The sequence below is a fragment of the Rhodococcus sp. ZPP genome, from assembly GCF_017656075.1.
Taxonomy (GTDB): domain Bacteria; phylum Actinomycetota; class Actinomycetes; order Mycobacteriales; family Mycobacteriaceae; genus Rhodococcus_F; species Rhodococcus_F oxybenzonivorans.
The window spans coordinates 1-115,343 of sequence record NZ_CP058638.1 but is presented as its reverse complement, the minus strand read 5'-3'; the positions used below and the strand labels follow the sequence as shown (position 1 = coordinate 115,343).

The 115,343-nt window shown below is 66.0% G+C and carries 101 protein-coding genes and 28 pseudogenes (1 of these 129 running past the window's edge); 85 read left to right on the top strand and 44 right to left on the bottom strand.

All coding sequences use genetic code 11. From position 1 onward, the window contains the following. The 14 genes from HYG77_RS00620 to HYG77_RS00550 all read left to right on the top strand — a co-directional run. A protein-coding gene (locus HYG77_RS00620) for a hypothetical protein (protein WP_244373384.1) crosses the window boundary here: on the top strand, positions 1-1,043 show its 3' portion. 145 nt of this gene lie to the left of the window's left edge; only the last 1,043 of its 1,188 coding nucleotides appear in the window; its start codon lies beyond the left edge, outside the window; it ends in the stop codon at positions 1,041-1,043. Further along, positions 1,040-1,504 carry a flavodoxin domain-containing protein gene (locus HYG77_RS00615; RefSeq protein WP_109329942.1) on the top strand — a complete coding sequence of 155 codons (465 nt, stop codon included), beginning with the start codon at positions 1,040-1,042 and terminating at the stop codon, positions 1,502-1,504. The genes HYG77_RS00620 and HYG77_RS00615 overlap by 4 nt, the downstream gene beginning before the upstream one ends. Positions 1,505-2,110: 606 nt before the next feature. Further along, complete coding sequence (locus HYG77_RS00605) at positions 2,111-2,608, top strand: hypothetical protein (protein WP_208963597.1); 498 nt, start codon at positions 2,111-2,113, stop codon at positions 2,606-2,608. Positions 2,609-2,767: 159 nt separating this feature from the next. Beyond that, positions 2,768-3,592, top strand: coding sequence for a hypothetical protein (locus HYG77_RS00600; RefSeq protein WP_208961584.1), 825 nt, complete (start codon positions 2,768-2,770; stop codon positions 3,590-3,592). A 5-nt stretch (positions 3,593-3,597) separates the two neighbouring features. Continuing rightward, positions 3,598-4,218, top strand: a complete 621-nt coding sequence (locus HYG77_RS00595; RefSeq protein WP_208961583.1) for a helix-turn-helix transcriptional regulator — start codon at positions 3,598-3,600, stop codon at positions 4,216-4,218. Positions 4,219-4,429: 211 nt separating this feature from the next. Further along, the gene (locus HYG77_RS00590) at positions 4,430-5,287 is read left to right on the top strand and encodes an LLM class flavin-dependent oxidoreductase (RefSeq protein ID WP_208961582.1); all 858 of its coding nucleotides are present in this window, start codon (positions 4,430-4,432) and stop codon (positions 5,285-5,287) included. Then, positions 5,275-5,484, top strand: coding sequence for a hypothetical protein (locus HYG77_RS00585; protein WP_208961581.1), 210 nt, complete (start codon positions 5,275-5,277; stop codon positions 5,482-5,484). The genes HYG77_RS00590 and HYG77_RS00585 overlap by 13 nt, the downstream gene beginning before the upstream one ends. A 42-nt stretch (positions 5,485-5,526) precedes the next feature. After that, positions 5,527-5,928: a nuclear transport factor 2 family protein gene (locus tag HYG77_RS00580; protein ID WP_208961580.1), complete on the top strand. Its 402-nt coding sequence runs from the start codon at positions 5,527-5,529 to the stop codon at positions 5,926-5,928. A gap of 13 nt (positions 5,929-5,941) precedes the next feature. Next, positions 5,942-6,886, top strand: coding sequence for an SDR family NAD(P)-dependent oxidoreductase (locus HYG77_RS00575; RefSeq protein WP_208961579.1), 945 nt, complete (start codon positions 5,942-5,944; stop codon positions 6,884-6,886). 299 nt (positions 6,887-7,185) lie between these two features. Beyond that, the gene (locus tag HYG77_RS00570; RefSeq protein WP_208961578.1) at positions 7,186-8,136 is read left to right on the top strand and encodes a cyclase family protein; all 951 of its coding nucleotides are present in this window, start codon (positions 7,186-7,188) and stop codon (positions 8,134-8,136) included. 79 nt (positions 8,137-8,215) lie between these two features. Further along, complete coding sequence (locus tag HYG77_RS00565; RefSeq protein WP_244373382.1) at positions 8,216-8,605, top strand: flavin reductase family protein; 390 nt, start codon at positions 8,216-8,218, stop codon at positions 8,603-8,605. Positions 8,606-8,778: 173 nt separating this feature from the next. Further along, on the top strand, positions 8,779-9,309 hold the full coding sequence (locus HYG77_RS00560; RefSeq protein ID WP_208961577.1) for a biotin/lipoyl-containing protein: 531 nt from the start codon (positions 8,779-8,781) through the stop codon (positions 9,307-9,309). A 4-nt stretch (positions 9,310-9,313) separates the two neighbouring features. After that, entirely contained in the window at positions 9,314-10,675 is a 1,362-nt protein-coding gene (locus tag HYG77_RS00555; protein WP_208961576.1) for a biotin carboxylase N-terminal domain-containing protein, read from the top strand. Beyond that, complete coding sequence (locus tag HYG77_RS00550; protein ID WP_208961575.1) at positions 10,672-12,135, top strand: carboxyltransferase; 1,464 nt, start codon at positions 10,672-10,674, stop codon at positions 12,133-12,135. Before HYG77_RS00555 ends, HYG77_RS00550 begins: the two co-directional genes overlap by 4 nt. A 77-nt stretch (positions 12,136-12,212) precedes the next feature. Here the strand turns inward: HYG77_RS00550 and HYG77_RS39340 are convergent, their stop codons facing one another. The 3 genes from HYG77_RS39340 to HYG77_RS00540 form a co-directional block, all read right to left on the bottom strand. Beyond that, entirely contained in the window at positions 12,213-12,539 is a 327-nt protein-coding gene (locus tag HYG77_RS39340) for a hypothetical protein (protein WP_244373379.1), read from the bottom strand. Then, positions 12,536-13,774, bottom strand: a complete 1,239-nt coding sequence (locus HYG77_RS39335) for a long-chain fatty acid--CoA ligase (protein WP_244373377.1) — start codon at positions 13,772-13,774, stop codon at positions 12,536-12,538. Before HYG77_RS39335 ends, HYG77_RS39340 begins: the two co-directional genes overlap by 4 nt. Positions 13,775-13,849: 75 nt before the next feature. Then, on the bottom strand, positions 13,850-14,419 hold the full coding sequence (locus tag HYG77_RS00540) for a TetR/AcrR family transcriptional regulator (protein ID WP_208961573.1): 570 nt from the start codon (positions 14,417-14,419) through the stop codon (positions 13,850-13,852). Positions 14,420-14,563: 144 nt separating this feature from the next. Here HYG77_RS00540 and HYG77_RS00535 point away from each other — a divergent pair, with 144 nt between their 5' ends. From HYG77_RS00535 to HYG77_RS00480, 11 genes and pseudogenes are all read left to right on the top strand, one after another. Further along, complete coding sequence (locus tag HYG77_RS00535) at positions 14,564-15,691, top strand: acyl-CoA dehydrogenase family protein (RefSeq protein WP_204164932.1); 1,128 nt, start codon at positions 14,564-14,566, stop codon at positions 15,689-15,691. 198 nt (positions 15,692-15,889) lie between these two features. Continuing rightward, positions 15,890-16,582, top strand: coding sequence for an acyl-CoA dehydrogenase family protein (locus HYG77_RS00530; protein ID WP_208961572.1), 693 nt, complete (start codon positions 15,890-15,892; stop codon positions 16,580-16,582). Positions 16,583-16,621: 39 nt separating this feature from the next. Continuing rightward, positions 16,622-17,647: an MFS transporter gene (locus tag HYG77_RS00525; RefSeq protein ID WP_208961571.1), complete on the top strand. Its 1,026-nt coding sequence runs from the start codon at positions 16,622-16,624 to the stop codon at positions 17,645-17,647. Beyond that, on the top strand, positions 17,631-17,930 hold the full coding sequence (locus HYG77_RS00520; protein WP_208961570.1) for a hypothetical protein: 300 nt from the start codon (positions 17,631-17,633) through the stop codon (positions 17,928-17,930). Before HYG77_RS00525 ends, HYG77_RS00520 begins: the two co-directional genes overlap by 17 nt. A 79-nt stretch (positions 17,931-18,009) precedes the next feature. Beyond that, positions 18,010-19,275 carry a 3,4-dihydroxy-2-butanone-4-phosphate synthase gene (ribB, locus tag HYG77_RS00515; RefSeq protein ID WP_208961569.1) on the top strand — a complete coding sequence of 422 codons (1,266 nt, stop codon included), beginning with the start codon at positions 18,010-18,012 and terminating at the stop codon, positions 19,273-19,275. A 121-nt stretch (positions 19,276-19,396) separates the two neighbouring features. After that, positions 19,397-20,070, top strand: a pseudogene (locus tag HYG77_RS00510) (3-oxoacid CoA-transferase subunit A). A 1-nt stretch (position 20,071) separates the two neighbouring features. Further along, positions 20,072-20,709: pseudogene (locus tag HYG77_RS00505) on the top strand (3-oxoacid CoA-transferase subunit B). Beyond that, positions 20,706-22,706 (top strand): 3-hydroxyacyl-CoA dehydrogenase NAD-binding domain-containing protein, encoded by a 2,001-nt coding sequence (locus tag HYG77_RS00500; RefSeq protein ID WP_208961568.1) that lies wholly within the window; start codon positions 20,706-20,708, stop codon positions 22,704-22,706. Before HYG77_RS00505 ends, HYG77_RS00500 begins: the two are co-directional and overlap by 4 nt. Further along, a complete protein-coding gene (locus HYG77_RS00495) occupies positions 22,703-23,566 on the top strand; it encodes a cyclase family protein (RefSeq protein WP_109329978.1) in 864 nt (287 codons plus the stop codon). Before HYG77_RS00500 ends, HYG77_RS00495 begins: the two co-directional genes overlap by 4 nt. A 304-nt stretch (positions 23,567-23,870) precedes the next feature. After that, positions 23,871-24,437: an enoyl-CoA hydratase-related protein gene (locus tag HYG77_RS00485; protein ID WP_348273593.1), complete on the top strand. Its 567-nt coding sequence runs from the start codon at positions 23,871-23,873 to the stop codon at positions 24,435-24,437. Beyond that, a complete protein-coding gene (locus tag HYG77_RS00480; RefSeq protein ID WP_208961565.1) occupies positions 24,437-25,654 on the top strand; it encodes an acetyl-CoA C-acetyltransferase in 1,218 nt (405 codons plus the stop codon). The genes HYG77_RS00485 and HYG77_RS00480 overlap by 1 nt, the downstream gene beginning before the upstream one ends. 428 nt (positions 25,655-26,082) lie before the next feature. Here the strand turns inward: HYG77_RS00480 and HYG77_RS00475 are convergent, their stop codons facing one another. After that, positions 26,083-26,268, bottom strand: a complete 186-nt coding sequence (locus HYG77_RS00475) for a hypothetical protein (protein ID WP_208963596.1) — start codon at positions 26,266-26,268, stop codon at positions 26,083-26,085. A gap of 10 nt (positions 26,269-26,278) precedes the next feature. Here HYG77_RS00475 and HYG77_RS00470 point away from each other — a divergent pair, with 10 nt between their 5' ends. After that, the gene (locus HYG77_RS00470) at positions 26,279-27,544 is read left to right on the top strand and encodes an NAD(P)/FAD-dependent oxidoreductase (protein ID WP_208961564.1); all 1,266 of its coding nucleotides are present in this window, start codon (positions 26,279-26,281) and stop codon (positions 27,542-27,544) included. 424 nt (positions 27,545-27,968) lie between these two features. Here the strand turns inward: HYG77_RS00470 and HYG77_RS00465 are convergent, their stop codons facing one another. Next, complete coding sequence (locus tag HYG77_RS00465; RefSeq protein WP_208963595.1) at positions 27,969-28,223, bottom strand: hypothetical protein; 255 nt, start codon at positions 28,221-28,223, stop codon at positions 27,969-27,971. Positions 28,224-28,378: 155 nt separating this feature from the next. Here HYG77_RS00465 and HYG77_RS40580 point away from each other — a divergent pair, with 155 nt between their 5' ends. The 3 genes and pseudogenes from HYG77_RS40580 (at position 28,379) to HYG77_RS00460 (ending at position 29,941) form a co-directional block, all read left to right on the top strand. After that, positions 28,379-28,513, top strand: a complete 135-nt coding sequence (locus tag HYG77_RS40580; protein WP_257792480.1) for a hypothetical protein — start codon at positions 28,379-28,381, stop codon at positions 28,511-28,513. Between the two features lie 177 nt (positions 28,514-28,690). Further along, positions 28,691-28,816: a hypothetical protein gene (locus tag HYG77_RS40575; protein WP_280123288.1), complete on the top strand. Its 126-nt coding sequence runs from the start codon at positions 28,691-28,693 to the stop codon at positions 28,814-28,816. Positions 28,817-29,042: 226 nt separating this feature from the next. Beyond that, positions 29,043-29,941: pseudogene (locus tag HYG77_RS00460) on the top strand (alpha/beta hydrolase). 93 nt (positions 29,942-30,034) lie between these two features. Here the strand turns inward: HYG77_RS00460 and HYG77_RS00455 are convergent. Beyond that, positions 30,035-30,340: a hypothetical protein gene (locus tag HYG77_RS00455; protein WP_244373375.1), complete on the bottom strand. Its 306-nt coding sequence runs from the start codon at positions 30,338-30,340 to the stop codon at positions 30,035-30,037. Between the two features lie 542 nt (positions 30,341-30,882). On the opposite strand from HYG77_RS00455, the gene HYG77_RS00450 reads away from it, so the two are divergent. The 5 genes and pseudogenes from HYG77_RS00450 (at position 30,883) to HYG77_RS00435 (ending at position 34,060) form a co-directional block, all read left to right on the top strand. Continuing rightward, positions 30,883-31,479 carry a hypothetical protein gene (locus tag HYG77_RS00450; RefSeq protein ID WP_208961563.1) on the top strand — a complete coding sequence of 199 codons (597 nt, stop codon included), beginning with the start codon at positions 30,883-30,885 and terminating at the stop codon, positions 31,477-31,479. A gap of 6 nt (positions 31,480-31,485) precedes the next feature. Then, positions 31,486-32,103, top strand: a complete 618-nt coding sequence (locus HYG77_RS00445; RefSeq protein ID WP_244373373.1) for an RES family NAD+ phosphorylase — start codon at positions 31,486-31,488, stop codon at positions 32,101-32,103. 476 nt (positions 32,104-32,579) lie between these two features. Further along, the gene (locus tag HYG77_RS00440) at positions 32,580-33,590 is read left to right on the top strand and encodes a hypothetical protein (protein WP_208961562.1); all 1,011 of its coding nucleotides are present in this window, start codon (positions 32,580-32,582) and stop codon (positions 33,588-33,590) included. Between the two features lie 85 nt (positions 33,591-33,675). Continuing rightward, positions 33,676-33,846: pseudogene (locus HYG77_RS39330) on the top strand (helix-turn-helix transcriptional regulator); the annotation flags it as partial. Then, positions 33,830-34,060: a hypothetical protein gene (locus HYG77_RS00435; RefSeq protein ID WP_208961561.1), complete on the top strand. Its 231-nt coding sequence runs from the start codon at positions 33,830-33,832 to the stop codon at positions 34,058-34,060. The pseudogene HYG77_RS39330 and the gene HYG77_RS00435, both read left to right, overlap by 17 nt. Before the next feature lie 432 nt (positions 34,061-34,492). Here the strand turns inward: HYG77_RS00435 and HYG77_RS39325 are convergent, their stop codons facing one another. After that, entirely contained in the window at positions 34,493-34,657 is a 165-nt protein-coding gene (locus HYG77_RS39325) for a hypothetical protein (protein WP_244373371.1), read from the bottom strand. Positions 34,658-35,230: 573 nt separating this feature from the next. Here HYG77_RS39325 and HYG77_RS00425 point away from each other — a divergent pair. Then, positions 35,231-36,111 (top strand): annotated as a pseudogene (locus HYG77_RS00425) (formate/nitrite transporter family protein). An 18-nt stretch (positions 36,112-36,129) separates the two neighbouring features. Here the strand turns inward: HYG77_RS00425 and HYG77_RS00420 are convergent. From HYG77_RS00420 to HYG77_RS00390, 7 genes and pseudogenes are all read right to left on the bottom strand, one after another. After that, entirely contained in the window at positions 36,130-37,032 is a 903-nt protein-coding gene (locus tag HYG77_RS00420; protein WP_208961560.1) for a DNA ligase, read from the bottom strand. A gap of 123 nt (positions 37,033-37,155) precedes the next feature. After that, positions 37,156-37,785: an antibiotic biosynthesis monooxygenase gene (locus HYG77_RS00415; protein ID WP_109329993.1), complete on the bottom strand. Its 630-nt coding sequence runs from the start codon at positions 37,783-37,785 to the stop codon at positions 37,156-37,158. A gap of 102 nt (positions 37,786-37,887) precedes the next feature. Beyond that, a pseudogene (locus HYG77_RS00410) lies at positions 37,888-39,116 on the bottom strand (NAD(P)/FAD-dependent oxidoreductase). Positions 39,117-39,231: 115 nt separating this feature from the next. Then, positions 39,232-39,699 carry an SRPBCC family protein gene (locus HYG77_RS00405; protein WP_109329998.1) on the bottom strand — a complete coding sequence of 156 codons (468 nt, stop codon included), beginning with the start codon at positions 39,697-39,699 and terminating at the stop codon, positions 39,232-39,234. A gap of 80 nt (positions 39,700-39,779) precedes the next feature. Beyond that, the gene (locus tag HYG77_RS39320; protein WP_230990194.1) at positions 39,780-39,950 is read right to left on the bottom strand and encodes a hypothetical protein; all 171 of its coding nucleotides are present in this window, start codon (positions 39,948-39,950) and stop codon (positions 39,780-39,782) included. 292 nt (positions 39,951-40,242) lie between these two features. Beyond that, complete coding sequence (locus tag HYG77_RS00395) at positions 40,243-42,780, bottom strand: polynucleotide kinase-phosphatase (RefSeq protein ID WP_208961559.1); 2,538 nt, start codon at positions 42,778-42,780, stop codon at positions 40,243-40,245. Positions 42,781-42,842: 62 nt separating this feature from the next. Then, positions 42,843-44,204, bottom strand: coding sequence for a 3' terminal RNA ribose 2'-O-methyltransferase Hen1 (locus HYG77_RS00390; protein WP_348273570.1), 1,362 nt, complete (start codon positions 44,202-44,204; stop codon positions 42,843-42,845). A 191-nt stretch (positions 44,205-44,395) separates the two neighbouring features. On the opposite strand from HYG77_RS00390, the gene HYG77_RS00385 reads away from it, so the two are divergent. The 5 genes from HYG77_RS00385 to HYG77_RS00365 all read left to right on the top strand — a co-directional run bounded on the left by HYG77_RS00385 (position 44,396) and on the right by HYG77_RS00365 (position 47,947). Continuing rightward, on the top strand, positions 44,396-45,583 hold the full coding sequence (locus tag HYG77_RS00385; protein ID WP_208961558.1) for a serine hydrolase domain-containing protein: 1,188 nt from the start codon (positions 44,396-44,398) through the stop codon (positions 45,581-45,583). Positions 45,584-45,657: 74 nt separating this feature from the next. After that, on the top strand, positions 45,658-46,236 hold the full coding sequence (locus HYG77_RS00380; RefSeq protein ID WP_208961557.1) for a putative immunity protein: 579 nt from the start codon (positions 45,658-45,660) through the stop codon (positions 46,234-46,236). Positions 46,237-46,374: 138 nt separating this feature from the next. Continuing rightward, positions 46,375-46,917, top strand: a complete 543-nt coding sequence (locus HYG77_RS00375; protein WP_208961556.1) for a hypothetical protein — start codon at positions 46,375-46,377, stop codon at positions 46,915-46,917. 111 nt (positions 46,918-47,028) lie between these two features. Next, positions 47,029-47,490 carry a hypothetical protein gene (locus HYG77_RS00370; protein WP_109330009.1) on the top strand — a complete coding sequence of 154 codons (462 nt, stop codon included), beginning with the start codon at positions 47,029-47,031 and terminating at the stop codon, positions 47,488-47,490. A 121-nt stretch (positions 47,491-47,611) separates the two neighbouring features. Then, a complete protein-coding gene (locus tag HYG77_RS00365; RefSeq protein WP_204164933.1) occupies positions 47,612-47,947 on the top strand; it encodes a hypothetical protein in 336 nt (111 codons plus the stop codon). 4 nt (positions 47,948-47,951) lie between these two features. On the opposite strand, the gene HYG77_RS00360 is transcribed toward HYG77_RS00365, so the two are convergent. Further along, positions 47,952-48,407 carry a hypothetical protein gene (locus HYG77_RS00360; RefSeq protein WP_208961555.1) on the bottom strand — a complete coding sequence of 152 codons (456 nt, stop codon included), beginning with the start codon at positions 48,405-48,407 and terminating at the stop codon, positions 47,952-47,954. A gap of 153 nt (positions 48,408-48,560) precedes the next feature. Between HYG77_RS00360 and HYG77_RS00355 the strand changes: the two genes are divergently transcribed. Beyond that, the gene (locus tag HYG77_RS00355) at positions 48,561-49,142 is read left to right on the top strand and encodes an AAA family ATPase (RefSeq protein ID WP_208963239.1); all 582 of its coding nucleotides are present in this window, start codon (positions 48,561-48,563) and stop codon (positions 49,140-49,142) included. A 99-nt stretch (positions 49,143-49,241) separates the two neighbouring features. On the opposite strand, the gene HYG77_RS00350 is transcribed toward HYG77_RS00355, so the two are convergent. Next, the gene (locus tag HYG77_RS00350) at positions 49,242-49,790 is read right to left on the bottom strand and encodes an amidohydrolase family protein (protein ID WP_208963238.1); all 549 of its coding nucleotides are present in this window, start codon (positions 49,788-49,790) and stop codon (positions 49,242-49,244) included. A gap of 83 nt (positions 49,791-49,873) precedes the next feature. On the opposite strand from HYG77_RS00350, the gene HYG77_RS00345 reads away from it, so the two are divergent. Both HYG77_RS00345 and HYG77_RS00340 read left to right on the top strand, forming a co-directional pair. After that, on the top strand, positions 49,874-50,500 hold the full coding sequence (locus HYG77_RS00345; protein ID WP_208961554.1) for a class I SAM-dependent methyltransferase: 627 nt from the start codon (positions 49,874-49,876) through the stop codon (positions 50,498-50,500). 145 nt (positions 50,501-50,645) lie between these two features. Beyond that, a pseudogene (locus tag HYG77_RS00340) lies at positions 50,646-51,293 on the top strand (HemK2/MTQ2 family protein methyltransferase). 26 nt (positions 51,294-51,319) lie between these two features. Here HYG77_RS00340 and HYG77_RS00335 read toward each other — a convergent pair. Further along, a complete protein-coding gene (locus HYG77_RS00335; RefSeq protein WP_208961553.1) occupies positions 51,320-51,931 on the bottom strand; it encodes an NAD(P)H-dependent oxidoreductase in 612 nt (203 codons plus the stop codon). 170 nt (positions 51,932-52,101) lie between these two features. On the opposite strand from HYG77_RS00335, the gene HYG77_RS00330 reads away from it, so the two are divergent. Both HYG77_RS00330 and HYG77_RS00325 read left to right on the top strand, forming a co-directional pair. Further along, the gene (locus HYG77_RS00330) at positions 52,102-52,533 is read left to right on the top strand and encodes an ATP-binding protein (RefSeq protein ID WP_109335102.1); all 432 of its coding nucleotides are present in this window, start codon (positions 52,102-52,104) and stop codon (positions 52,531-52,533) included. After that, positions 52,533-53,329: pseudogene (locus HYG77_RS00325) on the top strand (SigB/SigF/SigG family RNA polymerase sigma factor). The gene HYG77_RS00330 and the pseudogene HYG77_RS00325 overlap by 1 nt, the downstream one beginning before the upstream one ends. Before the next feature lie 11 nt (positions 53,330-53,340). Here the strand turns inward: HYG77_RS00325 and HYG77_RS00320 are convergent. Further along, positions 53,341-53,595 carry a hypothetical protein gene (locus HYG77_RS00320; RefSeq protein WP_109330015.1) on the bottom strand — a complete coding sequence of 85 codons (255 nt, stop codon included), beginning with the start codon at positions 53,593-53,595 and terminating at the stop codon, positions 53,341-53,343. Between the two features lie 107 nt (positions 53,596-53,702). On the opposite strand from HYG77_RS00320, the gene HYG77_RS00315 reads away from it, so the two are divergent. From HYG77_RS00315 to HYG77_RS00295, 7 genes and pseudogenes are all read left to right on the top strand, one after another. Then, a complete protein-coding gene (locus HYG77_RS00315) occupies positions 53,703-55,001 on the top strand; it encodes a hypothetical protein (protein WP_109330017.1) in 1,299 nt (432 codons plus the stop codon). Then, positions 54,883-56,517, top strand: a pseudogene (locus HYG77_RS00310) (CocE/NonD family hydrolase); the annotation flags it as partial. The gene HYG77_RS00315 and the pseudogene HYG77_RS00310, both read left to right, overlap by 119 nt. A 58-nt stretch (positions 56,518-56,575) precedes the next feature. Then, a complete protein-coding gene (locus HYG77_RS39315; RefSeq protein WP_244461415.1) occupies positions 56,576-57,067 on the top strand; it encodes a hypothetical protein in 492 nt (163 codons plus the stop codon). A gap of 69 nt (positions 57,068-57,136) precedes the next feature. Beyond that, positions 57,137-57,628: a hypothetical protein gene (locus tag HYG77_RS00305; RefSeq protein ID WP_208961552.1), complete on the top strand. Its 492-nt coding sequence runs from the start codon at positions 57,137-57,139 to the stop codon at positions 57,626-57,628. Between the two features lie 2 nt (positions 57,629-57,630). Continuing rightward, complete coding sequence (locus tag HYG77_RS00300) at positions 57,631-58,425, top strand: FUSC family protein (protein ID WP_244461402.1); 795 nt, start codon at positions 57,631-57,633, stop codon at positions 58,423-58,425. Then, on the top strand, positions 58,365-58,721 hold the full coding sequence (locus HYG77_RS39310; protein WP_244373366.1) for a hypothetical protein: 357 nt from the start codon (positions 58,365-58,367) through the stop codon (positions 58,719-58,721). The genes HYG77_RS00300 and HYG77_RS39310 overlap by 61 nt, the downstream gene beginning before the upstream one ends. Positions 58,722-58,869: 148 nt before the next feature. Beyond that, positions 58,870-59,652, top strand: coding sequence for a GAF and ANTAR domain-containing protein (locus tag HYG77_RS00295; RefSeq protein WP_208961551.1), 783 nt, complete (start codon positions 58,870-58,872; stop codon positions 59,650-59,652). A gap of 2 nt (positions 59,653-59,654) precedes the next feature. On the opposite strand, the gene HYG77_RS00290 is transcribed toward HYG77_RS00295, so the two are convergent. The 6 genes and pseudogenes from HYG77_RS00290 to HYG77_RS00265 form a co-directional block, all read right to left on the bottom strand. Next, positions 59,655-60,479, bottom strand: a complete 825-nt coding sequence (locus HYG77_RS00290; protein WP_208961550.1) for a galactosyltransferase-related protein — start codon at positions 60,477-60,479, stop codon at positions 59,655-59,657. Further along, positions 60,476-61,480: a glycosyltransferase gene (locus tag HYG77_RS00285; protein ID WP_109330024.1), complete on the bottom strand. Its 1,005-nt coding sequence runs from the start codon at positions 61,478-61,480 to the stop codon at positions 60,476-60,478. The genes HYG77_RS00290 and HYG77_RS00285 overlap by 4 nt, the downstream gene beginning before the upstream one ends. Beyond that, complete coding sequence (locus HYG77_RS00280; protein WP_208963237.1) at positions 61,477-62,604, bottom strand: glycosyltransferase; 1,128 nt, start codon at positions 62,602-62,604, stop codon at positions 61,477-61,479. The genes HYG77_RS00285 and HYG77_RS00280 overlap by 4 nt, the downstream gene beginning before the upstream one ends. Beyond that, positions 62,586-63,653, bottom strand: a complete 1,068-nt coding sequence (locus tag HYG77_RS00275) for a glycosyltransferase (protein WP_109330030.1) — start codon at positions 63,651-63,653, stop codon at positions 62,586-62,588. The genes HYG77_RS00280 and HYG77_RS00275 overlap by 19 nt, the downstream gene beginning before the upstream one ends. A 64-nt stretch (positions 63,654-63,717) precedes the next feature. Next, a pseudogene (locus HYG77_RS00270) lies at positions 63,718-65,192 on the bottom strand (trehalose-6-phosphate synthase). Then, positions 65,144-65,599, bottom strand: coding sequence for an STAS domain-containing protein (locus tag HYG77_RS00265; RefSeq protein WP_109330034.1), 456 nt, complete (start codon positions 65,597-65,599; stop codon positions 65,144-65,146). Before HYG77_RS00265 ends, HYG77_RS00270 begins: the two are co-directional and overlap by 49 nt. A gap of 325 nt (positions 65,600-65,924) precedes the next feature. Between HYG77_RS00265 and HYG77_RS00260 the strand changes: the two genes are divergently transcribed. From HYG77_RS00260 to HYG77_RS00245, 4 genes are all read left to right on the top strand, one after another. Beyond that, on the top strand, positions 65,925-67,592 hold the full coding sequence (locus tag HYG77_RS00260) for a RecQ family ATP-dependent DNA helicase (RefSeq protein WP_208961549.1): 1,668 nt from the start codon (positions 65,925-65,927) through the stop codon (positions 67,590-67,592). 68 nt (positions 67,593-67,660) lie between these two features. Further along, entirely contained in the window at positions 67,661-68,113 is a 453-nt protein-coding gene (locus HYG77_RS00255) for a glycosyltransferase family 2 protein (protein ID WP_208963594.1), read from the top strand. Positions 68,114-68,345: 232 nt separating this feature from the next. Next, a complete protein-coding gene (locus HYG77_RS00250) occupies positions 68,346-68,537 on the top strand; it encodes a hypothetical protein (RefSeq protein WP_208963593.1) in 192 nt (63 codons plus the stop codon). Next, positions 68,534-69,448: a glycosyltransferase gene (locus HYG77_RS00245; protein WP_208961548.1), complete on the top strand. Its 915-nt coding sequence runs from the start codon at positions 68,534-68,536 to the stop codon at positions 69,446-69,448. The genes HYG77_RS00250 and HYG77_RS00245 overlap by 4 nt, the downstream gene beginning before the upstream one ends. 22 nt (positions 69,449-69,470) lie before the next feature. Here the strand turns inward: HYG77_RS00245 and HYG77_RS00240 are convergent, their stop codons facing one another. Continuing rightward, positions 69,471-70,289: a GAF and ANTAR domain-containing protein gene (locus HYG77_RS00240; RefSeq protein ID WP_208961547.1), complete on the bottom strand. Its 819-nt coding sequence runs from the start codon at positions 70,287-70,289 to the stop codon at positions 69,471-69,473. A 91-nt stretch (positions 70,290-70,380) separates the two neighbouring features. After that, positions 70,381-70,871: pseudogene (locus HYG77_RS00235) on the bottom strand (thiamine pyrophosphate-dependent enzyme); the annotation flags it as partial. Positions 70,872-71,094: 223 nt separating this feature from the next. Between HYG77_RS00235 and HYG77_RS00230 the strand changes: the two are divergent. Then, positions 71,095-71,559 carry a hypothetical protein gene (locus HYG77_RS00230; RefSeq protein ID WP_109330041.1) on the top strand — a complete coding sequence of 155 codons (465 nt, stop codon included), beginning with the start codon at positions 71,095-71,097 and terminating at the stop codon, positions 71,557-71,559. A 14-nt stretch (positions 71,560-71,573) separates the two neighbouring features. On the opposite strand, the gene HYG77_RS00225 is transcribed toward HYG77_RS00230, so the two are convergent. Further along, on the bottom strand, positions 71,574-71,792 hold the full coding sequence (locus HYG77_RS00225; RefSeq protein WP_109330043.1) for a CDGSH iron-sulfur domain-containing protein: 219 nt from the start codon (positions 71,790-71,792) through the stop codon (positions 71,574-71,576). Further along, on the bottom strand, positions 71,750-72,049 hold the full coding sequence (locus HYG77_RS39305; RefSeq protein ID WP_244461414.1) for a hypothetical protein: 300 nt from the start codon (positions 72,047-72,049) through the stop codon (positions 71,750-71,752). Before HYG77_RS39305 ends, HYG77_RS00225 begins: the two co-directional genes overlap by 43 nt. Before the next feature lie 35 nt (positions 72,050-72,084). On the opposite strand from HYG77_RS39305, the gene HYG77_RS00220 reads away from it, so the two are divergent. Beyond that, the gene (locus tag HYG77_RS00220) at positions 72,085-72,873 is read left to right on the top strand and encodes an iron-containing redox enzyme family protein (protein ID WP_244373364.1); all 789 of its coding nucleotides are present in this window, start codon (positions 72,085-72,087) and stop codon (positions 72,871-72,873) included. A 15-nt stretch (positions 72,874-72,888) separates the two neighbouring features. Here HYG77_RS00220 and HYG77_RS40885 read toward each other — a convergent pair. Beyond that, positions 72,889-74,272, bottom strand: a pseudogene (locus HYG77_RS40885) (wax ester/triacylglycerol synthase family O-acyltransferase). Between the two features lie 374 nt (positions 74,273-74,646). Continuing rightward, complete coding sequence (locus HYG77_RS00210; RefSeq protein ID WP_208961546.1) at positions 74,647-75,111, bottom strand: DUF6292 family protein; 465 nt, start codon at positions 75,109-75,111, stop codon at positions 74,647-74,649. Positions 75,112-75,227: 116 nt separating this feature from the next. On the opposite strand from HYG77_RS00210, the pseudogene HYG77_RS00205 reads away from it, so the two are divergent. Continuing rightward, positions 75,228-75,937: pseudogene (locus HYG77_RS00205) on the top strand (enoyl-CoA hydratase/isomerase family protein). On the opposite strand, the gene HYG77_RS00200 reads toward HYG77_RS00205, so the two are convergent. The 6 genes from HYG77_RS00200 to HYG77_RS00175 all read right to left on the bottom strand — a co-directional run bounded on the left by HYG77_RS00200 (position 75,924) and on the right by HYG77_RS00175 (position 79,807). Next, positions 75,924-76,376 carry a hypothetical protein gene (locus HYG77_RS00200; protein ID WP_109330051.1) on the bottom strand — a complete coding sequence of 151 codons (453 nt, stop codon included), beginning with the start codon at positions 76,374-76,376 and terminating at the stop codon, positions 75,924-75,926. The pseudogene HYG77_RS00205 and the gene HYG77_RS00200 sit on opposite strands and share 14 nt — an antisense overlap. Continuing rightward, complete coding sequence (locus tag HYG77_RS00195; RefSeq protein WP_109330053.1) at positions 76,337-77,317, bottom strand: alpha/beta fold hydrolase; 981 nt, start codon at positions 77,315-77,317, stop codon at positions 76,337-76,339. The genes HYG77_RS00200 and HYG77_RS00195 overlap by 40 nt, the downstream gene beginning before the upstream one ends. Positions 77,318-77,420: 103 nt before the next feature. Then, on the bottom strand, positions 77,421-77,816 hold the full coding sequence (locus HYG77_RS00190; protein WP_109330055.1) for a VOC family protein: 396 nt from the start codon (positions 77,814-77,816) through the stop codon (positions 77,421-77,423). 59 nt (positions 77,817-77,875) lie between these two features. Continuing rightward, positions 77,876-78,304 carry a PPOX class F420-dependent oxidoreductase gene (locus HYG77_RS00185; RefSeq protein ID WP_109330057.1) on the bottom strand — a complete coding sequence of 143 codons (429 nt, stop codon included), beginning with the start codon at positions 78,302-78,304 and terminating at the stop codon, positions 77,876-77,878. Positions 78,305-78,842: 538 nt separating this feature from the next. Further along, the gene (locus HYG77_RS00180; protein ID WP_208961545.1) at positions 78,843-79,313 is read right to left on the bottom strand and encodes an SgcJ/EcaC family oxidoreductase; all 471 of its coding nucleotides are present in this window, start codon (positions 79,311-79,313) and stop codon (positions 78,843-78,845) included. Positions 79,314-79,495: 182 nt separating this feature from the next. Further along, positions 79,496-79,807, bottom strand: a complete 312-nt coding sequence (locus HYG77_RS00175) for a hypothetical protein (RefSeq protein ID WP_162603236.1) — start codon at positions 79,805-79,807, stop codon at positions 79,496-79,498. Between the two features lie 259 nt (positions 79,808-80,066). Here HYG77_RS00175 and HYG77_RS00170 point away from each other — a divergent pair, with 259 nt between their 5' ends. The 5 genes and pseudogenes from HYG77_RS00170 (at position 80,067) to HYG77_RS00150 (ending at position 84,085) form a co-directional block, all read left to right on the top strand. Then, the gene (locus HYG77_RS00170) at positions 80,067-80,273 is read left to right on the top strand and encodes a hypothetical protein (protein WP_208961544.1); all 207 of its coding nucleotides are present in this window, start codon (positions 80,067-80,069) and stop codon (positions 80,271-80,273) included. A 371-nt stretch (positions 80,274-80,644) separates the two neighbouring features. Further along, a pseudogene (locus HYG77_RS40880) lies at positions 80,645-81,468 on the top strand (hydrolase). Between the two features lie 61 nt (positions 81,469-81,529). Further along, a complete protein-coding gene (locus tag HYG77_RS00160; protein WP_109330067.1) occupies positions 81,530-82,330 on the top strand; it encodes a helix-turn-helix transcriptional regulator in 801 nt (266 codons plus the stop codon). 13 nt (positions 82,331-82,343) lie between these two features. Then, positions 82,344-82,514 (top strand): adenylate cyclase, encoded by a 171-nt coding sequence (locus HYG77_RS00155; protein WP_109330069.1) that lies wholly within the window; start codon positions 82,344-82,346, stop codon positions 82,512-82,514. A gap of 173 nt (positions 82,515-82,687) precedes the next feature. After that, the gene (locus tag HYG77_RS00150; RefSeq protein WP_109330071.1) at positions 82,688-84,085 is read left to right on the top strand and encodes an NAD(P)/FAD-dependent oxidoreductase; all 1,398 of its coding nucleotides are present in this window, start codon (positions 82,688-82,690) and stop codon (positions 84,083-84,085) included. Positions 84,086-84,592: 507 nt separating this feature from the next. Here the strand turns inward: HYG77_RS00150 and HYG77_RS40570 are convergent. Next, positions 84,593-84,949 (bottom strand): hypothetical protein, encoded by a 357-nt coding sequence (locus tag HYG77_RS40570; protein WP_280123287.1) that lies wholly within the window; start codon positions 84,947-84,949, stop codon positions 84,593-84,595. Between the two features lie 17 nt (positions 84,950-84,966). On the opposite strand from HYG77_RS40570, the gene HYG77_RS00140 reads away from it, so the two are divergent. After that, entirely contained in the window at positions 84,967-86,667 is a 1,701-nt protein-coding gene (locus HYG77_RS00140) for a PQQ-binding-like beta-propeller repeat protein (RefSeq protein ID WP_348273592.1), read from the top strand. A gap of 6 nt (positions 86,668-86,673) precedes the next feature. Here HYG77_RS00140 and HYG77_RS00135 read toward each other — a convergent pair whose 3' ends face one another. From HYG77_RS00135 to HYG77_RS00125, 3 genes and pseudogenes are all read right to left on the bottom strand, one after another. Then, positions 86,674-87,864, bottom strand: coding sequence for a sugar ABC transporter substrate-binding protein (locus HYG77_RS00135; protein WP_208961541.1), 1,191 nt, complete (start codon positions 87,862-87,864; stop codon positions 86,674-86,676). Positions 87,865-87,979: 115 nt separating this feature from the next. After that, positions 87,980-88,441, bottom strand: coding sequence for a PaaI family thioesterase (locus tag HYG77_RS00130; RefSeq protein WP_208961540.1), 462 nt, complete (start codon positions 88,439-88,441; stop codon positions 87,980-87,982). A gap of 264 nt (positions 88,442-88,705) precedes the next feature. After that, positions 88,706-89,444: pseudogene (locus HYG77_RS00125) on the bottom strand (hypothetical protein). 176 nt (positions 89,445-89,620) lie between these two features. On the opposite strand from HYG77_RS00125, the pseudogene HYG77_RS00120 reads away from it, so the two are divergent. The 3 genes and pseudogenes from HYG77_RS00120 to HYG77_RS00110 all read left to right on the top strand — a co-directional run. Then, positions 89,621-91,070: pseudogene (locus HYG77_RS00120) on the top strand (iron ABC transporter permease); the annotation flags it as partial. A 13-nt stretch (positions 91,071-91,083) separates the two neighbouring features. Further along, positions 91,084-92,191, top strand: a pseudogene (locus HYG77_RS00115) (iron chelate uptake ABC transporter family permease subunit). After that, positions 92,188-93,021, top strand: coding sequence for an ABC transporter ATP-binding protein (locus tag HYG77_RS00110; protein WP_208963236.1), 834 nt, complete (start codon positions 92,188-92,190; stop codon positions 93,019-93,021). The pseudogene HYG77_RS00115 and the gene HYG77_RS00110 overlap by 4 nt, the downstream one beginning before the upstream one ends. A 1-nt stretch (position 93,022) precedes the next feature. Here HYG77_RS00110 and HYG77_RS00105 read toward each other — a convergent pair. Next, positions 93,023-95,618, bottom strand: a pseudogene (locus HYG77_RS00105) (DUF2156 domain-containing protein). Positions 95,619-95,813: 195 nt separating this feature from the next. On the opposite strand from HYG77_RS00105, the gene HYG77_RS00100 reads away from it, so the two are divergent. The 14 genes and pseudogenes from HYG77_RS00100 (at position 95,814) to HYG77_RS00035 (ending at position 111,280) form a co-directional block, all read left to right on the top strand. Next, entirely contained in the window at positions 95,814-96,227 is a 414-nt protein-coding gene (locus tag HYG77_RS00100; RefSeq protein ID WP_109330087.1) for a BlaI/MecI/CopY family transcriptional regulator, read from the top strand. Between the two features lie 26 nt (positions 96,228-96,253). Next, positions 96,254-97,206, top strand: a pseudogene (locus HYG77_RS00095) (M56 family metallopeptidase). A 273-nt stretch (positions 97,207-97,479) separates the two neighbouring features. Then, positions 97,480-99,327 (top strand): DEAD/DEAH box helicase, encoded by a 1,848-nt coding sequence (locus HYG77_RS00090; RefSeq protein WP_244461399.1) that lies wholly within the window; start codon positions 97,480-97,482, stop codon positions 99,325-99,327. A gap of 138 nt (positions 99,328-99,465) precedes the next feature. Further along, positions 99,466-100,914 (top strand): NADP-dependent phosphogluconate dehydrogenase, encoded by a 1,449-nt coding sequence (gene gndA, locus HYG77_RS00085; RefSeq protein ID WP_109330089.1) that lies wholly within the window; start codon positions 99,466-99,468, stop codon positions 100,912-100,914. A gap of 88 nt (positions 100,915-101,002) precedes the next feature. Beyond that, positions 101,003-102,392 (top strand): annotated as a pseudogene (locus tag HYG77_RS00080) (DEAD/DEAH box helicase). 5 nt (positions 102,393-102,397) lie between these two features. Further along, positions 102,398-103,276, top strand: a complete 879-nt coding sequence (locus HYG77_RS00075) for a DMT family transporter (protein WP_208961538.1) — start codon at positions 102,398-102,400, stop codon at positions 103,274-103,276. Between the two features lie 3 nt (positions 103,277-103,279). Next, positions 103,280-104,715: pseudogene (locus HYG77_RS00070) on the top strand (GuaB1 family IMP dehydrogenase-related protein). Positions 104,716-104,997: 282 nt separating this feature from the next. Next, positions 104,998-106,354 (top strand): annotated as a pseudogene (locus HYG77_RS00065) (hemolysin family protein). Then, positions 106,347-107,433, top strand: a pseudogene (locus HYG77_RS00060) (hemolysin family protein). The pseudogenes HYG77_RS00065 and HYG77_RS00060 overlap by 8 nt, the downstream one beginning before the upstream one ends. Positions 107,434-107,468: 35 nt before the next feature. After that, positions 107,469-108,342 (top strand): annotated as a pseudogene (locus HYG77_RS00055) (3-methyladenine DNA glycosylase). Between the two features lie 77 nt (positions 108,343-108,419). Continuing rightward, positions 108,420-109,711, top strand: a pseudogene (locus HYG77_RS00050) (CoA transferase). Between the two features lie 61 nt (positions 109,712-109,772). Beyond that, positions 109,773-109,943 (top strand): hypothetical protein, encoded by a 171-nt coding sequence (locus tag HYG77_RS00045; RefSeq protein ID WP_208961537.1) that lies wholly within the window; start codon positions 109,773-109,775, stop codon positions 109,941-109,943. Next, positions 109,940-110,904: pseudogene (locus HYG77_RS00040) on the top strand (nucleoside hydrolase). The gene HYG77_RS00045 and the pseudogene HYG77_RS00040 overlap by 4 nt, the downstream one beginning before the upstream one ends. Positions 110,905-111,073: 169 nt before the next feature. Next, complete coding sequence (locus HYG77_RS00035; protein WP_109330106.1) at positions 111,074-111,280, top strand: hypothetical protein; 207 nt, start codon at positions 111,074-111,076, stop codon at positions 111,278-111,280. On the opposite strand, the pseudogene HYG77_RS00030 reads toward HYG77_RS00035, so the two are convergent. The 3 genes and pseudogenes from HYG77_RS00030 to HYG77_RS00020 form a co-directional block, all read right to left on the bottom strand. Further along, a pseudogene (locus HYG77_RS00030) lies at positions 111,246-112,135 on the bottom strand (metal ABC transporter permease). The gene HYG77_RS00035 and the pseudogene HYG77_RS00030 overlap by 35 nt on opposite strands. A 6-nt stretch (positions 112,136-112,141) precedes the next feature. Beyond that, positions 112,142-112,879 carry a metal ABC transporter ATP-binding protein gene (locus HYG77_RS00025; protein ID WP_109330108.1) on the bottom strand — a complete coding sequence of 246 codons (738 nt, stop codon included), beginning with the start codon at positions 112,877-112,879 and terminating at the stop codon, positions 112,142-112,144. After that, positions 112,876-113,739: pseudogene (locus tag HYG77_RS00020) on the bottom strand (metal ABC transporter substrate-binding protein). Before HYG77_RS00020 ends, HYG77_RS00025 begins: the two are co-directional and overlap by 4 nt. On the opposite strand from HYG77_RS00020, the gene HYG77_RS00015 reads away from it, so the two are divergent. The 3 genes from HYG77_RS00015 to HYG77_RS00005 all read left to right on the top strand — a co-directional run bounded on the left by HYG77_RS00015 (position 113,654) and on the right by HYG77_RS00005 (position 115,303). Continuing rightward, a complete protein-coding gene (locus tag HYG77_RS00015) occupies positions 113,654-113,836 on the top strand; it encodes a hypothetical protein (protein ID WP_208963592.1) in 183 nt (60 codons plus the stop codon). The pseudogene HYG77_RS00020 and the gene HYG77_RS00015 overlap by 86 nt on opposite strands. Before the next feature lie 196 nt (positions 113,837-114,032). Beyond that, a complete protein-coding gene (locus HYG77_RS00010; protein ID WP_208961536.1) occupies positions 114,033-114,389 on the top strand; it encodes a DUF6194 family protein in 357 nt (118 codons plus the stop codon). A 152-nt stretch (positions 114,390-114,541) separates the two neighbouring features. Then, the gene (locus HYG77_RS00005) at positions 114,542-115,303 is read left to right on the top strand and encodes a MerR family transcriptional regulator (RefSeq protein ID WP_208961535.1); all 762 of its coding nucleotides are present in this window, start codon (positions 114,542-114,544) and stop codon (positions 115,301-115,303) included. Positions 115,304-115,343 lie beyond the last annotated feature (40 nt).

Below are 115,343 nucleotides of genomic sequence, written 5' to 3'. Positions count from 1 at the left end.
TTGTTGCGGCGGGGCTCGGGGCGGATCGCCCCCTCCCCGGCGTCGACGGTGACGGCGTCTACGGGGCCGGGCAGATCATGAGATGGTTCAACTCACACCCCGATGAACACTCGTTCACACCACATTTCGGAGCGACCACGACGATCATCGGCAACGGCAACGTGGCCGTGGATGTCCTGCGGCTCCTGGCCAAACACCGAGATTCGTTCACCGGCAGCGATCTGGATCCGCAGCGGATCGATCAGCAACCCTCCCGAATCCATGTGGTCGGAAGATCCTCCGCCTCGGCCGCCAAATTCGACAGCCTGATGATTCGAGAGCTGGCGGACATCGACGACGCAGTCTTCGACGTCGATGCCGTCGACGACACCGGCCACACGGACAAGAAAATTAAAACCAAGATCGAGGCACTGCTAGATCTCACGACCGGACGTGCCGTGCCGCCGACGTCACGAGTCCACGTGAGCTTCCACTTCGGATGGACGCCGGAATCCATCGAGTCCAACCCAACCGGCCGCACACTGTCCCTTGTGGACACCGAGTCCCGGCAGGCGTCCAAGGTGATCGAGACCGACAGTGTCGTGACCGCCGTCGGTTTCGGGCACGGGCTGCGCCACGAGATCGACAGGACCCACCTCGAATCCAACCTGGCCGACCTCGACAGCGGCCTTCTGGACTCTGGGCTCTACTGCTCGGGATGGTTCCGCCGTGGACCCACCGGCGGCATCCCCGCCAACCGCCTGGACGCGAAGACGGTGTGCGCGCGCATCGTCGCGGACGTAGAGACCGGTGCAATCACGCCGGCGAAGATCGGTCTCCAGGCGCTCGCGGCGGACCTGCACCCCGACACAGTCGATTTCGCCGGGTGGCGAAGGATCGACGCGACAGAAGTGACACGCCCAGCACACGGCCGATGCCGCACGAAAGTGTCCGACATCGCGACGATGCTCGACCTCGCCAGAACCGTCACGGACCAACGTATAACCCCGAAACACGTCGAGAACCCGACAACCGACGCCGTCGGACACAAGGAGGAGAGATGAACGCACTGATCCTGTACGGGACCGAGACGGGAAATGCCGAAGCAACCGCGACGGCAATTTCCCAGGTACTCGCGGGAACCGTTGACTCGGAGGTTCACGACCTCGCGGACACGACGCCGGACGCAATGACACAGGCAGGCGCAGACCTCGTCGTTCTCGTGACCGCGACCCATGGTGAGGGCGACTTCGCCGGTGGCGGAGCGGACTTCTTCGAAGCACTGACCGAAACGAAACCGGACCTCACGGGCCTTCGCTTCGCCGTGTTCGGTCTCGGCGACAGCTACTACACCACCTTCAACCAGGCGGGCGAAACCGCAGCCACCATTCTGACAACCCTGGGCGCGACGCAGGTCGGCGACACCGCCCGGCACGACGCGTCCAGTGGTGACGACCCCGAGGAGATTGCAGAGGAGTGGGCACGCGAGGTCCTCGCGGCGCTGCCTGCGCCCGTGGCATCATAGACGAGATCGACAGTAGGCTGTGTCCACCCGAAGGGTGGGTTTCATGACAACGACGTCGAAGAATGCGCCCCGATCCATCACCGACCCGTGGCCGCTGATCGGCAGGGCAGCAGAGGTCGAAGACGTGCGCTCGGATCCGATCGAACCGCAGTGTGCTGCTCGCGGGTCCTGCAGGCGTAGGCAAGAGCCGTCTTGCGGGTGAGGTGCTCGACGAGCTGGCCCGGGAGGGCGTACAGACCGTGCGCATCAGCGCCACGACCGCGAGTTCGAACATCCCCTTGGGTGTGTTCGCGCCGATCCTGCCCACCACGGCGTGGGCGGGCAAGAGCGGCGCGGTCAACGACCGAGCAGATCTCCTCAGCCGATGCGCCACCACCCTGGTCGAGCAGTACCAGCCGGCACGGCTCGTGTTGCTCGTCGACGACATCCACCTGGTCGACGACATGTCCGCGACTCTGCTGTACCAATTGGCGGACACCGACCGGGTGACAATCCTGGCGACCTACCGCACCAAGGAAACCTCCCCGAACATGTCGTGGGACTCTGGAAAACGAACTCGTAGACCGCCTCGATGTGGAAGGGCTGGATACCGGCCACATCCACGAGATGATCAGACGCGCGCTCGGCGGCCCGGTCGACGATGCCACCATGGCCTACCTGGCAGGCAAGGTGCAAGGCAACATGCTGTTCCTGCGTGAGCTGGTGATCAGCCTGTATGAACGCGGCACTTTGCGCGACGACAACGGCATCTGGCGGCTACAGGGGGAGTTCGAGGCAACGGACCGGTTGGTAGAGCTGGTGACGAGCCGCATCGGTGTCCTCACCCCGGACGAGCACACCCTGATGGCCTACCTCGCATTCGGTGAACCGCTCACCCTGTCCGAGATCGAACGGCTGAGCACCCTGGAGTGCACGCACCAGCTCGAGCAGAAGGGTCTGGTGGTCACCGAGATGGGCGGCTCCGACATCCAACTGCGCACGGCGCATCCGCTCTACAGCGAGGTGCTCCGTGGCAGCCTGCCTCTACTACGGTCGCGGAGTTGGTTCGCCGGCTGGCAGACACCCTCGAGCACGGCGGGCCGCAGACCGACCAGCGACTCATGAGAACCGCGGAATGGCGTCTGCTCGGTGGGGGCGGGGACCCCCACACGATGCTGGCGGCGGCGCACGTCACGCGGTGGCACTACGACTTCGGCCTCGCCGAGCGGATGGTGTCGGCAGTGTTGAACGAGGAACCGACGAATTTCGACGCACGCATTCTTCGTGCCCAACTCGCGGGGTTGCGCGGCAATACTCGGGAGTCGGCGCGCCTGCTCGTCGCTCGCCGACTCGGCGCGCACAGCGGACGAGGTACTCCGCGTCGCGGTCGCCAGACTGGACCACCGTGCGATCTACGCAGGCACCGTAGAGGAGGGACTTGGCGTTGCGTACGAGGCCGAGCGTGCATTGGCCGGCACCCCCTACGTCAACGACATCGCAGCTCGCCGTGCGGCGCTGATCCTGGGTAAGGAAGGCCCGGCCGGCGCAGTGGCGGTCACCGAGGGCTTGCTGTCGGAGGCGACCGGGTCCGCCCTGGTGTGGGCATGTATGCCCGGGGCCTACAGCCTCGCACGCACTGGACGGATCGACGAGGCACTCGACGCCGCTGCCCTCGGTCATCGCGTTCAGCTCGAGCTGGACGAGCCGATGGATTGGTACCTGTGTATGCACCGCTTCTACGAGGCGGAAGCGCATACCCATGCCGGGCGGTTCGATCGAGCCGAGGAGATCAGCCGAACTGAATATCGAGCGGCGGTGGACCACCAGGCCATCGAAGCGCAGGCGCTGTTCTGCTGGCAACGTGCGAAGACGGTGACCGAGTGCGGTAACCCGCACCGCGCTATCCGGCTGCTCTTGACCGCGATTTCGATCTACAGGCAACTGGGACGTCCCCAGTTCGTCCAGTTCTGCAATTACTACCTGGCCGTGGCGCAGGCCATGGCAGGTGCTCCGCTGGAGGGAAGGAAATACTTAGCGGATCTGGATGGTTCCGGATTTCCGTCCACATGGTTCATGGGGTCGATCCGATTCATTCGTCGGGCTGGGTGAACGCCTTGTCCGGAGACCTTCGGCGAGCGCACGCCGACTTCGAGCGTGCAGTTGCCGAGGGGGGCAGAATCGGCGATCTGGTTGGTGCGATCGCGGCGGCGCACAGCCTCGCTCGCACCGGTGCACCGCGCCGTGCCCGCGAGTTGTGCACTTCGCTGGCTCGCGCCATCGAGGGCGAACTCGTGGTGGCGCGTGTGGCGCACATCCACGCTCTCGACTCCGCCGACCCGGAGGAACTGGGCGAGGTGAGCGAGCGCTTTGAAAGGATGGGCGCAACATTGCTCGCCGCGGAGGCGGCGTCGGATGCTGCCCCGATCTGGCAGGAACGCGGCGATCGACGACGCGCCACCGCGTGCCGCCTGCGCGCGAACGTCCTGGCCGGAAAGTGTGAGAACCCGGTCACGCTGTCGCTGAGTGGTGCCGACTGGAGCTCGAAACTCACTGCGGCGGAGAAAGAAACCGCCCTACTCGCCGCGTCTGGTCGATCCAACAAGGTCATCGCCACCCAGTTGTCCATCTCGATCCGCACCGTGGAAAACCGGCTACAGGGCGTCTACGTGAAGCTCGGTATCCACGGTCGGCACGAACTCCCGGGAGTGGTCTCGGAGTACACCGAGACCAACTGACTCCTGCACGAAGACACTTGCGGTCTCCCGAGGGCCGTGGGGCGCGACGTGGTGTGAAAAGTCGTATCACGTTGCTCGCCAGATTGATTCAACCATTCCCCATAGCGATCGACCGATCTGGGAAAATTTTCCCGGACTCTTGTCAACCGATCGTTTGGTGGTATGGTGACCATCACACCAAGAGCGTGACCATTCGCCGAAAGGTAAACCCGTGAAGTTTGCGATGTTCCAGACCCCGTTCATGCGCCCCGAGCGCACCCCTCGACAGGTGTTCGACTTTGCGGTGGACCAAGCCATCGAGTGCGACCGTCTCGGTTTCACCGAGTACTGGATCGGCGAGCACGCCACCATGTCGTGGGGAGTCGATCACCAATCCCGAGCTGATCATTGCGGCGTCGGCCCGGCAGACACAGAAGATCAAGCTGTGCCCCGGTGCCCACCTGCTGCCGTACCACAACCCGGCCTCCTCGCGGCGCAGGTTGCCTGGATGACCCACGTCACCGAGGGCCGCTACATCCTCGGAATTGGATCCGGTGGCTACCCCAGTGACGCGAAGCTCCGCGGACTGAAGGACATGTCCACAAATCACAAGCGCACCACCGAGGCGCTCGAAATCATGAAGAACGTCTGGGAGAGCAAGCCCTTCCAGTTCGACGGTGAGTTCTACAGCGCCGGCTACCCGGAGAACGACGAACATCACGAGTACCGGAGCACCGCGCCGTACGGCGGCAAGGTCGAGATCGGGCTCGCGGGCCTGAGCCCCAACTCGCCGTCGCTGTCGTTCGCGGGCCGCAATGGCTACAACGCGCTCTCCGTGTACGCCGGTGAAGCGGCTATTGCGAATCACTGGAACACCTACGAGCAGGCGGCCACCGAAGCCGGTATTTCGGTCAATCGCGAGAACTTCCGCGTTGTGCGTGACGTCATCGTCGCCGACACCGACGCCGAGGCCCGCAAGTTGGCCGTCGAAGGCGGCATCGGCAAGGCGTGGATGGAGTACCTCATCCCGGTCTACAAGCAGTTCGGGCTGCTCCAGGCGATGCTCCCGACATGGACATGGCTGACGTGACTATCGACGACATTGTCGAGAAGGTATGGATCGTCGGTTCGCCCGACACGGTCGCCGAGAAGCTGAGCGCCGTGTGCGAGGCCACCGGAGGGTGGGGCACGACATTGGTCTACGGCCATGACTACCTCGACGATGTCAAGCCGTGGAACTACTCCCTCCAGCTGCTCACCGAAGAGGTCGCGCCGAAGATGGCGTGACGGCACATCCCCACCGAAGAACCGACGAAAGGTAGTTGCACGATGACCACACAGCCATCGACCGCCCGGACGTCGGCGGCGGTCCCCGTCGTCGAGAAGTTTATCGAGGCGTACAACAGCGGAGACGTCGCCGCCATCCTCGAGGTGACCGCTCCTGACCTGACGGTCGAGCACCATAACCGGGGCGTCAAGGTCGACAGCGCGCAGGCCTTCGCCGACCTGCTCGCATCCTTTGCCGGGGCGTTCCCCGACAAGCACTTCGAGAACCGCCGCGCTCTGCACGTGGTGGACGACAACACAGTTCTGGTCGAACAGACATGGGTGGCCACTGCGATTGCAGACGTATCGGGATGGGCGCAGACCGGGGAGACGGTGCGACTGGATGTGTGCACCCGGTTCACCGTCCACGAAGGGGTTGTCACGGAGTACCACGACTATGGATAACGGGTGTACGCAGATGCGGTTCGATGGGCAGGTCGTCGTCGTCACCGGTGCCGGTCGCGGCCTGGGCCGTGAACACGCCCTGCAGTTCGCGGCGCGTGGCGCGAACGTGGTCGTCAACGATCTCGGTGTCGAATCCGGGAGTGACGGCGCAGACATCAGCGTCGCTCAGACCGTCGTCGACGAAATCGCCGCCGGCGGGACCGCGGTGGCCGATACCCACAGCGTCGCCGACGCCGAGGGTGCCGCCGCCGTGATCGCTACCGCGACAGAGGCGTTCGGTCGAGTAGATGTTCTGGTCAACAACGCCGGCATCATCTCCTACGGACTCTTCGGGGACCTGAGCGACGACCAGTGGCACCGCATGCAATCGGTCACCGTAGACGGGACCTACTTCATGTCCCGAGCAGCATGGCCGGTGTTCCGGGCGCAGGGTCGGGGAGTGATCGTCAACACCACCTCGAATGCGGGATTCGCCGGTTGTCCTCAGCTGAGTCACTACGGGACGGCCAAGCTGGCGATCGCCGGTCTGACCAAGAGTCTTGCCCTCGAGGGTGAAGAACTCGGAATTCGTGTGAACGCGATTGCGCCGATGGCCATCACCCGAATGAACAGGGATGCCTTCTTCAGCGGTGCCGAGCGTGAGTCCGAGGATTGGCAGGGAGAACTTCGTAGCGGGAAGATCCCGATGGGGCCGGCGGAGATCGTGTCACCCACCGTCCTGTGGCTGGCACACGAATCGACCACGGTGAACGGCGAGATCTTCAGCACCTCGTCGGGGAAAGTCGCCCGAGTTGCGTTCGTAGTGGGGGAGGGGTGGTTCGATCCGAACCACACACCCGAAGACCTTCGTGACAACGGACGAGTGATCGGCGAACTCGGCGACTTCATCGAGCCGAAGTCGACCAACGACGAATTGGCACTCATTCCGCCGTTGTTCGCTGGGCACGTCCACACCTGACAGGTGTCTCGATCGCCAAGCGGGAGGGCGTCTCGTCGAGACAGTCGTGCCCCGGCAGGTCGGGCTCGGGTGAGCTCGGTGCGCTCATGAACTGCGTCGGCACCGAAGATTGAAGAAGCCGATCACGGCACGAGGAAGTCCCCTTCAACGGGGCGAAAGTGCAGACCCGAAACGCTGCCTTTCACTGAATTGTTCACCCCACCGAGTTCCACTGCACAGAGGCCCGCTCTGCCAAATGCTCGCTGGCAGGGCGGGCCGACGTCGCTCCTGCGGCCTGAGACGAGAAAGAGAAAACGGAAATGGCTGATCGAAAAGAACTGCCCTACGACGAGCTCCCAGAGCTCGGGAATCTCGGAGTCCGGCATAGTTGGGAGGTGTTGCCGAAGGAATTCGGGACCCTCGACCGGCTAGACGAAGGGTCCGTCACACGCGGTGTGCGATCGGTGTCGAGTGGCAAGACATTCGGCCTGTCCCTGCCGCTGACCACGTTCGACCCGCCACTGTTCGGACGTCCGAGTGTCAAGCATGAGGTCTTCGAGGCCGGGAGGAACACCTACGAGGACAACATCGATTCGTTCAATCCGCAGTCGGCGTCGCAGTGGGACGGGTTGGGCCACGTACGTGCCCGTGAGCACGGCTACTTCGGTGGGATCACCGACGACGCCGAAGCGCACAGTGCGCTGAGCGTGCACCGCTGGGCGCAGCACGGGATTGTCGGCCGGGGTGTCCTGCTCGATGTAGCTGGGCACTTCGAGCGGACCGGCGCCGAGTGGGACCCTTTCGCCGGCTCGATCCTGCAGGTGGCCGACCTCGAAGCGGTTGCGCAGGCGCAGGATGTGACCTTCGAACGAGGAGACATCTTGTGCGTGCGCACGGGCTGGGTGGCGGAGTACCGCACTCGCAAGGGAGCGGGCGAAGACATGACCACTGCAGGCGACAGATTCTCCGGCCTGTCTGCGGCGGAACCGATGGCGCGTTTCCTGTGGGACTCCGGATTCGCGGCAGTGTGCACCGACAACCCCGCCGTCGAGAGCGCGCCCGGCAATCGTGAGGACGGGTCGCTCCACCGGCGGCTCATTCCGGCGCTCGGCTTCGTCCTGGCCGAACTGCTGGACTTCGACGCACTGGCGGCTCATTGTGCGGGTAGTGGCCGCTGGGACTTCTTGTTCACCGCTGCGCCGCTGCCCTTGGAGGGTGCGGTGAGTTCCCAGCCAACGCGGTCGCGATCACATAACCCCGTTGACTGGTGAGGTCCGGATCACATACAGTGAATCTACCAACCAATCGTTTGAATACGTTACGTCCTGTACGTTGATGAAGGGTCAAGACATGAACCAGCCGATCATTGACGCAGCCGAGTTCCGGCGCGTGCTCGGTCACCTTCCGACCGGTGTGGTGGTAGTGACATCGACTGTCGACGGTGCGCCGGTCGGCATGGCCTGCAACTCTTTCACCTCGATCTCGCTGGACCCCGCACTCGTCGGCTTCAGTGTCGCGCACACCTCGAGCACCTGGCCCCCGATCCGGACAGAAGGCAGCTTCTGCATCAACGTCCTCGCAGAAGATCACGCCGACCTCACGCGTAACTTCTCGCGCAAGGGCATCGACCGTTTCGAAGGTGTGGACTGGCAGGCGCGCTCGGGCGGCCCGGGTCTCGACGGCGCGGTCGCTTGGATCGACTGCACCTCTGGCGTGAATACGAAGCAGGCGATCACATGATCGTGCTCGGCAAGGTCCACTCCATCGAGGCGGCGCCCGACGTATCACCACTGGTGTTTTGCAGGGGCGCCTACGGTGCATTCGCGACAGCCCTCAACTGACGCGACCGGCGAACCACGAACAACGACCTCGAACACAATTCCCCGAGCGGGAAAGTCACCAGGAGAAGCACTATGAGCCTGACTCATCAGGAGATCAGAGAGATCGTCCTCGCGCTGCAAGATTCCGAATGGGATCAGGCGGCCGTGACGGTCGGCGATGTACGCATCGCCCTCGGACGCAACGGCGTCGATCTGCTGCCCGCATCGGCGCCGACCACTGGGGCCACCGCACCGCCGGTCCCGGCACCGGCCGCCCCGCCGGCGACCCCTCCCGCGCCGGTCGCCGCGGCCCCCGTGGTACCCGCAGCGCCTGTGGCGCCCCCCGCACCACCAACACCGAACGTATCGGACGTAGACGGCCACGTCGTGACCGCACCCAGCGTCGGGGTCTTCTGGAAGACACCGCAGCCGGGGCAGCCACCGTTCGTCGAGATCGGGTCCGAGGTGGAGGCCGGCGACACCCTCTGCATCATCGAGGTCATGAAGCTGATGAACAACGTCACCGCCGACGTCGCAGGCACCATCGTCGCCATCCACCAGGACAACGCCACCCAGGTGGAGTTCGGCACCGCGCTGTTCACCATCGCGCCCCGGGACGCGTGAGAACATGCGTCGAGTACTGATCGCCAACCGCGGCGAAATCGCGGTACGTATCGTTCGAGCATGCTTCGACGAGGGAATCGAGAGTGTTCTCGCCGTCTCCGACTGCGACCGCGACTCCCTGGCAGCGCAACTTGCAGACCGGATCGTGGTCATCGGCCCGAGTTCGGCATCCGACAGCTACCTCTCCGTCGACCGCATCGTCGCAGCCGCTTTGTTCGCAGACTGCGACGCCATCCACCCCGGTTACGGATTCCTCTCGGAAAGAACCGATCTCGTCGAAGCCTGCGCCGAGAACGGTGTGACCTTCATCGGTCCGCCGGCAGGGGTCATGCGCCGATCGGGCGACAAACTCACCGCACGTCGCACCGCCGACGAGCTGGGCATCCCGACAGGATCGGGCACAGCCGGTCTGCTGACGGTGGAGGACGCACTTGCCGCAGCCGACGAACTGAACGACTACCCGTTGCTGCTCAAAGCATCCGCCGGAGGCGGCCGCGGGATGACGGTGATTCGCAGCCGGGAAGACGTGCAGCAGCACTTCTCGCGGTCGAGCAACGAAGCCGAGCGAGCGTTCGGTGACGGCACCATCTACCTGGAGCGGTACGTAGAGTTCGCCCGCCACGTCGAGGTTCAGATCATGGCCGATACCCACGGCAACGTCTGCCACCTCGGCGAGCGGGACTGTTCGACACAGCGCCGATACCAGAAACTCGTCGAGGAGGCCCCCGCCGTCGGGCTCCCACAGGACCTGCTCGAGCGGGTACGGAACGCCGCCGTCGATCTCGCGAAGGGGCTCGGATACGTCGGAGCGGGGACCGTGGAGTTCCTCGTCGACACCGAACGCGACGACTTCGTCTTCCTCGAGGTCAACGCCCGCGTGCAGGTGGAGCATCCGGTTACCGAAATGGTGACTGGCATCGACATCGTTCGCGAGCAGCTGCGCGTCGCGCAAGGACTTCCGCTGTCGTTCACCCAGGACAGCGTCACCCTCGGCGGACACGCCATCGAATGCCGAATCAACGCCGAGGACGCACGGAACAATTTCCTCCCCCGACCCGGGCGCATCGACCACTGGGTCGCGCCGCAAGGCGCCGGAATCCGCGTTGACACCTATGCCTTCCCCGGTGCCGCGATCCCCCCGTACTACGACTCGATGATCGCGAAGCTGATCGTGCATGCGGACACCCGCGAAGACGCGATCGACTTGATGGCACGCGCCCTGAAGAAGCTCCGCATCGAGGGCGTTCCCACCACGGTATCTCTGCACTCGGCCCTCATGGCGGACAAGGCATTCCAGCACAGCCCTGTCACCACCAAGTGGCTCGAGAACGAATTCCTACCCACCTGGGAGGAGCAGATCTCATGACAACCATCGAGTTCGTGGACCAGACTCTGCGTGACGGCCAGCAGAGTCTGTGGGGCCTGAAGATGCGCCCCTACCAGGCAGCCGATGCCCTCGAACACCTCGACCGCGCGGGTTACCGAGTCGTCGACCTCACCGGCCCCGGCATGTTCACGGTGCTGCTGCGCACATTCAAGGACGATCCTTGGGCAGCAACAGATTTCCTGACCCAGGGTCTGAAGAGCAACGTAGTCCGCTGCGGCATGCGCACCATCAGCGTCATCGGCTTCAACCATACCCCCGACTCGATCATCGACCTGTGGATCCAGACGTTGATCAAACACGGCGTGACGAGTTTCTGGATCTACGACTGTCTCTACGACATGCCGACGATGTATCGGCTCGCAAAGGTGATTCACGACAACGGTGGTGTACGTTCCGGCGGTGATGTATGGCTTGACCGGCGCGCACGACGACGACTTCTTCGCTCAGCGGGCCAAGGAGATGGCCTCCTGGGAGGGAGTGCAAACGATCTACGTCGAGGACGCGGCCGGCGTGCTCAAACCCGAACGCGCTGCAACCTTGCTGCCGGCGATCCGCGCCGCCACCGGCACGATTCCCTCGAACTGCACTGCCACAACACCACCGGGCTCGCCCCGTTGAACTACATCGAGGGCATCAAAGCGGGATTCACGATCCTGCACACGGCGTCCCGGCCGATGGCCAACGGGCCATCGCTGCCGTCGACCGAGGCAATGACCACCATCGTCGAATCGATGGGACACTCCCACGGCCTCGACAAGTCGACATTCGCACCGGTCGCCGCCAACTTCGAATGGGCGGCGCGCGACGCCGGATTCGAGCCGTCGGTGCCAGCCGAATACGACCCGCGGATCTACGACCATCAGCTGCCCGGAGGAATGACCGGCACACTGATCAGCCAGCTGCAGCAGCATGGAATGGCCGACAGGTTCCCTGCGGTGCTCGAGGAGATCCCCCGGGTGCGTCAGGAACTGGCATCCCCGATCATGGCGACACCGTTCAGCCAATTCGTCGGCATCCAGGCGGTTCTCAACGTGGTGACCGGCGAGCGGTACAAGCTGATCCCGGACGAGGTCATCCGCTACGCGATGGGCCATTACGGCCCACTGATCCGTGACGTCGATCCGACGGTGATGGACAAAATCCTCGATTCCGCTCGCGCCAAAGAGTTCCAGGCCTGGGTCCGTCCACAGCCCAGCCTCGGTGAGATCCGTGCACAGTTCACACCGGGCATCAGCGACGAAGAGCTCCTGATGCGATTCATGACATCCGACGAAGAGGTCGACGCCATGCTCGCCGCCGGCCCGATCCGGACCGATCCCAGGCGAAGCGAGAACGAGATCGTCCGAACCATCCAAGACCTGGCTCGCGGTGCGAGCGAGGTCACCTCGCTGTCCATCGCGCAGCCCGGATGGTCCTTGAACGCCTGCAAGAATCACTGAGCACACGCCGTCGAAGGCAGAGGAAGCCCCCGAGTACTACTCGGGGGCTTCCGTCATCTCCGCGGGCAAGCCTGTTGCTACGCGTCCAAGACCAGATCGCGAACCACGTTCCGTCGAATCTTCATGCTCGTCGTCCGCGGGAGCGACTCGACGATCTCGAGTCGGGTGGGTTTCTTGTAGGACGCCAGCGTTCGCCGACAGTGGTCCTGCAATTCGTCGAGGGTCAGGTGAGCATCCGGATGCAGCGCGACGACGGCGACAACGGACTGTCCCCATCTCGGATGCGGGGCCCCGATGACCGCGCACTCGGCCACCGACGGGTGGTTTGCGATGGTCGTCTCCACCTCTGACGGATAGACATTCATTCCGCCGCTGACGATGAGATCGGTTCGCCGGTCGCTCACGTACACGAAACCAGCCGCGTCGATGCTGCCGAGGTCCCCGGTGTAGTACCAACCGCCGACGAGGGCCGCAGCGGTCGCCTCGGGCATGTTCCAGTATCCGCGCATGAGGGCTGGTGACCGGACGACGATCTCGCCGACAGAGGTACCGTCCCGTGGCAGCTCGACCCCGTTCTCGTCCACCACCTTGATCGCCGTTCCTCCACACTCCGGCCGACCGAGGCAAACGGGTCCGCCGCGGGGCTGGTCGGTTCGAAGTCTCCGGGACGTGTGGCGGTGACGAGCCCCCCGGAATTCTCGGTCATACCCAGGCCCTCGATCAGGGTGTCACCGAGGACGGCGTAGAGCGTGCGCAGCTTGTCGGGTCCGGCCTTCGAGGCGGAGTGCAGCACGGAGCACAGGCTCGCGATGCGAGCAGGTGCCGCCGCTGCCGCGGCGGCGAACTCCTCGATGAGCGGTGAGGGTATGTAGGTGAACGTGACCTGGTGGCGCTCGACGGCGTCGACGAGTTGCGGGACGGACCACCGACCGAGGATCACCACCGTCCCACCCAAGCGAAGGTGGGTGAGTACGTGGGCCGGGACCGTCGCGACGAACGACATCGAACCCGTGAGCGCGCACACGCTCCGTTCGGGCAGCCGGTACGCGCGGGTGTTCGACTCGGCGATGGCCGCGACGCTTCGGTGCGTCATGACAGCGCCTTTCGGCCTGCCGGTCGTGCCGCTGGTGTATCCGATGATGAACGGGTCGTCGCCGTTCACTGCGACCGCGACGTCGGGTAGCGTGTCGCCCTGGTGGACGAGCGTGTCGAACGCATTCGTGCCGGGTGGCGCGGCGTCCGGGACATCACCGATCACCACGGATTCTGCATCCGGAGCGGGCAGTCCGTTCACCACGGCCAGATGGTCGGCGCTCCACACGATGACGCGGGGTGTGCAGTCTGCGACGAGGACGGCAGCCTCGGTGGGCGTGAGGCGCGTGTTGATCGGGACAATGATTGCGCCGACACGAGCGGCCGCGAGATACAGCTCGACGTACTCGATACCGTCGTCGACGATAGCCGCGATGCGGTCACCGGGCTCTGCGCCCAGACGTGACAGCGATCGAGCGAGCGAACGAACGGTGCGTGACAGTTCGGCGTAGGTCCGGGTGCACCCGTCCGGTGCCACGAGGGCGATGCGATCCGGCTGGCGGGAGGCATGTTCGTCGACGCACTCGGTGATGGTGGCGCAGGTCATGGCGATCTTTCGGGAGGGAGTGCTCAGGGGCTCATGGATTTGATGGTCATCGAGGCGAACTGCCGGGTGATGGCCTTATCGGAGAGTCGCCGCTGCGCGCCTCGGCTTGTAGGTGGGCACACTGTTCAGGGCGCCCAGGATGAATCGAATGGAGAGACGGAGGTCGACGTCACCGATTGCGCCGCTCTTCTTGGCGCGCGCGAGCAATGTGTACAAGTGCTGTTCGAAGCGACGTCCGGCAGCCTCGACCTCTTCGAGGCGCTCACCTGTCAGGCGTCGCCCTTCGTTGAAGTAGATCGCGACGCGTTCGACGTTGTCGAGGTACCACTGCATGAGTTCTCGTAGAAGCTCGTCGAGTTCCTCGATCGGATCGAGGCCCTTGGCCGACACTCTCTCGAAGATTGCTTCGGACTGGATGTGCGACTCCTTCATGATGCGGAGCAGCAGGTCCTCTTTGGAATCGAAGTAGTAGTACAGGCTGCCCTTGAGGACCCCCACCTCGTTCGCCACATCTTGAAGGGATGCGCCTGCGAAGCCCTTCTCGTAAAAGATCCGGACCGCGGCTTCCATCACCTCGGCGTCGCGATTTCGACGCTCGCCCTTTGCTGGACGAGGCGTGGTGGCGGAGTTCGAACTTCTTGGCACTGGAATCCCCTCAGCTGCGGTGATGCAACCATACGTTTGGTGGGTATCTTAGGTGGCTCTTGACACAGTGTCGAATCAGGACCTAGTTTATCAAACAATCGTTTGGGAGATTAGTGTTCCCGGCCTACGAACGGAGTTCCACACGTGACGCACGAGATTTCAACAGCTTCCGGCTCCGAATTCGCGCACGAAGCAGGCAGCTGGCTTCAGGAAAACGTCCCCCGCAGATGGCGCGAACACCGCGGGACTCTGGACGAACACGAAGCGATCGACATCCGACGCCAATGGGATCGCCAGTTGTACGAGGCCGGATACTCGGGTCTATCGCTGCCCAAGGAATTCGGTGGTCAGGGACTCGGCCTCGCCGAAGAGGTGGCATTCAGCGAGCTCGCCGCACAGGCTCAAGCACCTGACGGACTGGCTCGTATCGGCAGGATCCTGACAGCCCCGACGCTGATCGCCCACGGAACGGAGCAGCAGCGGGAACGATTCCTGCCGCCGATCCTGCAAGGACGCGAGACCTGGTGCCAAGGGTTCTCCGAGCCCGGCGCGGGGTCCGACCTTGCCGGCGTGAGCTGCCGCGCGGACAAGGTAGACGGTGGCTACGAGATCACCGGCCGCAAGATCTGGACCAGTTTCGCGGCGTACTCCGATCGATGCCTGATGCTGGCCCGGACCAGCCAGGACGCACCCCGCCACAAGAACCTGTCGATGTTCCTGCTCGACATGAATCAGCCCGGTGTCGACATCGGCACCATCAAGCAAATCTCCGGCGGCACGCATTTCGCCGAAGTGCACTTCGACCGGGTCTTCGTCTCCGACGACGAGTTGATCGCCGAGGAAGGCTCCGGCTGGCGCGTCGCGATGACGACCCTCATGAACGAGCGCGGCGGTGTCGAGGCGGCCAGTCGCTACGTGGAGATGCGGGCCGACATGGACCTGCTTCTCGCGATGTGCGGTGACGATCCGCGTCGAGCCGATGTCCTCGCCGACCTCGATCGACGCACCGAACTGGTGCGATGGCAGATCTCCAAGGCCGTGCACCTCGAGGCCGACGAGACCGAGTTCGTTCGTGCCACATCGATTCTGAAAGTGCTGTGGAGCGAGCTCTGGCAGGAGATCACCACAGTCGGCCTCCGGTTCTCCAGCGCGGCCCACCGAGAGCACTGGCGATACCAGTATCTCGAAAGCCGGTCTGCATCGATCTTCTCGGGCACCTCCGAGATCCAACGAAACATCATCAGTGAACGAGTTCTGGGGCTGCCGCGATGACCACCATATCCATCACCGAAGCGACCGATATGGGCGCAGCTGCAGCCGAAGGACTCCGCGAAATCCTGGAGAAGAGCGTCGGCCGCCGTAACATCGCCACGTTCGCCGAATCGGAATCGCCTGTTCCGTGGGACTCGCTGGTTCGAGCCGGATGGGTGGAGATCGCCGACGACTCCGGTCCGGACGGACTGACTCTCCGTGACCTCGTGGAGGTCGTGCGGGTCTGGGGCGGCTACTGTGTGCCGTTGCCGCTGGTCGTCACCCTCGTCGCACGCAGGAACAGCGTCGCGGCCCGCGAGTACGACGGCCCGGTCACACTCGGTACCGACCCCGCAGACGACTGCCGGGTGGGGCCTGGTCCCGTTCGGGCAGCGCACCGACATCGGCGTTCTCGACTCGTTCGACGGCGGCGCCGTAGTACCGGTCCCGGAGTCTTCCGAGGCGAACTTCGCGCCGACGCTCGAGGCCGCCGAGATCCCGTGGACCACACCATCGACCGATACTGCTGCACGGGAGCTGGCTGTGCTCTGGGCGGCGGAAGCCGCCGGGATCGCACGCACACTCGTCACCATCAGCGTCGAATACACCCGTCAGCGCCAACAGTTCGGTAAGCCCATCGGTTCGTTCCAGGCGGTTAAACACATTCTTGCCGACGCACACATCTGCGCCGAGCAGTCCGACACCTCCGCCCTGTGGGCGGCCGCCGATCCGGCGCGGGCATTCGAGGTCTCTGTGCACGCGATCGAGCAGGCCGTCGGCGTGGCCGAGCGCGCCATCCAGGTGCACGGCGGAATGGGGTTCACCTGGGAAATGGGCCTGCATTTCTATTTACGCCATTTGCTGACATTGCGCGATCTCGTCTCCGGTCTCACTGGATCCCACCGTTCCTGACCAGGCACTGCACGCAGTTCCCTCCCCGAGGATGTCGACATGGATCAGACGACAGTTCCCACAGCGTCCACAGGCGCCGTGAACGGCCGCCGTGCCGCTTTCGCAGGTGGCGTCGGCACGATGATCGAGGGGTACGACTTCAGCATGTACGGCTACATGGCCGTCATCGTCGCCCCGTTGTTCTTCCCCTCCGACAACGCGGTCAGCTCCCTACTCCTCACGCTGTCGGTGTTCGCGGCCGCCTATGCGGCGCGCCCACTGGGCGGAATAGTGTTCGGATACGTCGGTGACCGTGTCAGCAGACGCGCCGCACTGATGACGACCCTGCTCTGCATGGGCCTGTCGAGCGCGGCGATCGGTATGCTGCCGACCGCACTCGCGATCGGCCCCGTCGCATCAGTGGCGCTCGTATGTCTGCGTCTACTGCAGGGCTTCTCCGTCGGAGGAGAGGTCGCCGGTGCCGCGACGCTGGTATCCGAAGCAGCGCCCGCGGGGCGACGCGGACGGTACGGCGCTATGAATCCGTTCGGTGCCACCCTCGGATTCGCGCTGGCGTCCGCGGTCGCCGGGTTGGTGTCGCTCCTGACGACCGACGAGCAAATGACGTCCTGGGGCTGGCGGATCCCCTTCCTTGTTGCGCTGCCGCTCGCAGGTATCTGCCTTGCACTGCGCAGATCACTGGTCCATCAGCCCGCCGCCGACCAGGTCCGCCCCACGTCCTCACCGGTGGCCGACGTGTTGAAGAACTGGAAGCGGCCCCTGCTGCAGTCCTCCGGCATCAGCCTGGCGGTCAACGGCTCAGCCTACTTCGGTCTCACGTACCTGAGTATCCACTTGATCACTGAACTCGGCTATCCCAAGACCGGTGTCTACTGGACCACCACGGTGGTAGTGGCGATCTCGGCGTGCTTGATGCTGCTGACGGGGCGACTCGGCGACCGCATCGGTCTCACGGGACTCGCGGGTATCGGACTGGGTTTTTGCGGTCACCGCAGGGGCGATGGCTGTGATGGGCTCGGGCAGCCTTCTCGTCGCCGGCATTGCGTTCATGGTGATCATGGTTAACTCGTCGTTCCTGCAGGTTGCCGGCTATTCGATGATCCCGGAACTGTTCGACCAGAAGGTCCGATACACCGGCACGGCGCTGGGCTGGAACATCGGTGTGGTGATCGCCGGCGGCACCGCGCCGGTGGTGTGCGTGTGGTTGGTCGAGCGGACCGGCAACGCCCTCTCGCCTGCGCTTTTCGTGATGGGAGTGTGCGTCGCAGGCGCACTCGCGGTGTTCTCGGTACGTCGAGCGAACGCTTACAAGGGCGTGATCCGGTCGGGATGTTGTCACTCGATGTGATGCAGGCTACAATTCAAACGACCGGTTGGTGGTTTAGGTTCGATCCGCGACCGCCGACCCTCAGAGAAAGGCGGAGGACATGGACTCGGAACGATCGGTCGAATCGGCAATAGCGGCACTCTCGAGTGGCGGAATGGTAGTGGTCGCCGACGACCATGACCGTGAGAACGAAGGCGATCTCGTCATGGGTGCCGCCTCGATGACCGACCACGCGATGGCCTTCTTCCTCCGCCACGGCAGCGGCATCGTCTGCACACCGATGACCGCGCAGCGCGCGCGCCAGCTCGAACTCCCGCTGATGGTTGCGTCGAACAAGGACCGAATGGGCACTGCATTCACGGTTACCGTCGACGCCGTCGACGCCGGAACAGGCATTTCCGCAGCCGACCGGGCCACTACGGTCCGTACCGTCGCCGATCCGAATACCGCGCCGTCCGACCTCTCCCGCCCAGGCCACATGTTCCCACTCATCGCGCAGGACGGTGGCGTCCTGGCGCGCCGCGGGCACACCGAAGCAAGTGTCGACCTGATGTCGCTTGCCGGCGAGTTGGAGCCGACCGCAGTGATCACCGAGCTGGTCGACGACGACGGCGTCCCGATGTCCGGAGCGACGCTGACCGACTTTGCGGCACAATGGAATCTACCGTTCATCACCGTGGCAGACCTCGTCGCTTACCGGCTCCGCCACGCCGCACCGATCGCAACATCGCCGGCCGCGGCAGTCCTGCCCGTGTCCAGCGCACGCATCGACACCGACCACGGACCCTTCACGGCGCACGTATTCCGCGACCGGGTGGCGGGCGTCGAGCATGTCGCGCTCGCCCTCGGCCTCGAGACGCCCCCCGCCGGCGCCGTAACGGTCCGCGTGCACAGTGAATGCCTCACCGGCGATGCATTCGGCTCACGGCGGTGCGATTGCGGCCCACAACTACAGGACGGTCTTCGGGCGATCGCCGCCTCCGGCGCAGGCGTGCTCGTCTACCTGCGCGGTCACGAAGGGCGCGGTATCGGTATCGCCAACAAGCTCGCTGCATACGCACTGCAGGAACAGGGCGCTGACACCGTCGACGCCAACATCGAGCTCGGACTTCCTGTCGATGCGCGTGAATACGATTTCGCCGCCGCGATCCTGGGCTACTTCCGGATCGAGTCCGCGGACCTGATCACCAACAACCCGGAAAAAGTGGCAGCCCTCCAGAGATTCGGTATCGAAGTCCGACGACCGATCGACTCGCCAGTGCACTGGGGCACCCACAATGTCCACTATCTGCAGACCAAGCGTGAACGCATGGGGCACATCTTGCCCGAGACGCCACACCAGTTCCTGCAATGCAAATCTGTCTGAATGAAGTCCGCTCAGCGTTTTCGACGGCGGTGACGACGCGGCCTGACGCGGACCGAACGACGACCACCAGAGCAACGATGACGCCGACGTTCCGTCGCGGCTCCTGAATGAAAGTTGTGAGATGAACAAGCAGGTCGGAAGTCCTGAAGAGGCGATAGCCGGTATCGAGGACGGATCCACGATCATGATCAGCGGCTTCGGCCCGCCCGGGCAACCGGTGACACTGATCGAGGCACTCCTCGACGCCGGCGTCACAGATCTGACGGTGATCAACAACAACGCCGGCGCCGGCGGCGAGGCCATCGGCCAGCTCTTTGCCGCGAAGCGAGTACGCAAAGTGGTGTGCTCGTTCCCAAGGCGATCGGCTCGACCATATTCGACGAGCTGTACCACGCGGGCGAGATCGAACTCGAGCTCGTTCCCCAAGGAACGCTCGCCGAACGTATCCGGGCAGCGGGCGCCGGCATCGGCGGATTCTTCACCCGCACCGGATACGGCACCGAACTGGCCGAAGGCAAAGAGGTCCGCGAGATCGACGGCAAGGGCTACGTCTTCGAAAAGCCCCTCTTCGCCGACGTTGCCCTGGTGAAGGCCCGAGCGGCCGACCGGTTCGGCAACCTCGTCTACCGCAAAACGGGCCGCAACTTCGGCCCGGTCATGGCCACTGCAGCGGCACTGACCGTCGCCGAGGTGGACGAGTTGGTTCCCGTAGGCGACCTCGATCCGGAAGTAATCGTGACGCCAGGCATTTTCGTCGACCGCATCCTCTGCGACTCCTCCCTGAAGGGACACTGACATGGTTCTGTCTCGCAAGGACATCGCGTGCCGCGTCGCGCAGGACATCCCCGACGGTTCCTACGTGAACCTCGGAATCGGAATCCCGACTCTGGTAGCCGATTTCATTCCCGATGGACGTGAAGTCATTCTTCATACCGAAAACGGGATGCTCGGCATGGGCCCCGCAGCTGAAGAAGGCAGCGAGGATCTGGATCTCATCAACGCCGGCAAGATCTACGTCACCGAAAGCGTCGGCGCCTCGTACTTCCACCATGCCGACTCCTTCGGGATGATGCGCGGCGGACACCTCGACGTGTGCGTGATGGGCGCCTACCAGGTCTCGACCCGCGGCGACCTCGCGAACTGGCGCACCGACAACCCCGCCGTCATCCCCGGGGTCGGCGGCGCGATGGACCTCGCCGGCGCGCCGCGTGTTCGTCATCATGGACCTGTTCTCCCGAGCAGGAGTGCAAACTCGTGCAGAACTGCACGTATCCGCTCACCGGACCCGGCTGTGTCGAACGCGTCTACACCGACATCGCCTTGTTCGAGACGGGCCCGGACGGGGCACGCGTGCTGGAAATTTTCGACGGAAGCGATCTCGAGTCACTGTCAGAGCGCACGGGTCTCGAATTGATCGATGGGCGCGCGTCGTGATCGTCGAGATCGAAGAAACCAACGGTGTCGCCGTGCTCACGATCGACAATCCGCCCGTGAACATGGGCGACACCGCGATGCGTACTGCTCTGGCCGAGGCGCTCGATAAGGTGGCTGCTCAAAGTGGACTGGTTGGTGTGGTCCTCGCGTCGGCGGGCACACACTTTTACGCCGGCTCTGATATCTCCGAGTTCGACCGGCCGATGCAGGCCCCGCAACTTCCCGACGTGATCGCCCGGATCGAAAACCTCGGCGTCCCCGTCGTCGCCGCGCTCACCGGTCTCGCGCTCGGTGGTGGGCTGGAACTCGCGCTGGGCTGTGACCTCAGGATCGGCGATCCGACGACGATCGTCGGCTTTCCTGAGGTCACGCTCGGCATCCTGCCCGGTGCGGGCGGCACCGTGCGCACAGCGCGGCTTGTGGGAGTGCCGTCTGCGATCGATCTGGTGGGGTCGGCGCGACGCGTCAAGGCCGACGAGGCGCTCTCGTTGGGACTTCTCGACGAGGTTGTTCCTGCTGACGTACTGCTCGCTCGGGCCGTGGAACGTGCGGCCACTCTGGGAGCCAAGAACCGGCTTGTCGACAGACCGGCGCCCGTGTCCGACGAGACCGCAGTCGAGGCCGCTCGTGCTGCGGTGAGCAAGCGGGCGCGTCCGAACGTGCTCGCGGCCGTCGACATTGTTTGCACCGGAGCGTCCCTCGAGGGCAGGGAGGCCCTGCGACGCGAGCGTGCCCTTTTCGACGAGTTGCGTGTCACGGATGAGGCAGCGAATCTGAGGTACCTGTTCTTCGCGAAGCGTCGAGCCGCCAAAGCGGTACGCTCCCGCACTCCGGCACCCCAGATCTCGGCGATCGGGGTCGCGGGCGCCGGCACCATGGGCGCCGCGCTCGCCGGGGCTTTCGCCGCCCGCGGGTACGAGGTGATCGTATTCGACAGCAATCGGGCCGCACTTGATCGAGTGGCGGATCGCAGCGGGATCACCCCCACCGACTCGATCGCGGATCTGGGCCGCGCCGATCTGATCGTCGACGCAGTGTTCGAGGACATGGACGTCAAGAAGTCGCTGTTGCGTGAGGTCGAACCACACCTGGACGACACCGCTGTAATCGTCAGTAACACGTCATATCTCGACCTGAACGAGATGGCATCGGTTCTCACCGTGCCCGGGCGGTTTGGCGGTTTGCACTTCTTCAACCCGCCGGACCGCAACCCCCTCGTGGAGATCATTCGCACATCGACGACCGACGAGCGCACGCTCGCGGTGTTGTCGGCCGTCGTTACACGATTGGGTAAGACCCCGATACCTGCTGGCATCGGCGACGGCTTCGTCGCCAATCGCGTATATGCGGACTACCGCATGCAGGCCGAGTTCCTCGTCGAGGACGGCGCATCACCCGCCGAGGTCGACGCGGCGCTGATCGAATTGGGTTTCGCGATCGGCCCCTTCGCGGTAGCCGACATGTCCGGTCTCGATATCGCGTGGGCGCGGCGCAAACGACTGGCCGACACCCGCGACCCGCGGCAGCGGTACGTCGACATCGCGGACCGACTCTGCGAAGCTGGCAGATTGGGCAAGAAGGCCGGTGCCGGGTGGTACGACTATCCCGACGGCGCCAAACGCGGTGTCGTCGATCCCCGAGTGGACGCGATTACCGAGAAGGCGCGCGCCGACGCAGGTGTCACCGCCCGGCCCGTGACCGGCGACGAGATCCGCGACCGCGTGCTGGCGTCGATGGTGTGCGCGGCCGCCGGACTGGTCGAAGCCGGCGTTGCCCAGCGCGCCTCCGACATCGATGTCGCACTCACCGAAGGCTTTGCGTTCCCCGCCAGGCTCGGCGGACCGGTACGCGCGCTCGCACAACGAGATCGGGCCGAGGTGGTATCCGCACTGGAAGCGGCGTACCGCTCGTGCCCGGTGTCGTTCGCCATAGCCGAGCCGGCAGCGGCCGGCGAGATACCCGACACAATCGAGAAGATCCTGGAGGCCGTCCGATGACGCAAAAAGAAGATGTCGCAGTGGCGACACCACCTGCCCAGAACTGGGGCGGCAGCACCTGGGACGGCACGGTCGACTGGCCCCAGGGCAGCACCCGCGCATACGACCTCGCCGTTCTGCTCGAGACCGGCATGACCCATCACGCCGCGCATCCGCCGTTCTCGTACGCGCTGGTCAAGAAACACGGCGAGCATCCCTACCCGGGCGGCATCTCGTCCGCGATGGAGATGCTCACGATGGGCGCGCACGTCGGCACCCACGTGGACGCGCCAGGACATATCTCGTTGGACGGATGCATCTTCGGCGGACGGGAAGTCGACGACAAGCAACGATCCTACGACGGGGTTTCCGTCGGATCGGTGGAGGAGCTTCCGCCGCTGATCGGACCGGGCCACCTTGTCGACGGGGAACGTCTGTTCGGTCGAGCGCTGACACCGGCGGACGGATTCGGCGCAGAAGAGCTCGAGGGCTGGTTCGCTGACCGCCGACAGCCGGAACCCGGATCGATCGTCGTCTTCCGCACCGGGTGGATGAAGTACTGGTCCGACAGCGACAAGTACTTAGGGATCGGCACCGGACTGCCAGGCGTCTCGCTCTCCGGTGCCCGTTGGTTATCCGAACGTGGCGTGCGCGCGGTGGGCAGTGACACCGTCAACTTCGAACACAAGCCTAGCTTCACCACACCGGCGCTCAACGTCCACGTGCACATGCTCGTCGACTGCGGCATCCCGATCATGGAGTCACTGTCGCTCGAAGCTCTGGCCGCCGACCAAGTCGACGACTTCTTCTTCGTTGCCTCGGCGCTCCGCATCAAGGGCGGCACAGGTTCCCCTATTCGCCCGCTCGCATTCGTCAGATAGTCGATTTCCGAAGGATCCTGCACATGAACGACGCACCTCTTCTCGTCGAGCACGACGGCCATGTCGTCTGGCTGACACTTAACCGTCCGAAGCGCCTCAACGCCATGGACGACCTGCTCCTCGAGATGCTCGAATCCACGTTGAAAGAGCTCGCGCAGAGCGATACACGGGTCATCGTGCTTCGCGGAGCCGGACGTGCCTTCTGCTCGGGTTATGACATCGCCCCCGATTCCTCCGAGGTCGGCTATGCCGCCGAGCGCACCGCCATCCAGGACCGCGATCGCCTGCTGTCGAACGTCGAACGATTCACCCAGATCTGGCGCCAGCCTCAGCCCGTCATCGCGGCCGTGCACGGGTCTGCGCTGCGGGAGGAACCCAGCTCGCATCCCTCTGCGACATCACGATCGTCGCCGACGACACCAAGATCATGGCCTCACCGGCGTTGCCGCTCGGTGGCGGCTACATCTCGCCGCTGTGGGAACACCTCGTCGGCCCCAAGCGCGCCAAGCTGATGAGCTTCGACGCCGGACGCACGATCAGCGGCAAGACAGCGGCCGAATGGGGGTGGGCCGCAGAATCGGTTCCCGCCGACGAGTTTGACGAGCACGTACGTCGCACCGCGCATTCTATTGCCCGCACCCCGCTCGAGCTCCTCAAGCTCAAGAAGGAAGCGGTGAACCGCGCCGCCGAGACGTCCGGTCTGCTCAGCTACATGCGGATGGGCGCCGAGACCGATGCTCTGCTGCATGTGACCCCCGAAGTGCACGAGTATCAGTCCTGGATCAAGGAGGACGGCATCAAAAGCGCCATCCAGCGATTCAACGCCGACTTCAATGCCGCCTTCAACTCAACGGAAATGGTGAACAAATAGTGCCTGAGGCAGTCATCGTCGCCATCGCCCGTTCGCCGATCGGCCGCGCCGGAAAGGGGTCGCTCGTCGACATCCGCGGCGACGACCTTGCCGCTCAGATGGTGGGTGCGGCGCTGGCGCAGATCCCGGAACTCGACCCCCGCGACGTCGACGATCTCATGCTGGGATGCGGATGGCCCGGAGGTGAGCAGGGTTTCAACATTGCTCGCAGCGTCGCTGTCCGGTTGGGGTATGACGCGATACCGGGAACCACGGTCAACCGGTACTGCGCCTCGTCCGTGCAGACCACGCGCATGGCGCTGCACGCCATCAAGGCGGGCGAGGGGGATGTATTCATCTCCGCAGGAGTTGAACAGGTCTCCCGCGCAGCCCAGGGAAGCCCTGATTCCTTCCCGGACACGCATAATCCGTTCTTCACCGATGCTGAGCGGCGGACCGAGGAGCTCGCGGCCGGAGGGCGGACATGGAGCGATCCTCGCGCCTGGGGCATGCAACCCGATGTCTACATGTCGATGGGGCAAACCGCGGAGAACGTGGCTCAGTTCACCGGTATCAAGCGTGAAGAACAGGACCGCTGGGCAGTGCGAAGCCAGAACCTCGCCGAGCAACACATCGCCACAGGTCATTTCGCCCGCGAAATCACCCCGGTGACGTTGCCCGACGGCACCGTGGTCGACACCGACGACAGCCCTCGGCCTGGGACCACCTACGATAAAATTGGTGGGCTGAAGCCCGTCTTCCGACCAGACGGAAGCGTTACCGCCGGCAACGCCTGCCCCCTGAACGACGGCGCTGCCGCAGCGGTAATCATGTCCGATACGAAGGCGAAAGAACTCGGACTGACGCCGCTCGCGCGGATCGTCTCAACCGGTGTATCCGGGTTGTCCCCCGAGATCATGGGACTCGGACCGGTTGAATCATCGCGGCGTGCCCTGGCAACAGCAGGACTGACCACCGACGATATCGACCTCGTCGAGATCAACGAGGCATTCGCCGTCCAGGTGATCGCGTCCGCACGTGATCTGAAGATCGACGAAGACAAACTCAACGTGGCAGGCGGTGCCATCGCGCTGGGTCATCCGTTCGGGATGACCGGCTTGCGGATCACCGCGACACTACTGAACAACCTGACCGCACGCGACGGAACCTTGGGACTCGAAACGATGTGCGTCGGTGGTGGGCAGGGGATGGCGATGGTTATCGAGCGACTGTCGTAAACGACCATCGCGTCGTCGATGTGAGGTAGGTGTCCTTGGGGACCTGATCCTCCATGTGCGGTCGCCACGAGTTTCGGTGTCCCTTGGTCAGTAAGCCTGAACGTGTCCTCGAACCGTCGTACTCCCGCCCGCGACCTGGCGCAGATCGCGGTGTTTGCCGGGCTCTGACGCCGCAGCCACAACCCATACTGGCCGGTCTACATGCTTCATCCCGGTCAGGAATCCGGGCATACGCTTGTAGCACCTAGGACCCGCGCACGTCCGCACAGTTGGAGCAGCCTCATTCGTGTGTCCACCGAACCTCTGCAACTGCCTTTCCATTCTCTGTGATCGACGCTACAGTTATTCAAACAGTCGGTCGGTTGATACGAGGGCGACGGCAAGTAACAAGGAGGCCGATGAACACCCACCCCCCGCCTGACCGACTACTACGACTTCGGCTGAACCACGCCGACCACGACCCGAACAATGGCATCAAACGCGAGAGCAGCAGAGGAAAACCAGTGGAGAATCGAGAGAATCGCTTCGCAATCGTTGGCGCCGGACCAAATGGTCTGATCGCCGCCCGTGCTTTCAAGCGGGGCGGGATAGACATCGACATACTCGAGCGACACGACGCCGTCGGTGGAATTTGGAACATCGACAACTCAACCAGCCCGGTTTACGAGTCATGCAACTTCATCTCGGACCGCGCCAGCAGCGCCATGGTCGGTTATCCCATGCCGGAAGGCCCCGCGGTCTTCCCCATGGCACGAAGTCCGCGACTTCATACGCGCATTCGCGCGCGACCACGATCTCGACCAGTACGTAATCACCGGAAAGGACGTAACGGAGGCCTACCCGGTCGAGACTGACGAAGGGCAACGATGGGTCGTCAAGACTTCGGACGGAGCCGAAGTTTTGTACCGCGGTGTCGTGGGCCTGCGGCCTCCAGCGCACCCCTACCTGCCCGCGATCAGCGGTCTCGAGAATTTCGAGGGCGAGGTCTTGCACAGCAACAAGTACAAGCGAATCGAGCAGGTTGTCGGCAAGCGGGTCCTGGTCATCGGCGCAGGCAATAGTGGCGTCGATATCGCATGCGACGCCGCAATAGCGGGCAAGATGGCACATCTCTCTGTGCGCCGCGGATATCACTTCTTCCCGAAACTCCTTTTCGGCCAGCCGATCATGCAGCTACTGAGCCGTACCGGCAAGGTTCCCCAGGCAGTCACTCCACTCAGCGAGTTGACTGAGGCCGAAGCCATGCAGCTGGCCCTCGAGAGTGTTGGAGACCTTACGTCGTTCGGTCTGCAGAAGCCGGATCACGAAGTTGGCGCCACGCACTACATCATGAATGACCAAGTGCTGTACCAGATTGCACATGGACACCTCCAGGCGCATCAGGACATCGAGTCGATCAGCGAGAAGACCGTTCAGTTCGTCGACGGAACCACTGCCGAGGTCGACCTCATCATCTGCGCAACGGGGTACGACTTCGACATTCCGTGGCTCGACCCCAAGCTTCTCGACTGGGACGAGGGATCACCCAAATTCCACCTTGGCACTATCGCAAGCAAGGCCGAAGGGCTGTACGCGGCCGGAGCCGTTCACTTCCCCGGCCTCACATACATGACTTGGGACCGCCTGATTCAGCTTGCAGTATGGGACGCCAAGCGGCTGATGACAGGCGAAGGGCAGGAGTTCCGGGACGAAATTATGAACTACAACCCAGTGCTGAAGAACGACAACCTTATCGAGACGCACCGCAACATCAATCAATACGACATGGCCAAGCTCATGGCCATGACCGATGAACTGCAGAGCCGATATGGTATCGAGATGCCGGCATCTGCTGCAGATGACTTCTACAGCCGCTCTCCGGCGGAAAAGCTCCACGCCACTACGGTATAGGAGTCTCGCGGCCTGGGATGAACCCAGTTGATCCGGTGAGCTGCTGTCCAGGACAGGCTCACGGGATCAACTGAGGCGAGGTCAGCCTGCGTGTAGATGTGATGCGTTAACCGATCCTGTTCGGGATGTACCGCCAACAGCTCGATCGGGAAGTAGGCCATGAAGAACCTCGAGACGGAGGTCGAGGCGGTGCGGTTTCGACCTCAACGAGGTACTGGCCGTTTCGGACGGATCGCTCGGAGACGACCTGATCGTTGCTGGGGAATACAGCCGGGACAACCGGAAGACGCTGGCCAGTGCGTTGAGCACGCTCAATAGGCGGTGTTGGCCCTGACCGTCGTCATACGTCGCCTCGCCGAAGTTCTCCGTACGGTGTGACTGGCCTGCGGCATCGGGCCTCGTGATCTCCCTGGCGAGGGACACGTCATCCTTCCTGTTCACGACCTGTTTCGGAAACATCTGGGTAGTGTCCCAGGTCGGGGATGGCCGGGGACTCCGTCCGGCAGCGCCGCCGATTCTTCAGCGTCGACAGCAGCACGCACTTCGCGCTCATCAGCTCGAACGCTGCCTCACTGTCGGCGGCGACGAGCAGTTCGCGTTCTCGGCTGTGCAGCGTTGCGATCGCTGTGTCAAGTTCGTCGTCGGCCGCATCCTCGATCGCCCGTCTCGCCTCGGCCACGCTCACACGCTATCCACCGGCCACCGACGCACCCGAGGGGAGCCGCGCCGTCGCCTCGCCTGTCGGTCGGTGAGATGTGTTGTGCTGGTGGTTGTGACATCCCCGCGTAAGACCGAGGACGAGGCCCGCGCGGCTGTGGCCGCGATGGACCGATCATGGCCATCGAGGGCCGGCAAATGAGCGATCGGGACAAGGATCTGCTCGTCGACCTGATCCGAGGCGCGATCACCTTCGAGGAAGTCACGGTCGTCATCGCGCGTGAGGAAGACTACGACATAGACAACGCCTGACTAACCGCGCCGATCGACCACCGCGGTCCGGGCTGTCGCCGGCCCCGAGACAGAGAGCGCGATCAACCATCCCCAGGGGCGCGGCCGTCCGATCAGCGGTTCCAGGGGCTGGTCACAGCTTCCACAGGCGCAGCCGCGCGGCGCGCAGGCCGGGGGAGACGACGCGATGGTCGAGGTGTGGGGTGGCGGAAAATCCTGGCCGTGATGATCGCGGGATTGCGGCCCGGCGCAGAGACGCCCGAGGTGCCGCCGATGAACTCCGAGCACGTCGCGCACATCAAGGAACTGCTCGATACTCGATAACGGCCGCCCGGTGACCCCACGTCGTGCGCCGCTCGCGGAAGTGATTATCCGCGCGGACGAGCGGCTGGAACGCCGGGCACCCGATGCTCGGCCACCGCGGTTGCGTCGGTCCCGGCCGGGCGGCGCGGCGAAATCTCTTGTCGCCACGAATGCGGGGTGAATCACTGTTCACCCCATGGTGCACCATGGTGAAATAGTTAACTTGTTAATGACAGTGAGGAATTCTATGGATCCCGTGATCACACAGTCCGAATTCCGCGGTGACGGTGTCACCCTTGCCGCCGACCGGTGGGATCCACCGACTCAGGGCACCGGCGGATCTGGCGTCGCCAAGAAGGGCTTGGTCCTGTTGTTGCACGGCGGCGGGCAGACGCGGCATTCCTGGCGAAACACCGGGCGCAGCCTCGCGGCGGACGGCTGGTCGGCCATCGCTCTGGACGCACGGGGACATGGAGACAGTCAATGGGCACCGGACGGGGACTACGGCATCGATGCGTTGGTCGCCGACCTGACCTCGGTCATCGGCGAAGTGGGGGAGAAGCCGGTACTCGTCGGTGCCTCGATGGGCGGGATGACGTCGTTGATCGGGCAAGGGGAAAATCCGGAGCTCGCTCGCGGTCTGGTCTTGGTCGATATCGCACCGAAGGTGGAAACGGCCGGCACCGCGGAAATCATGGACTTCATGCGCAGCGGCCTCGACGGTTTCGAAAGCCTCGACGACGCTGCAGCGGCGATCGCGGCGTACACCCCGAACCGCGTCCGCAAGCCCAACCCGCAAGGGTTGCGCAAGAACCTTCGCCTGCGTGAGGGCCGCTGGTACTGGCACTGGGATCCGGCGTTCCTACGCCAGGGTGACGAACCCACTCGCCAAGCCGACTCGAGCGCGCGGTACGCACGCGCCCGGGACGCCGCCGCGGCAATCAGTGTTCCGACGATGCTCGTCCGTGGCAAGCAATCCAATGTGGTCAGTGAAGAAGGCGCCAAGGAGCTGCTCGAGCTGATTCCGGCCGCCACGCTGATCGATGTCGCGGGGGCAGGTCATATGGTTGCCGGCGACGACAACGATGTCTTCAGTGGGGATTGAAAGAATTTTTGGACGAAGACGTTGTCGCAACGCGTCACTGATGATGCGGGTCGAGGCCTCGAATGAACCTGCCAGAGGGTGATTTGGGCCGATCTGGACGGCGATCGCATAACCCGGCGGCCATGGTGGGGAATCTATAGGTGCGCCAGCATGGGGAGCAGGGCGATCGCGGAGACGGTGATCCCCGCGGCGCCGGCTACGACGCCCAGTAGGGCCCGCAACGATGCCGCCTCGTCGTCGACCACTGCGGACCGCGAGGTGGCGACGGCGCCGCAGACCACCGCGGCTACTCCGAAGAGGAAGCCGAGTCCGACCACCCAGAACGACGCAACGGACAACGCCCCCAGGGTGATCGACACGGTCGGCAACCACGAACCATGCTGCTTCCGGTTCTCGTTGCCGTCGACGGAGGAACACATGCGGGGGACGGCGGCGGTCATGATCCTCCTTCTCACGGTGGGCGAGTCGGGTCGACGGGGGGCAGATTGGTTCAACGAGACGGATGCGTCTTCCGCAACTGTTCGGGCACAACGGGAACGGTGTGGTCGAAGCCGTTTCGGTGGTCGGTGGTTGCGACTCAGTCGGGGTCTCCTGCTTGTGACGTAGACCCATACGAATTTAGCACTCGTGCGGTGTGAGTGCTAAATCTTTTGCGAAGTAATTTCACGACCTCGCCGTCCGCTGCGTACGTGCATCGACCGCCGGACTCTTGGCTATGACTTCGCCGAGGCCCGAAGGGTGGCCGGTGCTGGCTCGATTGTCGAGCGAAGGGCGCTTCGTTGCCTGGGGCTGAGACGGTTCCCGCGACGTCGGTGCGAATGCCGATCCGTGACGGCACGGCAGGGTGGGGCGCATGTTTTCATCCGGTTGAGGTGCGGGCGAAGTATCGACGAGAGAACACCCGTGTCGAGTCCGTCCGCACCCGTTATCGTGACACGGACGATACGCGGTACACTGACGGCACCAGACGGAGGTGATGCACATGCTCGTCGACCGAGATCGGGTCCGCGACTCGATCCATGCCTTGTCGGACCCGGACCTCGTGGAGCTGCTGGTCGAGGAGTTCTCCCGCCGGCCGGCCCTGCGTCCGGTCCGTGACGATGTGACGGCGCTGCTGTCGATGAGCCCTGCGCTGGCACGTCAGCAGGAGCGTGCGGTCGCGAACCCGGCCGCCGCGGCCGTGGCCCGCACGCGGATCGTCGCGTCGGTGCTGAACTCGATCGTCGACCAGCACGAGATGCTCGACTCCACCGCCGTTAGTCGTGTCCTGGGGAAGGCGGCAACCAGCCGGAACACCGCCAGCCGCCTGTCGGCGGCCGGCACGGTGATCGCGCTGCCGGTATCGGGGCACAAGCTGTATCCCGCCTTCCAGTTCGATCCCGAACGCCGGCAGGTCCGCCCGATCGTCGCCGAGATCAACCGGGCCCTCGGTGCGAAGAAGGACCCGTGGGGGGTGGCGTCCTGGTGGCTGAACCCGACCGACTTCGCCGACGACCCGCGATCACCGGCGGCCCTGGCCGTCGCAGGCGGGCACGATCAGGATCTGCGGGACATGGCCGACGACGTGACGCAGGACTGAACCCGCGTGAGCTACCCGGATCCACCCACCCCGTTGCCTGCTGCCCTGATCACCACGATTCCCGCCGATACCTCGCTGTGGCGCATCCACACCGCCACCCGCGATGCTGCGGGGTTGAACCCCACCGCCCGACCTCGTGCCCGGGTCGGGGGCCGGTTCGACAGTCTCGACGGCTCCTACGCGTACCTGTACCTCGGTGACAGTCCGGGCCCGGCGGTCGCCGAGACGCTCTGCCGCAACCTGCCGGTCGACCAGTCACCGCGCCTGATCCCGCGGGCGAAGATCGCCGGCCGGGTCCTGAGTGAACTGCGGACCACCCGCACGGTGGAGGTCGTGGATCTGAGCGGGACGGGGGCGTCCCGGATCAACGCCGGTGCCTGGTTGTCCAAGTGTGACCCTTCCGGGTATCTGCACACCCGCCGGTGGGTGGCCGAGATCCTCGCCGCGAACCCCGATGTCGATGGTGTGCAGTATCGGCCGCGGCACGACGAGAACACTCGCCTGGATGCTGGCCGATGCTCCTGCCGCACACATCCACCCCGCCGTCAGCGCCGTCGGAGGCGTGATCGCGCTCGACTCCGCCGACGGGCACTACCTGTTGGGTGCGATTCTCACCTCGCATAACGCCGCGCTCGGACCGTGATCTAGCCGTGCGACAGCAGTTAGCGGCACGCTGGGTGACTGGGCTTCTTTCCTGATGGCTGTCAGTTGGTCGAGGGAAGCGTCCGTCGACCGTCGGATTCGGTGACATCGCGGTGCGTCGTAGTCGGTGGCCATGCATGTCTGCCAACGGACACGTCAGAATCCTTGTAGGCAGTCAGTTCGCTCCGGTTGGGCGGACACGGTTTCTCCGGATCAGTGGACACGAGAAATCCGGGTCGGCGGCCACGAAACCGCTGATTGACACGCTGGCGTCAATACCGGGCGGGGTTCCTTCGCGCGAGTTGGCTTGGTTTGCCGCGCAATCCAACCGACCGAAGGAACTCCGAGACCCAAGTGTGCCAGGGAAGTGATGGAGATCTTGGAAGCCTACGACCTGACCCAGTGTGCGCATTCAGCGGCGCAGCTGGTCGGGTGTGACGAGAAGACGGTGGCCCGGTATGTCGAGCTCCGCGACACCGGCCACAACCCGGCCGACCGCGCGCGCCGCGCACGCTCGATCGGACCCCTACCTCGGGAAGATCGAGGAGCTGGTGGAGCCCTCACAGGGCCGGATCAGGGCGGACGTGGTGCACGAGCGGCTCACCGCGATGGGCTTCGACGGCACCGACCGCACCACCCGCCGCGTTGTCGCCGAGCTCGAGGCGACCGACCGGGCCGGGCACCGCCGAAAGTATCGGCCTGGGGGCACCTCCCACGCAGTGGGGGAGGATCCCGGAGCCGGGCATGTGGCCGGGAGTTCGATTGGGGCGAGGGCCCACGGGTGGGTGGCCGGCGAACCCAACTGTTCTGCGCATGGTTGTCGTGGTCGAGGTTCGACGGTGGTGGTGCCGGCGTGGGACCAGCAGCTCCCGACGTTGATCGCCTGCCTGGACACCACACTGCGCCGCATCGGTGGGGCACCGACGTATCTGCTGACCGACAATCCCCGAACCGTCACGATGGACCGGATCGCCGGCATCCCCGTCCGCCACCCCGACATCGTCTCCGCAGGAAGACATTACGGCTGCGTCGCGCACACCTGTGAACCGTTCGACCCGGAATGGAAGGGCGGCGCCGAGCACACGGTCAAGATCGCGAAGGCCGATCTCGTCCCGACGAAGGCGAACCTGCTCGAGGAATACCCGAGTTGCGCCGAGCTCCTCGACGCATGTGAGCGGTGGTGCGAGAAGGTCAACGCCCGCTCGCACCGCCCGCTCGCACCGCGCGGTCGGGGTGGCCCCGGCCGAGCGGTTGGCCACCGAACTCGGCTGGCTGCACGTGCTGCCCGAGGATCCGCATCTGCTCGCACTCGGCGAGGAGCGCCTCGTCGGGTTCGACCAGACCGTCAGCTGGGGCAACGTGCGGTATTCGACCCCGGGTGGGCACCAAGGGGTGAAGGTGTGGTGCCGGGTCACCAGCGACGACTCGGTGATCGTCGCCCGCACCGGAACCGGTGTCGCGGAGAGTGACCCCTAGAGGGAATTGGTAGGAGGGGGTCAGGACGGCAAGCCGCGCGCTCGGTTCGCGTTCGATGCCGGCGGCCACGTCGATGCCCTGCGCGGCGAGTTGCGCACCATCGCCGCACACGGCGCTGTGCCCGTCGTCTTCGCCGGCGAGGTCCAAGACGACATACTGCGGTTGAGCGAAATCATGGGAACCCGCACCAACGGGCTGAAGGGATTGTCGATTCCGCCGAACTCGGGCCTCGGTGGACGCGCACTCGCACGCCGCGCCGGTGTCGGTGCACGACTACTACCGGTTGCGCACACGGGACGTCACGGTCGGCTCGCCGAGCCGGGCACTGTTCACCTGGAACGGCCCGGTCGTCACCGACCTCGAATCACGCGCCCTCGCCGGCCGGGGTGACCCTCAGTGGGACGAGTCGATGCAGTGGCTTCACGAGAACATCACCGCTGAACCGATACACTGCCGGTACTGATGGCCTTCACCCCACCCCTGGTCGACCTGACAGACCGAGAATCCGGAGCCTTCTCCGCTCCGCTTGGACCGAACAACGGATTCGGCCAACACGCGGGCTGGCTCATCAGACGACCACGTTCAAACGAACCGTGGAAAGTGAAAACGCATGTACCCTGGATCGCCTGGTCTACACAGGCAGGCTTTCGACCGGGTATTCAGGACCTCCCAGGGCACCCTCGACGCGACTGCGATCACGGTTCTCCAGCAGCAACTACACCCAGGAGATCCTGTCGTCGGCACACCGGAACTCGTCTTCGGCGGCTCGGACGGTCCCTGAATCAATTCTTGGCATGAGACCGCAAGCGGAAACGATGACCGGGGCGGATCCTCCGAGCGTCGGGTTCCCAACCCGTACCGTAAGCGGATCCATGACCGGACAGTGTGGAGCGGTTCACGGCAGAGGGCGCTGGCCGCTCTCGATCCGTTGCTTCCGCACCATGAACTCGTCCTCCGAGATCTGTGCCAACCCCGGCACAGTAGGACCGGCCAATCCACGGTCGACGGTGGTCGGGCAGAATCCGACGGCGAAGCTCGCTGGCTCGTCCTCGAGACCCACCCAATCAACCTGGACGTGTTGCAGCGTCGGGTCGGTGATTCGCCCTGGATGTCCGTGGAATAGCAGGGCGGGTCGCGCCGCCGGATCGAGAATGTCTCGGTCGGTGTCCTGCCCCTGTAGCCCACCGGAGTACCGCGCTGTATCCGATTCGTCGCGATCGCCTCGTCCTGCTTCACTTCGTCAGTATCCGTGCCGCTCGAGCGACTCGGCGAAGGAATCGCCCACGGAATGGACCGGGTGGCTGGCAGCCCCCGTCGGGAGCGATTGACGGTCATCGATAGCGGATCCGTCACCGGGCGTCTCACTCGTCGACCTGGCGGGGTGTTCCGGCGACCCACTCTCCCTTAGGGACGGGTGCACCCAGAGCGTGAGGACGACACGCGCACAGTGACCACTGTTGTCGCCACGTCGGTGTGTATCGGCCTGGCCGACGAGGATCGCCGTCGACATCGTCGACTAGCGTTGGACTGCCTGTTCATCACGCAGGTGGCGGGATGGTCGTGAGCGGTTCGTTACCGGCCGGACAATCGGCGGGTTCAGATAGTTAACGTGTCGTTTCTACTGTCGCTCGAAATGCCGAAGCCTCCGGTTCGGCACCGTCCCACAAGGAGAGCCACGTTGTCCTACGTCAAGCCATCCGACTTGGTCACGGCGATGATCGATGCTGGTGCGTCCAAGGTGTTGATGTCCACACGCGACACCGTGATTCGCGCCTATATGGGAGGCGCGATACTCGCCCTCGGTGCGGTCTTCGCCGTCACGGTCGGCGTGCAGACCGGTCAGCCGCTCATCGGTGCGCTGCTCTTCCCTGTCGGTTTCTGCATGCTGTACCTCCTCGGCTACGACCTCCTCACCGGTGTCTTCGTGCTCGCCCCGATGGCCTGGCTCGACAAGCGGCCCGGGATAACCGGTGTCGGGGTGCTCCGGAACTGGGGCCTGGTGTTCCTCGGCAACTTCCTCGGCGCGTTCACGGTCGCCGTGATGATGGCGATCGTCTTCACCTATGGATTCGCAACCGAGCCCAACCAGATCGGCGAGGCCATCGGCCATCTCGGCGAATCGCGCACACTCGGTTACGCCGAGTACGGTGCCTCGGGCATGCTGACCCTGTTCATACGCGGAGTCCTGTGCAACTGGATGGTGTCGACGGGGTTGCCGGGGCAATGATCGCCACCGACATCCCCGGCAAGGTCATCGCAATGTGGATGCCCGTCATGCTGTTCTTCGCAATGGCATTCGAACATTCCGTCGTCAATATGTTCCTGTTTCCCTCGGGCCTGCTGCTCGGCGGCGACTTCACCCTCCTCGACTACCTGATCTGGAATGAAATCCCCACCGTGCTCGGCAACCTGGTCGGCGGATTGATTTTCACCGGCCTGGCCCTGTACCTCGCGCATCGGCGCACCGCACCCACACCCGTTGTCGCCCGCGACGCAGAGCTCGAGACCCTCTGAACGCCGTGCGGCGCGGGTCTACGGCAATTTCTCGATAGTCACCCAACTGGGGTCTATGCCCGCTCGGAAACCCTTCCACGATGGGCGGTGGAGCCGCCGGTTCGGGGTGAACTCGCGGTACTCGACGGTGCCGACGAGAATCGGTTCGACCCAGCGGGCGTGACGGGCAAGCTCATCGGGGACCTGGTTGTCGAACGGACTGGTGGGGCGTTCGAATGGTCGGAGCAGCGCAAGCGTCCGCCGCCGGTCGGCTTCACTGAAGCCGGAGCCGACCTCCCCGACGAACACCAAGCCGACCCCATCTCGGTGGGCACCGACGATCAGCGACCGCAGCCCACCGCGGCCGGTCGCCTCCCACCCGCCGACGATCACCTCTGCGCTGTTGAGGAGCGGGGTCTTCACCCAGTCCGGTGAGCGGCGTCCAGGGAGATACGGCGAGGTCACCCTTTTCGCGACGATCCCGTCGAAACCCTGCTCGTCGGCCACCTCGAGCATTGCCTCGCCCCCAGCGTCGACCCAGTACGGGGCCACATGCACGACCTCGCTTTCGAGACCGGCGTCGGCCAGGAGCTGTCGGCGCTCGAGGTAGGGCCATCGCAGGATCGGAGCCCCCCGGTGCGCCATCAGGTCGAAGACGCAATATGCCAGGCCAGTCGCGGCCGCGACAATCTCGCCGTCTATTGCCACGCCACGGCCGGCGTCTATGTCGGAGAGTCCGACGGCGATCTGCGAGTACTCGGCGGTGATGTCGGCACAGTTGCGGCTGAATAGATTCACGGAGTCTGCGGTGACCGTCGCGACGGCGCGGACGCCGTCGAACTTCATCTCCACCGCCCAGTCGTCCCCACACGGAGGAGGGCCGAGCGTCGCCAACATCGGTTTTACCGGGCGCAGAGGCAGTGCGGGCCGATGGATTGCCACCCTCCCGATTCTGCCCCCGTACTCAGCCGACGGCAGTGCCCGCGGTGCGCGAAAGCGGTGCGAAGAGATGGACGGGCACACCGCTGCATACCGAGCGGTGTGCCTTCTCGACCATCCGGCAAGTCACGCCATCTCGGGGACGTGCAGGTGGGCGATGGCGAGCTCGAACTCGCACGTGTCGAGCACCTCGGCGTTCGCCTCGCGGACTGTTTCGTCGCGGATGCTGTCGACGCGTTCCCTGTTGCGTTCCATCGCTTCGGCGCTGTCGAATGTCAGCGACGACACCCCGCGACCTGCGGCGTGATCGAGCATCAGGCTGGCGCTGCAAAAGCCGTCGAGTTCCTCCATCTTGGGTAGTGCTGCCATTTTCCACATGTCGACGCCGCGGTCCATGTGGGCGGGCTCGGTCTTGATCCACGTGACGCGGCAGCAGGCCCCGCGCTCCGAATGGTGGTCGCGATGCATGACCGCGATATCCCACCGCGACACCTCGGTGGTGCCGTGGAAAATTTCGGCGGCGGTGTCACGCAGATTCTGCACCGGTCCCTCGCTGGCGCGTAGAGATTCCTCGTCCCGCCACGAGCTGGTCGCGATGCACCGGCCCGAATCACGATCGACGAGAAGGGACATACCGAGACAGCCCTCGATGTCCGCCAGTGCGGGCATCACGGTGTCCCGAATGTGCTTGATCCCGGCGTCGATGTACGACGGGTGCGAATGAATTGTGGTTGAGCGTGCGAACACGATCGGCACCTTTCTCCTCAGGGCGGCGCCGACACGGCGTCGCCGGTCATTCCCCGTGTTTCACACTGCTCTTCCAATCCGCCGGAGGCAATGGGCGGCTCCGCCTCTGCTTCATTGGCCGGGGTCGGGTCGCGCCTGCAGCACCGGCGCGGCGGCCGCGAGCAGCGCGTTGCGGTCGCGGTTCAACGGGGGATAGATCCGTTGGGTGTTGATGGTGACTTTGGTGGCTTTGGCCTGCGCGCCGCGCGACACCACCTGGCGATCCCATCCCTCGGTGTACACCGCGCCCGCCGGTCCCAGGTCGAGAACCGTCGCGTACCAAGGTATTCGGAGCGGCATCATCGGCTCTCCGAGTAGATCACCGATCACGTTGTAGCCCGCGTAGCGCCCATCGGACGCCCGTGCTGGCACGACATCACCGACAGGTGGTCGTCGTCCACCCGCGCCGCGGCGACGTCACCGGCGGCGAATACTCCAGGTGAGCCGAGAACTCGCAGATAGTCGTCGACCGCCAGGCGACCCAGCCGGTCGCGGTCGCCGGCGAGCTGGGCGGTCAGCGGATTCGCCCGCATGCCCGCGCACCAGACGACGGTGCCCGCGGCCAGCACCTCTCCGGACGAGAGCGTCACGCCGTGCTCGTCAACGGCTGCGATGCCGACGCCGGTCATCGTTTCGACCCCGTTCTCGGACAGCGCCGCTTCGATCACCGGTCGCGCCGACGCCCCCATGTCGGAACCGACGTAGGGATTGTGGTCGATCAGCACTACCCGCGGGTCGAGGTTGCGTCCGGCGCACATTGTCGCGAGCATCCCGGGCAGTTCCGACGCCGTTTCGATGCCCGTGAGACCGGCGCCGACCACCACCACGGTCGCCGCGCTCACGTCCGCTCGACCGTCGGAAAGCGCCGCCAGATGACGCTGCAGCTTCAGTGCGCCGTCGTAGGTGTCCACGTCGAAGCCGAATTCTCGCAAACCGGGAATATCGGGTTTCGCCACCCGACTGCCCAGTGCCATGACCAAGCGGTCGTATTTCTGCGTGGCGCCCTGCCCTCCGTTACCCGCGACGGTGACGGTGCGCGCCGTGGTATCGATCGCCGTCACCTCGGCGGTGATGTGCCCGACGCCAACCGGGTCGAGCAGGTCGCTCAGCGGAATGCGGCACGCGCTCAGGTCTGCCTCGTAGTTGCGGACCCGGATGTCGTGAAATGGCAGCTTGCTGATCACCGTGACATCGACGGTGCCGCTCGCATCGAGTTCCTCGAGTCGTCGCGCCGCCCCCAGCGCGGCCCATAAACCGGCGAATCCCGAACCGAGGACGAGGACAAGGCCTGAATCAGTCACCCCGATATCGTGTCAGGTCCTGGCCGGGGCGACCGTTGATTCGCATCACGCGTGATCATGGGTCCTGTCGGCCGTCGGCCACACGCCGTAGGCTCCGCGCAGCGCAAGGGCCGGTTCAGTGGGCCCGTTTCTCGGCGGCGTCGGCGATGTCGTCGAGATCGCGCCGGATCGCCTTCGTGGTGGCCTTCAGGGCGAAGGAGCCGAAGATTTTCATCATGAATCGCGAGAACGCGCCGAGATCGTTCGCTTCGGCGGAGAAGTGAAAGGTCAGGGTCGTGCTGTCGCCGGCAGGGGACAGGGTGAACACGGTCGTATAGTTTGCCCCGTGGGAGGCAGCCTTCACCACTGTGCGCTTCTCCGGGTCGATCTCCGTCACCCACATCTCTTCGGTCGACGACTTGCCGAACAACACCCGGGTTTCCCGCCACCGCGTACCGACTTCGTACTTCGTCGAGTCGAGCCGTTCGAGCTTCTCCACTCCGCTCAGCACCGACTCCGCGTTGTCCAGGTCGGTGAGGACCGCCCAGACCGCACTTGCGGGCGCATCGATCGTTCGACTCAACTGGATTTCCGAAGCTGACATAAGTGTTCCGTTTCTTCGAGCAATCGCCGATTGTTTCCCGGGCAACGGTAGGCGATCATTCGCCCTTCGGCGGCGACCAGCTACATGCTGGGCCCGAGGTGCCGCGCGAGGGTGCGGTAGCCGCGTTCGTGAACGGCGACGACGAGGGTCATCGTGAGGATCAGCACCGCCGCCCACAGTGCGGAATTCCCCAGTGCGGAGTTCCTCCCGACCGCCGCCGCGTGGACCGGTGCGCCGACTGCGGCGCCCACACCCGCCACCGCACTCGGTACGCCCGGCCCTCGCCGTAGACGACGGCGAACGCGCCCAGCGTGGCCGTCGCTGCGACCGCAGAGTGTCCGAGCGCAATCCCGGCGAGGGCGGGCAACGCCGCCGCCACCCCGGGGCGCACCACACCCGGCCACCGTCGGCCCTGGCCGCCAAGCCCGAGGAGGAACGACCGTGCCGGGGCCGGCGCAGGAATCTGCACATCGTGTTCCCGCGACGCGGTTCCCTGGTTCTGCGCTCCGACCGACACGCCGACCGGACGATGCGACCCTCCGACTACAACCGGGGGTCCACGGGCTCGGACTCGAGCGCCAGAACCGCGAACACCGGTTCGTGCACCCGCCACAGCGGGTCGCCTTCCGCCAGCCGGGTCAGCGCCTCGAGCCCGAGCGCATGCTCGCGCAGGGCCATCGATCGTTTGCGGCCCAGAGACCGGTCGCGGAGCACGTCGAGATTGTCGGTGTAGTCGGGACCGTAGATGATCCGCAGGTACTCCTGCCCCCGCACCTTGATGCCCGGCTGAATTCTCCTGCGTGCCAGTTCCGCGGGTGCCTGGCCGACCGGCTTGACCACCATGCCTTCCCCGCCGGCATCTGTCAGTCGTGACCACCAGGCGGTGGCGGCGTCCTGGGACGCATCCGAGGTGAGATCGACGAACACGTGTCGGGTGGTGGCGACAAGAGGATCGTCCAGCATCGCCAACTTGGCGAGGTGCCAGGAGTGCGGTTCGGTGACCGCAGCCGCCCGGCCCTCGCAGGCGAGGATTTGGAACGGGGCCAGCCGCACGCCGTCCAGTCCGGTCACCGGCCAACAGTATCGGGCATATGCCTTCCGGAAGCGATCGGCGTTGGCCGCACGGGTTCGGGTGCGGGTCAACAGCTCGCCGACGTCCAGACCGCGGGCGCCGGCGCGCTCGAGTGCGGCGATCGCGTCCGGCAGCGCTGCACCAGCAGCGGCCCCGACCGATGCGTACTGGCTGCGGATCAGCTCTCCCGCCTTCGCCGACCAGGGCAGCAGTTCGCAATCGAGTACCAGCCACGACGACTCCAGGTCGTCCATCAGCGGCCCGCATGCGGCGCGTAACCGGTCGACCAGTTCACTCATCGTGGCCGCATCGTCGAAGAACGGGCGCCCCGTGCGGGTGTAGACGATGCCCGAGCTGCCGTCGGTGACGCCGAACCGCTTCGCCGCGGTTGCAGCATCGCGGGCCAGCACGGCGATCGCCCGGGAACCCATGTGCTTCTCCTCGCACACGAGCTCGGTGACGCCGTCGGATGCGAACTCGGCGAGGGCCTGCGCCGGATGCTCCAGGTAGCCGTCGAGGTTCGAGGTGGCCGGTGGGGCCATGGTCGGCGGCAGGTACACCAGCCAGCGCGGGTCGACGGCGAATCTGCTCATGATCTCGAGGGCAGCGGCGGTGTTCTCCTCGCGCACCTTGATGCGGCCCTTGGTGTACCGGACGTCGATGTGCCGCGTTCCGCGCACGTCGTCGATGGACAGCTGGGCCGGATCGCGCTGTGCCGGGGAACCCGACCTGGTCGAGCCGGTGGTGAGGGGGCGCACCGGTTCGAACCACACCCGTTCCGCCGGTACGGAAACTATTTCTCTGCTCGGGTAGCGCAGGGCGGTCAGCTTGCCGCCGAAGACGACGCCGGTGTCGAGGCAGAGGGTGTTGTTGCTCCACTCGGCCTCCGGCACCGGGGTGTGGCCGTAGACGACGACGGCGCGGCCGCGAGAGTCCTGGGCCCACGGGTAGCGCACCGGCAGTCCGTACTCGTCGGTCTCGCCGGTGGTGTCCCCGTACAGGGCAAACGAGCGCACCCGGGCGGACGCGCGGCCGTGATAGGCCTCCTTCAACCCGGCGTGCGCGACCACCAGATTGCCACCGTCGAGTTCGTAGTGGCTGATCAGACCGTCGATGAAGGCGTGGGCGTCCCTCCGGAAGTCGTCGGGTTCCGCGGCGAGCTGATCGAGCGACTGCTGCAGCCCGTGCGAGGTGGCGACCTTCCGGCCGTGCAGCGCCCGGGCAAGCTTCTGTTCGTGGTTGCCCGACACGCACAGGGCGGTTCCGGTCGCCACCATGCCCATCACCAGGCGCAGCACTCCCGGGGTGTCGGGTCCGCGGTCGACCAGGTCGCCGACGAACACCGCGGTCCGGCCCTCGGGGTGGGACGCGCCGCCGCCGTCGGGATCGAGCGTCCAGCCGAGCTTGCGCAGCAGGGTCTGAAGTTCGCTCCGGCAGCCGTGTACATCACCGATGATGTCGAACGGTCCGGTCAGCTCACGCTTGTCGGTCCACGCCTTCTCCAATACCACTGTCGCCGCAGCAATGTCGTCCACTCCGGTCAGCACGTGCACACGCCGGAAACCTTCGCGGCCCATCTTCGGCAGCGATCGCCGAAGATCCTTGTGCTGCCTTCGGATCACGTGCGCCCCGAAGTCGCGGTCCGATCGGGCCTGGTTGCGTGTGATTGCGATGTCGTCGGGGACGTCGAGCACGATCGCGTCCACCAGGACGTCGTGAGACTTCGCCAGATCGATCAGCGCCTTGCGCGCTTCACGCTGCACGTTCGTGGCGTCGACGACGGTGAGCAGGCCCCGACGCAGCCGGGTTGCGGCAATGTAGAGCAGCACGTCGAAGGCATCGGACGTTGCCGCCTGGTCGTTCTGGTCGTCGGCGACCAGGCCGCGGCAAAAGTCGGACGACAGCACCTGGGTGGGCGCGAAATGGTGGGCAGCGAACGTCGATTTTCCGCTGCCCGAGATTCCCACGAGCACGACCAGCGACAGTGCCGGCACCGAGATATCAGACATCGGCGCCGCCCACCCGGGTGAAGACCGCCATCTGAGTGGGGGAACCGACGTCAGGGTCGTCGTCACCCACCGGGTGGAAGTCGACGGTGTAACCGAATTTTTCGCCGACATAGGCTGCCCAAGAACCGAATTCGGTGCGGGACCACTCGAAGCGATGGTCGGGGTGGCGCATACCCCGAAGGTCGGTGTAACGCACGTTGTACTCGGAGTTCGGCGTCGTCACGATCACATGCCCGGGGCCGTGCCGTGCCGAACACCACCTGCTCGAGTGCGTGCAGCCGTGGCGGGTCGATGTGCTCGACGACCTCCATCAGCACTGCCGCGTCGTAGCCGGCGAACCTTCTGTCGGTGTAGGTGAGCGCCGCCTGGAACAGCTGCAGACGTGTGCGGCGCCGCTCCGGCATCCGATCCAACCGCAACCGGCGTCCCGCTATCGTCAACGCTCTCGTCGACACATCCACACCGGCGATCTCGGTATAGCCGGGATCGTCCAGCAGCGCGGAAACGAGTTGACCGGACCCGCATCCGAGGTCGATCACCGTGCGAGCGTCCAGCTCGTCGAGCACTCGAAGGACCGCCTCACGCCGAAGCAGGTTCAGCGGCGGCGGGACCGAGGTGTCCGGCGCGGTCACCGTGTCGTTGTCGGGCTCTTCGTCGACCGGCGGTTCCAGCTGCTCCTCCACATCGTCGCCGAGTTCGGCGAGTCGCTCGAAGGCGGCGCGAGTGAGTGCGGACTGGTGCCGCAGGAAACGGCGGGTGATCAGCGTCCTTTCGGGGTGATCGGTGAGCCAGGATCCGCCGGCCCGGATCAGTTTGTCGACCTCGTCGGAGGCGACCCAATAGTGTTTGGCGTCATCGAGCACGGGAAGCAGCACGTAGAGGTGATTGAGTGCGTCGGCGAGCCGGATGTCACCCCGCATGGTGAGCCGCACGTAATGGGAGTTGCCCCATTCGGGGAAGGCGTCGTCCAGCGGCACGGCGCGGGCCACGACCGTCCATCCCAGCGGGGCGAAAAGTCGCTCGGCCAGCTCCGGTCCACCGCGACAGGGCAATGCGGGCAACGAAACCTCAAGCGGTATCCGGGTGGCAGCGAGCTCGGGTTTCATCGTGCATCGGCCGGCGCGGGCGGTGCGGAATACCTCCGCCAACGCCACCGACAACAGCGAGGAGACAGCGTAGGGCCGATCGTTGACGTACTGGCCGAGCGCATAGTCGGGTGCAGACCTGCCTGACATGCGGGCGAGCCGTACCGAGTCGACATCCAGCAACAGCGCTGCCGTGCAGCGATCCACGGTCGCCTCGGGATAGAACACGCGGGCGACACCGCAGGATTGGGGAAACTCCTGGACCCGATCAGGGTGCTTGTGCAGCAGGTAGCCGAGATCGGTGGCCGGTCGTGCTGTCGTGGAGATCGTCAGAATCACCAGGCACAGTCTGCCGCAGACGAGGCGTTCGCCGCAGCAACATATTCGGCAGGCTTTGATCGCGTACTTCGCGGCGGAGTACACCGTGGCCCGTGATTTACGGCCAGAACCCCTCAGGCCGAGGGAGGTTTGTGCCTAAAATCAGGAAGCAGCGAGTCCCGCTCGACCCTGCGCACGAAGGGATCGACCTCATGAGTTCGTCGACTCGCAGCCGGCTGCGTCGAAGCGCGGTTGCCGCGCTCAGCATCGTTCTTGTTTTCGGCGCCGTTTCCTGCGGCTCGGAAGATCGCGGCGGACAGCAGACAGCAGAGCACGGTGCGGATGCACTGCACGCGGACGATCCCGACGCCGACAGAATCGTCGACGTAGTTCGCAACAAGCTGGCGGAACTCGATCTCAGCGGTGCCGTCTTCGGTGTGTGGCGCGGTGACGAGGAAATTGTCAGCGGAGCAGTGGGGGAGTCGCCACTCGGCGTTCCCGCGACGCGTGACATGCAATTGCGAGTCGGCCAGCCGATGGAACCAATGCTGTCGACTGTTCTGTTACAGCTGGGCGAAGCGGGAACGCTGAGCCTGGACGAGCCGATCGCCAAGTGGGTACCCGACTTTCCGCGCGCCGACAAGATCACCCCGCGGATGCTCGCCAACAGCACGACGGGCATTTCGGACTACGTCACCAATCCTGAATTCCTGAAGACGTTCTACGCAAATCCGATCAAAGGCTTCACATCTCAGGAGATCTTCGACCTCGCCAATTCCCGCCCACCGCTGTTCGAACCGGGGACCAGTTTTGCCTACGCGCACAGCGATCTGTGCCTGCTGGGAGTGGTACTCGAGCAGGCGACGGGAAAGCCGCTCGGTGATCTGCTGAAGGAACGCATCTTTCAGCCACTCGGGATGAATCAGAGCAGCGTGATGTTGACACCCGAGATCAGTGAACCGATTCTGCACGGCTATACCAACGAACGTGGCGTCTTCGAGGACTCCACGTTCTGGAATCCCACGGCGTTCCTCAACAGCGGCAACATGAACTCGACGGTGGCCGAGGTCGCGCGGTGGGTTCGGGCGCTCGGCAGCGGCGAGCTCCTGTCCGACACGGCGTTCACGGAGATGATGGCGGACAAGACGGCCGGGCTGGGCCCGCTGACTGCGGACAGGTACTTCGCATTCGGAACCGTTCATCTGGGCAGTTGGCTGCTGATGAACCCGGCTTTCGGGGGCTACAACGGCATCGCCCTCTACGACATGGAGTCGAAGACCACGATCGTCGTCTACGCCACGCTCGGACCGACGGCCAACGCAAACGCCAATAACACCGTGCCGATCGGCAACGACATCGGCGCACTCCTCCTCCCGGACAACCCGCCCAAGGTGCCCTGACCGACCCGACACCTCGAGCTGGTCACTGCCTGGGTGGTGTTGAGGCGTAGGGCCCTGTGTAGAAGGGTGACCCCATGGCGGATGACCCCACCGAGATCGAACTCAGCCGCTCGGAACTTCGCGAGATCGCCGGGTATGCAGTGGTGTGCGTGCGACCTGCATTGGCGATTTTCGAGCGTGAACGCCCTCACGATCAGCGCCCACGAGCCGCGATCGACGGTGCACAAGCGTTCGCGGAGGGAGCCGAGCGGACCACCACTCTCCGCCACAGCGCGTGGGCAGCACACCGAGCTGCTCAGGAAGCCCGCGATGCAGGACAGCCCGCAGCGAGCGACGCTGCCCGCGCGGCCGGCCACGCGGCCGGTGCGGCGTTCCTCCATCCACTCGCCAAAGCCACGCAGGTAAAGCACATCCTCGGCTCCGCCGCTCATGCCGCACGAGCGTTCGAACTCTCGGCCGGCGACGATCCCGTCGTCGGAGCCGAATACATCGCGCGGACGCAGAGACTTGCGCCTCACATGGTGGTAGACGTCCTGCGCCGCTACCCGGTGGCCCCGAGTGGGGGAGGACGGGTCGGGGAACTGATCCGTCAGTTGGACGCATCGCTCCGGTATTCCCCCACGATGGCGGACCCCACGGACACACCGGAGTAGTCGGCGGACTCGAGCCGGGACCCCACGCCAGACCTCGTCCATTTCGCACCATCTGTAACAAACTCTGCTCCGTCTCCGAAAGTGGAAGGGGGCGGACGACGTCTTCATTCTCGCGGTAACAAAGGAAGTGGAGTGCTCATGAGTAACAAGCTGGGACGCCGCGTAGGCGCGGCCGCACTCACTGCTGTCGGGGTGGGAACTGCAGTGGTGGCCGGTGGAAGCGCAGTCGCAAGTGCTCAGCCCGCGCCACCGACATCGACAACGATGACGTGTTCGAGCGCGAATCCTCTTATGTGGGCACCGCCATTCACGTGGACCGTCAACGCCGCCTCCGGGGAGTCGCTTCGACCGGGTGGAACCGCGCTGGAGCCGTCGATTCTGCTCAGCGGCGGCAACGAATTGCCCGCGCCGCCCGGTGGTCTGATCCCCAGCATCGGAGTCAACTGGTACGGCACGAGGGTGTCGGTCGACTGGCACAACACAACGACAGGTGCGACCGGTCACAGCGTCAGCGATGAGGCGGCCTGGCAGCAGAAGCCTGGAATACCGATCAACCGTACCTGGGCGGGAACCGGAACGGTGTCGTTCACCGTCACCGTCCAGACCGGCGCCGGATGGTGGTTCGTCAATCCTCAGAACGCCGTCTGTCGGGGAACCATCTCGGTCGTGCCCGGTAGGTGACCCGGACCCATCCCGTCTGATCGGTGATCGCTAGACGCGGACCTGGCTTCCGTCCGACCCGCCCGCCCGATCACGGTCGGGACCGCTGTTCACGAATGTGTCTGGAGCACCATGTTTCTTCCCGAGTTCCGTCGGTCGATCGCGATCAGTGGACTGGTGCTGGCCGGGATGTTCGCCACCAGCAGCCCTGCTGCGGCGGATCAGACGCAAGACCGATGGGTGTACATCCCGGACACGGTGACCGCCGCGGACGGAGTCGCCTGCGGCGGCCGAATCGGGGGAGTCACCGTCGCGACGGACAGGCTGCCCGGGCTGGTCTACGTTCGGCTGAACGCGACGTTCGTCGGTATGTCGACGACGCCCGGTGTGCTGTGCTCGGTATCCGCAACGCTGCTCTGGCGAAACGTGGATACCGGGGCAGCAGGAACGTGGTCCGCCGAGGTCAGTGGAGGGCTGATCGATTTCCCGGCGGAACCGTGGGCACATCTCGAGACCGGATCCGGTCGCGTCGAGGTCACGCTGACCACCGATCGTCCGCATGTTCCCAGCGCCACTGACATCAACGTGTACTGAGCGGGATCCGGAGACCCTTGCCCGCGGGGGAATCTGCACAGCGTGCGCGAGTGTCGTGGTCGGGGTTCGCACGGCGGTAAATGCGATGCTCACGCGCGTTGGTTGTTGTTACCGTCGGGACATGCACATTCGCTACCACGTCACCTCGGTCCTGAACCGTGCATCCATTTCACGACACGGCCTGGACTGGAGCCGAATGGGTGCTGCCCCCGGTATTGCGGGAAGCCGTCGTCCGGAGCAGGAGGGCTGCTTTCTCGCGGCCGACGACTTCGAACGCGACTGGTTCGTGCGGATGAACAACACGGGCGGAGCGGTGGACGTGTGGGAGGTCCGAAGCATCGACGCTGACGACCTGATCCAATCTCCGGAGGGCTACTACTACTTTCCCGGCGTCATCGCAGCCTCCGATCTGCGGTTGGTGCAACAGGATCTGCCGCCGGTTCACCACCATCCCTGAATCTTCACTGGGGGCGAATGGGATTGCAGCCCAGACTGACATAGGTGACGATCCCCTCTTGGAGTCCGCAGGTCGTGAAGGCGCCCGTCGCACCTCCGACCTCCCACCACGGGGCGCCGGCCCCGCCGATGCACGATCCGGTCGACGGTATCCCGGTCGGTGTCCACAGGCCCTCGCGGCGATAGCCCTGGATCCACGGAATGTGTGAAACACCGCCGGGTCCGGGAATCGCCCGTGGCGTCATCCCGAAGCACTCGACGGTTCCGATGTGGACCGCGGTCATCCCGGCGGGCACCCCGTGCGCCGTGCAATGAGACGTGCCGGAAGTGGGTGTGGTGGTGGTGTGACAGTCCGCCGACGGTTCGGCGTGGGCGGGTGCTGCGCCCCCCGCGACCACCGCGGCGGCGAGAGCGGACGATGCGGCCGCTCCGGCGAGGAAACTGCGGATCCTGTGGGTCATCGGATACTCCTTCGGGTCCAGCGGAACCCTCCTGATGGTGGGGTCCGTATGTGGTTGTGTCGGTACGGCACCGGATTCTGTTAGCCGTGGGTGACGGCAACCTCTCCGTCGAGATACCGTCCCAGTGCTGTCCGTTACGGTGTCCCGGTGCCCATGATCGACGCCCGTCAGAGCCTTGCCCGTCGTCCCCGGCGAGTGCTCGTCGCAGGAACATCCGGCGCCGGCAAGACGACACTTGCCGCGCGCATCGCGACGCTGCTCGGTATCGAACATGTCGAGATCGACGCGCTGTATCACGGATCGAACTGGATACCGCGCGATCAATTCCTTACCGATGTGGAGGAATTGAGCTCGCAGCCGCAGTGGGTCACGGAATGGCAGTACCGCAATGTACGCGACCTACTCGCCGACCGTGCGGATCTGCTCGTCTGGCTCGACTTGCCCCGCGCCACTGTGATGCGCCAGGTCATCACCCGCACCATTCGGCGACGACTACGCCGCGAGGTGCTCTGGAACGGCAACATCGAGCCACCCCTGCACCGGTTCCTTCTCGACCGAGATCACATCGTGCGCTGGGCCTGGACCACTCATCACAAGAGCGAACTCAGAATCTCCGCACTTGCGCAGCGACGACCCGACTTCACCATCGTCCGGATCCGCGGCCGCGCCGATGTCGAACACTGGCTCGCAGGACCGCTTGTCGGCACTCTGGCGAACAACTCGGACGGAAAGTGATCGCTGTAGCCGACACCGCGGAAGCTTATCCGGCGGCGAAAGGTGTTTTGCCGGAATTTGTTTCGTGCTCGTCCTCAGGCCTGCGTCGGGGACTCGACATCAACTGCCGGCCGGCAGGCGATACACCCACCGGGCGGTGTCACCGAAGAACAGCGCTTGCTCTGTCGCCGACACGTCGCCGAGGGCCGCCTGAACGGTGGATACCATCGTTCGGCTGTCCCACAGCAGGTGGTCGATCGGATAATGAGAGGCGAACATGCATCGCCGGGCACCGAAGATGCTGAGCGCCGTCCGTACCCATTTTCCGACCGCACCGAGGGATGTTCCGAATATGAGGGCAATTCCCTGCAACTTCAGGACGACGTTCGAAAACTGACTCACCGCCGTGAGGCGTTCTTCCCACCGGGAAAAGGCAGTGAGCTCGACCGGCCAACCGGCCGCCTCCAACACGAAGGTGGTGTCGGGAAAGGCAGCAATGAGTTCGTGTGTCGCGGGTCGATAGTCGCGCGGCAGATACGGCCGCGCAGCGTCATAGTAGTTCGGCAGCAAAGCGGTCAGCGCGGGCGGGTGACTGTCGATCCATGGGTACTCGAGGTCGGACAGGTTGATGAAATGGTGATGAGCATCGACAATGTCCACCTCAGACAGCGTATTTCAATTAGGCGGGTGGGTGAGCGATTTCGTCCTGGCGGGGTTCGGCACGGTGCACCCCATCGACGATGATCGTGGGCATGGAAAACACGAGCGCGCAACGAGTCGATACCGTCCGAGCGTCCTACTCGGCCCGATCCCGGGAATATGTGGATCTCTTCGGCTCCATGGCCTCGACGCACCCGTCCGATCGGGCTCTGGTGAGTGCGTGGGCCACCACTCTTGCCGGTCCCGTGCTCGACGCTGGATGTGGTCCCGGACAGTGGACGGACTTCCTGGCCGAGTGCGGACTGGAGGTGAGGGGGATCGACCTGGTGCCCGAGTTCGTAGAACGAGCTCGCACGCAATATCCACACCTCGTGTTCGACGTCGGCGGCTTCGAGGCGCTGGACGCCGCAACAGGATCACTGGGTGGTGTGTTGTCCTGGTACTCGCTCATCCATCACGATCCGCACGAAATTCGGACTCCGCTCGCGGAGTTCGCGCGCGTCCTTCAGCCGGGTGGGGGGTTGTTGGTGGGCTTCGTCGAAGGAGCGACCGTGGGGACCTTCGACCATGCCGTCACCACGGCCCACCGATGGCCGGTTGCCGAACTCAGCCAGGTGCTGCTCGAGGCCGGCTTCGAGGTGCTCGAGGCACATACACGCACGGGGAGTGGCCACAGGCCGCATGGGGCAATTACCGCGCGCAGGCAGAACACCCGGTGACGGACGTCCCCGGCCCGCCCGCGGTCACATCACATCACATCCTCAACCCTTCGGCGGCGTGTCCCTCGCAATGGACAGCGACCTCCGTATTGTCGAGTGTGGCGGTCGACGCGGATCGCTGTCGGTGCATGATGAGGAGTCGACGATGTTGCTGCGCATTCCCGGGGTGTATCCGCCGCAGGAAGATACCTGGCTTCTCGCCGACGTTCTCGACCGTCACGGGCTCGCGCCGGGGAGAAGCGTTCTCGACTTGTGTACCGGCACGGGCGTACTGAGCGCTGCGCGCGGCGCAGGCCGGTGCCCACTCCGTGACGGCGGTCGACGTCTCGCGCCGGGCACTGGTCACCGCGTGGACCAACGCGCGGCTGCGCGGCCACCACATTCGGGTGCAGCGTAGCGACCTCGTTGCAGGGGTGCGCGGCGAACGATTCGACCTCGTGGTGTCCAACCCGCCGTATGTGCCGGCGGCCGACGACGAGCTGCCCGACACCGGGATCGCCCGGGCCTGGGATGCGGGCAAGGATGGGCGGGCACTTCTCGACCGGATCTGCGTCGGGGCACCCGAAGTTCTCGGCGAGCGCGGAACACTGCTGCTCGCTCAATCCGCATTGAGCGGGGTGGAGAAGACCCAGACGATGCTCGAGGAGCAGGGTCTGTCCGTCGACGTGGTGGCCCGCACCGAGATCCCGTTCGGCCCGGTCCTCGCCGCGCGGCGGGCCCTGTTCGAATCCAGGGCCTCATCGCGCCCGGGCAGCGCACCGAAGAATTGGTGGTCATCCGGGCCGTGCGGTAGCCGCGCACGATGTCGGCGCCGGCCGTTCAGTCTCCCGGAAGGTACGGCTCGGCTTTCAAGGCACGCGCCAGGTGCGCCGCATTGCGCGCCAAGGTCGCGGTGGTCGACGCCACCGCCTCCGGCACCTCGTCGAGGTCGTTGTAGTCACCGGGTGTCATCGCCTCACCATTCCAGTACGTGCAGCCCTGTGCGGGAATGGTGAAACCACAGTCGTTGAGGGCCTGGAACAGGTCGGCGACAATCGCGTGGGCCCCGTCCTCGTTGCCGACGACGGCCGCGATGGCGACTTTGTCGAACAGGATGGGACGCTGCTGCTCATCGGTCTCGGACAGTTCCGCGTCCAGCCGCTCGAGCGCCCGTTTGGCCACGCTCGACATCTGGCCGAGCCACGTCGGTGTCGACACGAGAAGGATGTCGGATTCGAGGATGCGTGTGCGGACATCCGGCCACTGATCGCCGTTTCCCATGTCGGTGTCGACTCCGGGGCGGATGTCGAGATCGACCAGTCGCACTGTGTCCCCGGTCACCCCGTGCTTGCCCAGCTCGGCGAGGACCTGCTCGGCCATCAGTTGACTACTCGAGGGTGCCGGAGAGGGTTTCAGCGAACAGGTGAGGGCGAGTGCGGTAAGAGTAGTCATGAGAGCGAAGTACCCGGCCTCCGCCGGGGTACGCACTGACCGGTCGCCGGAATTTTTACCGGTCGGTTCCGCTCCCCGCGTGCTCGCTGCGGCTGTCGGTCGGTTGAGTAGTGCACTCGCTGGGTACGCTGCCGGAAGTCGAAGATACCGACGAAAGACGTGGAGTGCAGATGGCCGAGGTCGACGAGGTTACGCAGATGAAAACGAGATCGGGTGTACCCGTGGTGCTTCGTGTAGCGGCGGAGTTCGAACAGTTGCCCGTGGTGCGTGCGGTTGCAGAGACCCTCGCCGTCCTCGGTGACTTCACCCTCGACGACGTGGCCGATGTCAAACTCGCGGTCGACGAGGTGTGCTCGGAACTGATCGCGGCAGCGCAGCCGAGTTCGGAGTTGACCTGCTCCTTCGCGGTAGCGGAGAACGCTTTGCACGTCACCATCGGTGGGTTCCTCACCCGGGCAGGTGTGCCCAACCGGGAGAGCTTCGGCTGGCACGTACTGGAAACGTTGATGGATACGGTGTCGGTGACCGAGGGGGCCCGTGACGACGCGATCGGTGTGCGAGGCGTCACCGTCGACCTCGTCAAACACCGGGGCACACTCTAGTGTCGTCCGTGTCGGAACGTAGCGAGCGGCGCCGTCCCGGCAGAGATGACTACAAGGACGTGGCGCCGACCCTTGCGCGCCTCGGGGCGCTCGAGAGTGCGTCCGCCGAGGCATCGGTGCTGCGCGACGACGTCATCACCCGGTGTCTGCCGCTGGCCGAGCACATTGCCCGCCGATTCGGTGGCCGCGGCGAGGCGCACGAGGATCTGTTGCAGGTCGCGCGCCTCGGATTGGTGAAAGCAGTCGACCGTTTCGATCCGGACCGCGGCTACGACTTCGTCTCCTACGCCGTGCCCACGATCATGGGGGAGGTGCGGCGCTACTTCCGCGATGTCGGATGGTCGATGCGTGTGCCCCGGCGAATGCAGGAGATGCATGCACTGATCACCAAAGCGGTCGACGAACTGTCCCAGGATCTGGGTCGTTCCCCGTCCGCCAGCGAAATCGCGGCGGAACTGGACCTCGACGTCCGCGAGGTGTCGGAGGGCTCCTCGCGAAGAACGCGTATCAAACCTTGTCGATGGATGCGACCATGGGCGACGATCCCGATGACCTTCCGCTCGCCGAGACACTCGGCGAGGAGGACCCCGAGTTGGCGAATGTGGAAAGTCATGCGGCGGTGCGGCCGGCCCTCGAGAAGCTACCTCCCCTCGAGCGCCGTGTGCTGATGTTGCGGTTCTTCGGCTCGATGACACAGACCGAAATCGCGCAGCGGGTCGGCGTCTCCCAGATGCAGGTGTCCCGGATCCTCGCCCGGACTCTCGCCGGGCTGCGGGAGCAGCTGGGAGACGGCTGAGTACCGACCGTTCACCCGCCGAGCGACGCCACCGTCGATTCGAGCTCGGCGGCATGGAATTCGAGATCACTGTCGCCGTAGTCCCTGTCTTTCGGAAGCCGATCGCGCAGGTCGTCCCGCGTGACGATGACGAACGGCTGCGCCTCGTCCTCGAGGTCCGCGGAGCCGACCACCCGAGGAGTCCCGTCGACGAGAATCAGAGTCGCGTCGGGCAGTGACGAGTCGAGCAGATCGCGTAAGAGTTTCACCGTCACGTGGGTGTTCATCAGTCGCCTTCCTCGGTTGGACAATCGATCCCGTCTCCTGCGTACCCAGAGGCTCGGGGGACGAATCTCCCGTTTCCCGGAAAGTGGTTGCGGGAACGCTGCAACGTATGGGTAAGAACATCTTCATTCTCGGCCTTACCGACATGCAACGCGAAGAACTCAGCACCGTCCGCGACGCGGAGAATTACCAATTCCACGGCTTGCTCGACTACCACACCCTGGTCGCCCCGGACGAGTACGTGTTCGAGGATCTCCTCACCAGGTGCCGCGAGAAACTCGACGCGTTTCCCGGAACAGTCGACGCGATCATCGCCCACTGGGACTTTCCCACCAGCGTCCTGGCGCCCATCCTGGCCGCCGAGCGAGGCATTCCCGCGCCGCCCCTGCGCAGTGTGCTCGCCTGCGAGCACAAGTACTGGAGCCGGCTCGCCCAGCAAGAATCCGTACCCGACACGGTGCCCCGGTTCGCCTCCTTCGACCCGTTCGACGACCACGCCCTCGACTACATCGGGCTCGAGTTCCCGTTCTGGGTGAAGCCGGTGAAGTCGCATTCCTCCCAGCTCGGGTTCGAGATCGGTGATGCGGCCGCCTTCCATGAGTCAATCGCAGAGATACGCGAGAGGATCGGCCTGGTGGGGCATGCGTTCGACGAAGCGCTCCGGCGCGTGGACCTTCCGGAGGCCGTACGGGGAGTGTCAGGCACGACGTGTCTCGCCGAGCAGGTGATCACCGGAATTCAGGCCGCCCCCGAGGGCACGATATTCCGCAGCGAGTTCTCGGTGCACGGGGTCTTCGACATGCACAAGGACGCCACGGGACACAGTTTCGACCGGCTGGACTATCCGGCGAACACGGTGCCGCCCGAGGTGCAGCAACGGATGATCGACATCACCGAGCGGTACCTGCGGCACGTCGGATTCGACAACGGCTGCTTCAACTCCGAATTCATGTGGGACGAGAAGGAGGACAGGCTCTGGCTGATCGAGGTGAACACCCGCATCTCGCAGTCACATAGTGACCTGTTCACCAAGGTGGACGGCATGTCGAACCACGAGGTGGCTATCGACATCGCCCTGGGCACACCGCCGCGCATGCAGCGGCGGCACGGCACATTCGGCGTGGCGGCGAAATGCATCATCCCGCATTACGAGGACGGGATCGTGACGAGGGTGCCGAGCAGTGAGGACATTGCCCGCGTGCAGAAGGCGGTGCCCGAAACGAAAGTGCTCATCGATGTCCAACCTGGTGACCGCCTCGCCGATCTGCCGAACCAGGACGCCTACCGCTATGTCCTCGGCACCATGTACATCGGTGCCGAGGACATCGCCCAGTTGGAAAAGCACGTCGACCGCGCGCTGGCGGAACTGCCGTTCGAGTTCGAGCCGGTCCCGAATCATCAGCACTGAGAGGACGGTCCTTTTCATGCAGACGGTCACCGCGTTCCCCCGCGAGGTCCGCGCCATCGAGAACACTTTCATCACCATGCCGGACGGAGCCTGCCTCGCCGCCCGGATGTGGTTGCCGGTCGATGCGGATACCGATCCGGTCCCGGCGGTACTCGAATACCTGCCGTACCGCAAACGTGATTCCACCCGCGGGCGGGACGCCTTGAACCACCCCTACATCGCCGGTCACGGTTACGCCTGCGTGCGTGTCGACATGCGCGGCAGCGGCGACTCCGACGGTGTCCTGCAGGACGAGTACCTTCCTGCCGAGCACGACGACGCCTGCGAGGTGATCGCGTGGCTGGCCCGGCAGCCGTGGTGCGACGGGAACGTGGGGATGATGGGCATCTCGTGGGGCGGTTTCAACAGCCTGCAGGTCGCCTCGCAGCGCCCGCCCGCCCTCAAGGCGATCATCAGCGCCTCGGCCACCGAGGACCTCTACGTCGACAACATGCACTACATGGGCGGGTGCCTGCTCTCCGACAATCTGTCCGAGGCCACCGTGATGTTCGCCTTCAACAGCTTGCCACCGGATCCGGCGATCGTCGGAGACAGCTGGCGGGAGATGTGGTTGGAACGGCTCCGGGGCAGTGGGTTGTGGATCGAGAATTGGCTCGAGCATCAGCATCGGGACGACTACTGGAAACGTGCCTCCGTCAACGAGGACTACAGTGCTGTGCGCTGCCCGGTTCTGGCGGTCGGGGGATGGGCGGACGGATACACCAACGCGATCTTCCGGCTGATGGAGCACCTCGACGTCCCGCGCAAGGGCCTGATCGGGCCGTGGGGCCACAAATACCCGCACCTCGGTGTGCCCGGTCCGGCGATCGACTTCCTCGCCGAGGTCGTCCGCTGGTGGGATTACTGGCTCAAGGGAATCGACAACGGTGTGATGGACGAACCGATGGTGCGGGCATGGATGCAGAACAGCGTCGAACCAAACCCTTCCTACGCGCAGCGGCCGGGCCGGTGGGTCGCCGAACCGTCCTGGCCGTCGCCCCACGTCGAGCAGCGCCGGTACACCTTCGGCCGGCACATCCTCACCGAAACCGGTGCGGCCGCCCAGGAAGGCGACGAACCCCGCCCGCTCTTCCTCCAATCGCCGATGAGCGTGGGCATGTTCGCCGGCAAGTGGGCGTCCTACGCGGCCACCCCCGATCTGCCGTCGGATCAGCGTGAAGAGGACGGCGGCGCACTGGTTTTCGAAACCGAATCGCTCGACGAGCCGCTGGAGATTCTTGGGCTACCGGAAGTCGAACTGGAGGTGTCGTCCGATACCCCCGTCGCCATGCTCGCCGCTCGCCTGTCAGATGTGGCCCCGAACGGGGAGGCCACCCGCGTCACCTACGGTGTGCTCAACCTCACGCACCGGGACGGCAGCGAACATCCCACCCCCCTCACGCCGGGGCGGAAGTACCGGATTCGGTTGCCGCTCAACGGCGCAGCCCAGGTGGTCCCGGCCGGGCATCGCGTGCGGCTGTCGCTGTCCACCTCGTATTTTCCGTTGGCGTGGCCCCCCGCCCGAACCGGTGACCTTGACGGTATCCACCGGCGGAACCCTCATCCTGCCTGTCCGCCCGCCCCGCGACGAGGACGACGCCCGGTTGCGCGACCTCGGGGAACCCAGGGCCGCCGAGAAGTTGGCGGTGACCCGGCTTCGCCATGGGGAGCACCACTGGCGCACCGTTCGCGACCTCGAGAGCGGCACCTCCACGCTCGAGATCGTCGACGACCAGGGCTCGTTCCGCATCGACGAGATCGGGACCGTCGTCAGCAGAGCGACGCGGGAGTGGTTCAGTTTCCGCGGCAACGACGTGAATTCGGCGCGCGGCGAAACGCAGACCGTGCGCCGATACGAGCGGGACGACTGGCGGACCGAGGTCCGCACCCGCACGGTCTTGACGTCGACGGCCACGGACTTCGTGATCACCGCGGACCTGGACGCGTTCGAACTCGATGCCGCACACGGGGACCGACGGGTCTATTCGCAGAACTGGCACCGACGGATACCGCGTCAGCTGGTGTGACGGCGGGGCCGGTCTCGCAGACCGGATGCCGGGCACACGAGAACTGTCGCACGTGGATTGGAGAAGACTGTGCACGCCGAACGCTTCCACCCCCTGATCTCCGCAGAGCCGAAATTCGTGATCGGGGAGGTGCAATCGCGCACCCAGGTGCTGGCCACCCTGCCCGAACGCTCCCGAGCGGCCGCGGTGGCCCTGGAATCGGGTTCGCGCGCCGCCGGCGCGGGCACGGTGGACGTGCACCGTGCCATCGACCAGGAACTGACGCGCCGCCGACTGGCGGTGATCGACGACGCCGCCGACCGGGTGCGGGCCGAGAGCGGCCGAGCGTCGGGCCTTGCCGTCGAGGGACTCGATGCGGTGACGGCGGCGCTGCGCGCCGGACAGGTCGGGACGCTCGTCATCGGCGATCTCGAGAACCGCACCGTGCTGGTCGGGGACACCCCGACCTGGGTGGCCACCAACGCCGACCAGCTGTCCGAAATAGGCTCGACCGTGGAAGTCACGCGGCGCGCAGATGTGACGCCCGCGGACGGTGGCGCGGCCCTGCTCCGATACACGTGAGGGTGTTCCGCCGCCTTCGCACGTGGACGTCGGACGCCGATCGCGGCACGGTCCTGATTCAGGCGGTCAAAGCGGCCACGGCCGCCGTCCTGGCATGGGTGCTGGCAGCCATGGTGTTCGCGCTGCCTCAGCCGTTCCTGGCGCCGTACGCGGCGGTGTTCATGATCGAGGCGACGGTGTCCCGCTCGCTGCGGGTGGCGGCCGAACAGCTCGCCGCCGTGTCCCTCGGGGTGGTGCTGGCCGCGGCCGTGGGAGCACTCGTCGACTCGATCACCGTCGGGGTCGGGATCGCGGTTCTGATGGGCCTCCTCCTCGGACGCTGGCGCCGACTGGGTTCGAGCGGCATCTGGGTGGCCGTGACGGCACTGCTCATGGTGACGTACGGCGCCGCCGAGGACCCGGATGTGCTCGGCCTCCGCATCGTGGAGATCGCCCTCGGCGCGGCTACCGGGGTCGCGGTGAACGCCCTGTTCCTGCCGCCGCTGTATGTGAAGCGGTCACAGCGCGCGGTGACCGGGGTGGGGGTGACCGCCGCGAATCTGCTGGCCGAGGTGCCGGAGGAGCTGCGGGCGGGGCCCGCGGCCGGGCAGCTTCGTGGAACGAGCGGTCGGCGCAGGTCCGCTCGCAACTCGACGAGGCGCTCCGAGGCGGTGGCCTGGACCGAGGAGAGTGCCCGCGGAAACCTCCGGTCGGCCGCCTCCCGGCGCTCGCCGCCAAGGAATGGTGGGGCAGCGCCGTGGTCGCCTTGTCCGAGGCGTGGCCCCAATGTGCCGAGATTCTGCGCGCGGCAGAACTGACCATCGACCCTCATCCGCCGTTCGACCCCCTGTCGCCGCCGATCGGTACGGCGGCGGCCGAGTTCGTGCAGGCCCTCGCCGAGGTGATCCGGACGTCATTCGGTGTCGACGCCGAACATCGCGACCGGGCCGCCGCCGTGCGCACCGCTCGGCAACGCTTGCGCCGTTTCGAGGAAGTCGTCGCCCGGCACGACAGTCAGACCACGGGTTCCTCGATGAGCGCCGGAAGCCTCCTGCGGCCGTGTGCACCGGCGTTGAACTCGCTCGCCGGCGGGGACGACCAGCGGGTTCGCTGACCGGTGTGGGCGGCGTCCCGGCTGCGGGTATCGGTGGGCAGGAGGACATCCGCGGTCGAGTAAAGTCATCTCGACGGTAGAGACAGCTGCTGCGTTCGTTCAGTGGGTGTCCGTTCGGTTACACCCGGAATTTGAGGTGTATCCGAGAATGGTCGAGACTGCTGGTGAGTTCCCCGGGTCGATGCCTCCTACCCTCGACGGTGCCACGGTAGCGGCCCAATTAGGTTCCCTGGCAGTCGCACTCGACGAGTTCAACAGGAACTGCGGATCCGAGGTGGAGATGGACGTTCTCCTCCGGCGGGTCTGCGAGCAGGTGGTCGACGCGATCCCCGACGCCGACCTGGCGGGGATCTCCCTCGTGCGGGACGGCGAGGTGGTGACCGTCGCTTCGACCGACGACGCGGTGCGCGCCGTCGACCCCCGGCACCTGTTACAGCACCGACCGTCCGCTCCGGCGGACGGTGCCCCCACCGCGGCGGCGAGGAAGGTTCTGCGGTTGCGGCTCGTCGACGCGGCCGTGCAGGCACCCACCCTGGCCGAGGAGCTCGCGCAGGCCGGGATGCGCAGTGTCCTGTCGGCAGCCCTCACGGTCGACGAGAGCGTCGCCGGCACCCTCGACCTCTACGGGCGCGAAGACCACGGTTTCAGCGACTTCGACGCCGTCGTCCTGCTCGTGTACACCACGGCGATCGAGGGGCTCCTCAGGAGCGCGAACAGCGTGGCACGGGCCCGGAACGAGGTATCGGGCCTGACCAAGGCGATGGAAACCCGCGCCGTCATCGAGCAGGCCAAAGGCATCGTGATGGCCCTGCAAGGGGTGTCCGCCGACCAGGCCTTCGAGATCCTCGTCGTGCAGTCCCAGCAGGAGCATCTCAAGCTGGCCGAGGTGGCGCGTCGCATCGTCGAATCGGTGACCACTCCCGCCGAGTGAGATCACCGGGGCACCCACCGCAACTGCGCCGCGTCGTAGTCGATCAAGCCGAGGGCCTCGAACGCCTCGAGCCATCCCCGCATCGGCCACCATCCCCACCTGCGGTGGAACAGGTGAGCGTTGGCGAGGATGTCGCCCAGGTGCTCGACGGGCGGATCGGACACCGGATGGTGCTGGTGGAACGCGTCTGCGCCGCCGACCCACCGCAGACCGATCCCGGCCTCGGCCGCGGAACACGCGAAGTCGGTGTCCTCACCTCCGTATCCGCGGTATTCGGTGCAGAATCCGCCGATGCGGTGCCAGGTCTCGCGGCTCACGCCGAACGACAGAGACCAGAAGAGGGTGAAGTCGGTCCCGGTCAGGACGGTCCCGTCCTCGGGTGCAGGACGGGCGGGGTGCGGATTCCGCAGCTCGGCGAGGCGGTCCAGGTCGTAGCCACCCGGCCCGGGCGGCGGGAGGTAGGTGACCGGCCCGCACAGCAGGGTGGAGTGGTTACGCGGATGGTCGGCGGCCACCCGATACCGCCGCAGCAGCGCCGGGCCGGCGAGACAGTCGACGTCGAGGAAGACGATCAGGTCGGCGCCGGCCGCCAGGGCAGCATCGGCACCGAGATTGCGGGCAGCCGCCAGGGGGAGGGGTCCGTCGTCGTGTTCGCACCACACACTGCGGGCGCCGCCGACCTCGGACACCACCTCGGTGGTTTCGTGGTCGCCGATCGCGACCACGACGTGATCGCCCACCCGCTCCGTCATCTGCCCGACGGAACGCAGATGCTGCCGGAGGTGGTGTTCGCGCCGGGCGGCGATCGTCACGACCGCCGTCTTCATCGCAGTCCCCCCGCTCGCTTGGCCACACTGTCGATGACCGCCGCTGCGCGGGCCGCCGCACCGGACGTCTGCCAGCGGACCCATCGCTCGCCGCCCAGTGCGAGCGCACGGTCGACGAGCTGCGGCCACTGCGACATCTCCGGCCATCGGGGTATCGACACGGCGAGTCCCGCATTCCCGAGCGCGCGTGCCGTCTCCACCTGCTCGTCGAACGGACGTGGCTGACCGATGATGATCGCCGGACGACGCGCCACTGCGATGTCGGCCACCGCGTTCTGCCCGGCATGCGAGACGACCACGTCGCAGCCGCACAGGTGCGGCCACGGGTCCTCGGCCCACGGCGCCCCCGGAATGCCGAGCGCCTGCCACCGGTGGTTGCGGTGCTCGTGTGCGCAGCGCCGGATGTCGTCCATCGTCAAGGACGTTCCGCCCGCCCCGCTGAGTACGAGGATGCGGGTCTGCCCGGACCGGTTGGGAGCGGTGACGGCGCGTCCCTCGAACCGGCTGATCCCGCCCACGAAGGTCGTCTTGTGGGCGAACTCGCGCAACCACCGGGGGTCGTACAGGTTTTGCGGCCATGCGGCGATGATGTGGTCGGCCAGTTGGTAACCGAGATGGTGCGGTGCGTCGGTGCGCTCGCCGGGCATGGCGATCAGCACGACCGGGACACCGAGCAACCGTACGAGCGCTGCCACCTCCACCGATACGTCCACCACCACCAGATCGGGGCGGGTCGCGTCGATCCAGGACACGATCCTCGCCATCCGTGTCCGCAGCCCGGTGTCGTGTGTGGGCGCCCAGTGCAGCGCGCCGTCGGCGGTGGGGTTGACGGGGTCACTGCCGCGGTCGTCACGGGCCAGCGCGATGCTGTCGGCGAAGCGTCCCGCGGGTGGTGGCGGCGCCGACGACAGCGTGGTGACCGGCGACTGCAACTGCGCGGAGATACTCGATGCGCGCATCCGGTGACCATGACCGTGGTGGTGAATGTAGTAACCGATCACGGTGCGGCCTTCCCCTGCGCCCGGGGTGGGGTGTGGCCCCGCGCCAGTCGCCGGTACAGGCCGACGTACGTGTCGACCATCCTGCGCTCGGAGCAACATTCCCTGGCGTGGGCGCGCGCCGCCGCACGCGAGCGCCCGACGACGTCCGGGATCGCCCGGGCCAGGGCAGGGACGTCCCCCGCGGCGACGAGACTGCCGCAGTCGGGGGTGAGCACTTCGGGGATCCCACCGCGGGCGAACGCCGCCACAGGCGTTCCGCACGCCAACGATTCCGCGACCACCAGCCCGTACGGTTCGTCCCACAGGGGAGCCACCAGTGTCGCGGCGGCTCCGCCGATCGCCGCCGCGAGCTCGGGCTGCGCCAGATGCCCGAGATAGGTGACCTCCGATCCCAGCCGAGGCCGGATCATCCGGTCGAAGTACTCGGCATCACTGATCGGACCCGCGAGTACGATCGGGAAACCGGCGCGCCGAGCGGCGTCCACCGCGACATGGGCGCCCTTCTCCGGCACCAGCCGGCCGAACCAGATGAGGTGCTGCCCACCGCGACCTTCGGGCCAGCTGTCCAGATCGACTCCGTTCGGCACCACCTCGATGTCGTCGACGGCGTGCTGCCACGCCGCCGCGGTGTGTCTGCTCACGGCGGCGAAATGTGCCCCGGCGCCCGAACGCACTGCGAGCGCCGATTCCAGCCACGGAGTGGGTGGGGTGTGCAGCGTCGACAACACGGGTGCCGGAACGGCGGATGCCATGGCGACCGGCAGATAGTGCAGGCTGTGGTTGTGGACCACGTCGAACGACTCGGCGAGTGGGCCGGACAGGTCGAGCATCAGCTGCAGGTAGGCGTGATGCTCCTGCATGAACCGCATCGACGGCATCGAAACATCCTGCCGCGCAGCATGACTGACATCCAAGGTCTGCACCTGTAGGTGAGCGCAGCCCAGCGTGCGGTCCGAACCCGGACCGGCGAACAAGGTGACGTGATGACCGTCGCCGCTCAGGGTACGGGCGAGATACCAGACGTGCGATTCCAGACCACCGGGGAACGGCTGGCGGATAGGGTAGCGACTCGATGCGATAAGGGCGATCCGTAGCGGGTCGGCCGTCACGGCAACACCCGCCAGGAAAGCGCCCGCTCGTAGAGGTCGTGATGAGCGCGTGCCAGGTTTCGCCGCTCCTGTTCGCGTTCACCCCACGTGGCCCGCAGGCTCGACTGCTCGTAGAGGCCCTCGATGCAACGTTCGAGCGACGAGCCGTCGTAGGAGTACTCATCGAAATCGTAGCTACCGCAACGTTTTTGCTGGGCATAGAACCCGCAGGACGGTGCGGCCACCGCGGTGCCCAGGTCGTAGCAGGCCTCGAGCCAGCCGGAGTGGGTACCGAACCGGTACGGCAGCACGGACACCGACAGGGACGACAGATAGTCCCACAACTCTTCGTCGGAGAAGTAGGGGTGTACTCGCAGGTCGACGCAGTCCCGCTCGGCGTAGCTCAGCAGCCGGGCTCCGGCGTCGGGGGCGTACCAATGGTTGGCCGGATCGAAAATTTCGTCGTGGACGTCGATCTGCAGGCGCGCCCCGTCCAGCGCCGACACGGTTCGGGTGAGGGTGTCGAGCACCGGGAACGGATCCATGTTCGCTCGAAGACTCTTCACGTGGACACCGACGACGAAGGTTCCCGAAGCAGGCCGAGCGCGTTCGATGAGGGTCCGCTCCACGACGTGCGGATGCGGAAGGACGGTCGCGGTCCGGGCCCAATTCGACTCGATCACCGCGGCCGCACCCGGAGTGAGGGTGACCAGTTCGGTGGCGACGGGCACCAGCACATCCAGAGCTTCGAGGTGCGGTTCGGGGTCGGGATGATGTGGGTTACGCAGATCGTGGACCGTGTACACCAACGGTTTCCGCCGCGACGACAGCTCGTGCACGATGTCCTTCATCAATGCCGGTTCGATGGCGTCGAAACCGAAATGAATGTGGAAGACATCGAAACTTCGGTGATTTCTGCTGATCCATTCCGGGTCGAGCATCAACGGCGGCCACCACCCGCCGGGTACCTTCCGTCCGTCTGCCGGCACCGGATCCGGGAGTCGAACAACGGTGTCATTGCCCTCCGGATCGGTCAGATGGCGAACGTACACATGAGACGCCGGTACGGAGGCGACCCGAATCACTCATTACTCCTTCGTCCGTGGGCGAGCGGTGCATCATGGTTCGGCGCCCTGTCGGCGCGCCGGATCACGGTGGCGTCAGCGCGCCCAGGAACGACTCGGCCCATCGATGCACATCGTGCTCGACCACCTGCTCGTGCAACTTCGTCATGCGACGCCGCCCCTGCTCGGGGTCCTGTTCGAGGGCTTCGAGGATCGTGTTCTTCACACCGTCCAGATCGTGGGGGTTGACCAGATAGGCGCCGCGCAGTTCGGCGGCGGCTCCGGCGAACTCGCTGAGCACCAGCGCACCACCCAGATCGGTGCGGCATGCCACGTACTCCTTCGCCACCAGATTCATCCCGTCCCGCATCGGCGTCACCAGCATGACGTCCGCGGCGAGGTAGAGCGCAATCAACTCCCGGCGGTCCACCGGCTGGTAGAGGTAATGCACAACAGGCTTACCGATTTGACCGTGATCGCCGTTGATGTGGCTGACCTGCTCCTCGATGGAGCTGCGCATCTTCATGTAGTGCTCGACGCGTTCGCGGCTCGGGGTCGCCAGTTGCACCATCACGGTGTCGGATGGATCGAGACGACCCTCGTCCAGGAGTTCACCGAGCGCTGCGAGGCGCAGGTCGATGCCCTTGGTGTAGTCGAGGCGGTCGACCCCGAGCAGCACCTTCCGCGGGTTTCCCAGTTCGCGCCGGATCTCCGCTGCCCGCGCGACGACGGCAGGATCCGTCGCTTCGTCGATGAGTTGCCGGGCGTCGACGGAGATGGGGAAGGCCCCACCCGGACGACCCGATCGTCCAGCCGCACTTCACCGAGCCCGCTGCGAAGTCCGCCGCCCGCCGCGGTGGTATCGAGCCCGAGCAGACGCTCGGCGAGGAAGAGGAAGTTGTTGGCGCCGCCGGGGAGGTGGAATCCGATGAGATCGGCCCCGAGCAGTCCTTGCACGATCTCCTTGCGCCAGGGCAACTGCATGAACAATTCGACGGGCGGGAACGGGATGTGTAGGAAGAAGCCGATGGTCAGATCGGGACGCATTTCGCGCAGCAGCCGCGGAACGAGCTGCAACTGGTAGTCCTGCACCCACACGGTCGCACCCTCGGCCGCCGTGCGCGCGGTCTCTTCGGCGAAATGACGGTTGACGTCCACATAGGTCTGCCACCAGCCACGATCGAACACCGGCGCGACCAGCACGTCATGATAGAGCGGCCAGAGGGTGGCGTTGGAGAAACCCTCGTAGTAGAACGTCACCTCGTGCGAACTGAGCTCGACCGGATACAGATGAAGTTTCCCCGACACTATCGGTTCGACTTTGGTGTCGGGGACGCCCGGCCAGCCCACCCACGAGCCGCTCTCCCGATCGAGAATCGGTTCGAGGGCTGTGACGAGTCCCCCCGGGCTCCGCTTCCACCGGGTGGTCCCGTCGTCGAGTGTCTCGAGATCTACCGGGAGCCGGTTCGCCACGACGACGAAGTCGGATGTGCCCTGAGGCGTTTCATCGTTCACGCCGAAATCCCGTGGGTAGGGAGCCCCTCTGCGACAAGCCTGCATGCGTCGTCGAGGGAGGTGGAATACGGCACCACCGTCTCCAGCTTCATGGCGGTCAGAGGCCGGCGGACCGCGGTGTTCCCGGTGACCGCCCAGGGCAGGCCCAGCCTGCGGGCGCGGCCGGAGATGATCTCCAGCACCGAAAGGGCTGATGCGCAAAAGAACTGAACGTGGGTCAAGTCCAGAACGAACGGCAGACGTTCGTTGATCGCCTCGTCCAGGTGAATACCGAAGAGAGGAACGGTGGTGACGTCGATGTCACCGGAGATGCGGACGACCAGAACGCCGCCGGCACCGGGGGTGCACTCGACGGTGAGCTTGCCGTGCTCGGGCTCGGCGGCCCAACTGAAAAGCATGGTGTTTTCTGCAGAATCGTGGTGTCCCGAATGTGCACTGAGAACAGATTTCATGTCGGACTCCTCACGGTCGTAGCGACGAGGGAGACAGGCACGGGAACGGTATGCGAACCCAGCCCGTCCTTTGCGGCTGGGGGCTCAACCGTGCAGGACACTGACGTTACCCCATCCTGTCAATTTCGGCCTCACCTCCTTCCCAAGTGCATGCTGCCCGCGACGGCGGCGGGGTGCATAGGTTCCGGGAACCCGGGTAAACGGGAGCTATGGAGCTCATTGCACTGGTGATACTGGTGGCTGTCGTACTGTTCGTCGTCGCACGTCAGCGTGCGAAGAAGCGGAACCAGGGCTGATTTCCCGCGATGCCGGCGACCACGTCGCCATGGCGCAGACGACGATGACCGAGCGCGCATCCGACCTATGCGAGAGATTGCAGGCGACGGCGCGGGACACATTCGGCTGGGACACCCTGCGCCCCGCACAGCTCGAGGCAATGCAGGCGTTGATGACCGGCCGCGACGCGCTCGTCGTCATGGCCACCGGGGCGGGTAAATCGGCGATCTACCAGGTCCCCGCCGTCCTGCTGACGGGAACGACCCTGGTCATCTCCCCACTGATCGCGTTGCAGGAGGATCAGATTGCCGGCATCGACTCGGCGGGCGCACCCCGGGCGGTGGCGATCAACTCCACACGGTCCGCACGCGACCTCGAGGCCACCTGGCGTGCTGTCGAGAAGCACGAGGCCGAGTACGTGTTCGTCGCCCCTGAACAACTGGCGAACAGCGACGTGATCTCGCGATTCGAGGCAGCGAAAGTCTTCCTCATCGTGGTGGACGAGGCGCATTGCGTCGCCGCCTGGGGCCACGATTTCCGTCCCGACTACCTACGCATCGCCGATACCGTGCGAAGGCTCGGTCACCCACCCGTCCTCGCGCTGACCGCCACGGCGCCGCCCCCGGTCCGGCAGGAAATCATCGACCGGTTGGCGCTCGATGATCCCGCGGTGGTCGCGACGGGCTTCGACCGCCCCAACATCACCCTCGAGGTGGACCGCTACGTCAGCAGAGCGGACAAGGAACGCGCCGTACTCGACCGAGTACCGGACCTTCCGCAACCGGGATTGCTGTACACGGCGACCCGCAAGGACGCCGAATTCTACGCCGAAGAGCTGTCCACCCGCGGGCTGCGGACCGCCGCATACCACGCCGGAATGAAGAGATCCGAGCGGGAGGCCGTACACGAACAATTCCTCGACGGCCGCTTCGACGTCGTGGCCGCGACCTCCGCCTTCGGAATGGGTATCGACAAACCCGACGTACGCTTCGTCGTCCACGCCTCCGTTCCCGACTCCCTCGACAACTACTATCAGCAGCTCGGACGGGCGGGCCGCGACGGGGAGAGCGCGTTGGCGCTGCTGTTCTACCGGCCCGAGGAGCTGTCACTCGGCAGGTTCTTTGCGACTCACCGATCGGACGAGGATTTTCTCGCCCGGGTGTTCGAACTGCTCCGCAGCGGTGGCCGCATGAAGATCAAGGACCTCCGCGCGCCACTCGACGCCGGGAGCCGCAAGGTGACGGCAGCGATCAACCTGCTCGAACAAGTCGACGCCGTCGCCGCAGAAGGAAGAGGCTTCACGGCCCGCGACCTCAGCACCGACGAGGCCCTGAGGCGGGCAACCGACCGTGCCGCCGCGGACGAACGCCTGGCACGGTCGCGTGTCGAGATGCTGCGCGAGTACGCCGACACCCGCAACTGCCGCCGCAGCTTCCTGCTCGGATACTTCGGCGAGGCCTTCGACCCGCCCTGTGGCAACTGCGACCGATGCTGCACAACCGAGTCCACCGAACACCCGGAGCCCACCGGCGAGGCCGCCGCCACCGACCAGGACGCACCCTGGCCAGTCGACACCGCGGTCGAACATACCGAATGGGGCCCGGGAACCGTAATGAGCACCGCACCCGACCGGATTACCGTCCTGTTCGACGACCACGGCTACCGGACCCTCTCCGTCGCCGCCGTCGAAGAGTCCGGTGTGCTGCGGTCACGGTGAGCGGCGCACCGGACTCCTCTCCTCGGCCGGCTGTTTGCGGTGCGCGGCCCCTCGGGTACCACTGCGGGGTGACCTCGAAGACGACCGTCGTGATCGTGACGCACAACCGGGCGACGAGCCTCGCGCGCACCCTCCTCGAGCTGTCGAAACTTCGGCCCGTACCCCCGATCGTCGTCGTCGACAACGCGTCCACCGACGACACTGCGAACGTCGTCGACGCGGCGCGCAGCGTCATTCCGGCCCTGACTACGATCACACGCTCCAGCAATGAGGGCGCCGCCGCTCGCAACTACGGTGTGTCGGCCGCGTCGACGCCCTACATCGCGTTCTGCGACGACGATTCCTGGTGGGACCGTGACGCACTGCCCTCGCGGAGAAGGTGCTGGACGAGCATCCCGCCGTCGCGCTGCTCGCCGCCCGCACCCTCGTCGGCCCCGAGGCCCGCAACGATCCGCTCAACGACCTCTTGGCCCGCAGTCCGCTCGGAACACGGCCCGGTGCCCCCGGCCCCTCGGTGCTAGGTTTCCTCGCCTGCGCGTCGGTGGTGCGACGATCGGCATTCGAGAATGTGGGGGGCTTCTCGTACGTGCTCGAGTTCGTGGGGAGGAGGCGCTACTCGCACTCGATCTCGCCGCGCAGGGGTGGGAACTGTGTTACGTCGAGGACGTCGTCGCCTACCACCATCCCTCCCCGGTTCGCGCAAACGCGAGCCGCCGACGCAACCGCGAGATCCGCAACGACACCCTGACCGTCGTGATGCGGCGACCGGTGCCGACCGTCGCGAGTGCCCTCATCTCCCTCATGTTCGCGGCGGTCCGGACACCGTCCGCGGCGCCGGCGTTGTTCGACACGATCCGCAAGCTCCCCGCCGCGGTTGCGCACCGGCGGGTTGTGCCCACTCACCTCGAACGCCGTCTCGAAGAACTCGAGAGGGGCCGGCCGTGAGCGGGGCCGAACCGCAGAAGCCGTCGCCGGTCACGGTGGTGGTCTTGACCTACAACCGATGCGCCGAACTGCGCAAAACCCTCGCCCACATGACCACCCTGCCCGACCGTGCACTGATCATCGTGGCGGACAATGGCTCCGGTGACGGCACCACCGACTTGGTGCGGCGCGAATTCCCGCAGGTCCGGCTCCTTGCCCTGGACGACAACCTCGGCGCCGTCGCCCGGAACCGGGCCGTCGAGCTGGTGACGAGCCCATATGTGGCGTTCTGCGACGACGACACCCGCTGGCAACCAGGTGCCCTGACCGTCGGCGCCGCGGTCCTCGGCGCGCATCCGACGATCGGATCCGTGACCGGGAAGTGCTTGGTGGCACCCGACCTTGTCGAGGACCCGATCACTCCCGAGTTCCGGGACTCACCGGTACCCGGGCCATCGTGGCTGCCGGGTCCGGCTGTCCTCGGCGTGATGGCCGGCCTCACGATGTTCCGGGTGGAGGCATTCCGTCAGGTCGGCGGCTTCTGCGAGAAGATGTGGCTGGGCGGCGAGGAAGAACTCCTTGCCCTCGATCTCGCCGCCGCCGGCTGGTGGATGGTGTGGAACGAGGACATGGTGATCCATCACGAGCCCTCGGTGAGCCGGGACGCCACCCGCCGCCGGCAACTCGGTATCCGCAACACTCTGTGGACCCTCTGGTTGCGGCGTCCGGTGCGAAGCGCGGCGCGCCGCTCTCTGGTGATTCTGCGTAGCGCCCCGAAAGACCGCGCTACCGCGGCTGCCGTGCTCGAGGCCCTCAGGTCGACCCCGTGGGTTCTACGTCACCGGCGCGTCGTGCCCGACACCGTGGAAGCCGGACTGGTGCTCCTCGAGGAACCGCAGTCCCGGTCGAAGGCACGCCGATACATCGGCTGACCCGAGCTTTGTCCGCGATTCGTCAGTCGGAGTCGCCATCATCAGCGGCGACGGCCTCGACCACCTCGTGCGCCACGGTGACCAGCTTGACGTTCCTGCGCTGCGAGTTGGTCACCAGCATCCGGAACGCCTCGTCGGCCGAGATCCGCTCCGCCGCCATGAGAATTCCCTTCGCCTGCTCGATGACACCGCGCGTGACCATGGCCTTTTTCAACCCGGCCACCTCGTCGTGGGCTGCCGCCGCCTCACGCGTCATCCTGGTCACCACCTCGGCGAAACTGGTGAAGATCCTCAGCAACGCCACATCGAGATCGCCGAATCCATGGCTGCCGAGACTGTACAAATTCAGGGAACTGGCGTGCGCCTCACCCACCCGCAACGGCGCCGACAGGTAACTGGCAGCACCGATGTCGTGCACGTCGGCCGCGAACGCCGGCCACCGTTCGACAACTTCGTCGACTCGGACCTTGACGATCTGCCCCGTGGTGGCCGCCTCCAGGCAGGGGCCCTCACCGTTGCGGTACTGGTTCAAGTCGATGTCCACTACGCGCCGATCGGTGCACGCCGCGGTCTCGGCACGCCCATCCTCGTCCATCAGGGTCACACCGGCCATGTCCGCTTCGACAATCGTCGACACCACACAGTCACACAATTCCTGCAGGAAACCCTGCAGCTGCGCGGGGGTGGTCAGACGGCGCTGCAGGTTGTCCAGCGCGCTCGCAACTGCGTCGACACGCGCGGTGGTGTCGACGTCGGCACGACGGTGCCGCGCCAGAGTGTCGTCGGCACGGCGGTGCCGACCCGGAGTGACGTCGGCACCGAGTTCCTCGGGCAATGGCACTACTCTCCCTATTTCAGGCGAGCGAGTACCCATGCACCCGCCGCCACTTCAGCGGTATGGCAGGTGTCTCTACCGAACAAACATCGGAATACTACCGCCTCGCCCCGCCTCCTCCGTGTCGAGACCGCAGTCGCAGCATCCGGAATGTCGTCACCGCTGGTGACGGGGGTGGGAACACCTCCTTGGCCTTTATCTTCGCCCCCTGTACGACGAGGTGCCATGCGTTGGCATCGCCCGCGAGTACCGCCCCCGCCGTCGACTTCATCTGCTCATAAGTGGCGTGCGGGGGAATCGGTGTGCGCCACCCATCGCGCGTAACTTCCAGGTGACCCGATTGAGGTCGTTGTTGTGGAAGATGCACACGATCAGGCGGGGTCGGTCCACTCCCGGTGATAGCGGGCGATGGTCAGGAGTTCGGCGAGTCCTTCATCTGCATCGCCCCGTCACCGACGAGCGCGACAACCGGACGGCCGGGGTGCGCGAACTTGGCGCCGAGAGCGTAGGGACACCCGCACCCATGGTGGCCAGCGTGCCGGACAACGATCCGCGCATGTCTTCCCGCAACCGCACGCACCGCGCGTGTTCGACCCGACCATCAGCAGCGTCCCGCATCAGCTCGTAGCTGGGCCAGGTGCCGAGCAAGCCGATCGCGCCGGTGACGAACGGCGGATCATCGGGAGCAGTCCGGCCGCCCCAGCAGCATGACACCGTGGCGCGAACGGGTTTGGCCCGCGCAGTCCGGGGCATAGCTACAACAGTGGGTCCGTCGAGGACACACGCTTCGCAGCGCTGTCGAGGAGGAATCATGGGTACCGAACCAGGCGAGCAGCTCCAAGAGGAGCCGCAAGCCGAACGGGGTCCCGTCGGCTCACGCGACTCGGGTCCGGACGAAGCCGGGGCGGGTCCGTCGGACCGGGAGGCGGGAACCTTGGATCAGGAGGAAGTGGCCACGACGGGTGAAGGCCCTGATCCCGGTCGGGAACACGTCGCCGGGCCCGCCGGCGGCTCCACTCCACCGGGAGACGCCCAGCCCGCAACACCGCCCTACGACGGCCGCACCACCAGCACGGCCGAGGGCCGTCCGGAGCACGACGAGCACGTCGACGCGAACCGGCTCCAGGACAAGGATCCCGACGACACAGCCCGCGGAGCGGTAGCGTCGCCGTCGGAGGAGAAGCCGGCGGCCGACACCGAGCAGGCGGAGTCGAGCGACGAGGGCGTCGGACCTGCACACGAAACAGGTGTCGGTAAGGGCGAAGACAAGAAGTAGACTGGCCGCCGCCTCTACGGACGGCGGAGCTTCTTCTTGTGGGAGCTGTCACAAAAGGGCGCAATGCCGGTTCTTCCACACCGGCACAGCGCCACCGTGGCCCGGTTCGACGGTAACGGGTTACCGTCGGTATCGAACAATTGCGCCGAACCGCGGACGAGAAGTGGCCCATCCGGGCACACCGTGATGGTCACGTCGGATCCGTCGGTTCCCGTTGTGAAATTGGAGTCCATATGACCACCTTGCACTCTCGGTCGTTGTCGGAGACAGTGGCCCCTTCCGGATCCGCGATGCCGTTTCCTGCATCACGCGGACCCGTGAGCGAGCTCTTGTTCTCCATTCTGCGCGGAGACGTCGAGGACGGCGAATCGTTGGTGACGGCGGCGCGTTCCTCACAGAAACTTCCGCGGACACGACGGTCGACGGGCGTCCCGCCATCCTCTACGACGAGGACGCCCAGATCTGTCTCACCGCCCTCTACGAACTGCATCTGCAGGGCATTGCGGGCGTCGGAGACGACTGGGAGTGGAACACCGATCTGCTCGCGGCGCGGAAGCTCTGGAGGTTCCGTTCGAGGCGGCCATCCGGATCGTCGCGAACCCGCCGACCGATTCGACAGATGTGGTGGCGGAACTGTGGAAAATGACCGCACCCACCGCCGGACCCGGCCTGTCCGCCTTCATGGCACGCGACGCCGACCTCCAGCACTTCCGCGAACTGCTCGTCCACCGCTCACTGAACCAGCTCCGCGAAGCGGACGTGCACACGCTCGGCATCCCGCGACTCGCCGGCGCACCGAAGGCGGCGTTGGTCGAAGTGCAATCGGACGAATACGGCGGTGGTCGCCCCGAGCGCATGCACTCCGCGCTGTTCGCCACCACCATGCGGGAACTCGGGCTCTCCGACCGCTACGCCCACTACATCGACGCCGTTCCCGCGATCACCCTGGCGTCCCTGAACGCGCTCTCACTATTCGGCCTTCACCGCCGCCTACTGGGTGCACTGGTCGGGCACCTCTGCGCGGTCGAAACCACCTCGGCATTGCCGAGTAAGAAATACAGCGCCGGACTGACCCGGCTCGGCTTCGGCAAGGCCGCCACGCTGTTCTTCGACGAGCACGTCGAAGCCGACTCCGTGCACGAGCAGATAGTCTGCCGCGACCTCGCGGGCGGTCTGGTGTCCGCGAGCCCGTCAACCGGCGACGATATCCTGCTCGGCGCCGCGGCGTGCCTCGCATTCGACGACCTTGTCGGTGACCACGTCACCCGATGCTGGGAAGAGGGCATCAGCTCACTGCGGCAGGCGATCGAGTAGACGCCGAACCACGCCTCAGGTTCCGGATGCCGCGACCGCGCTCTCGAGGTCACTGAGCGACGTCTCGAGATGCGTGATGATGCGCTGCAGGTGGGGGACCGCGTGACGGTCGCCGACGACGCCGACATCGAGTTGACCCGCCCGACTGGTGACCGTGATGCTCAGCGCCTGACCGCCGAGGATCGTCGGCACCGGATACACGGCGTCCAGGCGGGCGCCGTTCCAGTACCGCGGCCTCGACGGGCCCGGCATGTACGAAATCATGACGTTGAACGGCGGGGGAGTGTCGTCGACGAACCTTCGCACCGGTTCGAGCAGAATCGGACTGATCGCGAGCGCGCTCATCAGCTGGAACTGGTTGTGGCTGAGCGCACCGAACACCCTGTGCGTGTGTTCCATGGCGTCCGTGATGCGCGCCAGACGCGCTGCCGGATTGCGTTCATCGGTGGCCAAGCCCACGACCATCGCACCCACACCGTGATCCCGCCCGCGCGGTCCGATCGCAGGACCGCCGAGATCGAGTGGCACCGGCAGCATCGCCGTCAACGGCGCATCCGGTAGCGCGTAATTCTCGAGCAGATAGCTACGGAGCGCGCCCGAACACATCGCGAGAACGACCGTGTCGATGGTGGTGCGGGCGGCCGATGCGACGGCCAGCAGTCGCCGAATCGGCCACGACCGCGCCGCCACCTTCCGGGCCCGACCCACCGGCACGTTCAGCATGGTGTGGGGCGACTGCAGGGAGGGTCAGATGCTGCTCACGGAGGCCGTCCATGGTGGCCTTCGCGGCCGCGGGGACCACACCCACCAGGCTGGTCGCCGCCCGCCAGCCCGCACGGACGGCCGCCACCGGGAACGGTGAGGTGCGCTGCGACTTCGCCGCGACACCGGGTGTCCACGGCGCCGGGCAGTTCGTGTCGTCGGGCTCACTCGACAAGGCATGATGGAGCAACCGCAAACCCGCCGGACCGTCCATCAGCGACAGGTGAATCTTCGAGTACACGGCGGTCCGCCCGTCGGCGAGTCCTTCGATGACATGCATCTCCCACATCGGATGCTGCGGATCGAGCGGTATTCCGTGCATCTGGGACACCAGAGACAGCAAATCGTCCATCCGTCCGGCGCCCGGCACCGCGCTGTGCCGCACGTGATACCCCAGATCCAACCAATCATCGACCGACCACCACGGATAACCGACTCCTCGAAGCGGGCGAATAGCCCGCTTACGGAACAGTTGGGACGACTCCTCCTGGGACGTCAACGCCTCGAACATCGTCCGGGCGTGGTCTACGCCGGCCTCGGCCGGCGGATCGAACAGTTCGAGCGCCCCCACGTGCAGCGGATGGGACGGTGTCTCGAACAGCACGAACAGCGCCTCCATGGGGCTCATCACCAACATCCGCACCCCCGTTCGGGCGACCACGAGCCGCGCTGGCACGTCGGCCTGTCCATCGATGGGATCTGCTTGTCCGGGCCGGACGGCAGAGCCCCACACCACGGCGTAAGCAGATCACGAAAAGGCTGTCGCCATGCCCATTTCGGTGCCGCCGATTCGAAATTCCGTCACCACCACACACTGCATGCGGCCCGGAACATGCCGGGCAACGGCCACGAATATGGCGATGATTCGACTGCTACCGCCTCGGGTATGCGGTCAGCACGCCGCAGTCATACCCGGGTACGACTTCGGCCAGGTCTTGTCGGTTGAGCCCTACAGCCGACGAGGCCGTGCTTCGGCACGACACCGGTCTTCCGTGTCGGCGGACGCGGCGATCAGGGACGCTTCACCACCCGGTCGCGGCGCCCGCGCCCGGCAGTCTCCGTACCGATTCGCGAACATCGATCGTGTTCTATCGACGAAAGATACTCTGCGGCACCGCTATTCGGATCGGAGTCGTCCGTCTGCGTCGGCGTCGACCGGAAGTATCCGTCGATCAACTCGAGGGCGCGGTCGGAACACAGCGCGGGCGGTGGGGTCCGTCCGATCCCGAGTCCCTCGATGACGACGATGCTGCCGCGCCCGACCCCCTCCGCACCGAGCGACCACCCGAAGTGCCGGTTCCACACCAGAACCGCATTGCGCCCCGGCAGGTAGCGCAACCGCAACGGCAGGACCAGAACGACATCGACGCCCTCGGAGTCCCACCAATCGATCGAATCGGCATGAACGCACCGGGCGACCGCGTGGATGTAATCCCGAACAGTTCGCCCGTCGGCAACACCTGTTCCAGTTTTCATCGTTCACCGCCTCAGCTGTAGAAACACGACATACCCTGGCCGGTTGCGGTTGAAACTTCACGCACAGCCGGTGTATTCGGCGGGTGCTCGCCGCCGCGGTTGGGTAGCCTCGCGGCATGCCTTACTTGGAGCGGTCCGAAGACGTGTTCGTTCTCTACCTGGGTGAGCGGGGAAGTCGCGACAGCGAGAATGCCTTCCACCCGGACTGGCTCGAGCAGGTCGGGGATCTGCTGGACGAGGTCGAAAGCACGGACGGTCCCGGCGCGCTCGTCACCACCGCCGTCGGCAAGTTCTACTCCACCGGCCTCGACACCACGTGGGTCGTGCAGAACACGGACAAGCTGAACTCCTACATCGACCGCGTGCAGGAACTGTTCGCCCGGATACTGACGTTCCCGCTGCCCACCGTCGCAGCTCTACCCGGACACACTTTCGGTGGCGGCGCCATCCTAGCCACCGCCCACGATCACCGGATCATGCGCGAAGACCGCGGCTACTTCTGCCTGCCCGGGATCAGCATCGGCGCCAGCTACGCGCCCGGAAGCATTGCCTCCTCGCGGCACGACTGCCTGCGCCCGCGGCGCACACCGCCCTCGTCACCGGTCACCGCTACGGCGGTGCCGAAGCCCACGCCGCGGGCCTCGTCGACGACGTCGCCGCCGAGGACGACGTCCTCCCCAGAGCGATCGAACATGCCCGCGGGCTGGCCGCCACCCGCGGCCGCACCCTGCGCGAGATCAAAACCACCCTCTACACCGACGTCGTCGCATCCCTGCGCACCCCTGTGCAGAATCTCCAGGCTCAGGAGGCACTCAGCGCAGACTGACACCGGTGGATGTGCCGGATCGGCGCGTGCGCGTCCACTCGTCGAGGAGGAACCCGAGGCCCATCCCGAGCATCCATACATCCTTGCTGACCGCTAACCCGTTCTCGTTCGGCCAGATACTTCCCGGGTTACGCAGCCCCGGTGTCCGCGCATACATCGCGACCAAACCACCGGAAAAGGCGGTGAGTGCCGCGCCGGCCAGCGCGGTCGGCACGAGCGGCACCAACAGTGCGGCGCCGGTGCCGATCTCCGCCACCGACAGCATCTTCAGAAATCGTGCCGGCGGCACTCCGTTCAGAAAGGGAAAGGCGCCCGCGGCCATGCCGTGGATACCCGCGGCCGTCTGCTCGTCGCCGGGCCACTTCTGAAGTCCCGAATGCAAGATGAAACCTCCGGTCGCTATCCGTCCGGGCAGCTGTCCGAGTGTGGGAAGTCGCATGGGTTATCTCCTGCCGAGTACGAGGAAACGCCGGAATGGCTCCCTTCAGCCTCCCATCCGGCCGCCCGGCCGGGGAAGCCTCGGCCGGACTCTCGAGTGGGTGCAGGGTGTGCGGAGACGAAGTCGTCGATGATGCTGACAACCTCACCAGGCGCCTCCAGATGCGGATAGTGGCCGACACCGTCGAGGACGGCGAGTCGACTGCCCGGCATTGCATCGTGCGCCGCATAGGCGTGAGCGACGGGAATGATTCGGTCCGAGTCCCCCCAGATCAACTGGGTGGGCCGGTCGGCGTTCAAATAGAGACGGCTCAGCGCACTGACGGCCTGACCCCGGTAGTCGACGACGGCGCGCAATGTACGCAGAAATGCATGCCGAGTGTCCGGATCGGAGAGCGATGCGTAGGACTGCCACATCTCGTCACCCCGCACCGACCGCAGACCCGCCGCCCCCAGCCACGAGCGCACTGTGTTCCCCGCCTCTCGCACGACCCCCGGCGCGATCAGAGGCAGGAGAAACTCGGCTCCCGGCGCAGCCAGCAACCGGAGGGTCCAATTGACATCGCGTCCCAGCCCACCGCTACCGATGAGCACCAACCGATTACACAGTTCCGGATGCTGGTAGGAAAATTGCATCGCCACTCCGCCGCCCAACGACTGCCCGACGACCGTCACCCGTGGGATGCCGAGTTCGTCGAGGAGATCGCGCAACCACGCGGCGAATGCGCCGAGGGAGTAGTCACCGCGCGGTTTGGCGGAGCTGCCGTGGCCCGGCAGGTCCGGCGCCAGAACCTGATACCGGCGCGAGAGTTGGGGGATGACCGCACGCCAGGTGTCGGAGCTGCCGGCCATACCGTGTATCAGCAGGAGCGTCTCACCCTCACCGGAGAGGTGATAGGCAGCTTCGTCCCCGTGCAGTTCAGTGCGTTGGAGGCGAGACATCAACGCAACCTTCCCTTCGAATGGCGCCGAAGGTCGTATGGTACCCATCCTCGCCGAACCCGCAAGGCCTCCGCGCTGGTGTATCCGCGTGATGGAACACAGGTCAGGGCAGGTCGAGGCGTGCCTGCTCAGGTGCAGCGGCGTTGTCGACGACACAGAAGAGGTTGCCCTCGGTGTCGGCGAGGACCACGAAATCGGAGTCGTCGGGGTAGCGGTCCCAGGGCACCCGTCGTGCGCCGAGCCCGACGAGTCGTTCGATCTCGGCCGCCTGGTCGTCGCTGTCCCTGGCATAGAGGTCGAGGTGCATTCGCGGCTCGACCTGGGCGTCGTGGTCGCTCTGCTGGATCGACAGCAGCGGCCGCCCGTCGGGCAGATACAGGTTGGTGAAGCCGTTGCCGCCGAACGGATCGCCGGCGGTCAGCCCGAGTGCCCCTGCCCAGAACGCGGTTGCCCGCCGGATGTCGCGTGCCCCTATGACTGTGGTCCCAAATATCAGCATGCGCAGAATCTATGTCGATCGTCCCCGTCCTGTGGCCATGTTCGCCCGAAGAGCACCGCTCAGTCGGCGACGTCGCGGTGTGCCAGGACCTTCGCGATCCGCAGGCGAACCAGCAGCTCGCCTGCGACGCCGTTGCGTTCGCCGAACTCCTCGGCTCGGTCGACTCCCATGTACCGGCCACCGAGCCGCGCCGCCCATCGGCGCAGCTCGGCCGGATCCTCGGACACCGCGGCTGTTCCGGTGATCACAACGTATGCGAACGGTGGTCGGTCGTCGTCGACACACAGCGCGGCACGCCCGTCTCGGAGGAGGTTGCGTCCTTTGACGGTGGTCTTGCCGGTCGTGAACACGAGGTCGTCACCGTCCAGGACGAACCAGATGGGGGCCACGTGGGGGCTGCCGTCGGCGCGGACGGTCGACAGCTTGCCCGTGCGTGTTCCCGCCGAGACGAAAGTGCGCCATTCCTCGTCCGACATCCGTTCAGCCATGCCGTCATTCTCACACCTGAACCATCCCGGCAGCGGTAGAACGCGACGACGCGCGTGCGAGCGCGAATGCTAGGTCATGGGTTGACCACAGTGGACGCCGTCCGGCGGCCGTCATTACGTCACAGTGACGAAATGCGGTCAGGTGGCTGGAGTTCGGGAGCGCGGGGCAGCGGGGTCTCAGGCTCGCACGGGCACGTATGCGCCGACTCGTCGCAAGCCGTCCACATAGCGGGACGCTCGCTGTGGCTGCATATTATCCAACAGCATGAATCATCCGGACGTTCCGACGGGCGCCGGTTCGATCCCTCGCGACGTGCACTCCAGCGCAGCGTTGCAAGTCCGGCTAAGCAAGCAGAAGGCCGACCGACACACGGCCGTGGGAAAAGGCGTCCACGGGTATACCTGCAGACCATTCCGGGCGATGTGAGTGGTAAACCGCCAGGTCGGTAATTTGCCGATAATCGACATTATGTCAACTAGCGCGCGGACGGAGCACCCCCGGCGTCCGTTGTCGCGCTTCCGTCGACCCCCTTCCGGCTCACTGCGGGTTCACCGACGAATGGTGATGGGCGATCAGCCACTTACCGTCTTCGTACCGATACACCCACGTCACCCTGGCTGCCACATCTCGGCCATTGGCGTTGATGACCCAGCGACCCACGTTGTACGCGAGGTTGCAATCCGAGTATTTGACGCTTTCCTCCATGCGGATCTTGGGATCGGCTTTGATCAGGTTGGCGAAATACTCCGTGATCTCCCCCGGAGTGTCTGCTATAGGCACCGACAGCGTCGGCAGCAGCACCGCGTCCGACCGGTACAACTCGGCCACCTTGCTCGCGTCGCCGGTGCTCAGCGCCTCATTCCAACTTTCGAAAAGTGCATCCAGCTCGCTGTCGGTCGCGCGGACGCAATCCCCTTCGCCGCCAGCGGAATTGTCCGCCGTGCATGCCGTGATCGACATTGCCAACGCGAGAACTGCGAAGCCTGAGCCGAACGCCGTGGTCCTCATATCAGCCTCCGCGAAAAGATGCATAGGAAAGCCGCCAACCGATAGAGCGTAACTCCGGGGCCACCGGCCTGCAGATGCAATTGCACAGCGGATGCCGCAAGCCTGAGTTCGCTGCGACCGGCCGCCGTCAACACAGCCTGACGGTGGCGTTATGCCTTGGTCCTGAACTGGTCGACCTCGTTCTATCGCGATGTCGCAGTGGGGTTCGGAACAGCCGGTTTCCGATGACGCCTCCGGTACCACGCGTGGGCGGATTGTTTGCTCATCCCGAGAACACGTCCGATTTCGGACCAACTGGCTCCGTCCGCCAATGCGCGCCTGACGACGTCGAATCGTGCGTTGTGGAGTTCATTTTCGAGGTGGATGCTGATCGCCAGGGCGTCGAGATGACTGGGCGCCGGCGATCGCAGCTGAGCCCGTTCTGCGAGTTCCCTCCGCCGGGCAGCAGTTTCCTCGTCGCCCCGTTCGGCCGCCGCCACGGCTGCTTCGCTCATGTTCTGCACACTGTCGTAATGAACCCACAGCGCAGAGAGCCCCTCGACTCCCCTGACACCCTGCTGATCGCCGCTTTCCACGCCGTCAGCTTAAGCTGACGGCGTCGTCGGCGGTGCGATCGACTCAGGTCAGGCGGCTCGTGGCGGCATGCGATACCGGAGGGTGGCCGACCAGCACCCAGCGGTGCCTATTTCCTGTGTCGGGGATGGTGCAAGCTTCTAGCAGCGGCACACAGGTCGCCGACAATCAAGGAGCAGCATGATCCGAACCACGACAGCCCGGGCCACCGTTGCCGCCCTCGCCGCGCTCGCGATCTCACTGACCGGCGCCGCCGGAATCGCCTCCGCCAAGCCTGCCTCGCCCGGATCCGGGCCCAGCACCGTCTCCCCCAGCCAGAACGTCGAAATCCCCGGCCAGTGGGTGTGCTTCCCGGATGGCGTCTGCATCTGGGTTTCTTCGAAGTAGGGTGTCGACCGCGCCTCGAGGGGCGGTCCCGTCGCCCGAACGACATGCAGAGAAGAAGCCGCCGACACGATGGTGTCGGCGGCGTCTCGGGTGACGGTGCCCGCCAGTGCGCCTCTCGGCAAGTGGTCGCTCGCAGCGACAATATTGATGTGGTACCCGGGGCATTGGTCGAACACCGTCGGCCTGTTCAACCCCGCCGGTCCCCCACGTATTCCCGCACTCCTGGGCGCGCGAAGGTGTGAGGCCGGCCACCGCTCGGTCACCCTTCTTCGAGCCGGGCGCTGCTGCTCACCGAGTCGGCACAGTCCTGCGCGACGGCGGTCACCGCAGGATTAGCAACTCTGTGAGCTATGAGGATGCATGATCGAGGGGTGTTATTTCATCTCTGCGCCACGTGCGGCGTCGAACAGGACCCAACAACGCCCCTTCCCGGCGAATGCGCAATCTGTGCGGACGAACGCCAGTACATCCCACTGGGTGGTCAGGAGTGGACGACCGCCGAGGACCTCACCCGTTCCGGTCACCGCATTGTCGAGCGCGAACTCGAACCCGGGCTGCGCGGACTGTCGGTGGAGCCGAAGGTCGCGATCGGCCAGCAGTCTCTGGTGCTGAGCACCCCGGCCGGATCGCTGCTGTGGGATCCGATCGGCCATATCGACCCGTCCGCGGTCGAGGCTGTGGCCGCCCACGGGCCCGTACTCGCGGTCGCGGCCAGTCATCCGCACATGTTCGGCGTCCAAACCCAGTGGTCGGAGGCACTCGGGAATGTTCCGATCCTCGTGGCCGACGCAGATCGTGCATGGCTGGCGCGCACCGACGGCCCGATCGAGTTCTGGTCCGGCACCCACGATGTCGCGCCGGGGCTGACGTTGCAGCAGATCGGTGGGCACTTCCCGGGTAGTGCCGTGGCGCATTGGCGCGACGGCGCGGACGGGAAGGGAGTTCTTCTCACGGGGACGGCGTCTTCCCCAATCCGGATCGCCGCACGGTGTCGTTCCTACGCTCGTATCCCAACCGACTGCCACTCTCGGCCGCCGTTGTCAGGAGGATCGCCGACCAGCTGTCCCAGCTCGAATTCGACCGCATCGTCGGCAATTTCGACAATTCGATCGACACCGATGGTCGGGCGGCGCTCGAGTACTCGGCGGCCCGCCACTGCGCCTGGGTGAATGGCGAATTCGACGACCTGACGTGACCACCCCTCATGACGTCGGAGGTAATGGCCGCGACCGCCCCGCCACCCTAGGCTGGCCCGCATGACGACCCTGGACGATCGGCATACTTCGCACGTCGGCATCCACTTGCGAACGTGGCGGGAACGCCGCCGGTTGAGTCAGCTGGAGCTGGCGAATCGGGCAGAGGTCTCGGCGCGGCACGTCAGCTTCATGGAGACCGGGCGATCCAATCCGACGCGGGCGATGCTGCTGCGGCTGAGCGAGCATCTGGACATTCCCCTGCGCGAGCGGAACGAACTGCTGCTCGCGGGCGGATTCGCGCCGGAGTTCCCCGAGCACCGCCTGTCGGATGTGTCGATGGCGTCGATTGCGGACGCGATCGAGAAAATTCTTACCGCGCATTCGCCGTATCCGGCGGTGGTCGTGGACCGGCACTGGAACATGGTCGACGCCAATGACGCGGCGGCGATCTTGACGGACGGCTGTGCGCCGTCGTTGCTGGAACCGCCGGTCAACGTGCTGCGCCTCAGTCTCCATCCGGACGGGATGGCGCCGCGCATCGTGGATCTGGCCCAGTGGCGTGGGCATCTTCTGCATCGGCTCGCACACCAGATCGCGGTGACCGGTGACGACCGGCTCCGGGAACTGCTCGACGAGTTGAGCGGGTACCCCGGCGGTATATCGGAAGCCGGTGACCCAGCCGGTTCCCTCGTCGTTCCGCTCCGTATACGCCACCGCGGCGCAGAGCTGACCTTCCTCAGCACAACGACGATGTTCGGCACCCCACTCGACGTGACCGTGGCGGAACTCGCCATCGAATCGTTCTTTCCCGCTGACGCCACGACAGCGGCTACCCTGCGCAGTAGCGTGAGCAGCGACTGAGGAGGTACGTCCAATGGACTGGGCAGCAATAGGTGTGGGATTCGGTTACGTGGTGGTCGTGCTGACCATTCTCGTGGTGGTCGTGGGCGTCATCGCACTGTTCGTCTACTCGATCAAGTCGGACTACATCGTGCCGACCGACGAGAAATCGCGGTCGACGCGGCGGATCGAGCGAGCGCGGTAGATGCGTCAACCGCACAGGCGGGTGGTTCCCTCGGCGAGGGAACCACCCGCCTGTCGCTGTGCGCGGGCACCGGCCGGTCTCTGGATCGATTCCGTCCGAAGCAAGCCTTACTGAGACGCCCGTGGGCAAGACGACTACCGTTACACACGTCGCCTAGATTCGAGGAGCACGGAATGAGTATCCAGTCGGTTGAGTCACGCCGCCATCGCGTCGTGGTCATTGGATCCGGCTTCGGTGGTCTGTTCGGCACGCAGGCCCTCAAGAAGGCCGACGTCGACATCACCATGATTGCGCGCACCACTCACCACCTGTTCCAGCCCTTGCTGTACCAGGTGGCCACCGGCATTCTCTCCGTCGGCGACATCGCGCCCGCCACCCGGCTCGTGCTGCGTAAGCAGAAGAACGCTCGGGTGTTGCTCGGCGATGTCGAGTCGATCGACTTGGAAACGAAGACCATCACGTCCCGCTTCCTGGACCGGACCACCATCACTCCGTACGACAGCCTGATCGTGGCGGCAGGGGCAGGCCAGTCCTACTTCGGCAACGACCATTTCTCCGAGTTCGCGCCCGGAATGAAAACGATCGATGACGCGCTCGAGTTGCGTGGTCGCATCCTGGGCGCCTTCGAACAGGCGGAGCTGTCCCACGATCCGGAAGAACGCGCCCGGCTGCTCACGTTCGTGGTGGTAGGTGCGGGCCCGACGGGTGTCGAGTTGGCGGGGCAGATCGCCGAATTGTCACGTCGCACTTTGTCCGGCGCTTTCCGGAACATCGACCCGCGCGAGGCCCGAGTGATTCTCCTCGACGGCGCCGGGGACGTGCTGCCGGTGTATGGCGGCAAGTTGAGCCGCAAGGCAGCCGAGCAGCTCGAGAGGCTCGGCATCGAGATTCAGCTGGGCGCAATGGTCACGGACGTCGACGTCGACGGACTCGTGGTGAAGGACAAGGACGGAACCCAGCGGCGCATCGAGTCGCAGTGCAAGGTGTGGTCTGCCGGTGTGCAGGCAAGCCCGCTGGGCAAGCAGATCGCCGACCAGTCCGAAGCCGAGGTCGACCGGGCGGGCCGGTTGCTCGTGAACCCCGACCTGTCGGTGCCGGGCCACCCCGAGGTCTTCGTCATCGGCGACATGATGTCGCTGGACAAGCTGCCGGGGCTGGCGCAGGTCGCCATGCAGGGCGGAAAGTACGCGGCCAAGCAGATCATCGCCGGCTTACACGGTCAAAAGCCCGAGGATCGCCCGCCGTTCAAGTATTTCGACAAGGGCAGCATGGCCACGATCTCCCGGTTCAGCGCCGTCGCGAAGGTGGGCAAGCTCGAAATCAGTGGCTTCATCGGCTGGGTGGCTTGGCTGGCGATCCACCTGATGTATCTGGTCGGCTTCCGCAGCCGGTTGTCCACTCTGCTGTCGTGGACGGTGACGTTCCTCGGTCGTGGACGCGCGCAGATGGCATCCACCGAACAGTGGGTGTTCGCCCGCAATGCCATGGAACAGCTGGAACGCCACGAGCGCGAGAAGCAGGCTTCAATCGAACCGTCGACCGCTACAGGGCAGCGCAAGGCCGCGGGCTAGTTCCCGACCACAGCGAACACAGGCGCAGGGCACCGGGCTACTGGGTGCCCTTCGCGCGTTCGTGTCACTGATGGTTCGGTGGTTCATCGCGGACCGACTGCACCCACCGCCGCGGCGTAGCGAGGTCGGGTTGTCGGCGGTGGAGAAACCCGCAGGCGACCACGGTGATGGTCTGGCCGGGCCGCCAGCTTTCGGATGTCGTCCTGACCTCGGCAGGAATCGCCTCGAGCGCCGGGTATCCGGTGATCCCGCGCGGAAGTGTCGACCCACTCCGCTGTACCGGATTAGAATCGCGGGTTGGAAGGTCATTTCTTCGGCATCCCACAGCACCCGGAGAGCGCCAGTATCGGGCTGGCGGACTAGTAGGCGCGCATGAATGACGCGAGAGTACTGGCACACCGCTACCGGTTGGACGCGGTGCTCGGCATCGGTGGAATGGGTCGCGTGTACCGCGCGTGGGACTCTGTTCTGGACCGTCCGGTGGCAGTCAAGGTGCTACGAACCGAACTACTCGAAGAGGATCCCACGGGAAATTGCCTGGAGCGATTTCGTCGGGAAGCGCGAATTGTTGCCAGCTTCGACCACCCAGCGATCGTCCATGTGTACGACTTGGGTGAGGATATGCTCGGCGGCGAGCGAGCGCATTTCCTCGTCATGCAACTTGTTTCGGGGAAGACCTTGCAGCAGTGTCACCGCACGGATGGCCCGCTTGCGCTGCCTCTCCTCGTCCACGTCATGGGTGACGTGCTGAGTGCGCTGCAGCACGCTCACGAACGCGGAGTTGTTCACCGAGATGTGAAGCCGGCGAACGTTATGCTCACTGATTCCGGAGCGGTGAAGGTGATGGACTTCGGGATTGCGCACCTGAGGGTTGCAGTAACCTGCTGACGGGAACCGGCAACATTATCGGCACCGTCGCCTATCTGGCACCTGAGCAGGCTCGCGACAGCCGACTCGTCGATGCGCGCTCCGACGTGTACTCCGTCGGATGTATGTTGTATCACCTCCTCACCGACCGGCTGCCCTTCCCTGGTGATACCCCGTGGCAGATCCTCGCCTCGCAGCTGGAGCGTCGTTACGTTCCGGCTTCTGAGGTGAGACCGATGCTCGGCACCGTCTTCGACGACGTTCTGAAGCGGGCCCTTGCCCTCGAACCAGACCATCGCTATTCCAGTGCCGCCGAAATGTGTGTGGAGCTGTTCGCCCTGAAGCCCAGCCTCTCGGCCGAACCGGGCCAGTTCGCGTCCGACCGCACCTCGGCGTCCGCATCCGCATCCGCGACGATGTTGTCGGGACCGGACGACACCGAAACGCAGGTTGCGAACCTGCCCAGCAAATTCCACTCCACAGCGCCGGCTTCGGGACCCATAGGCCTGCAGACCGGATCGTCGCCGGAAGTGCGCCATCCGTCCTTCGACAGCCTGGCGCCGCCACCGCTCACACCGGCATCTCCGCCGACGGATCAACCGTTGGTCGGCAGAACCGGGCCGAGCCGCCGGGAAGTCCTGGCCGGTTTGGGTGGAGGGGCAGTACTCGTGGCCGGTGGGGCCGCGATCTGGTTGATCACGTCCTCCTGGGACGGGCAGCCCTCTTCTCCAACTCTTTCCGGTCGACCCGGCGCGGTGCTGTGGACTGCTTCGGCTGGCACCGTGATCATCTTCTCGGCGCCGACCCTGGGTGCCGGCCTCGTCTACATAGGTGGCTACGACAACAACGTGTACGCGTTGGACGCAGCGACCGGGGTGCAGCGCTGGACAGCTGCCACCGGGGACCGGGTCAGGCCGTCGCCGGCCTTCGCCGACGGACTGGTCTATGTCGCGAGCTGGGACGGGAACGTCTACGCACTCGAGGCGAAGACGGGAGAAGAGCGCTGGAAGACCGCACCCGGCAACCCGGGCGACACGTTCCCGGTTTCACCGGTGGTGTCCGACGGGACGGTGTACTTCGGTGCTACCGACTGGTACGTCTACGGGCTCGACTCGGCCACCGGTGCGATGCGCTGGAAGACCCGCACGAACGGTGCCGCCGCCGCGGCCCCAGCGGTCGCAGATAGTGTGGTGTACCTCGGAACCGAGGGGTACGTGTACGCGCTGGATGCCCACACCGGCACGGCGCACTGGGCGAGCCCCGTGGGGGGCCAGGTCTGGTCGTCGCCGGCCGTTGGGGACGGACGCGTCTACCTCGGCAACGAGGACTTCGCGGTGTATGCGCTCGACGCCGGCTCCGGCGAAGTCCGCTGGAAGACCCTTACCGGCGGCGAGGTTTATTCGTCGCCGGCGGCAGCGGGGGGCCTGGTTTACGTCGGCAGCTACGACAAGAACGTGTATGCGCTCGACGCCGGCTCCGGCGAAGTCCGCTGGAAGACCCTTACCGGCGGTCAGGTTCATTCGTCACCGGCCGTGGCAGACGGCGTGGTTTATGTCGCCAGCTGGGACGGCTACCTCTATGCCCTTGACGCGCAGGACGGCACGGTACGGTGGAAAACTCCAATGGGCGGGCAGGTCTGGTCCTCGCCGACCGTCTCCGACAAGCTGGTCTACCTCGGAAATTACAACGGGAAGGTATACGCCGTCGAGAGATGACCGCGGTTACCTCGGTACGTACTCCTCATGCCAAACGATCTCGCGGGTGGCGTAACTGACGTTGCCGAGCAGCGGCAGGTAACGTTCGTAGCGTGTGCGATCGGCGAAGACCGCTGCGGGACTCGCATTGTCCGCTATGTAAGTGTCGACGCTGCCTGGCGAATCGAGCACGATCGGTTTTGCCACGATAACCCGCGGGATCTGCTTACCCTCGATCCAGTCGGCGGCAAATTGTCCCAGCCCGTATCCCATCAGGTGCCACGGGAACGCAATGCTGGCGCGGTAGGGTCCGTCGTTCTTGACAAGTGCCAGCGCCTCCTTGTCGCCGTCGACACCGGAGAAGTACATGTCGTCGGCGAGCTTGCCGGACTGGTCCAATGCCCTGTAGGCGCCCACCACCAGGGTGTCACCACCGAGGATGATCCTGATGTCGGGCTGCTCCGCGATGACGGTGCTCATGATCGCGGCACCATTGGCGGTCGAGATGTCGGGTGCATCCACATCGCTGACCACGCTCAAGCCACTGCCTGCGCTCCGCAGGCCGTCCAGTACGCCGGCGTGCCTCAACTGCAGCTGCGGTGAGGCGGAGTCCAAATTGAAGTAGTGCACTTTCGCGTTCCCCTGGAGGCGCGCGGTCGCGAAATCCGCTGCTGCCTTGCCCTGCGTGAAACCGATGTCGTACTGGTTGGCGGCGACCTGGAGCGTGCTCGGCTGAGTGATGATGCCTTGCACGCAGACGCCTTGTCGCAAGGCGGCATCGAGGATGGGCCGTTGAATCACGGCGTTGAGCGGTTGGAATGCCAGTGCGCCGACGCCGCGGGCAAGGAACGTTTCGAGCTGGCGGAGATTCTTCGTAGGGTCGTCGCCAGAGAAGGCGGTGAGGTATTGCAATCCCCGTTCCCTCGACGCGGCTTCTACCCCGGCACCGAGGGCGAGGAAGAACTCTGCGGCCGCGGTGCTGGCCCAAGCGGCGCGCCGGGGTAGTCCAGTGGGGGGTCCGCTTGGCAACGAGGGATCGAATTGGCCGAGTTCCTCAGGCGGCGCCGGCGATTTCGGGCCGCCGGTCTCCGATTGGCCGTTCTTCGACGCACACGCCGCCGAGAGCGCGGCGCCGGCCATGCCAGACCCCGCCAGCGCCCCTAGTCTGAGCAGGTCACGGCGACTCAGTCCGGGCAGGTGCCGCTTCGCGAACGGCATGGCTCGACGATAGCAAGCGAATCAGTTCGTGGCGATCGAGATGGCGTTGCCCGGTTGGCGGATGCGCGAGTTGTCGGCGACCCCACCCGCACCAGGGCCGACTCGTCGAGCTCGGTCACTTGCCCAGCGAGGCGGTGTCGGTGATGTTCGCCAATCGGACCTGACCCTTCGAGACCAGCCGATCGCTCTCGTCGGTGATCCGGACCTCCCACAATTGCTGGGTGCGACCGCGGTGAATCGGGCTGGCCTCGGCGGTCAGCGTGCCGTCGCGTGTGGCGCGGAGAAAGTCGGTGTTGTTGTTGACCCCGACCACGTGTCCCCGACCGCCCAACCACATCATTCCGGCCGTGCTTGCCACCGATTCGACGACTGCGCAGTACACGCCGCCGTGCTGAATTCCGGCGGGCTGCTGCAGGTCCGGGGTGACCGTCCACTGGGCGCACACGCGATCCGGACCGAGTTCGGTGTACTCGAGACCGATCACGGCATCGAATCCCTTGCCCAATCGCTGAAGCATCACGTCGGTGCCGATCGGACCGTCGCCGTTCGTGGCCTGCCGTTCGGGGGAACCCACCATCACACACTCCATTGGATCACTGGGCGCTGTCGCAGCGCATTCGTTTCTCCTGCCTACACGACGTCGGTGCGGGAGCGGGAAGCAGGTGTGCCGAAAACAGATCGGCGGGCCCCACACCCTTCGGTGTGAGGCCCGCCATGAGTGGACCGGGAGTCGCTGCAGCCCTCAGGACTCCGGTACGGTCCGGCAGTTCGGTTCGAGATGTCGTGCGTGCCGACGTGGCCCCCTGACTATAGGCAAGGCTGCCCTAATTTTGCAACCGCTTCAGTGAATCCGCGTCAGCCGGGTCTTCCACCGGACCGGCGCACCGGCGGACACGAAAGCGTCCAATATGCCCTGACCGCGGCGCTGAGCGGCCGACTCCCCTCGCCTGCGAGGATCGGCACGTATGTCGAGGCGCCGAGTATTGCCTCCCGACCAGACCCCAGAAGCGAGAGGCGTCGATCGGCGTGCACCGCGCGATCGCGTCGAAAATCGCGTGCAGCGATGTGAGGCAACGGTGAACGGTCCAAACCAGGAGTGCTCGTTCACACGGCACTGTCACCGTGCCCCGGGTGCCGGCCCACGGATCGTCGGGCAGAACCCGCATCGTGTCGTCGGCGAGCCCCGCCCAATCGATGCCGCCGTCGCTGTCCATGTGAATCCACAGATTCTCGAGGCCCGGGTCCCACGCGCGCCCTTCGAGGACGACGAGCGCGGTGACTCGCCCGACCACGGCGTGGATGAGCGAGGTGGCGACCTGCATCGCGGCGACGTCGGGGTCCGGAACGTCCTCGAGGGAGCGGGCCCACATACGCGGAACGCGGTCACCGTCCAGATCGTCTGCAAGCGACCACCACCGCCGTTTTCCCTCGTCGGCCATCGATGCGACCGCATACATCCGCGGATAGTCGGGATTCAATGAGCGAAGGCGCGCGCAGGACGCGTCCAGAGCGGTCGCGGGGGCAGACAGGGTAGAAGTCACCGTGCACTCCAATCGGTCGGGTGGAACCGTTCTCAACATAGGTGAGCCTAACCAAATTGCAAGAGTTGCTTTCCTGTGATGTAGAGCACCCACTGCAGCGCGCCGGAAGTGGACATACCGCCCGGAGAGACATCAGAGATAGGGTTCCGTAACCTAAGTAGTTGAATCGGTGCAGATTCGGTTCCGGTGCACACACGTCAGGAGCTTTTCCCGCAGTGACGACGACGAGACAGTTCGGCAGCGACCTCCCGCACCTGCCGACCGACGAGGAGTACGGGAAGCGCGACATTCCGCGCGGTCCGGCTCCCCTGCCTCTGCGGGCACTCGCAGGATTCCTGGATGCGGTCGTGGTGGCCATTCCCCTGGTTCTCGGCTGGTACATCGTCGATGCGCTCAGTGACAGCAACGGCGGCGGTCAGGCAGACCGGGTCGTCTTCGGTGGTGCAACCGTCGCGATCGCCGTCGGACTGGCGGTCTGGAACAAAGGGTTTCGGGAGGGCAACACCGGGCAGAGCTCAGGCAAGGGGTGGGTCGGTCTCGTGACCCGGGATGCTACGAGCCTCGGCGCGATCGGCCCGAAGCGATCGTTGTGGCGCCTGGTTCAGCGGTCCGGTACCGAGGTGGTCCGCGACCGTACAGCGGACGACGAGGGATTCGTGGCTCGCGAGAAGGACGGGTCCGTCGCCGCGAGCCGCCGCCGCCGGCTGATCGGACTGGGCGTCCTCGTGGTCTTGCTCGGGCTCGTGTTGCTCGCCAGCATCGCGGTCGGGGCGCGCCCTCTCGTTCACGGAGATCTTTTCCGCGCTGTTCGACGCGGACGGGTCCCAGGCAGACATCATCGTCCGTACGTTGCGTGGCCCCCGCACGATCCTCGGCCTCGTCGTCGGAATGGCACTAGGGGTTGCGGGTGCGCTGATCCAGGGTCACACCCGTAATCCCCTCGCGGACGCGGGCCTTCTCGGCCTCAACGCGGGCGCCGCGTTCCTCGTCGTCCTCTCGATGTACCTGTTCGGATTCAGCGCCCCGAGTGAGTACCTCTGGTTCGCCTTCGCCGGATCGTTCCTTGCGAGCGTGGTGGTGTTCGGCCTGTCATCGATCGGCAACGGAGCCGCCAGCCCGTTGAGCCTCGCCCTGGCCGGAGCCGCGGTCGCCTTCTTCCTGCAGGCGATGACCAACGCGATCATCATCGTCGACCAGGCCAGCCTCGACTCCTACCGGTTCTGGGTGGTCGGTTCCGTGGCCGGACGCGGATTCGATGTGCTCTGGCAGGTGCTGCCGTTCCTCGTGATCGGCCTGCTGCTGGCCCTCGCCAGCACCCCGGGCCTCAACTTGCTGAGCCTCGGCGAAGACGTGGCCCGCTCCCTCGGCACCAACATCGGCGCGAGCCGCGCCCTCGGCATCGTGGCGATCACCCTGCTGACCGGGGCAGCGACGGCCGCCTGCGGTCCGATCGCCTTCATCGGCCTCGTCGTTCCGCACGTGGCACGCGCGATCACCGGCCCCGACTACCGCTGGCTGGTGCCCTACGCGGGACTCCTCGGCGGCGTGATGCTGGTGACCGCGGACGTCATCGGACGTGTTGTCGTGCGCCCCGGTGAACTTCAGGTCGGGATCGTCCTGGCCGTCTTCGGTGCCCCATTCTTCATTGCGTTGGTGCGGCGCAGAAGCTGGCAAGCCTGTGACCGTCGACGACCAGACCCGCCCCGATCCGGTCGCGCCGGCGAAGTCCCGCGTCCCGGCACGACCGCCTTTCCGGCTCGGTCCGATCTCCCTCGTCCTGCGTCCCCTCGGCATCGCGGTGAACGTTGCGCTCCTCGCGGCGCTGTTCCTCGTGCTGTGCCTGAATATCGGCCGCGGCGACTACCCGCTGTCCATTCCCGAGGTCACCACGGTCCTCTTCGGCGGCGGCACCAAGGCGCAGAGCTTCATCGTCATGGATCTACGACTGCCGCGGTCGTTGACCGGGGTGTTCATCGGCATGGCCCTCGGACTCGCCGGCGCGCTGACCCAGTCGATCGCCCGCAACGCGCTGGCCAGCCCCGACATTCTCGGGATCACCTCGGGCGCGAGTGCGGCCGCCGTCGCCCTCATCGTCCTCGGCGGAGGTGGCAGCTTCGTCGGGCTCCTCGCCACCCTGGGAATTCCTCTGGCCGCGTTGTGCGGTGCACTTCTGACCGCGCTGACCATCTATCTTCTGGCGTGGCGCGGCGGGGTCGAGGGCTACCGGCTGATCCTCATCGGCATCGGCATCAACGCCATGCTCATCGCCGTCACCGGATGGCTTCTCATCTCCGCGGACATCAACGACGCCTCCCGCGCCCAGGTGTGGCTCAACGGGTCACTGAATGGTGCGTCGTGGAGTCAGGTGTGGCCGGTGATGGTCGCGGTCGTCCTCGTCGGCGGTTATGCGATCGGATCCTCGTTCACGATGGGTGCGCTGCGCCTCGGCGACGACAATGCCGTGTCGCTGGGTGTGCGACTGCAGTGGTCGCAGGCACGGTTACTTCTCATGGCGGTGGCCCTCGCCGGAATCGCGACAGCGGCCGCCGGCCCGGTCGGATTCGTCGCCCTCGCCGCCCCGCAAGGTCGCGCTGCGGTTGGTGCGGTCGGCCGGGCCACCCCTCATCGCGTCCGCGTTGACGGGTGCGGTGCTCGTGGTCGGCAGCGATGTGATCGCGCGCACGATCCTGCCGGTCGAGTTGCCGGTCGGAATCGTCACCTCGGCCCTCGGCGGGCCGTTCCTGCTCTACCTGTTGGTTCGCAACAATCGGAAGGTTTCGGCATGACCGTGCAGACCGACTCTCGGCTGAGCGCCGAGGACCTGAGCCTGGGATACGGCGACCGCATCATCGTCGAGAACCTGAATCTCGAGGTGAAGACCGGGGTGATCACCACCGTGATCGGCCCCAACGGGTGCGGAAAGTCCACCTTGCTGCGGGCGCTCGGCCGGCTCCTGAAACCTCGGTCCGGTTCGGTGGTCCTCGACGGCAAGGCGATCGGTTCGCTCCGCACCAAGGATGTCGCCCGCATCCTCGGGATGCTCCCCCAGGCGCCGATCGCGCCGGAGGGGCTCACCGTCGCCGACCTCGTGGCCCGCGGACGGCATCCGCACCAGTCGTGGATTCGGCAGTGGTCGTCCGACGACGAAGGCGAGGTGGCGGAGGCACTTGCGTTGACCGGAGTCTCCGAACTGGCGGACCGCCCCGTCGACCAGCTGTCCGGTGGGCAACGTCAGCGCGCCTGGATCTCCATGGCGTTGGCGCAGGGCACCGACATTCTGCTGCTCGACGAGCCCACCACCTACCTGGATCTCGCGCATTCGATCGAGGTGCTCGACTTGGTGGACCGGATGCACGAGGAGATGGGCCGCACCGTCGTGATGGTGCTGCACGACCTCAACCTGGCGATCCGCTACAGCGACCAGCTGATCGTGATGCGTGACGGCAAGGCCGTCGCCCGCGGCGCACCCAAGGACATCATTTCTGCCGAACTTCTCCTCGAGGTGTTCGGGCTCGAAGCCGCGGTGATCGGCGACCCGGTGTCCGACCGTCCGCTGGTGGTGCCGATCGGCACCCGCCATGTGTACGGCGCGGTGGGCGGCCCGGAGCGGGCCTAAGTCACCGCCCGGGTCGGCGACCACCGATCATCGTGCGCACCAACCGCACGCCCTGCCCCAGAGACACGGTGGGCAGGTACGCCCGTCCGACAGCGTTTCCGATGCTCGGCAGGGCGGCCGGGTCCGCGAAGGTCATGTGCATGGCCACGTAGCGGGGCTGGAACTTCGACTTGAATGCCAGGAGCGATCGGAACCCGTACACCGGTTCGAGGGTGCGCCCGAGGAGATCGAGGACGCTGTCCATGACGGTGGACAGGCTCGACGATTCGGCCTGTTCCGCGGCGTCCGCGTCGCGGTCGGGTTGTTCGACCTTCGCGAGTGGCGCGCCGGACAGGCTGAGGAACTCGGCCCCTTCCGCCTCGAGTTTCAGCGCGGCGGACGCGATGAGAAACTCCATTGCCGGCCGGAATCCCTCGGAGCGGCGGCGCATGAAGTCGAGGGTCCAGCCCACCACCTTCCCGTCCCGGTACACCGGCAGCCACGAGGTGACCCCATGCACGGTGCGGTCGCCGTCGACGGCGATCAGGCAGCGCACCTCGGGGTCGTCGACCTCGTCGAGGCCGCCGAGGGTGAATCCCATCTCGGGCATTCCCTTGTCGGCCACCCATTCTTCGGATATCGCCGTGATTTGGTCGGTGATCGACAACGGGGCGCTGGGGAAGCTGACCCATTCGGCGGTGATGCCCGACTTTTTCGCCTTGTTCAGGGCGGTGCGGATGTCCTGGAAGCGTTTGCCCGTGAAGGCGATGGTGCCGAGGTCGAGCACCGTCTCCTCCGCGACTTGGATACCACTCCAGCCGAGGTCGTCGGTGACGGCGCGCACGGCGGAGGTCACCGAGTAGAAGCACGGGATCCACCCGTTGGCGGAGGCGAATTCGGCGAACTCGGTGACGGTCTCCCGGAGCCGATCCGGGGGGCCGACCGGATCCCCCGTGGTCAACGCGACCCCGGCGATGACGCGGTACGCGACGTAGCTGGTGTCGTCGGGGGCGAACCAGTAGTTGTTTCCCCGCCACGTCGTCATCCATGACAACGGACTGCCGCTCCCCGACTTCAGCAGGGCCCGCGCGCGGGCGGCGGCGTCCGAGTCCGCACCGAGCGCCGGGCGCAGGAAGGTGGCCGCCACCAGCGCGCATGCCGTCAGCCAGAACACCACCCCGGTCCATTCGTACAGCAGGGTCGCGGGAACGTTGACCGGTAGCAGGCGTGGGTCGAGCCACTGCAGATAGACGGGTGGAATCAGGCGCTCCGGGAAATTGGCGAGCAGGGTGGTGGCGGAGGGCCGATGATCGAAACCGTTCCGGGCCCACAGGCCGCCGAGGACGTAGAGGACGGCGAGTCCGGCCGTCACCGCCGCCAGCGCGACCGCGAGGCGGCGGTAGGTTCCGGCGGGGGCGGTGACGTCGAAGAATCGTCGGGTGGCGAGGAGGACGATCAGGATCACCAACGGGGTCAGGAACGGCACCAGCGTTCGATACAGGTTGGGGTCCGCCAGCCCGTAGAACAGTGATTCCTCCTCGAACGAGTCGATGAACCGGACCGCGAAGTTGAGCAGGGACAGCACCAGCAGGACCACCTGCGCGACCACTGCCCCGACCCAGGCGAAGCGCCGGCCGCGCCGCAGTCCGTCGCTGAGGGTGAGCAGGAACAGCGACGGCATGAGACTGAGCAGTGTCGGCCCCACCCCGGACAGTCGCAGTTCGAGTAACCCGCGGCGGCATTCGGGGTCGGCGGCGTTCACCTCGCAGAGTTCGCGAACCTCGGTGGCGGTGTACGGAATTCCCGGAACAGATCTCGCAGCACGGCCAGGGTCCGACCGCTTCCGCCGAGAGCGCTGCGATCATCGGTCCGACGGCGCTGGCGGCCACCACGATGGCGACCAGCACCCGGCCCTCTCGCTGGGTGCCGGCGATCCGCTCGCCCCGCGCCGAGCGGCCGACGATCCAGGGTCCGGCCACCAGGCCCACCACAGCGGCGGCGAGCCGGACCACGTCCTGCAGGGATCCGCTGAACAGGGCCAATGTGATGGTGAAGGCGAGCACGCCGACCCGGATTCGACGTCGCCACAGGGTGCCCATGTCGGAACTCGCCACCATGGCCGCACCGATGATCCAGGTGCTGGGCCCGACCGCCATACCCACATGGAGCCGGAAACCCCAGTCCGCGTCCACAACCTTCGCGACGGCGGCGACCGCCAACGCGAGCAGCCCACCGACCACTTGTGTCACCACTGCCGCCAGGGCGAACCGCGCCGAACCCATCCGGCGCTCCAACGGCGCCGCGGCCAGGAAGACGAGAACGGTGGTGGCCAGATAGGCGAGGATGTCGTCGCCCCACAGCCCCGCCGACAGCAGGGTCCAGACCCATCCGTGCTCGAACGCCCGGATGCCGAGGGCCACGTGCTGCGACAACGCGTGGGAGGGTCCGCCGATCACACTCGAGGTCGCGAACGCCACCAGCCAGATCACAACCAGGAGGGCGATGCTGACCGGTGCGCCGGCCACGCCGAAGCGCACCCATTCCGCTACCCGACCCGGCGCCCCGGTGACCTTCGCCGCCGCACTGTCCCCAGTGACTGCATTGCCGTCGATACTCATCCGCCAGGTCCCCACTCTCCCGCGATGTCGAGAACGAAAGCCCGCCCGGCGACACAGCCGCCGAAGTCGACGGCCGGTGGCCGTCCTCCGACCGTAAACCACCTGTTCGAACTATGACCATTACCACACGACTTCGCGCGGTTTTACTACTACCAGTAGTACGCATCCGCGTCGTTGTATCCGTAGAATCGGACCATGGCTGGACTCGGCGAACTCGAACGCGCAGTGATGGATCACCTGTGGTCCACTTCGGAACCGCAGACGGTGCGGCAGGTGCACGAAGCTCTGGCAGAGCGTCGCGAACTCGCCTACACCACCGTCATGACCGTGCTGCAGCGACTGGCGAAGAAGCACCTCGTCATCCAGCAGCGCGATGATCGCGCCCACCGGTACCTGCCCGTGCATCAGCGCGAAGAACTGGTCGCCAGCCTCATGGTCGACGCCCTGCAGCAGGCCGACAAGTCCGGCAGTCGGGCCGCAGCCCTCGTGCATTTCGTCGGTCAGGTCGGTGCAGACGAGGCGGACGCTCTCCGGGAGGCACTGGCTGCGCTCGAAGCCAAGGAACGGTCCGGCGACGGCAACGAGACGGGAACCGTTCGCGCCGTCTGACGTTCGTCATGCATGATGAGTGGGACATGGACGCCACCACCGCGCTGGTATTCGGCATACTCGCCCTCCTTCTCGCAGGACCGGTTCCTGCGTTGCTCAGCCGTGCCCGGTGGCCGCACCGGGCTCCGCGGGCAGCGCTCGTGCTGTGGCAGGCGATCGCCCTCGCCGCGGTCCTGTCCGCCTTCAGTTCCGGTCTCGCGATAGCCAGCCAGCTCCTCGTGCCCGGTCCGGACGGACGGCCCACCACCGCGCCGGTGGAAGAGATCGACGCGCTCGGCCTTCCCCTCTGGCTGCTGTACGTGGTGGTGTTCGCCCTCACCCTGCTGGTCGGCGCCAAGCTGATGTTCGCGGTGGTTCAGGTGGGGTTCCGCACCCGGCGCCGACGTGCCCGGCACCGCATGCTCGTCGATCTGCTCGACCGATGTGACTCGACGTCCCCGCTGGCCCGTACGCCCGACCTGAGAATCCTCGACGTCACCGAACCCATCGCGTACTGCCTGCCCGGCCTGCGTCAGCGGGTCGTGTTGAGCCAGGGCACGTTCGCCAATCTCGACGACGCCGAGATCACCGCGATCCTCACCCACGAACGTTCGCATCTACGCGCTCGCCACGACCTCGTCCTCGAAGCGTTCACCGCGGTCAACGCCGCGTTTCCCACCGTGGTCCGTAGCAAGTCCGCCCTCGGCTCCGTGCAGTTGCTCGTCGAGATGCTCGCCGATGATTCGGCGGTGCGTGCCACCGGGCCGACAGCTCTCGCTCGTGCGCTCGTCGCCTGCTCCGGCTCCACCGCGCCGAAAGGCGCGATGGCTGCAGGCGGTCCGAGCACGTTGCTGAGGGTGCAGCGACTCGCCTCCTCCGAATCGGCCGTGCCGGTCGCCATCGCCGCCTACACGGCGTCGGTGGCCATCCTGGTCGTTCCGACGGTCGCGGTGGCCGTTCCTGGCTCACCGAACTGAGCCGCCTGTTCTCGGCGGCGTAGTCACTCACGTCACAACTCCGCCAGTTCGGTATCCGGGCGCCCGTCCCGTACACTGGTTCACGGTCGCCACTGCGGCCCATCAACACTGAAACGGCACACAGCCCAATTCCCCGCACTTCCGCGAATGGATTGACCAGGTGACATGTGCCCTGGCTCGTCCCTTTGTGCGTGCTGCATGACAGCCCCGCTCCGCGACGCGCCCTAATGCCCGGAGAGGTATCCCGCGTGACCAACGCTGTGCAAATGACCGCTGTCCCAGTGACCGCTGTCCCCATGACGTCTGCAGAAGACGTCAGCTCTGTTTCCGAGGAGAACACCACCGAGACGGTGACGTTCGCCGAGATCGGCCTTCCCGAATCCCTGGTGCAGGCTCTCGTCCGGAATTCCATCACCACCCCGTCGCCCATTCAGGCCCTGGCCGTTCCGGATGCGCTCGCAGGCAAGAACGTTCTCGGCCGTGCACAGACCGGATCGGGTAAGACGCTGGCCTTCGGCCTGCCCATGCTCACCCGTCTCGCCCGCCACGAAGACCGGCCGGCGCCCAAGCGTCCCCGCGCCCTGGTTCTCGTTCCCACCCGCGAACTCGCCTTCCAGGTCGTGGAATCCCTCAACTCGTACGCGGGTGCGCTCGGTCTGACCGTGCGCCCGGCGGTCGGCGGCACCCCGTTCACCAAGCAGGTCGACCAGCTGCGCCGTGGCGTCGACATCCTCGTCGCCACCCCCGGGCGCCTCGGTGATCACCTGCGTCAGGGCACCTGCGTCCTCGACTCCATCGAGATCACCGCACTCGACGAGGCCGACCAGATGGCGGACATGGGCTTCCTGCCCGAGGTGCGTTCCATCCTCGGTGAGACCCCGGCCGACGGTCAGCGGCTGCTGTTCTCGGCCACCCTCGACCGCGAGGTGCAGTCGCTGGTCCGGCAGTTCCTGCCCGACCACGTGCAGCACTCCACCGAGGACGGGCGCGCCAGCGTCGACACGATGGCGCACTACGTCCTCCTGGTGGACCGCGGCCAGAAAGACAATGTTCTGGCGGAAATCGGTGCGCGCGAAGGCCGCACCATCATGTTCGCCCGCACCAAGCTCGGCTGCGAGGGCATCACCGACCGGTTGCGTGCAGTCGGGATCGCCGCGGAGTCGCTGCACGGCGGCAAGGCGCAGAACCAGCGCACCCGCGTCCTCGAGCGTTTCAAGAACGGCCGCACCCCTGTGCTCGTCGCGACGGACGTCGCGGCGCGCGGCATCCACGTCGACGGTATCGACCTGGTGGTCCACGTCGATCCGCCTGCCGATCACAAGGATTACCTGCACCGTGCCGGGCGCACCGCCCGCGCCGGTGAGAAGGGCACGGTCGTCGCGATCGTGCTCCCGAATCAGAAGCGCACCTTCCGGAAGCTGACGGGAATGGCCGGGGTCGACGCCACGGCAGTGCCCGTCGCGCCCGGATCCGAGGTCCTCACCACCATCACCGGCGCGAAGGTCCCCACCGGGCAACCGGTGAAGGATCCCGCCTTCCGCAGTGACCGTGGTGGCGACCGCCGGTTCGGCGACCGCGGACCCCGCCGTGAAAGTGGGTTCGGCGGCCGAGACGGTGGCTACCGCGGAAACCGCAGCTCCTCCGAGGGACGCGGTGACCGCCCGTCCGGTGGCCGCAGCTTCGAGGACCGCGGACCCCGCCGTGACCAGTCGGACACCCGGTCCGGTGGTTACCGGGGCGACCGCCCCCAGCGCGACGGCGACAACCGTGGTGGCGATAACCGGAGCAGCGGCTACCGCGGGGACCGGGACAACCGCACGTTCGGCGACCGGGCCCCGCGCAGGGACTTCGGGGACAGCGCGCCGCGCCGCGAGTACGGCGGCAGCAGCAGTGGCGCACCGCGCCGCGACTACGGCGACCGCGGTGAGAGCCATCGCGGCACCGGTGAGCGGAGCTTCGACCGCAGCGCACCCCGCGACTTCGCGGACCGCGACAATCGTGGTGGCGGATTCCGTCGGGACGATCGCCGTCCTGCGGCCTCGCCGGACCGGCGTCCCGCCGCAACCGGTGGTGGTTTCCGTAGCCGCACCGACCGCCGCTCGTACGACGGTTTCGACGGACCTCGTCGCGAACAGCGCAGCTGAGCGGTGCGTGCAGGACATAACTGAACATCGACATCGTTAGCGCGAATGCGCGGGCCGGCCTTCGTATGTTTGTCTGGGACGGCTCATTTGTTCGTACGCCGATTTCACTACCGCCGAGCGAGAGGGAATGCTGTATTCATGACTATCACCAACGAGGGCGCCCGCGCCCAGATCGGCGTGACGGGACTGGCCGTCATGGGCTCGAATATTGCCCGCAACCTCGCCCGGCACGGGCACACCGTGGCTTTGCACAACCGCAGCATCGCCAAAACCGATGCGCTCATCGCGGAGCACGGCGGCGACGGCGACTTCGTCCGGACCGAAACGGTCGAGGAGTTCGTGGCGGCGCTGCAGAAACCGCGCCGCGTGCTGATCATGGTCAAGGCCGGCGACCCCACCGACGCGGTCATCGAGGAACTCGCTGCGGCCATGGAGCCGGGTGACATCATCATCGACGGTGGCAACGCCCTGTACACGGACACCATTCGGCGGGAGGCGTCGCTGCGCGAGCGCGGCCTGCATTTCGTCGGCGCCGGCATCTCCGGTGGTGAGGAAGGGGCGCTGAACGGCCCGTCGATCATGCCGGGCGGCCCCAAGGAGTCGTACGAGGCTCTCGGACCGCTGCTCGAATCGATTGCGGCGCAGGTCGACGGAACCCCGTGCTGCACCCACATCGGCCCCGACGGCTCCGGGCACTTCGTGAAGATGGTCCACAACGGCATCGAGTACGCCGACATGCAGCTGATCGGTGAGGCGTACAACCTTTTCCGTGACGCACTCGGGTACGACGCCGACAAGATCGCCGAGGTGTTCACCGAGTGGAACTCCGGCGATCTCGAAAGCTATCTGGTGGAGATCACCGCCGAGGTGTTGAAGCAGAAGGACGCGAAGACGGGCAAGGCCCTCGTCGACGTGATCGTCGACGCCGCCGAGCAGAAGGGCACCGGCCGCTGGACCGTCAAGTCCGCGCTCGACCTCGGTGTGCCCGTCACCGGGATCGCCGAGGCCGTGTTCGCGCGCGCCTTGTCCGGCTCCCGGGAGCAGCGCAAGGCCGCCGTCGGTCTGGCGTCCGGTCAGCTCGCCGACAAGCCCGCCGACGCCGCTCAGTTCACCGAGGACATCCGCCAGGCGCTGTACGCGTCGAAGGTGGTGGCCTACGCGCAGGGCTTCGACCAGATCGCCGCGGGCAGTGCCGAATACGACTGGGACCTGCACCCCGCCGATCTGGCCACCATCTGGCGCGGCGGCTGCATCATCCGGGCACGTTTCCTCAACCGGATCAAGGACGCGTACGACGAGAACCCGACGCTGCCGAGCCTCATCCTCGCGCCCTATTTCCGGGACGCCATCGAGACCGCCATCGACAGCTGGCGTCGGGTGGTGTCCACCGCGACCCTGCTCGGTATCCCGGTCCCGGCGTTCGCCTCGTCGCTGTCCTACTACGACGCCCTGCGCGCGGAGCGGTTGCCCGCGGCGCTGACTCAGGGGCAGCGTGACTTCTTCGGTGCCCACACCTACGAGCGGACCGACGCCGAAGGTAAGTTCCACACGCTGTGGAGCGGTGACCGCAGCGAAGTGCAGGCCTGACCTTCCTCCGCCTCGGCCGTGACGCAGTGCGCTGACGTCCCGGTCGAGGCGTCGGGCGGGCCTACTCGCAGGCGGTAGCCTTCTGGGCATGCCCGAACACGAGAACACCTCCGCACCGGTGGGTGAGACGTTCCTCGGACTCGGTGTGCCCGCTGTGATGACCCATGCCCTCGACCGCAGTGGCATTCGCGCGCCGTTCCCCATCCAGGCCGCCACCATTCCCGACGCCCTCGCCGGCAAGGATGTGCTGGGCCGCGCTCCCACCGGGTCCGGCAAAACGCTCGCGTTCGGGTTGCCCATGTTGGTGCGCCTCGCGGGTGCCGCCAGTCGCCGCGGATTCCCCCGCGGGATCGTCCTCGTTCCCACCCGGGAACTGGCATTGCAGATCGAACGGGCACTCGACGAACCGGCACTGTCGATGGGACTGCGGGTGGCCACGGTGGTCGGCGGCATCCCGATCAAGCGCCAGGTGGAGGTGTTGTCGCGGGAGTCGATCTTCTGGTCGCGACACCCGGGCGCCTCGCCGACCATCTCGGTCAGGGTTCGGTCTCCTCGACGACGTTGCCGTGGTGACGGTCGACGAGGCCGACCACATGGCCGAGATGGGTTTCCTCCCTCAGGTCGTGCGGATTCTGGACGAAACACCTCCGGGGGGGCAGCGACTGCTGTTCTCCGCCACCCTCGACGGTGAGGTGGACAGCCTCGTCCGGCGCTACCTGCGCGACCCGGTCACCCATTCGACGGCGCCCGCCTCGGCCGCGGTGACGACGATGGTCCATCACCTTCTCTACGTCGACCGGGACGACAAATATTCGGTGGTCGCACATATCGGTGCGCGGTCGGGGCGCACTCTGATGTTCGTGCGCACCAAGCACGGGGTGGACCGGGTGGCCAGAGAATTGCATGCCGCCGGCATCTCGGCAGGCGCCTTGCACGGCGGCAAGACCCAGAACCACCGCACCCGCACTCTCGCATCGTTCGCGGACGGAACGACCCCGGTGCTGGTGGCCACGGACGTCGCGGCCCGCGGCATCCACGTCGACGACATCTCCCTGGTGGTCCACGTCGACCCGCCCACCGAACCCAAGGCCTACCTGCACCGTGCCGGGCGGACCGCGCGGGCCGGTGAGGCCGGGGTGGTGGTCACCCTCGTGACGGAGGACGAACGCACCGCCGTCGAGCAGATGACGCGCACGGCGGGGATCGACGTAGCGGGGGTGCCGGTGCGCCCCGGCGACCGGCTGTTGGCCGAGCTCACCGGCGCCCGCCGCCCCAGCGGTAAACCGGTGCCCGCACCCGACACCCGGGCGCCCGCCCAGGACACCCCGAAGAAGGGCCGCCGGGCCGCCGATACCGGCGATCGCCCGTCCCGGCGCGGCCGCGTCGGTGAGGTGCCGGCCCGAGCCGGAAGTCGGCGTGGACGCAATCCCGGACATGGCTCAACTCCGCACGGACACCGCAGTCGCGGAGCACACTGAGAGGCATGTCCCTGCCGCTCGCGTCGGTGCTGTGCGCATTGGTCGCGGCCCTGCTCTTCGCGTGTGCCTCGGTCGCGCAGCAGAGCGCCGCGTCCGTGGTCCCCGAGGATGCGGGCCTGATGACGTCGCTGGTGCGCAGCCCCCGGTGGTGGGCCGGTGTCGCCGGTGACGGCGGCGGCTACATCATGCAGGCCGTCGCCTTGGCGCTCGGGTCGGTGCTCGTCGTGCAACCTCTCCTCGTCACCGCCCTGCTGTTCGCGCTCCCCCTGTCGGCGAAATTCTCGGGCTACCGGCTCAACCGGACCACCTGGGTTCTGGCAGTCGCCCTGGCCGCCGCTCTCGCACTGTTTCTCGTCGTCGGTAATCCCACCGAGGGAAACATCGACGCCCCCTTCCGGGAATGGGTGATTCCTCTGGCGATCGTCGGGTCGGTGGTGGCCGCCGCCGCGCTCGCCGGGATGACGAAGATCGACCCGGGGTGGCGGGCCCTCCTCCTCGGCGCCGCCAGCGGCGTCCTCTACGGTGTCGCGGTCGCGTTCACCAAATACGTGGTGGAACTCGTTCCCCGCGGACTGTGGACGGTCCTGAGCAGCTGGCAGACGTGGTCACTGGTCGCCGCCGGACTCGTAGGGGTGTACCTGCAGCAACGCGCGTTCCAGGTGGGCCCGCTGTCGGCGTCCCTGCCGGCGCTGACCATCGCCGAACCCCTCGCCGCGGTCTTCCTCGGCATGACCGTCCTCGACGAACGGCTGCGCGTCGACGGGCCCGGACTGATCGTGGTCGGGTGCGCGGTCGCGGTGATGCTGATCGCCACCATCGGGTTGTCCCGGTCGCAGGCGCAGCGCACGGCGGGCACCGCTGCAACTTCCCCGGTATCGTCGTGAGACGTGCAGTTTCTCGACGGGCAACGCCCTCCCTATGACCTGACGTACGACGACGTGTTCCTGGTGCCCAGCCGCACCGAGGTCACCTCCCGGTTCGACGTCGACCTGTCCACCTCGGACGGCACCGGGACCACCATTCCGATCGTCGTGGCCAACATGACCGCCGTCTCCGGGCGCCGCATGGCCGAAACGGTGGCGCGCCGGGGCGGTCTCGTCGTACTTCCGCAGGACCTTCCGATCCCGGCGGTTGCGGAAACCGTGTCCTTCGTGAAAAGCCGGCATCTGGTGGCCGACACCCCCGTCACGCTCGGTCCGGACGCCGCCGTGTCCGACGCCCTCGCGCTGCTTCCCAAACGGGCCCACGGCGCGGTCGTCGTCGTCGACACCAACCGGCCCGTCGGCGTGGTCACCGAGGCCGCCTGCTCGGACGTCGACCGATTCGCCCGACTGCGGTCCGTGGCGCTCACCGACTTCGTCACGGCCCCGGTCACCGCCACCCCGCGCGAGGTGTTCGAACTGCTCGAGGGCCGGCACGATCCGCTCGCCGTGATCGTCAACCCCGACGGCACCCTCGCCGGGGTCCTCACCCGCACCGGCACGATCCGCGCCGGCATCTACCAGCCCGCGGTCGACGAGGCCGGGCAGCTGCGCATCGCCGCCGCCGTCGGCGTCAACGGAGACGTCGCCGCGAAGGCCCGCGCGCTCGTCGACGCCGGCGCCGACCTCCTCGTCGTCGACACGGCGCACGGTCACCAGCAGAAAATGATCGACGCGCTCGGCGCCCTGAAGAAGGCCGACCTCGGCGTGCCGCTCGTGGCGGGCAACGTCGTCTCCGCGGCCGGAACCCGTGATCTGATCGACGCGGGCGCGGACATCGTCAAGGTCGGTGTCGGACCGGGCGCCATGTGCACCACCCGGATGATGACCGGGGTGGGCCGCCCCCAGTTCTCGGCCGTCGCGGAATGCGCCGCCCAGGCCCGGGCGCTGGGTGCGCACGTCTGGGCGGACGGAGGCGTCCGTCACCCCCGTGACGTGGCACTCGCGCTCGCCGCGGGCGCGTCGAACGTCATGATCGGGTCCTGGTTCGCCGGCACCTACGAGTCCCCCGGCGACCTGCACGTCGACCAGGCCGGCAACGCGTACAAGGAAAGTTTCGGGATGGCGTCCAAGCGTGCGGTCGCGGCGCGCACCGCCACCGACACCGCCTTCGACCGTGCCCGGAAAGGACTGTTCGAGGAGGGTATTTCCAGTTCCCGGATGCGGTTGGACCCGGAACGCCCCGGAGTCGAGGACCTGATCGACCACATCTGCTCCGGGGTGCGCAGCACCTGCACCTACGCCGGCGCCCGCACCTCGAGGAACTGCACGCCCAGGCGGTGCTCGGGGTGCAGTCGGCGGCCGGGTTCGCCGAGGGCCGCCCCCTTCCGGCCGGTTGGTGACCGCAGCGCTGTGAGGTGCCGGTGGATGTCCTGTTCCACGGAACCGGACATCCACCGGTATCATGGGTCGCTGAACCACACCAGTTCTCGGTGCCGGACTTCTCCGGACGCCGAGGCCGAACGGAAGGACTCCGGTGCCCGCGGCACCCACACACGCAGCAAGCGCTCCACCTGTCATCGCCTCTGCAGAATCAGATTCTGATTCCGCCGGTTCGGAGGGCTCCTCTAGCGAGCCGGGCGACAAACCCGGCGGCCTCCTCGCTTCCCTGGTGGCGATGACAGATGGACATCGCACTCAGCATTCTCGCTCTGCTCGGCTTCCTCGCCTTGACCGCAGGCACCGCACTGTTCGTCGCAGCGGAATTCTCCTCACCGCACTCGAACGCAGCACCGTCGATTCGCACGCCCGGGGCGGTGACCGGCGTTCGAGGCAGGTCCAGCACGCCCACCGCACGCTGTCGTTCCAGTTGTCCGGCGCGCAGCTCGGCATCACGATCACCACACTCGTCACCGGCTATCTGTCGGAACCGGTCCTGGCCCGGTTCATCACCCCGGTGCTGTCCGCGGTCGGGTTCAGCGAATCTGCCGCCGCGGCAACGTCGTTGGTGATCGCCCTCGTCCTCGCCACCTCGTTCTCCATGGTGTTCGGGGAACTGGTCCCCAAGAACCTGGCCATCGCCCATCCCCTGCCCACGGCACGTGCGACGGCAGGCATGCAGGCGGCATTTTCCCTGATCTTCAAGTGGGCGATCAACGGGCTCAACGGAACGGCCAACTGGCTGGTCCGGCGCCTCGGCATCGAGCCCGCAGAGGAATTGCGGTCGGCGCGGTCACCGCAGGAACTCGGTTCCCTGGTCCGCACCTCCGCCCAGCGCGGCGCCATCGACAAGGGAACAGCGTTGCTGGTCAATCGCTCCCTGCGATTCGGTGAACGCACCGCCGAGGAATTGATGACACCGCGGGTGAAAATCGAGTCGCTGGCCACCACCGACACGGTGGCCGATTTGATCGACACCGCCGCCCGCACCGGGTTCTCCTGATTTCCGGTCGTCGACGGCGACCTCGACGACTCCGTCGGGATCGTGCACATCAAGCATGCGTTCGCGGTGCCTGCCGGTCGACGCCGTACCACCCGGCTCAACACCCTTGCGCAGAAGGTCCCGGTGGTGCCGTCGAGCCTCGACGGTGACGCCCTCATGGAGCGGATTCGTTCCGACGGAATGCAGGTGGCGCTGGTGGTCGACGAGTACGGCGGCACCGCGGGCATGGTCACCATGGAGGACTTGAGGAAATCGTCGGTGACGTCCGCGACGAGCACGACGAACCGGAGATCGACGTCCAGCGGATCGGTGACGGCTGGTCGTGCTCCGGTCTGCTGCGCATCGACGAGGTATCCGAGACCACCGGCTACACAGCACCGGAGGGCGAGTACGAAACCCTCGGCGGCCTGGTCCTGACCCATCTGGGCCGAATTCCGGTAGACGGCGACAAGGTGGAACTGCCCATACCCGACACGGCGCTGTACCCCGACGGCCGGTGGATCGCGACGGTGACCCACATGGACGGACGGCGTATCGACCGAGTGCTGCTCACACCGGTTCCCGTGGAGACGGACGAGGAGGAGGCCGACGATGAGTGATCTCTTCGGAATGCTGCTCACCTTCGTGCTGCTCGCCGGCAACGCGTTTTCGTCGGCGCCGAATTCGCCCTCATCTCCGCCCGCCGTGACCGCCTCGAGGCGCTCGAAGCGCAAGGAAAGAAACGTGCCCGGACGGTGATCCTGGCCGGCGAGAACCTGTCGCTGATGCTGGCGGCCGCCCAGCTCGGCATCACGATCTGCTCCATCCTGCTCGGCAAGGTCGCCGAACCGGCGATCGCGCACCTGCTCGAAGTGCCGCTCCACGCCGTCGGCCTGCCCGACGGATTGCTGCATCCGGTGGCGTTCACCGTCGCCCTGGCACTCGTCGTGGTGCTGCACATCCTGCTCGGGGAAATGGTGCCGAAGAACATCGCTCTCGCGGGACCCGAACGGTCCGCGATGCTGCTGGTGCCCGTGCATCTGATGTTCATCACATTGGCCCGGCCGCTGATTTCCTTCTACAACCTGTGCGCCAACGCCACGTTGAGGTTGATGCGCGTCGAACCCAGGACGAACTCGACGTCACCGTCTCGGCCGTGGAGTTGTCGGAAATGATCGGTGAGTCCCGCTCGGAGGGACTGATCGACGCGGAGGAGCACCGTCGGCTCACCCAGGCGCTCGAGACCACCGACCGCACGGTCAGCGAGGTGATGATTCCTCTCGACAAGGTCCGCACGGTGCCGCTGTCGGCGGGGGGGACCCGCCTCGGCGCCATCGAGGAAGCGGTGATCGAAACCGGCTACTCCCGCTACCCGGTCCGCGCGGACGACGGTTCCCTGTTCGGGTATTTGCACCTCAAGGACGTCCTCGACGACATCCTCGACGAGGACGCCGGCCCGGACACCGTGATCCCCCGCTCCGATATTCGTCCGCTGCCGCGCATGGCGACCACCACACCGCTCGCCGAGGCACTCGCGGGTCTGCGCCGGGCCAGTTCCCACCTCGGTGCGGCCGCGGACCCGTCGGGCCGGATCGTCGGGATCGTCGCACTCGAAGACCTCGTAGAGGAGTACGTGGGCACCGTGCGTGACGGCACCCACCGGGTGAACGGGATGAACCCGGGGCAGCGGACGAGTTGACCGTGCGGCCACCGGACAACACGGTCACCGGACGCCTGCTCGCGGTGCTGGCGTCCGGTGACTGGACGGCTCGACGGACCCGCCACCGCGACCGGGTGGCACGAATCGTCGAGCCGTATCAGGAACGCAAGGCGGCCGGAATCAGCCATCCGGTGCACGACTTCCTCTTCACCTACTACAGCTTGCGCCCCAACCAGCTGCGTCGATGGCACCCGGGTTACGGGACGGCGCTCACCGGTCCGGGGTCCGACGACTACCTCCGCTACGCCGGCTACCGGTCGGAAACAGTCGACGGAGACCCTGTTGTCACCGTCGACCCCGCGGTGCTCGAGCATCGCCGAAGCACCGTCGAATTCGTGGCCGGTCTTCTGGCGTCCACGGAAGCCCGCACTCCACGCCTGAACTGCTTCGGCCTGCACGAATGGGCGATGGTGTACCGGGGCGGCGCCGAGGCGATCCGCCACCACAGGGTGCCGCTGCGCCTCGGGTTCGACGGCACCGACGCGGTGGTCGAATCGATGCCTTTGCGCTGCACCCACTACGACGCGTTCCGGTTCTTCACCCCTGAGGCGGCGCCCCGCAACGAGTCCGCACTCGACCGGGACGGCCAGATCCGCCGCGAGCAACCCGGCTGCCTGCACGCGGGCATGGATCTGTACAAGTGGGCGTACAAACTTGGGTCGCTCGTCGACTCGGACTTGGTGATGGACTGTTTCGAGCATGCACTCGCCGCACGCGAACTCGATATGCAGGCCAGCCCCTACGACCTGTCCGAGTACGGATACGCCCCTGTGCCCATCGAGACTCCTCCGGGCGTGCAGAATACGTACGACGGCAGCAGCAGCTCGCGCAACGGGCCGCCCGCTGCGCGCCGGCCTGCTCGAGCGGTGCCGTCAACTGCTGTCGTAGAGTTCACCATTCGAGGCTGAGGGGGTTCGGTGACCGGGTTTCGACGTCTGCTGGGCGAATACGAGCGCAGTGTCGGTGTGCAGCCCGCCTCCCACCGCATCGAGTGCCCCGACCCGGGCGCGTTCCTCGCCGCTCGGCTTCCCGTCTTCGACCTGGCGGCGGGTCGCTCGCGGCCGTCGCCACCGCCGTCGACAGATTCCGGGTGTCCTGCGGGTGGGGTCCGCGGTCGTGGCGGCTCGACCCCGAGCGGATCGCAGCAGCGTTCTCCAGCGACCGACTGTTGCGAGTGGCGGGGGCACCGGTATCCGGGTTCGCTGAGCTGTCCGGCTTCTTTGCTGTCTCCGACGGCTGGGTGCGTACCCACGCCAACTATCCGCACCACCGTCGCCGGCTTCTCGGGGCGATCGATCTCGCCGAGGATGCCGGCCGGGAGGCGGTGGCCGGCCGGCTCCGCGAATTCACCGCGGCCGAGGTCGAGGAACGGGCGTTCGCCACGCAGGCCGTGGCGTCGGCCGTCCGTACGCAGGAAGAGTGGGCGGCCACCCCGCAGGGTGCGGCCGCGGCGTCGGGTGACCTGGTCCCCACCGTCGTACATCCCGGTCATTCGCCGGGGTCGCGGCGGTCCGGGCAGGCCTCCGCGACGACACCGCTGAGCGAGATCACGGTTCTCGATCTGACCCGGGTGATCGCCGGCCCCGTCGCCACCCGCACGCTCGCGCTCCTGGGCGCCGAGGTCCTGCGCATCGACCCGCCGTTTCTCCCCGAAATCGCCGTGCAGCATCTCGACACCGGGCAGGGTAAACGGTCGACGCTGCTCGATGTGACGTCGGTGGCGGGCCGCAGGCGGTGGGAGGAGCTTCTTTCCGACGCGGATGTGGTCGTCACCGGCTACCGTCCGGGCGCCCTCGACACCCTGCTCGATCGCGCACCCGCACAGGTGGTGCGGGGCAGGGTGAGTGCGTGGGGCCGCACCGGCCCCTGGGCGGGTAGGCGGGGCTTCGACAGCATCGTCCAGGCCGCATCGGGTATCTCGCTCGTCGAGGGTGGGCACGCCCCGGCGCGCTGCCCGCGCAGGCTCTCGATCACGCCAGTGGATACCTGCTCGCCGCCGGCATCGTCGACGCGCTGACCGCGCACCGATCCGACGGCTGCGGCCGGACCGTCGACGTCTCCTCGCGCGCACTGGTGCGTGGTTGCTGAGTGCACCCGGCCGGTCCGCCGACCCGCCGCCGCAGTTCCCGGACCGAACGCCGTAGTGTCACACGGAACTTCGGTCACCAGCCGCCCGGCACTGGCCGAGTACGACGACTACCCTTTCCCGGCCCGCCCGTGGGGCGAGGATCCAGCGGCGTGGGCAGCAACCCGCTGACCGGTCTCCTAGAGACAGACCACAGTCCACGCGCACGGTCCTCGCCGTGCACTATGGACGCGTGAAGACACACCACTACTCCCTGACTGTCACCTGGACGGGCAACCGGGGATCGGGGACCACCGGGCCGAGCAGCTACGACCGCCATTACAGGGCCCATGCCCACTGCTTCATCGCGCGGTCGGTCAACTTCCCGGTCAGCCACCGCCCCACCGTCCGCGTCGCCGAATGAGCGCCCCCGCGCAGCGCCTGATCGTCGATGTCGACACCGGAATCGACGATTCGCTGGCCCTTCTGTATCTGCTGGCCAGCCCGGAAGCGGAGATCCTCGGGATCGCCAGCACCGCCGGGAACGTGCCCGTCGAGCAGGTCGCAGCGAACAATCTGAACTGGCTCGGGCTGTGCCGTGCACCCGACATCGAAGTGGCCCTCGGTGCGCGGGTGCCGCTCGACTGCCCGTTGCGGACCACCGAGGACACGCACGGGCCGCAGGGCATCGGGTACGCCGTCCTCCCCGACTCCGGCCGGTCCCTCTCGGGGCGGGACGCGACCACGATGTGGGTCGAACTCGTCCGCGAGCATCCCGGCGAGGTCACCGGACTCGTCACCGGACCGCTGACCAATCTGGCGTTGGCAATCCGCGCGGAACCCGAACTTCCCGGCTGCTGCACCGGCTGGTGGTGATGGGCGGCGCCTACAACCATCCGGGCAACACCACCCCCACCACCGAATGGAACGTCTCCGTCGACCCCGAGGCCGCGAAGGAGGTGTTCGACGCTTTCTCCGGGCTCCCGGAGGGCCGGCGTCCCATCCTCTGCGGGCTCGACATCACCGAGACCATCGAAATGACACCGGACCATGTTCGCCGTCTCGCCGAAGCGGCGGGAAGTGTTCCCGCCGAGGTCATCTCACCGGAGGATGCGCCGCACATCCGGTCACGGACCAGCAACCCGGTGATCCGTCACCTGTCGGACGCCATCCGGTTCTACATGGATTTTCACCGCAGCCACAACCAGGGCTTCATCGCACACATGCACGACCCGTTCGCTGCGGCGGTGGCGTTGAACCCGGACCTCGCCCGGACACGTCCGGCCACCGTCGACGTCGAACTCCATGGAACCCTCACCAGGGCACCACGGTCGCGGACTGGGTCGGCCACTGGAACCGAGAACCCAACGCGGACATCGCGGTGAGCACCGACCCGGCCACGTTCTTCGACGACCTCATCGACCGGGTCGGCCGCTATGCGAAATCCGTCGGCTGACACCGACGGCCGCGTCTTTCCGGCTCGTGACATCTCTGCCGCCAGAAAGGTGGTGCGCGCCGGGCCGCGGGCGCGCAGACTGGTAGCAGGAGGTCATCATGCGCTTACTCAATGGCCTGCTCGGCGTGGTGACGGGGATTCTCACGGCCCTGCTCGGCACAGTGCTGGGAATCCTCGCCGCCGTAGTGTGGCTCGTCGGTGGGGTGCTCTGTGTGACGGTGATTCTGCTGCCGCTCGGGATTCCCGTCCTGAAGCTCGGCCGCCGACTGTTCACCCTTGCCGGGCAGCTGATGCATCTTCCCTGAGCGACCGCCGCCGTGACGCGGTGATTCTGCGACCGATGACGCCCTGACGAGGCGCGAAAAGGTACGCCAGGGCGAACGCTGCACCCTGGGACAGCACGACCATGCCGCCGCTGGCGGTGTCGAGATGATAGCTCAGGTACAGCCCTGTGACCGCGCAGACGGCCGAGATCGCGGGTGCGATGATCAGCATGCGGTGAAAGCTGTCGGTGAGCAGGTAGGCCGTGGATCCGGGGATGATGAGCATGGCCACCACCAGAATCACACCCACCGCCTGCAAGGCCACCACAGCGGTGAGCGCGAGTAATCCCAGGAGCGCGGCCCCAGCAGCCGGGGATTGAGACCGATGGCGTGGGCGTGGGTGCGGTCGAAGGCGTAGAGCGTGAAGTCGCGGCGTTTGACGATCAGAGCGACGAAGACGACGGCGCCGAGGATCGCGATCTGGATGAGATCGGAGCGGCTGACGCCCAGCAGGTTGCCGAAGATGATGTGGTTGAGGTCGGTTTGGCTCGGAGTTACCGAAACCAGGACCAGGCCGAGGGCGAACAAGGTGGAGAACACGATTCCGATCGCGGCGTCTTCCTTGACACGACTGGTGTCGCGGACCACCCCGATCAGTGCCACCGCCAGGAATCCGAAGATCACTGCGCCGAGGGCGAAGGGGGCGCCGACGATGTAGGCGAGGACGACGCCGGGCAGGACGGCGTGCGAGACGGCATCGCCCATCAGCGACCACCCGATCAGCACCAGCCAGCACGACAACACCGCGCACACCACCGACGCGATCAGGGTGGTGATCAGTGCGCGGACCATGAAGTCGTAACGCAGCGGGTCGACAAAGAAGTCGATCACGTTCATGGGGTGTCAGGTCCTTGTCATCACGTCGAGGCCGAAGGCCGACGCCAGGTTCGCCGGTTGCAGAACGAGCGTCGGGTCGCCGTGCGCGAGCACCGTGCGCATCAGCAGGATCGCCTCGTCCGCCAGCGCCGGCAGCGCGTGCAGGTCATGAGTGGAGACGAGGATGGCCGCACCTGCACCGGCGAGTTCCCGCAGCAACGTGGTGATGGTGGCCTCGGAGCGTTTGTCGACCCCCGCGAACGGTTCGTCCAACAGCAGGATCGTTGCCTCCTGGGCGATTCCCCGGGCCACGAAAGTACGTTTCTTCTGGCCGCCGGACAATTGCCCGATCTGCCGGTCCGCCAAGTCGGTGAGTTCCACGCGTTCGAGGGCGTGGTCGACGGCCGAACGATCAGCCTTCCCGGGCCGCCGGGTCAGGCCCATGCGACCGTAGCGGCCGGTCATCACCACATCTCGCACGGACAGTGGAAAGGCCCAATCCACCTCCTCGCTCTGCGGAACATAACCCAGGACACCGGTTTTACGCGCGGTGGCCGGGGCCTGGCCGTTGATGCGGACCGTGCCGGTATCGGGTTTGACCGTTCCCATGATCGATTTGAACAGTGTGGATTTGCCGGAGCCGTTCATCCCGACCAGCCCGCACACCCGTCCTGCCTGCAGGGAGAGGGAGACCCTGTCGAGCGCGAGGACGTCACCGTAGTGGACTGTGACGTCCTGCACCTCGACGGCCGGCTGGGGAGTCATGGCCGTTGTCCGTTCAAAGCGGACGTGAGGGTCTCGGCGTCGTGCCGGATCAAATCAAGGTAGGTCGGCACGGGTCCGCCCTGCTCCGACAGCGAATCGACGTAGAGGGTTCCGCCGAAAGCGGCGTCGGTGGCTTCCACCACGCGTTGCATCGGCGCATCCGACACCGTCGACTCACAGAACACCGCGGGTACCCGGTTCTGCTTGACGAACTCGATCGTCGACGCGATCTGCTGGGGGGTGGCCTGTTGTTCGGCATTGACCGGCCAGATGTACTTCTCGGTCAACCCCGCATCGCGCGCAAGATACGAAAACGCTCCTTCGCACGTGACCAGCGCCCGTTCATTCACCGGCAACGCGCTCAATTCGGCGACCAATTCGTCCTGCACCTGCTGCAGTCGGGCCTTGTAGGCATCACCGTTGGTGCGATACTCGCTCGCGTGTTCGGGATCGAGGCCGCTGAACGCGGTGACCATGTTGTCGACGTAGATCTGCACATTCAGGGTGACATCCACGCGTGCGGATTCGGTTTGCCCGCGTAGGCATCTTCGCCGATGCCGATCGGCTCGACCCCGTCGCTGACGACCACATGCTCGACATCCAGCCCCTCGACGAATTGGGCGAACCAGGCCTCCAGATTCATCCCGTTGTCGAGGATCAGGTCGGCCTCGGCCGCCTTCCTGATATCGCCCGGTGTCGGCTCGTAACCGTGAATTTCCGTGCCCGCTTTGGTGAGCGACTCCACCGTCAGGTGCTCCCCCGACGTTCTCCGCGATGTCGGCGAGAACAGTGAAGGTGGTCAACACCACCGGTTTGCCGTCGGCGGGCCCGGCCGCACCCTCGGCGCACCCGGACAGCATCAGCGTCGCGGCGAGAGCTGCCAGTATCGCCGCGACCGTGGTTGCCCGTCGCCGCCTGCCCAACCCGAAGTCCGTTGTTTTCACAGTCGAATCATAATGTTCGGCTTTCCGAAACTACAAGTGTGGGTCATCCCGCCGCGGAAGGTGCGCGGTGGAGCGCCGATCGCACTGCGCCGAGCCGGGACCTTCGCGGTCCCGAGGTGTTGCTCCTGACGTAGCGTGAGGTTTTACGGTGGCCTGCATGACCGCGAACGACCCGGAAACATCAGCTCACGCAGGAACACATCATTGCGGTGGCTCTCGAACTGCCTGGGATCACGGTGGTGACGGCCAGTGAAGAGGGCGGCGCTCCGCGGAGTTCCTGGGGAGACACCTTCTTCTCCTACTATCCTGATGGCGACCCGCCGGCGGAGCAGCGTTTCCCGTTCGCCACCATCGTGACGAACGACGTCGAGGGGTGGGACACCTCTTCGAACTTGAACCGGCAGGGCGTATTTCGTCTCAATGTCTCGGTCGGCCGGGGCCGCTTCCGCGAACTACTCGGCTTCTCACCGGTAATACGCAGCGCAGCAGCGGCATCGATTACAGCGCACTGGACCGACTGCTCCCCCACCCGAACTACGCAGCCCAATCATGGGTATCGATCCTGAACCCGGGAGTGGCGACGGCGCACTTCGTGCCGGGGTTACTTGCCCTCGCGCACGGCCGAGTGAGGGCGCGACACTTGCGGCGCAGTTCACGATGAACGCCGTCTTCCCTCCGAGTGCGCCCCCGCCGCGCCGCGACGATGCATGATCGCGAGATGGACGGGTACACAGTTGGGCAACTGGCGGCGCTGTCGGGTATTTCCGTCCGTACCCTCCATCATTACGACAGCATCGGCCTGCTGAAGCCGCACGGGCGCAGCGCGGCCAACCACCGCGTGTACTCCGCCGACGACTTGCAGCGTTTGCGGCACATACTCTTCTACCGAGAGCTGGAGTTCGGGCTCGGTGAGATCGCCGACATGCTGGCCGAGCCCCACGCCCGCGTCGACGATCACCTCCGCCGACAGCACCGCCTCCTGCGGCAGCGTCAGGCACGCACCGAGGAATTGCTCGACGCCATCGAAAAGGAAATGCGCGCTCGACACATGGGGGTGACACTGTCCCCGGAAGCGCAGCTCGACATCTTCAACACCGACAGTTTCGGTGAACGACTGCGCGAGGCCGAGCAGCGGTGGGCCGAGTCGAATCAGAACCAGGAACTACCGCGGCGAACCGCCGCCTATACCAAGGACGACTGGGTGGCGATCAAGGCAGACGCCGATGCCAACATCCAGGCATTCGTCGACGCGATAACCGCGGGTGAGCCGGCCACCGGCGCAGTCGCGATGCAGGCCGCCGAAAACCACCGTGCCCACATCGCACGGTGGTTCTTCGACTGCACCCACCGACAGCACCGGGACGTGGCTGCCCCTCTACCTCGCCGACCCGGCGGCCGCCGCGCACTGGAACGAGATGGCACCCGGTTCGCGCACTACGTTCACGACGCGATACTGGCAAACGCCGACCGCGCCGGCTGACGACCTGACGACCACCGGACTTTTCGGTTGGTCACGAACC

Coding starts and splice junctions, on each gene's coding strand:
- HYG77_RS00295 (WP_208961551.1), top strand. CDS start 58,870: ATGGTCGAGACTGCTGGTGAGTTCCCCGGGTCGATGCCTCCTACCCTC.
- HYG77_RS00155 (WP_109330069.1), top strand. CDS start 82,344: ATGGACTGGGCAGCAATAGGTGTGGGATTCGGTTACGTGGTGGTCGTG.
- HYG77_RS00570 (WP_208961578.1), top strand. CDS start 7,186: ATGGCTGATCGAAAAGAACTGCCCTACGACGAGCTCCCAGAGCTCGGG.
- HYG77_RS00450 (WP_208961563.1), top strand. CDS start 30,883: ATGCTCGTCGACCGAGATCGGGTCCGCGACTCGATCCATGCCTTGTCG.
- HYG77_RS00005 (WP_208961535.1), top strand. CDS start 114,542: ATGGACGGGTACACAGTTGGGCAACTGGCGGCGCTGTCGGGTATTTCC.
- HYG77_RS00075 (WP_208961538.1), top strand. CDS start 102,398: ATGTCCCTGCCGCTCGCGTCGGTGCTGTGCGCATTGGTCGCGGCCCTG.
- HYG77_RS00150 (WP_109330071.1), top strand. CDS start 82,688: ATGAGTATCCAGTCGGTTGAGTCACGCCGCCATCGCGTCGTGGTCATT.
- HYG77_RS00290 (WP_208961550.1), bottom strand. CDS start 60,479: ATGAAGACGGCGGTCGTGACGATCGCCGCCCGGCGCGAACACCACCTC.
- HYG77_RS00345 (WP_208961554.1), top strand. CDS start 49,874: ATGGAAAACACGAGCGCGCAACGAGTCGATACCGTCCGAGCGTCCTAC.
- HYG77_RS00015 (WP_208963592.1), top strand. CDS start 113,654: ATGTCGGCGAGAACAGTGAAGGTGGTCAACACCACCGGTTTGCCGTCG.
- HYG77_RS00175 (WP_162603236.1), bottom strand. CDS start 79,807: ATGAGCGAAGCAGCCGTGGCGGCGGCCGAACGGGGCGACGAGGAAACT.
- HYG77_RS00260 (WP_208961549.1), top strand. CDS start 65,925: ATGGCGCAGACGACGATGACCGAGCGCGCATCCGACCTATGCGAGAGA.
- HYG77_RS00190 (WP_109330055.1), bottom strand. CDS start 77,816: ATGCTGATATTTGGGACCACAGTCATAGGGGCACGCGACATCCGGCGG.
- HYG77_RS39305 (WP_244461414.1), bottom strand. CDS start 72,049: ATGCAGTTCGTAGAGGGCGGTGAGACAGATCTGGGCGTCCTCGTCGTA.
- HYG77_RS00370 (WP_109330009.1), top strand. CDS start 47,029: ATGTTTCTTCCCGAGTTCCGTCGGTCGATCGCGATCAGTGGACTGGTG.
- HYG77_RS00025 (WP_109330108.1), bottom strand. CDS start 112,879: ATGACTCCCCAGCCGGCCGTCGAGGTGCAGGACGTCACAGTCCACTAC.
- HYG77_RS00360 (WP_208961555.1), bottom strand. CDS start 48,407: ATGACCCACAGGATCCGCAGTTTCCTCGCCGGAGCGGCCGCATCGTCC.
- HYG77_RS00585 (WP_208961581.1), top strand. CDS start 5,275: ATGGCTGACGTGACTATCGACGACATTGTCGAGAAGGTATGGATCGTC.
- HYG77_RS00265 (WP_109330034.1), bottom strand. CDS start 65,599: ATGAAATCTGTTCTCAGTGCACATTCGGGACACCACGATTCTGCAGAA.
- HYG77_RS00365 (WP_204164933.1), top strand. CDS start 47,612: ATGCACATTCGCTACCACGTCACCTCGGTCCTGAACCGTGCATCCATT.
- HYG77_RS00560 (WP_208961577.1), top strand. CDS start 8,779: ATGAGCCTGACTCATCAGGAGATCAGAGAGATCGTCCTCGCGCTGCAA.
- HYG77_RS00580 (WP_208961580.1), top strand. CDS start 5,527: ATGACCACACAGCCATCGACCGCCCGGACGTCGGCGGCGGTCCCCGTC.
- HYG77_RS00395 (WP_208961559.1), bottom strand. CDS start 42,780: ATGTCTGATATCTCGGTGCCGGCACTGTCGCTGGTCGTGCTCGTGGGA.
- HYG77_RS00375 (WP_208961556.1), top strand. CDS start 46,375: ATGAGTAACAAGCTGGGACGCCGCGTAGGCGCGGCCGCACTCACTGCT.
- HYG77_RS00225 (WP_109330043.1), bottom strand. CDS start 71,792: ATGGACTCCAATTTCACAACGGGAACCGACGGATCCGACGTGACCATC.
- HYG77_RS00495 (WP_109329978.1), top strand. CDS start 22,703: ATGACGCAAAAAGAAGATGTCGCAGTGGCGACACCACCTGCCCAGAAC.
- HYG77_RS00520 (WP_208961570.1), top strand. CDS start 17,631: ATGGTGATCATGGTTAACTCGTCGTTCCTGCAGGTTGCCGGCTATTCG.
- ribB (WP_208961569.1), top strand. CDS start 18,010: ATGGACTCGGAACGATCGGTCGAATCGGCAATAGCGGCACTCTCGAGT.
- HYG77_RS00605 (WP_208963597.1), top strand. CDS start 2,111: ATGATCAGACGCGCGCTCGGCGGCCCGGTCGACGATGCCACCATGGCC.
- HYG77_RS00385 (WP_208961558.1), top strand. CDS start 44,396: ATGAGTTCGTCGACTCGCAGCCGGCTGCGTCGAAGCGCGGTTGCCGCG.
- HYG77_RS00170 (WP_208961544.1), top strand. CDS start 80,067: ATGATCCGAACCACGACAGCCCGGGCCACCGTTGCCGCCCTCGCCGCG.
- HYG77_RS00550 (WP_208961575.1), top strand. CDS start 10,672: ATGACAACCATCGAGTTCGTGGACCAGACTCTGCGTGACGGCCAGCAG.
- HYG77_RS00320 (WP_109330015.1), bottom strand. CDS start 53,595: ATGAACACCCACGTGACGGTGAAACTCTTACGCGATCTGCTCGACTCG.
- HYG77_RS00440 (WP_208961562.1), top strand. CDS start 32,580: ATGTCGAGCTCCGCGACACCGGCCACAACCCGGCCGACCGCGCGCGCC.
- HYG77_RS40580 (WP_257792480.1), top strand. CDS start 28,379: ATGGCCATCGAGGGCCGGCAAATGAGCGATCGGGACAAGGATCTGCTC.
- HYG77_RS00185 (WP_109330057.1), bottom strand. CDS start 78,304: ATGGCTGAACGGATGTCGGACGAGGAATGGCGCACTTTCGTCTCGGCG.
- HYG77_RS00090 (WP_244461399.1), top strand. CDS start 97,480: ATGACGTCTGCAGAAGACGTCAGCTCTGTTTCCGAGGAGAACACCACC.
- HYG77_RS00315 (WP_109330017.1), top strand. CDS start 53,703: ATGGGTAAGAACATCTTCATTCTCGGCCTTACCGACATGCAACGCGAA.
- HYG77_RS00160 (WP_109330067.1), top strand. CDS start 81,530: ATGACGACCCTGGACGATCGGCATACTTCGCACGTCGGCATCCACTTG.
- HYG77_RS00135 (WP_208961541.1), bottom strand. CDS start 87,864: ATGCCGTTCGCGAAGCGGCACCTGCCCGGACTGAGTCGCCGTGACCTG.
- HYG77_RS00575 (WP_208961579.1), top strand. CDS start 5,942: ATGCGGTTCGATGGGCAGGTCGTCGTCGTCACCGGTGCCGGTCGCGGC.
- HYG77_RS00130 (WP_208961540.1), bottom strand. CDS start 88,441: ATGGTGGGTTCCCCCGAACGGCAGGCCACGAACGGCGACGGTCCGATC.
- HYG77_RS00230 (WP_109330041.1), top strand. CDS start 71,095: ATGGGTACCGAACCAGGCGAGCAGCTCCAAGAGGAGCCGCAAGCCGAA.
- HYG77_RS39335 (WP_244373377.1), bottom strand. CDS start 13,774: ATGACCTGCGCCACCATCACCGAGTGCGTCGACGAACATGCCTCCCGC.
- HYG77_RS00380 (WP_208961557.1), top strand. CDS start 45,658: ATGGCGGATGACCCCACCGAGATCGAACTCAGCCGCTCGGAACTTCGC.
- HYG77_RS00355 (WP_208963239.1), top strand. CDS start 48,561: ATGATCGACGCCCGTCAGAGCCTTGCCCGTCGTCCCCGGCGAGTGCTC.
- HYG77_RS00210 (WP_208961546.1), bottom strand. CDS start 75,111: ATGAAAACTGGAACAGGTGTTGCCGACGGGCGAACTGTTCGGGATTAC.
- HYG77_RS00330 (WP_109335102.1), top strand. CDS start 52,102: ATGGCCGAGGTCGACGAGGTTACGCAGATGAAAACGAGATCGGGTGTA.
- HYG77_RS00195 (WP_109330053.1), bottom strand. CDS start 77,317: ATGTCTCGCCTCCAACGCACTGAACTGCACGGGGACGAAGCTGCCTAT.
- HYG77_RS00615 (WP_109329942.1), top strand. CDS start 1,040: ATGAACGCACTGATCCTGTACGGGACCGAGACGGGAAATGCCGAAGCA.
- HYG77_RS00200 (WP_109330051.1), bottom strand. CDS start 76,376: ATGCGACTTCCCACACTCGGACAGCTGCCCGGACGGATAGCGACCGGA.
- HYG77_RS00405 (WP_109329998.1), bottom strand. CDS start 39,699: ATGTCAGCTTCGGAAATCCAGTTGAGTCGAACGATCGATGCGCCCGCA.
- HYG77_RS00035 (WP_109330106.1), top strand. CDS start 111,074: ATGCGCTTACTCAATGGCCTGCTCGGCGTGGTGACGGGGATTCTCACG.
- HYG77_RS00525 (WP_208961571.1), top strand. CDS start 16,622: ATGGATCAGACGACAGTTCCCACAGCGTCCACAGGCGCCGTGAACGGC.
- HYG77_RS00110 (WP_208963236.1), top strand. CDS start 92,188: ATGACCGTGCAGACCGACTCTCGGCTGAGCGCCGAGGACCTGAGCCTG.
- HYG77_RS00180 (WP_208961545.1), bottom strand. CDS start 79,313: ATGAGGACCACGGCGTTCGGCTCAGGCTTCGCAGTTCTCGCGTTGGCA.
- gndA (WP_109330089.1), top strand. CDS start 99,466: ATGACTATCACCAACGAGGGCGCCCGCGCCCAGATCGGCGTGACGGGA.
- HYG77_RS00100 (WP_109330087.1), top strand. CDS start 95,814: ATGGCTGGACTCGGCGAACTCGAACGCGCAGTGATGGATCACCTGTGG.
- HYG77_RS00555 (WP_208961576.1), top strand. CDS start 9,314: ATGCGTCGAGTACTGATCGCCAACCGCGGCGAAATCGCGGTACGTATC.
- HYG77_RS00335 (WP_208961553.1), bottom strand. CDS start 51,931: ATGACTACTCTTACCGCACTCGCCCTCACCTGTTCGCTGAAACCCTCT.
- HYG77_RS00565 (WP_244373382.1), top strand. CDS start 8,216: ATGAACCAGCCGATCATTGACGCAGCCGAGTTCCGGCGCGTGCTCGGT.
- HYG77_RS00455 (WP_244373375.1), bottom strand. CDS start 30,340: ATGACCGCCGCCGTCCCCCGCATGTGTTCCTCCGTCGACGGCAACGAG.